This window comes from Brevundimonas faecalis (assembly GCF_040549405.1).
In the GTDB taxonomy this organism is placed as follows: Bacteria; Pseudomonadota; Alphaproteobacteria; order Caulobacterales; family Caulobacteraceae; genus Brevundimonas; species Brevundimonas faecalis.
In genome coordinates, this window is sequence record NZ_JBEPTF010000001.1 from 673,938 (window position 1) to 781,182 (window position 107,245).

Consider the following 107,245-nt stretch of genomic DNA (forward strand, 5'->3'; position numbering starts at 1 on the left):
AAGCGACTTGTCGACGGGAACGCCTATGCCCTCGTCATGGATATAGGCCAGTCGCACCAACGCTCCCGTATCTCCGAGCGCCGCGCAGCGTTCGAACGACCGGCGCGCCAGGTCATGATCGCCGGCGTTCTCGGCGGCGTCCGCAATTCGGAACAGGGCTTCGGTCTCGATCACCGTCGCTTCGTGCCACAAGACCAGGCGTCGGCCAATCGCCCGCAGCCTTGACTAGACGAGCCCCAAACTCCTTCCCTGCAGGTGGGGCAGGAGAGGCGCATTTGGGCGGGTTCAGGAAACGTCAGCCGGGCGGAGGCTCAATGGCCTCGTCCAGATTGGGCCCCACGCGTCGATTTTCGGCGTAGAGGCGCAAGGTCCACGGCGGTTCGTCCCGCCAGACGGTGAAGGACTGCAAGGTCAGATCATCGTTGAAGCGGATCGTCAGATCATCCGTGGCGCTGTCGTAATAGGCGCTTGTTACGGTTCGGCCGATGAGAATGTCCGAGGCGCCGCGCGCGACGTCGTTTCGCGTTCGATAATCCGCGTCGCTCTCTCCGACCTCTCTGTCCCACGGAATTTCAGCGCTGGTCGCGACCACTCCGTCGATCTGAACCAGTCTCCATGGGGGATGGACGGCGAGCACGAGGGCGTGGTCCGATTGCGGGGGCGCGCCCAGCCAGACTTCGAGGGTGTTGCCCGGGATCGTCTTCGCCGAGACCTGCTGGCCGGACAGAGTCGACAGGATGGCGTCTAGATTCATGACGGCGTTATGCGGCTTCTCCAGAATGTCCGCAACGAGTCGCGAACCGAAGTTCGTCGCCCCTTCAAGCCAGTCTCGGCGCTAGCGTCTTCAGCAAGGCCTGGGCCTGCTCCCGTTCGTATTCGGAAATGTCGTCCGATCCCGCCGCGACTGCGAGGTGGCGCAAGGCCGATTGCAGGTTCTTCCGAACGCCTGTTCTGGCGAGATAACATTTCGCCATATCGAGGTTTCCGCCGCCGTCTCCGGTTTCCGCCGCCCTCTGAAACCAGAGGAACATCGGCCGGAGGCGGCCCTTCTCCTTGTAGAGAATGGCGATATTGTTGGCTGCGGAGGCGTCCCTGCTGCGCCGCCACGCCCTTTGATACAGGCGCATCGCCTGCGGCTTGTCGATGGGGACGCCTATGCCCTCGTCATGGATATAGGCCAATCGGATCAAGGCCCCTGTATCTCCAAGCGCCGCGCAGCGTTCGAACGACCGGCGCGCAAGGTCATGATCGCCGGCGTCCTCGGCGGCGTCTGCAATCCGGAACAGGGCTTCAGTCTCGATCACCGTCGCTTCGTGCCACAAGACCGGGCGGCGGCCAATCGTCCGCTCGGTGTTCGCAACGGGTTGCGACCTGAGGTTCGCCCAGGAGGTAGGAAGCAAGTGCTTCCGTCCGGCCTGAAAAGCTGGATAAACAACGACATGGAAGACGATTCAGATCACCTGACCAGCCATATGGCCGCCCATCCGCAGAACGATTGGGGCTCGGTTCGCTATGATGCGCGGTTCGACCTTTACTGGCTGTCGGCTGGCGACGCCAGGCAGCAGCTGTTCTATTGCCCGTGGTGCGGCGTTCAGCTTCCGCCGTCTCAGCGCGACCGCTGGTTCGATGAGTTGGAGGCGCGGGGCATCGATCCAAATATCGATCCTATTCCCGAAGAGTTTCAAAGCGGTGCATGGCGAGGGGTCGCCAAGGGCAACCCGCCTTCAAGACAAAGGGGAGCCATCGCCGGCCGATATATCGAATTTTTCGACATTCCCCTCGACGACGAGAGCGCTGATTAAGGTCGTAAGCGGGCCGCCTTCAGGCTTAACGGCCTGAGATCATGGCAGACCGCAGTTCACGCGCCCAATGAATGATGATCGATATCGCCGCTCCTGCGGCGGTGAGTCCGAGAAGGCTGATGAAGCCTGAGCCTGGAAAGAAGAACAGGCTGCTGCAAGCGCCTGTCAGGGCGCCTTGGCCGGCGGCCAGGGCGTAACGCGACGCGTCTGAAACAAGCCCGCTCAATACCATCTCGAACACCAGCAACATGAGCAGGCAGAACAGGACGCCGGCGCCGAAGAGGGCGTAAATGCGGGCCCCGATCATCATCCCCCCAAGGCCGGCCAAGGTCACAGCCGACACGGCGAAAACAACAATGGCGGGGGCGATGAAGCGGGGGACGGGCTGGGTCATCTCGGCATCAAGCTAGGCGAGGCGGCGTGGGAATTCCGCCTACCGGCCCGCCTCTCCATGCCGGAAGCACGTCGTCTGGTGGTCGTTGACCATGCCGACGGCCTGCATGAAGGCGTAGGTGATGACGGGGCCGCAGAACTTGAAGCCGCGGGCCTTCAGGGCCTTGGCCATGGCGACGCTTTGCGGCGTCTGGGTCGGGGCCTCGCGGAAATGGCCCCACTGGTTCACCAGGGGCTCGCCGCCGACGAAGGACCAGAGCCAGGCGGAGAAGTCCTCGCCGTTGTCGCGCATCTCCAGCCAGATGCGCGCGCCGTTGATCGCGGCGTCGATCTTGGTGCCCGAGCGGATGATGCGCGGGTCGGCCAGCAGGCGGGCGCGGTCCGCCTCGTCGTAGCGGGCGACGATCTCGGGGTCGAAGCCGTCGAAGGCCTCGCGCATGCCCTCGCGCTTTCTCAGGATGGTGATCCAGGCCAGCCCGGCCTGGAAGCCGTCCAGCACCAGCTTCTCCCACAGGGCGCGGGCGTCGTACTCGGGCACGCCCCATTCGGTGTCGTGATAGGCGATGTAGAGCGGGTCCGTGGTCCCGCACCAGCCGCAGCGGCCTTCAGCCTTTTCGGATTCGGTCATGGCGCGATGTTGCTGGAATGTTCCGGCAATGCAAGGCCGAGACAGGCGAAAAGGCCCGGCGTCGCCGGGCCTTCCGCGCCGCTGAAGCCGTCTCCTACAGCCGTTCGACCTTGAACCCGCGCGCGGTCAGCATGTCGATGACGCTGTCCTGGTCCATCAGGTGGGCGGCGCCGACGGCGACGAAGGCGGAGCCGGAACCCTTCATCAGGGTCTCGATCTGGTCGGTCCAGTCGGCGTTGCGGACGATCAGGGCGGCGCGATGGACGTCCTCGTGCACGTCGCGGGTGTCGACGCGGTTCAGGCGGCCGACCTCGGCGGCGTCGCCCTTCAGCCAGGCGGCCACGGTCTGGTCCAGCTTGGGCACGATCTGGCCGCCGTTGCGGACATAGTTGTTCAGATAGGCGACCTGGGCCTCCTCGGTCATGCCGGCGATCAGGCGCAGCTGGCGGTCGGCGGTCTCGAAGCCGTGGACGGTTTTGCCCTCGGCCCGGGCCCGGTCCATCAGGGTCTTGTCGACCCCGGCGTCGGGGCGATAGCCGGCCTGGAGCGGGGCGGTTCCGGCGACCATGAAGGCGGCCAGCCAGGGGCGATAGGCGTCCAGGACCGCGCCGCTGGCGCCCACGCCCTGGGCGGCCTTGTCGAAGGCGGCGAAGTCCTCGGCCGACAGGATGGACGACAGGGGGCGGTCGGGAGTGACGCCGTGCTGCTGGGCCACCCGGGCGGCCACGCTCGGGTCGTCCTGGTCGGCCACCTCGACCCAGAACTGGTCCGCCCCGGCGAAGGCGGCGTCCACCTTGTCCGAGCCCCAGGCCGTGCCGGGGCGCAGATAGTGGATCGTGCCGAACAGATAGACGGTCGAGTCCGCGTCCCGCAGCACCCACAAGGCGGGGCCGGCGCCCTCGGCGCGGGGGATGGGTGCGGCGGCGGCGGGCGCAGCTGCCTGCTGGGCGTGGGCGGCGCCGGGGAAGGCGGCCAGAAGCGTGCTGGCGGCCAGGGCGGCGCAGACGCCGAGGGCCAGGCGGGAGACACGGTCGGCCGTACGGCCCATGCGGTCGGCGAGGGTCATTGGAGCATCCTTGGATTGTCGGGGTGTGGGGGCGCCGGTCGGGTCGGCGCGGGCGTCGGCCGGGAGGCCGAAGCGTCGGATCAGAGGGCGTGAGAGACGGCGCCGGCGATGACGGCCGCGGGCTGGGCCTGGCCGAAGGTCGGAACGGCCTCGATCGCCGTGGTGATCAGCAGGGCGCCGCAGAGGCCCAGGGCGAAGCCGGAGAAACGTTCGGCGGCGACGGAGCAGAGGTTGAACATGGGTCGGGTCCTTTGAACGAGAGGGATGGGGGTCAGCGGGCGGAGACGGAGGCGGCGGCGGCGGGCGCCGCGATCCAGGCGGCGGCTTCGCTGGGGCTGGGAATGGTCATCAGGGCGATGCTGATCAGCAGGGCGCCGCAGACGCCGATCGCGAAGCTGGAGACGTGTTCGGCCGCTTGGCCCATGCGGTTGGCGCAGGTCATTGGTCAGTCCTTTGAATGTCGGTGTGTTTTTGAGATTCGGCGGGCGCGGGGCCTCGCCGATTTCACTGAACGAAGATGGCTTCGATCGGTCGGCCGAAGAGGCGGGAGATGCGGAAGGCCAGGGGAAGGGAGGGGTCGTAGCGGCCCTTTTCCAGCGCCTGGACGGTCTGGCGGGAGACACCGAGTTTTTCGGCGAGGTCGGCCTGGGTCCAGTTGCGCTCGGCCCGGCAGACCTTGAGACGGTTGACGAAGTCGCTGCTCATCGGCGGGCCGCCCACCAGAAGCACCAGGCCAGGCCGTAGCCGACGGCCTGTCCGGCGAAGGCGCCGACGACGCCCAGGCCGATCAGGGCGGCGTCCGTATGGGGGACGCGGGCCGGCAGCAGGTCGATCCCGGCTAGGGCGGAGGCGATCACGGCCCCGGCGCCGATGATGAAGCCCAGGTTGCCGCCCCACCACCAGGCCCACTTGTGAGCCTCCTGGGCGGCCTCATCCAGATTGCGCCACCAGTAGAGGGTGTGAAGGGCCAGGAAGATCGCCAGGCCGGCGGCCAGGGCGACGACGCCGATGGAGGGCGCCTGACCCCAGGTCTGGGGCCAGAAGGGCGTGGCGGCCGTGGCGCTGACGCTGACCACGGTCAGGGCGCACAGGCCGGCCGTCAGGTCGTCGATCTTCTTCTTGTCGCCGGCGGCGGTCTTGGTTGCGGTGTTCATGACAAGCTCCCCTGTCGTTGTGACAAGTAAACTTTACCAATGCGCCGCCAGACGTCAAGCGACATTTACATCATGACAAGCAGATTTTCCGTAATTCGGAAATTACCCTTGAAAATCAGGGATCCAGTCGGGTTTCTCGACCCGCACGGGACGGCCGTCGACGGTTAGATCCCCGTCCAGACGGTCCATCCGCATCAGGGCGATGGCCCGGCCCTCGACGCCGGTCATGACCTCTCCGGCGCGCAATTCCCCGTTCAGCACCTCGGCGCCGCGTTCCGGCGGGGGGCCGTCGAAGGCGATGGCCGTCATCCGGTTCTTGATCGTCCCGCGTCGCTTCATGCGCGAGGTCGTCTCCTGACCGATGAAACAGCCCTTGTGGAAGTCGATGCCGTTCAGCAGGTCGAAATCCGCCTCGATCGGATAGGTCTTGTCCAGCAGGGTATCTGCCGTCGGATCCGGCACGCCGAGGCTCAGCCGATGGGCCTGCCAGTCGGCCTCGGTCGCGTCGGTCTCGCACTGATCGCCCCAGCGGCGGCCGCCCAGCGCGGGCAGGCGGGGGTCGGGGACGAAGCCCTCGGGCGCCTCGTTCCAGGCGACGAAGACGGCGTCCGGGATGGGCATGACCTCGACGTCGGACCGCAGCCTGTACATCGACAGGCGCTGGACCAGGACGTCGCGCCGCTCGGCCGCGACGTCCAGCACCACCCCGTTCTCCTCGCCCCACAGGAAGAGGTCGAACAGCAGCCGCCCCGGCGGAGACAGCAAGGCGCCGAAGCGCAGGGCGCCGGGCGCCAGGGTCTCCACATCCTGGGTCAACAGGTTGTGCAGGAAGGGGCGGGCGTCGGGTCCGGTGACACGGATCAGGGCGCGGCTGTCGAGGCGGGCGATAGGCATGCCGCCAAGATAGGGAGGGGAGGGGGAGAGCGACAGTGCCTCCGGAATCCTTCTCCCCTTGTGGGAGAATGCGCTCAAGCAGCCGAAGGCGTTAGCGCGCTACCCCTTCTCCCCTTGTGGGAGGATGCGCTCAAGCAGCCGAAGGCGTTAGCGCGCTACCCCTTCTCCCCTTGTGGGAGAAGGGCAGGTCCCAACATAGCGTATCTAGGGTGTTTTTTCGAATTCGCTGATCATGTGTAGCGCCTGTGCAGCTACACACGATCACGTCGAAGCCCGGCGCTGTAGCTGTCGGCACGACTGGATCGTCGCTGAAATGCAAGATTGTTCGCCAATAGCGAACTTTATCCTTGACCGGGCGAACGCATGTGCTATCTACCAATCATCGTTAGGTAAGGAGATGCGCAACAAGCGAAGGAAGTCCGAAAGGCCATCCTGAGGAAGCTTCGGCTTCTACCATATGCTGGTGTCGTGAGGGGGCTCCCCCTCTCTCCCGGTTAGAGCCGCTACGCGCGCTGCGCTGCGCGGCAGGGATGCCCCTGGGGTTAATGCTGCCAACTCAAAACTCCCTCCCTGGTGAGCGCTGCCTGACACTTTCGTCAGGTCATCAAGGAGAATGTCCAAATGAGCATTTCGGCTCACAACGACCCTACCGAGGGTTGGCAGAAGCAATTGAAGGCGAAGTTCCAGAAGGCGATCTCGGTCGCCCGTGTTCTTTTTCGAAAGGCGCTGGTACATCGACAAACGCTGGTATTTTTCATCAATATGGGTTTCGGCCTGTTTAAGTTGGTGAAGTTTATCCTGTCGTTCTTCTAAGCGCCTCAGGGAGTAATCTTTTTGCGTGATTGGAGATGTTATGCTGAACGATACACTTGGCATTGTTAGATCGTTCCACAATCTGTCGAAGGTAGAAGTTGCCGCGAAGGTGGGGCTTTCTAGATCTTATATTAGCGAACTGGAGAGCGGCCAAAAGAAGGTTACGCTTGAGGTTCTGCAGAAATATAGCGATGCATTTGCCATACCAATGTCTTCTCTTTTGTTCTTTGATGAACATAAAAAAGATAATTCGGCCGTTGAATCCGCTAGAATTGCTATCGGCGGCAAAGTCGTAAAAATGTTGCAGTGGATTTCCGACATTTCGGATGTTCGCAAGGATGACCGGCTAAAGTAAGATGAAGCGCATAAAGGTATCACCCAACCAAAGTGCTATCTTTAGAGTTCGCTCATTTAAACGCCTTGCTGCCATACTTCATTGCTCTGGCGAGGAGCTTGAAAAACTGGCAGCGTCCGAAACAAATTATATGGAATACGACCAAGACGGAAGGTGGATTGAAGCCCCGAAGCCCAAGATCAAGGCTATTCATCGTCGGTTTGCTGCACTACTCGCGCAAATTGAAACTCCAGACTATCTTCATTCGTCCGTAAAAAAGCGATCCTACGTTACGAACGCTAGGGATCACGTAGCAGAACAATCGACAGCGAAAGTCGATATAAAGAAATTCTACCGATCTTCTCGGTCTGCCCAGGTATATTCGTTTCTAACAAACGATCTCGAATGGTCCGGAGATGTCGCCGGGCTGATGACTCGCATTCTTACGCATAACGGCCATCTGCCGACTGGCGGAAATGCTAGTCCACTTCTTTCGTTTTGGGTCTACAAAGATCTATTTGACGCCGTGAACGAGGTGGCGCGCGAGAGCAATGCGGTCTTTTCCCTTTACGTCGATGACATGACTCTTACTGGGCGGTTTGTTCGTCGTAAGACCATCCATGATATAAGGCGCCTCGTCGGAGACGTTCGGCTCAAGGCCCATAAGATTAAGTACTTTCCTCCAGGTACCTCGAAGGTCATTACGGGGGTAGCTCAAACAAAAACTGGACCGAAGGTCCCATTCCCCCGGCAGCTCCGCATTAGAGAAGCAGAAGAAGCGCTACGTCGTGCGAAGAATAATGACGAACGCTTCGATGCGCTAAAGCCGTTAGTGGGAAGGCTGTGTGAAGCCGCAGAAATCGATCCTGTTACTTGGCGGGGCAAGCGCGATAGAGCAATCCGAGAGAAACAGGAGATTGACAGGGCTCGAATTGCGGACACGGGAATTCCCCGGGGCATTAGCGTTGCAGCCACTCCGAACATCCCCCACGCCGGAGATGAACCACCTTGGGCGATGCCAGCACCTCGGACGACCAGCGCACCGGCTGTCAGCGAGACCGATCAAGATATCGATGTGCTCGACCCTTCAATAGCGAACGGGTGAGCACGCTCATCTGGGCAAATTCGGTGCGGCTATACCGCAACTTCGTTGTGTCCCGATGCCGGCTCATCGCCACATAAGTCGCATGCCGATCCATGTGGCGACTGGCCAGGACGTAAGCCCTATCAACCGTCGCCCCCTGCATCTTGTGGATCGTGGCGGCATAGCCGTGCGTCAGGTCCGCGTATTCCTTGCGGTCGAACCGCAGGTTTCGCCCGTCGCCCAGCCGCACCTCAATCCCTGATCGACCGAGCGCGGTCAGCGTCCCGAGAGTCCCGTTCTTGACGCCGAGCGACCGTTCATTTCGCAGGAACATCACCTGGTCCCCAACGGCAAAGGCCCGTTCGCCGTTTGTGGTCTCCACCGCTTGATCTGGCCCGAGCCTTCCGGCAGCCCGCAGCATCTCCCGCGCCAGCCGGTTCAGTTCCGCCACATCCGCCCGCGTGTAGGCCAGCAGCATCTGGGACGCGGCCGGATTGCGCTGCTGATCCGCCATCCAGTCCGCTACCAGCGCTCTACGCGCGTCATCGCGTGTGTCGTGCCCGTGGACAGCGCCAGCGGCATCATATCGCTCAATGGCGGCCTGGGTCCGACCCGTTGCCAGTTCACGGGTCGCCGCCCTCTGCCACTCGTCGCGCTGGCGTCGCACCTCGGTGATTTCCATGGCACCGTGTCGCTCCACGAGACGCCGGAACGGCGCCCCGGCCTCAATGGCCTGAAGCTGCTCCGGATCACCGACCACCACGACCTTGGCGCCGCCGCGCTCGGCCGCTTCGAGGATGCGGCGCATCTGCCGCGTCCCGACCATGCCTGCCTCGTCAATCACCAGCACATCATCCCGGGTGAGGTGGTCCCGGTCGCGCGCCCAGGCGTACTCCAGGCTCGCCAGCGTCCGCGACGGGATGCCGGAGCCCTTCTCCAGATTCTCCGCCGCGATGCCGCTGAGCGCGGCGCCCACCACCCGGTAGCCTTCCGCCTCCCAGGCCGCGCGCGCCACGCCGAGCGCCGTGCTCTTGCCCGTCCCGGCATAGCCGACGACCGCCGCCAGACACCCGGCCGACAGTGCATGCGCTACCGCCAGCACCTGCTCGTCGCCGAGTTGTCCGATGGCCACCATTTCCGCTCTGGCGGCGCGGCCGGAGCGTTCGGTGATGGCGTGATGAGACCGACTCTCCAGCCGGTCAGACGCCCGGAGCATGGCCTCCTGGGCGCGGATCAGATCGCGGCTGGTGAAGCGCTCTCGTCCACGCTCATCATGCCCCAGAGGCACCAGTTCCGGCGACGCCAGTATCCTGGCGTGGAGCCGGTCGAACTGGTCCTTGCCGTCGGTGTGGCGGAAGACGAACCGCGCCAGATCATGGCGGGTGAAGGTCTCCTGCGTGTGGGTCAGGGCTTCGAGTGCGGCGGCCGGATCGCGCAGCAGCCGTTCGCCGTTACGCCGGGCGATGTCGCGGTGCTGTTCGGCCCGTTCCGAGGCCCGGCCGCGCGCCTCAGATCGCGCAGCGGCCGGGCCGATCTTGAACTGGGGTTCAAGCTCGATGCCCTGATCCTTGAGGCTGCGGTGATCGATGCGAATGTCGTGGTCGAGTTCGGCCAGGCGAGCGTTCACATGCTCAGCCCAAGCTTCGCGCCAGTGCTCCAGAAGGGCGGTGCTGTTCCAGTCCCGCGCCTTGGCGCCGAAGCCGTCGGCGCCGACTTCCCGCAGCGCCAGCATCACATGGGCATGAGGCTTGGGCAGGCCGTCGTGGCCAACATCAGAGTGGACGTTCAGATCGGCGACCATGCCCCGCCGCACGAACTCCCGCTGGACGAAGGCGCGGGCCAGTTCGACAGCGTCAGCGGGCTGCATCTCTCCGGGTAGGGCGAACTCGATCTCGCGGCAGAGCTGGGCGTCTTTGCGCTTCTCTCCCCATTCGACCTCATTCCAGAGCGCCTGCCGGTCGGACCACCGCTCTGGTGCGCCATCCGGCAACAGGATCTCCGAGTGCAGGACGCCGGATTTGCGGCTGTAGTCGCAGGGCCGCTCGGTGCGCTCGTCGAACAGCCGCGACGCCGAGCGATAGGCCGCCGCCGCCACAGCGCTGCGGCCGGTCGAGCGAGAGATGATCTTGGCGGAGAAGTGGTAGATGGCCACGACCGCAGCGGCCCCGAGCAAAGCGCACGTCGGCACGACGTATAAGCGCGCACTCCGGACAGCATGTCCGTCGTGACGGGGACTGGCGTCCCGCAAGTCTACGGAGGTGGAAAGCCGCGATCCACCATCGCGTCCGGTTTCCAGGCATGAGAGTACATGCAAGGCTGAGCCGCACTATTCCCCCACCGCCAGGACCTGAATGCATGGATGAGCTGACCGCCGAGACCGACCTGATCGGCATGACCGCCGACATCGTTTCGGCCTTCGTGTCGAACAACGCGATCGCCGCCGACGCCCTGCCACGCCTGATTGCGGGCGTGCATGGCGCGCTGGCTGGCACGACCCAGGTTGCGGCGCCCGAGCCAGAACCGCAGGCGCCTGCGGTGCCGATCCGGAAGAGCATCACGCCGGACCACATCATCTGCCTGGAAGACGGCAAGCCCTTCAAGTCGATGAAGCGCCATCTGTTCAACAAGTACGGCCTCACCCCGGAGGATTATCGCGCCAAGTGGGGCCTGCCGAAGGACTATCCGATGGTGGCGCCGAACTACGCGGCTGCACGCTCGGAGCTGGCCAAGTCGATGGGCCTCGGCCAGGGCGGTCGCAAGCCTGCCAAACGCGGCCGCAAGCCGGCGGCCAAGTAGCGCCTACCAACCCTCGCGCCACCGCAGACTTACGGGGGCGCGCGCAAGGCGGGACCGAAGCATGATGGCGGCTCTTCGAAGGAAGAGAGAGCCGTCATCATGCGAAAGCCCAGGGACATCGACGCCGAACTCGCGGCGCTGGCGGAACGCGCCACCGCGCTGAAGGCGCGCCGGGTCACCCAACTCGGCGAACTTGTTATCGCCAGCGGCGCGGACGCCCTAGGTGCCGACATCCTCATGGGCGCGCTGAGTGTCGCAGCGACCGAGAAGAACGAGCAGACCCGAGGCCAATGGCGCCAGCGTGGCGAAGCCTTCTTTCGCGGCCAGCGGACGCGCGCCGCTGCGGCAAGCGCTCCGCCTTACGATCCACAGACTGAACCGTCTCCCAGCCCTGATGCGCCGGACTGAAGCCATGCAGCGGCGGGCAGATCATCAGGAAAGTCAGAACGCACGGCGCGCCCGCACCCGCCACCTGATCGAACTGGGCGGTCTGGTGCAGAAGGCAGGCTTGGTCGAACTCACGGGCGACGACCGTAACGTCATCTTCGGCGGCCTGCTTGTCGTCGCCGCCATGCTGCATTCTGATCGGCGCGACGAGGCCATGGCGGTTCTGGCGCACCGGGGGCGTCGCGCCTTCAGGGGTGACAAGGAGTCCCCCAGCGGCGATGCTCCCGCCCCATGGTGATCCGTCGCGAATACCACAGAGCCGGCCGCGAGGAGCTTCGCCTTGCGAAGCGCGGCGGTAACGGCAAGACTCGCCAGATGAAGACGAGTCTCGATCATCTGCCGCTGGGCAAACGCCGCGAGCTGGAGCACGTGCTCGGCGTCATCAAGGACGAGTTCGGCAAGGCTATCGCCAACCGGCGCGCCGAAGGCGTTAAGGACGGCCAGATCCTCAAGGTCATCCTCTACGGATCATACGCTCGGGGCGACTGGGTGGAGGATCCCGTCGGGCGCTACTTCTCCGACTTCGATCTGCTCGTCGTTGTCAGCGACGAAAAGCTGACGGATGTGCTGGAGTTCTGGGAAGGCGCGGAGAAGCGTCTGCGGCGGGACCTCGCCTCGGGCGCCAATCTGCGCACCCCCGCCGACCTGATCATTCATTCGCTCAAGGACGTGAACGACCAGCTGGCCCAGGGCCGGTACTTCTTTGCGGACATCGTGCGCGAGGGCGTGGTGCTGTTCGAGGCGCCGGACCATCCATTTGTTGATCCGCAACCTCTTCCAAGCGATGCGGCGGTGAAAGAGGCCGAGAAATACTACGCCGAGAATATGGGGTCCGCGAGCCGCTTCATCACGCACGCTCGCCTAGACATTGAGAACGAATGGAACAGCCTAGCGGCCTTCCATCTCCATCAGGCTGCGGAGAACTTCTACAACGCCGTCTTGCTCGTCGCGACGCTGTACACGCCGAAGTCCCACAATCTGGTCCGGCTGCGAAATGCAGCCGAGCCAATCGATGCGCGGTTGGCGGAGGTATGGCCGACGGAGACGAAGTTCCAGAAGCGGTGCTTTGAGCTCCTGCGCGCGGCCTATGTGAAGGCGCGGTACTCCGAGCATTATCGGGTGACTGCCGAGGAGCTTGCCTGGATGCTCGAGCGACTGAAAGTGCTCGAGAACATGGTGGAGACGATCTGCCGCGATCGATTGAATGGCTTGAGCACCGCCAGGAAAGGCTGAAATGCGACAGAAGCTGACATCGGCGAACTGGCTGATGCGCGGCCAGTTTCCGCATGGCGTACCAACCGCGTGATGCTTGTTAAGCCAGATTTTCTTTGTGGTGCCACGCGCCGCAGGCTGGGCGCTCGCGCTTAGCGTGCAAAACGCCTTGACATGTAACGATGTTTGGTAAGACTTCTCCAAAGTACAGGGGGGGAGCGTGCCAAAGGTTATCTATCTCACAGGCGCTCCGGCGTCTGGAAAAAGCTCAACGTCGCGCCTGCTAAACGAGCAACTGCCCTCCCTGCTGATTTGGGAATACGGGAAGCGGCTCACGCAGCATTGCAGGACGAAGTACGGCGCAGCCGATCACGAAGACCTCCGGGCGCGTTCCAGCGCCATTGTGACGCCTGAGGATATTGTTGAGGTGGATCGGGCATTGCTGGAGTTCGTATCCACGAACCGCGATTCGCATCCGATCCTTATTGATAGTCACCCGGTAACGAAGGAAGATTTTGGATTCCGGATTACTGCCTTTTCCGCGTCACAGCTGTCCGCACTTGATCCAAGTGAAATTTGGGTCACTTTCGTAAGTCCCGAAGAGACGTGCAATCGTATTGCCGCAGACAATGGGGGACGCCCAGCAGTAACCGAGGAGGAGGCGCGCATGCACACGGGGTTGCAAGCTTCGATAGCTGCAATCTACGGCGTGACTGCTCCTTGTCCCGTCTACCTCTTCGATACTGGTCGAGACCAGCAGGCGCTGGTTAAGCGCCTCGTGGGGCGTTTGTCATGAGCTTTGCCAGCTGGGTATCGCGCTTGAGCCTTATGAAGCGCCAAAAGAGCCGTCCAGTCGTTGGGACGGCTGTTCCACCCTCTGAGCGTCGTCGGATTGATCTGCGTCAGGCCATAAATGCGGTATCGGATGTAGTCCAGAATCGACCGCGCCCATTGAGGGTGTTCGATCAGATCCACATGAAAACCGGAGACATGGTACTTCAAAGCGAGATGATCGCCGATTGGGCCGACGGGAAACGCCTGGCCTTCATCGGCGATGGTGATGCGATTAGCGTTTGCGTGGCCTATTTGAAGGCGCGAGGGGTCCTAAACTTCGGGCCGTCGCACATCACCGTCTTCGACTTCGATGAGCGCACAGTGGAGGCTGTCAAGAATTTCGCTGACCGCGAAGGCATCACCAACCTTGATGCTCAGCTCTACAACGTGCTGGACGCCCTAGAGCCAACAAATCCCTTTGATTGCTTTTACACAAACCCGCCTTGGGGGGCGTCAAACGCGGGCCGGAGCGTCAATGTATTTATCCAACGCGGCATGGAAGCCACGAAGCACGCGGGTGAAGGTGTAATCGTAATCGCCGACGACGACGCGCTGGAGTGGCCAAAACACGTTCTGGCTGGAGTGCAGAGCTTCGCGTCATCGCATGGATTCTACGTCTCTAGGATGCAGAGAAAGCTTCACGAGTATCATCTCGATGATGCACCGGACCTAAAGTCATGCAATCTCTACGTGTCAGCGCTTCCGGGAAATCCGTCTCCAGGCAATAGCCAAGCTATTGTTGATGGCGACCGGCTCGCAAATTTCTACGGACTAGATCAGCCCCCCACCGTTCGTTATGTCCGCGCTAAGAGAAGATTAGATTACGGCGTGGCGCACGAGGATGAATACAGCCTGGAGTACCTCGAAAATGCTCGCAAATGACATCGTCCGCCCCGGTGCTGGGCTCCTCTTCATGAAGATCGGCACTCACGCTAGCGAAGATTTAGACAAAATAATCGCGCGCAAGCGGTCGGAGATTGCTAATACTGGATTTGGTATGTGGGGATATGGTGGGAACACCTGCCACCCAGCATCTATGGTGCAGCCGTTCGCCCGAAGCTTTGCAGAGCGAGGTCAGCCGATTCACTTAGTGATGGAGCAAATGCAGTCCAATCACTTTGGATCTGGCGTTGCTGCGGAGTACTCCGTAGATGGCCAGAGCTGGTCAGAAATACCGGATACTATTGAAGTCCGTGGTTCAAAGTATGCACTTCTAATTGAGGACCTGCATGCAGACAGCATGAACCTACCCTTGGATCAGACTCGCGTGCCTGTTGGCCCTAGTACGGGCCGATTAGGTAGCCTTTACATAAAGGGGCGCGTTGACAAAGCCTGCCTTGAGGTAACGGATGCTCCAGAGCTACCCAATGATCGTGAGCCCAAGATTATAGAGATTGGACTGGTGGCGAAACTGAAAGATCCGTATGCTGTATTCCTTCGTGGGGAGCGATAAATTCATCCCGGTGCGGTCGTGTCGGTCGCATCGCTGATCTTTGGGTACTTAGTGCTGTGGCGCAGAACTCCTGGGGCCTCTCCATCTAGGTGCCGGATGTAGCTGGAAAGCGCTTCGGCCACGTTGAAATCGACAGAAGAGCATTGGCTACAGCCAAAGCAAATCGTAATTGCCTGATCTACGGATGGTTCTTTGCATACTGCGCTTCGTATCTGATCGAGCGTGCAAGCGGCAATCATCCATCCAAAGAGCTGCTCCAGGCAGGCAACGCGATTGGAAGAAGCTTCGGTAGCAACGATAGCCATTGCTTTGATGGCGCGCTTATCTCCAGTGATAAGGAGTTCGTGCCCACGATGCGCCATTATAGCCAAAAGCTGGCTTTCTCCGCTATCAAGCTCAAGCCCTTGCATGGTTGCTTTCGCTTCCAGCGCAGCCGCCGCCTCCAATTCATTGTCACTCGGTTCTATTAGAGAGATCGAAGACAGGAGGTATTCTACGGCCCGCCTCGCGCGATCCCGATCGACGATCTTAGATGTACGATCAACGCGGTTGCAGATGACATATTTTCCAACCCCAAGCATTGAGGTTGATGACGCACCCGATCTGGTAGTTGCGAAAAACTCATCAACCAATGAGTAGCAAGATATTTTCAATGCCACATCATTATCCAAGAGAACCAAATCAGACATCCGAAATTGCCATGACTTTTTTTAGATAACATTGGGAATCAATGCTCAACTCATCCCATTCGAGTTCAGAGTTTGCTATGCCATTAACCTCCGGCCACGCTGGTATTGACCTCGAGTATATGAAGTTAAGAGCGGAGGTCGCGACGGCCCATAATCCGGTTTGGTATCCGACGCAAAGCGCCATAGTTCCAGGTTCAATGCGGTATTGAGCCGCTGCGCGCATAACGGCATTTGCTAGTGTTGGCGCGTTAAATTCTTTAAGGTTAGTCTTGATCTCGCGGTCCGCTCCCCCCGTCAGCAAGGTAAGGGCGAATTGATCGGCCTCTTTCTCTTGGTCATCGTCGCTGCTAGTCGATGCTGGGTCTTCTACGTCGACTAGAGCGGGCGCCCCCTTAAGGTGATCAAGCATCACGTGGCCCAGCTCATGCGCGAGCGTAAATGCGACTGGGGCAGGATACTGGGCGTCGCGGCCGAGCAAAATCGCAAATCTGTCGTCAACGCTGACGACCATCGCGTGCATGGATTTGGCCTCCATAGGGAACACTCGGAGGTATATTACCGGTATACCCAAGGCCCAACACGCAGATATTAGAGACTCCAAGTCTACGAACGCATTCGATGAAAGTATAGAGTCGCGTAGCTTATCGGCAGACACGTTGCGTATACCCGATCTCGGCGTGGCCCGTAATAGCAATCGACCGATTGATACGCCAAATGATGTTAGCGCAGATTTTTGGTGTTCGCTCGCAGCTGAGAGGTGTTTGAATTTGGCTTCGTCATTCCATATAAATTCAACGCGCTCGCCCAGCAGGGGGCGCGGGTCCAAGCCGAGGCGGCGAGCGAGCGCAAACCGCAACTCCGCGCGGCCAGAAGGCGATTTATCGGCGTCCTCTGTCCACCAAGATGGCCAAGCGGCTTCGATGGCGGCGCGGCTAAAGCCTGCCTTCCGCAGTCGATCTATGAGCTTCGCGTTTTCGTCGGCCACAGCATTCTTGTCCCCCTATGCTAGAATAGCATAGCATGGAGCGGTTGCTACAATAGCCGATCACTTGCTTCGGGCGATGCCTCGCGCTGGCCGTCGCGTCGAATCTTTTTAACAACCCTACACCATTCGGTGGGGTCAACTTCATCGACCGTCCCGAGCATTGAAAGCCTGGCTGAATCAAGGAGATCGGGATCGGTGAGACGGACCCAATAGCTTCCTGTTAGGCAGGCCACCATGTTGGCGGCATAGTCGGACGTTTCCTGCTCGACGGCGACGCGCCGCAACAATGCAGTGACCTGTGAAGCTCCCACACGCCCCCCCGCACTGCTTGCATTGCGGTATGCTTCGGGATCGAATGGTTTGTCGTGCCGAAGTTCCAGCGGCTTATCTGATCGGCATATCAGTGAGTAGTGAGAACGTTTGGGGCCAGTCCCGCTATCCGCCCGGCTCGTAATGAGGGCGTGGGCAGGCAATGGGCGGATCATGCCAAATGCGTCAATATACTGCCGCCAAACAAACGTCCGGGCGGGTGCGATATCGCTCGCTTTAGGCCGCGACTTCATGATCGAGAATATGGCAGGCACCTGCACCGCTGCGCGTGCCAATGCGTTCGTCGCCAGGGCTGGCGGATTTCCGACACCCCAAAAGAAGACGCCGTCGCCAGCCTGCCGCTCAACCTCTTTGCGCTTGATGATCGCGGCAAGTGCCTGCCCTGCTTCTGCCTGCATACGGGACCAGCAGACATAGCCATCTGCGCTGAAATTCAGAGGCTGGCTCGGGCCCGAAAATTTGGGCTCCAGACGGGCAATTATGTTCATGGTGCGGGCCTCATCCCAACCCTCTCGCACCTGAGGCGCAGCCCCTCAATGGGAACGCCTCAACGGGCAAGATTAAGCGTGGAGAAGAGTGTGAACGACTCGTTGGGCAGCCTGTGGACTGCCTGTGGAGAAGATGCGTAATTTGGCCTGTATTGTTGCGCCACTGATCCCTGAGAGTGTGGCAGGCGCTCCCGTCATTTCCGGACGTAGCCGCAGCTACGGTGGGTTAGAAGTAATAACCGCACCTCCTCAAACGAGCATGCGGCGGGGCCCCAAGAAATCCAAGGGCAGCTTCCCGGTCGGCTGTCAATGTTAGGTCCTCGAGCTAGATAGCCTCCCAACCCGGCAATCCCTGCAAGATGCGAGCGGCATTCTTCACCGGATTGATGTGGCCGTAGTGGTCCTCGATCATCTTCACTGACGTGCCCATCTGCTTTGACAGGAAATAGACATCCACGCCCTCCGTTAGCCGGAAGGTCGCGTAGGTGTGGCGGAAGCAATAGGTGGACCGGGGGGAGCCTGAGGCGCTGAGAAGCAGGCCTGCTTCTCTAAGGAGCGCTTCAATCTGATCCGCATAGAGAGTGGCTGCGGGATCACCCTTGCCGTTGACGAAGACGGCGCCCTCGGGCGCCGTCTCATTGGTTGTCAGGGAGCGAACTCGCTCCAGATAGTCAGCAACATTCCCTGCCGCGACCAGCTGGCGCGACTTGTCCTTCCCCCGCACTTGCAGAACGACCATGCGTCGGCCGTCTGCGTCGGTTCGGATCGCCACGTCCCTCCAGCGGAGGTTCTTGGCTTCGGCCGGACGCATGCCTGTGTTGCACATGATCAAAATGAAGTTGTAGGCGAGTTGTCGGTGCCATTCGAATTTCCTGGTTCTGGCGCGCTTGATCCAGCCACGCGCGAAGGTGTGGAGCTTGCGATACTCCTCAGGCGTGAACTCCTCCCGGCGCACCTTCGCTAGGGGCAACTTGCCCTTGTAGATATGGCTCTCCGGCACGAAGCGCTTGCCGACCGCGAAGGCGATGACGGAACGAAAGATAGACATCTCATAGCGGATGGTGGCGTCCGACACCGGCCGTCCGCCGCGACCCAGCCCATTCTGTCGGCGCCAGAGGGGATAGCCCAGGAAGTCGTCGTGCGAGACGTGGGCGATCTGCTTGGCGCCCACGTAACGATTGATCTGGGCACGAATGATGGACTCGACCACCTCCCAGCGATGGTGAGTGATCTCACCGGCCTCTGAGCGAGCCTGCTGATGGTCAGCGTACATCTTCGCGATCTGGGCGAAGGTCCGGTTGAACACCGGGACATCATGCTTCACGCGAAAGCGCAGGTCCGCGTCGGCGTCGAAGGCCGCCTCCTTGGCCGTGGTCACATCGGCGGTGCGGAGCGAGACCGTCTTGTACCGGTCGGAGCCCGGCACCTTGATGCGGCAGTACCAGTTGCGGTGCTGAACGTCCGCGCGGCGGAAGAGGATGAGGCCAGGCTTCAGCTCCTGGGGGTCTATCAAAAAGGCCATCGGGGCGGCTCCCTGTGCAGGGTCTGTGTCGCCTCAGGGCCTAAGTCCTTGACTCTCCATTGGCTGGATAGGCCTTGAGCAGGCCTTGAGCGTGGACAAATCTGAAGAGAAACAAACCCGTAACATCACCCCTTCTCCCCTTGTGGGAGAAGGTGGGCGCCGGAGGCGCTCGGATGAGGGGTGTGGGCGCGACGTTCAGAAGGGGGCGCGCGGCGAGAAGGTCTTAACTTCAAACCCCGCCGTCGACACCCCTCACCCGTCTCGCTGCGCGAGCCGCCTTATCCGCACCACGCCCCCGTGGGCTTGGCCAGTTCCGGCAGGTCCAGCGAAATCACACGGCGGCACTCGACGCAGCCGCCGCAGGCCCGGCCAGGGGGCGGTTCGGGAGGCGGTCGGTCTCGATTTCCGCTAGGGGCGGGAAGCGGACCTCGCCTAGGTGTTCGTGACAGGCCGCATCGACGCTAGCATTTGACCCATGTTGATCTAGCTATACCGTTCTCTGGCCGAAACGGAGCGGGGGTAACAGACATGATGAAGGTCGGCGCTCTACTATGTCCGGAAGCTAAGGCACGCCTTCCGAAAACACCTCTGGCGTGGTTCGTCACCTGCCTTCTTGGGCTTCTGGTTGCGGTGTTGTTTCTTGGCTCCTTGGCGTCTCTCTCCAACGGAGCCTCGTACCTCTGGTATCTTGCGTCAAAAGGGACGGTTTTCGATACCTGGAGCGTCCTGCACATCGTCTCGGCTGTCTTGGCGCTGATAGCCGTAGTGGGATCGGGCTTGGCGGCATGGCGGCTACGGATGGTGGCGGCCCTCCTCTTTGCGGCGCTGCCCGTGCCCGTTACATTCGTCATCGAAGGCAGTCGCTGCCACACGCCCGATGCATGCCAAGCCATGGGCTGGGCAGCCCTGCCTCCGAGCGCATTCGGCTGGCAGGTCCGCATCAGGTCCGTCACAGATCGGAACGAGGCGGAGCGGATCGCGTCTAGTGCGCTTTCACAAGCGAACTTCAAGGACGGCCCATTCCAAGCGAAGCGGTTTGATGACCATTGGATCGTTTCGACTATCGATGCCGACGGCTGGCCCGGCGCGCACGCCGTGAGGATCGACACCCGAACGGCGCAGACGGCCTTGGTGCCCTGCCCAGAGGACAGGATCCAGTGCGGTATGGAAAGACCAACAGTCTCGGACGGCCAGCACGTATATCGAAACGCCCAGCTTGGCCTGAGTGCGGTTTTTCCGGTGTCCAGCGCGGTCTGTACGGCGAGAAGCGATGACGGAGAGCCGCGCGGTTTCTATGCCATGGTGCGCGCACCTGGCATACCGTGCGAGACGCTTGATCAGTCTCGTCAGATGGGCGTCGAAGTCGCACGGTGGCGTCGGAATGGATGCCCGGTGGTCGAGGCGCCATCCGTGCCGTGGCGTCCCCTGTCTCCGGAAACGTCGAAGCTGTTTAGAAGCCAAAAGCCGACGCTGGGAGGCTTCCCATCAGTGGCGTGCGAATTGCGCGAGGGGGATCAGGTCGAGATCACCGTCTATGCTTCCACTGGATCAGGCTCCAATCCTGGCGCGACTTACGAGGGGTACGTCGTGACCACGACTTCGCGCCTTGTCGAAGACATTCGATCGTTCGAGCTCTTCCTCGAAAATGTGACCATCGGGGCCGCAGCCCGCGAGCAGACCGACTGAATGTCCGCAACGGGTCGATTTCGGTCCTGGACCTTGGTCTCTAAAGCGGACGTCGGCCCTCAGGCCGGAAACCGGTCGCCGTCGATGTCGGCCAAGGGTCGGCGCGCCGACGCCTTCGGCGGCTTGAGCGCATCCTCCCACAAGGGGAGAAGGCCTCAGATCACCGCATACCGCGCGACGACCCCGTCCGGCTGGAAATCGTGCCGGGCCAGCCGGTCCAGGGAGGCGATCACCCGGCCGACGAAGTCCTCCAGGTCGCCCTCCTCGACGGCGGGGCGCAGCCAGTCGGTGACGACGGCGCGGGCCGGATAGGTCCCGACCGGGCCGGGGACGCTGAGCGCCACCTCCACCCCCTCGGCGATCCAGCCGGCGACGGTCGCGAAGAAGTCCACCCCCGCCAGGAAGTCGGACCGGCGCACCACATAGAGGGTGATCTCGCCCCGCTCGACCCCGTCCGGCCGGATGATGACCCCGCTCCGGTCCGGCCGCCAGTCGTCCGACAGCTCGACCGCCCGCCACAGACAGAACCAGACGCGGCAGGTCTGGGGCCGCACCTGGTGCACCGAACACCCCGCCCCGTCGACGCAATAGCCGCACAACTCCCCCGTGGGCTTGGCCAGTTCGGGCAGGTCCAGCGGAATCACGCGGCAGCACTCGACGCAGCCGCCGCAGGTCCGGTCGGGAAGAAGGGGCAGGGACATGGGCGGGGTTTAGCGCAAGGCGGCGAGGAATGCGCGGGGGACGGTTCGGGAGGCGAGGGGGCTGTTGGTGAAGGGAGGCGCCGCCGGTCGGACAGTGGACGCTTCCAGCTTCCGCTAAGGGCGGTTAGCGTACGTTGGCTGGGGCAACGTATCGAACTCAGTGGGGGGATCATGACCAATAAGCTATGCATCGCTCAGCGAGCAGTGAGTTTAGTCATCGCACTGTCGATGTCGGCCTGCGTCCCCTCGGTGTCATACACCCGTTCACTTCCAGATTCCGTTTCAGCGCATAAGGCCTTGGCGGCGGAGCGAAGTCTCAAGCACGGGCAGGCTCGCCTCTCCAGGCAGCGCGATCCTGACTTTACTGAACTTTCGTTTTGTTCAGCGGAGGGGAGCCGCGTCGTAATTCAATCTGTCAGAATCACCGACGCCGGGGTGTGCGGTCGGGAGGTGAGGTCCTCCGAAACGTCACTGCTAACCGAGCAGAGGTCAGAGCGCTGCTGGGCTTTCGAGGATATTTCAACGATCGGACAGCCGCGTGACGCCGTGGTTGTCGGATACTATCCCGTTAGGGGATACCTTCGCTGTCCGGCTGGCGACTAATCGATCATCCGAATATCGCCTATGGGTCGATTTCGGCCTTGGGCGCTGGCGTCGAAAGCCGACGTCGGCCGTCAGGCGGAAAGCGGTCGCCGCCGTCGTCCGCTATGGGGGGAGCGGCCTTGCGTGATCCGACCTGGAGCAGACATTCGAGACGTCACGCCCTATGAGCGGGCCGTTGATTTCCTGCCGGGACGGATTGCGGGATTGTAACTTGCGGCATGAGCGGCGGGGCCTAGCTTGGCCGTGAGGGCGACGAGTTCGCCGTGTCGCGAGTGTGTCGCTGTGAGCGCCTTTTCCCCAACGCAGTCCTCTGGTCGCATGGCGGGGCTCGCCTATCTGATCATCATTGTCGCCGGGCTGTTGGCGCAGGCGGCTATATTTCAGCCTCTGACGCAGGGCGGGTCCGCCGAGGCCCTTGCGGGCGCCATAGCGGCGAATGATCTGCTTTGGCGTCTGGGTATCGGGGTCAACGCCGTCGGGCTGATCGCCAATGTGCCGTTGGGCGTGATCCTCTACGGCTTCTTCAATCGTGTGAACCCGACGCTGGCGCGGTGCGCTCTGGCCTTCATCCTGATCTGCACGACGATAGAGGCGGGCAACCTGCTGCTCCTCTACATTCCTTTAGCGGTAGGGTCTGAGGTGGAGGGGCAGGCGCTGGCCTACCTCGCGATCCGTCTGCATACGGTCGGTCTGGGGCTGGCGCTGCTGTTCTTCGCCGGCTTCTGCATCCTGACAGGGGTTCTGATCGCCCTTTCACGCCTCGTGCCGAGGTCGCTGGGCGTGCTGATGATGCTGGCGGGGCTTTGCTACCTCCTGAACACGTCGGCGATGTTGGTCGCGCCAGACGTTTGGAGCGCTATCTCTCCCGCCATTCTGCTCCCTTGCCTGATCGCCGAGGCGTCGCTGGCGATATGGCTCCTTGTGAAGGGCGTGGGACGAGACATGACGACCGACGCCCGAAGCTGACGCTCTGCGAGTCCGCAATAGGTCGATTTCGGTCCTGGGCGTCGGCGCCGAAGGCGGACCTTGGCCCTGAGGCGAGGCATGTCGGCGATCGCGGCGCTGAACGCGTCCCGGATTTCGGCCTGATGAAGCGCCTTCAGGTCCTGTCCGAAACGCCACACGACGTCGGACGACCTCGGCCGCGAGGCGTCGTTCGGGTTGTCGGGATCAAGGTCGGTGATGTCCGGAGTCCAAGGCGCGCGCCGAGGTCCGCAAAGGGTGGAAAGAGGGCTTGATCGGTGTCAACCTTCGGCAATGCGCAACGCTCTGATCACCGTCTTTCTGGTTGCGTTGGCGAGTTGTTCTGAGCCATCGCCTGCGCCGGATATCGAACCAGCATCCGGCCGGACCGACGCCTCCTTTGATGTGGCTTACCAAGTTACGGAAGGCGGTTTCCAGGGCATGTACCTCTTCGCTGATCCTAAGACGGGTGAAACTTGGTCTGAGTACAGAGACGATCGAGAAGCCGTAGCCAAGGGCGGGTTCGGCGAGCCCCTGACCCCATGCAGCCGAGGGTCGATCCGTTGCTATCGGATGCGGAGCGGACAGCCGCTGTTGTCGTCGTTGCCGCCGCCCGATTTTTTGAACGGCGAGTTTCGTTATTCCTCCCGCCCCATGACCTATTGGACATGGCCGTGCACTGAGATCAGCGCCGTTTCCGAGCGAGGCGCGACGACAAGCGTGGTCTGCCCGGTTGTGGGTTTGGTGGCGTTTTCCATCGCCGCAACCGGCGGCCCTGGCTCGGTAGAGCGGTTTGAACTGAGGAGTTTTAATGGTCTCTTTGCTCAACGCTGAAGGGCCGCAACAGGCCGATTGCGGTCCTGGGCGTCGGCGCTGAAAGGGGGCGCTGGATTTCAGGCTCAGGCCTGGCGCGCGGGCTGATTTACGCAATGGGTCGCGGGCGAAGGCGCCGCGCCTTCAAACTCCTCCCCCGCTGCGCAGGGGAGGAGAGGAAGCGGCGCCCTAGACCCGCCCTTCGTCTGTAGCGTAGGCGCGCGCATTTGGACGGGCTGAAGAAACGTCCGCAAAGGGCCGTGAAGCGAAGTTCGCTGAAGGGTGGTTAGCGGAGGCTCGGCGGGAACTTGTCGGACCAAGCCTTCATCTGTTTCCGCATTCGGCCTGCGAGAATGACGACGATGGCCGAAGCGAGGGCTGCGGCGCCGCAGAACAGCGAGGCGGGCCTGTCCCCGCCGTACAGGAAGGCGGCGGCCAGAAAGGCTGAACCCGCGAGGATCAGCACTCCCGTAATCTGGAGCAGGCGAGAGGTGATCGAGTAGGCTTTGAGCATGCCCTCAGAGAAGGTGATTTCGCCGTCGTCCGCAACGGACGCCGCAGTGTTCACGCCTATCCCCTGACCGCCCTCAGCGATCCGGGGCGAAGAAGCGGGCGGGGGTGCGGCCCGTGGCCTTCTTGAACATGGTGATGAAGGCGGTGGTCGAGGCGTAGCCCAGGTCCTCGGCCGTGCGCTGGACCGAGGCGCCGCTCGCCAGTTCGCGCAGGGCGACCGCCAGGTGCAGCCGCTGTCGCCACCGGCCGAAGGTCATGCCCGTCTCCTGGAGCATCAGCCGGGTCAGGGCGCGTTCGCTGGCGCCGACCTCGCGCGCCCATTCGGCCTGGGTGCGCCGGTCGGCGGGGTCGGCCGTCAGGGCGGCCAGGATGCGTCCGACCTGGCGATGCTCCGAGCCCGGCAGGCCGAAATCCTCGCGCGGCATGACGGCGAGTTCGTCGAGCAGCACCTGCTCCAGCCGCTCGGCGCGCGCGTCGAACGGCGCGTCCTGCGGCCGGTCCGCCAGGTGGGCGATCATCTCCCGCACCATGGGCGAGACGGCCAGGGTGCAGCATCGGTCGGGCAGGGCGGCCGCGCCCGGCTCCACGAAGAGAAAGGCCAGGCGCGCGTTCGCCGTGGCCCGGTTGCTGTGGGCGACGCCGCCCGGAATCCAGACGCCCCGCCCGGCGGGCACGATCCAGGAGCCGCCGTCCGCCCGGCAGGTCACGGCCCCCTGCCGGGCGAAGACCAACTGGCCCTGGCGATGGCGGTGGACCGGTATCTCCTCGGCGTGATCGGCGATGTCGAGGCCCAGGGCGGCGATCCGTCGGCCCGTCCGGTCGGGATCGAAGCCGCCCACGGGATCGTCGCTGTCGCAGTTCAGATCCTTCATGTCCTTCATTTCCTTCATTGGCCGAATATAGCGATCAATCGACAAAATCGCGAAGTTCATGATGAGGGCGCGGCGCTAGGACAGGGACCCCTCCCCCAAAGGCTCCTCCCCATGAAGCGTTCGTCCGCCCCTTCCTCCCTCTACGCCAGGCCCCTGCTGCTCCTGGGCGTGCTGCTGATCGCCGCCAACCTGAGGGCGCCCATCACCGGCGTGGCGCCCCTGCTGGACATGATCCGCGACGGGCTGTCGCTCAGCGCGGCGGAGGCGGGCGGGCTGACGGCCCTGCCGCTGCTGGCCTTCGCCGTCGCCTCGCCCTTCTGCGTCCTGCTGGCGCGGGAGTACGGGCTGGAGCGTTGCCTGTTCGCGGCCTTGCTCCTGATCGCCGGGGGCGTCGGCCTCAGGGCGGCCGGATCGACCCCGGCCCTGTTCGGGGGCTCCCTCGCCATCGGCCTGGGCATAGCCGTGGCCAACGTCCTGCTGCCCAGCCTGCTGAAGCGCGACTGTCCCGACCGCATCGCCGGCCTGACCAGCGCCTACGCCCTGACGGCGGGGGCGGCGGCGGCCCTGGCCTCGGCCTTCGCCGTGCCGATCGCGACCCTGCCGGGGTCGAGCTGGAACTGGGCGCTGCTGGCCTTCCTGCCCGTGACCCTGACGGCCCTGGCGGTCTGGGCGCCCCAACTGCGGGCCTCGACGCCGCCGACCGCCGACGTCCCGACCCCGCCCCACGGCGACAGCGTCTGGCGCGCGCCCCTGGCCTGGCAGGTCACGGCCTTCTTCGGCCTGAACTCCCTCGTCTACTATGTGGTCGTGGCCTGGCTGCCGGCCATCCTGGCCGAGGCGGGCTATTCGGCCGCCGCCGCGGGCTCCCTGCACGGCGTCTCGCAGCTGGCGACGGCGGTTCCCGGCCTCTTCCTGGGCCTGTTGGTCGCCCGGATGAAGGACCAGCGGCTGATCGCCGCCCTGACGCCGCTGGCGACCGTGGCGGCGATGCTCGGCCTGATCGTCGCGCCGGGACTGGCCGTGGTCTGGGCCGCCCTGTTCGGCTTCGGCACGGGGGCGACCTTCATCCTGGCCCTGGCCTTCGTCAGCCTGAGGGCGAGTTCGGCCGGCCAGGCGGCGGCCCTGTCGGGCATGGCCCAGTCCGTGGGCTATGTCGTCGCCTCGGTCGCGCCCTCCCTGGTCGGCGTCCTGCACGAGACGACGGGCGGCTGGCGCCTGCCTCTGCTGCTGTGCGCGGCCGTCGGCCTGCTGATGGCCGGCTTCGGTTTCCGCGCCGGACGGGCGGTCCAGATCGGCTGAGGCGGCCCTTCGACGCCCCATGCCGCATCCCCGCTGAATTTCGTGGAGAATCCCTCTAGGGTCGCGCCATGCATGGGCGTTTCCCCATCCTCTATATCGCCGAGGCGGACGCCGAGGAGGCGGTCCTCTCCTCGGGCGTGCTCGCCCATCTGGTCGAGGCCGTTCCCCAGGCGACCTTCACCGTGGTCGGCTCTCCGGCCAGCGCGCCGCTGTTCGCCGACCTGCCGCGCCTGCAACGCCTGATCACCCTGGACCGCGACGGCCGCTGGGACTGGATCGCCTTGTGGAACCAGGTGCGGGAGACCCGCTGGGGCCTGGTGGTCGACATGCGCGGCTCGACCCTGTCGGGCAAGCTGCGGCGTCAGAAACGGGCGGTGAAGGACAAGCTCCTGCCCGACGTCCACCTGGTCGAACAGGCGGCGCGGGTGCTGCAACTGGACGAGATCCCGGCGCCCAAGCTGTTCGTGGGGCGCGACACGCAGGAGGCCGCCGACGCCCTGATCCCGCCGGGCGAGGGGCCCATCCTGGCCATCGGCCCCGGCGTCGACTGGATCGGCAAGCGCTGGCCGGCCGAGCGCTACGCCAAGGTCGCCGGGCCGCTTCTGGCCGAGGACGGCCCCCTGGCGGGCGGGCGGCTGATGATCGTGGGCGAGGACATCGACCGGGATTCGGCCCACACCATCCGCTTCGCCGTGGCCCGTCACCGGGTGATCGAACTGCAGGGCAGGCTGACGCGGCTGCAGACCGTGGCGGCCCTGTCCCGCGCCGACTTCTACCTGGGGGCGGACTCGCTGTGGACCCAACTGGCGGTCGCGGCGGGCGTGCCGGCCATCGGGGTGTTCGGCCCCTCGGACGAGGTGTTGCGCCGCCCCTGGACCGGCGCGGCCGTGCGCGGCCCGCGCAGCTTGCAGGAGTTCATCGACCTGGACCCCCGCCTGAACCAGCACATCCAGCACATGATGGACCTGCCCTATGAGCGGGTGCTGAAGGCGTCGCGCAAGCTGCTGGCGCAACTGGCCGAGTAGGTCTTCGGGGGTTGTCCCCCGGGCCGTCCGGCGCGCATAAGCGCACGACCTCAGGAGATGCGCCGATGACCCAGACCTATGACCTGATCGTGCGGGGCGGCGAAGTCGCCAACCACGCCGGACGCGGCAAGGCGGACGTCGGCGTCATCGACGGCCGCATCGCCTTCATCGGCGACCTGTCCCAGGCCTCGGCGGGCGAGGTGTTCGACGCGACCGGCCTGACCGTCCTGCCGGGCGTCATCGACACCCAAGTCCACTTCCGCGAACCCGGCCTGGAATGGAAGGAAGACCTGGAGACGGGCAGCCGCGCGGCCGCCCTGGGCGGCGTCGTCGCCGTGTTCGAGATGCCGAACACCAATCCCAACACCACCGACCCGACGACCATGGAGGACAAGCTGGCGCGGGCCAGGGACCGGATGTGGACGGACCACGCCTTCTACGTCGGCGGCACGCACGAGAACGCCGCGCACCTGGCGGAGCTGGAGCGCCTGCCGGGCTGCTGCGGGGTCAAGGTCTTCATGGGCGCCTCGACCGGCGACCTGCTGATCGCCGACGACGAGGGGGTGCGCAAGGTTCTGTCCAACGTGCGCCGCCGCGCCACCTTCCACTCCGAGGACGAATACCGCCTGGCCGACCGTCGCAACCTGGCCCGCACCGGCGACTGGACCAGCCATCCGGAAGTCCGCGACGCCGAAAGCGCCATCATGTCCACCCGCCGCCTGGTCGGTCTGGCCAAGGAGACCGGCGCCCGCATCCACGTCCTGCACGTCACGACGCGGGACGAGATGGAGTTCCTGCGCTTCCACAAGGACGTCGCCACGGTCGAGATCACGCCCCAGCACCTGACCCTGGTCGCGCCCGAGGCCTATGAGCGGCTCGGCGCCTATGCCCAGATGAACCCGCCGATCCGGTCGCAGGAGCATGTCGACGCCCTGTGGCTGTGGGGCATGCAGCAGGGCGTGGCCGACGTCCTCGGCTCGGACCACGCGCCGCACACCAAGGAAGAGAAGTCCAAGCCCTATCCGGCCTCGCCCTCGGGCATGCCGGGGGTGCAGACCCTGGTGCCGCTGATGCTGACCCATGTGGCGAACGGCCGTCTGTCGCTGGAACGCTTCATCGACCTGACCTCGGGCGGGGCGCAACGGGTGTTCGGCACGGCCAACAAGGGCCGGATGGCCGTCAGCTATGACGCCGATCTGACCATCGTCGATATGAAGGCGAAGAAGACCATCAGCCACGACCAGCAGGCGACGCGCTGCGGCTGGACCCCCTTCGACGGCTTCGAGGCGACGGGCTGGCCGGTGGCCACCATCGTGCGCGGCCGTGTGGTGATGAAGGACGGCGAACTGATCGGCCAGGCCCACGGCCGCCCGGTCCGCTTCCAGGAAACCCTGGCCGGGTGAGCGGCCCCAAGCCCCGGCTCGGCCTGATCGGCTTCGGCGCCTTCGGGCGGCTGACGGCCCGGCATCTGTCGCCCTGGTTCGACATCCTCGCCCATGATCCGGCGGCGGACGACGGCGAGGGGCTGGCGCGGCTGACGACGCTGGAAGACGCCGCCGCCTGCCCGACGGTGGTGCTGGCCGTGCCGGTCGGCGTCCTGTCCGAGACGGTCGCGGCGATCGCGCCCCATGTGACGCCCGGCGCCCTGATCCTGGATGTCGGCTCGGTGAAGGTGAAGCCGGCGCAGGTCATGCTGGACGGCCTGCCGGAAGGCGTCGCCGTCGTCGGGACCCATCCCCTGTTCGGCCCCCAGAGCGGCAAGGACGGCATCGCCGGCCTGCGCATCGCCGTCTGTCCGGTGCGCGGCGACCGGGCGGCCCGGCGCGTCGCCGCCTTCTGCCGCAAAGCGCTGGCGTTGAAGGTCTTCGTCGTGACGCCGGAGGATCACGACCGCGAGGCGGCGACGGTGCAGGGCCTGACCCACCTGATCGCCAAGGTCCTTCTGGCCATGGAGCCCCTGCCGACGCGGATGACCACGACCAGCTTCGAGCGGGTCATGCAGGGCGTCGACATGGTCCGCCACGACAGCGCGGCGGTGTTCCGCGCCATCGAGCACGACAACCCCTACGCCGCCGAGGTCCGCCGCCGCTTCTTCGACCTGGCCGAACAGGCGCGGGCCGAACTGGACGGCTGAGGCCGCCTCAGCCCCGGACCAGCCTCAGGAACTCCTCGCGGGTGCGGGGGTCTTCGCGGACCGTGCCCAGCAGGCAGCTGGTCGACAGGCTGGCGCCGGGGACGTCGACGCCGCGCATGGTCATGCAGCTGTGCTCGGCCTCGATGACCACGCCGACGCCGTGGGGGCGCAGGACCTCCTGGATGGCGTGGGCGATCTCGGAGGTCATCTTCTCCTGGATCTGCAGGCGACGCGCATAGCCGCGCACCACCCGGGCCAGCTTGGAGATGCCGACGACCCGGTCGGTCGGCAGATAGGCCACGTGCGCCTTGCCCACGACGGGCAGCATGTGGTGCTCGCAGAAGCTGACGAAGCGGATGTCCTTCAGCACGACCAGTTCGTCGTAGCCGCCGACCTCCTCGAAGGTCTTCTCCAGATAGTCGCGCGGCTCGACCTCATAGCCCTGGAACAGCTCGCGATAGGACTTGGCCACCCGCTTGGGCGTCTCGATCAGGCCCTCCCGCTCGGGATTGTCGCCCGCCCACCGGATCAGGGTGCGGACGGCGGCTTCGGCTTCTTCCTGGGAAACGGCGGGTTTGTGCGCGTGGTCGGTCATGGCTTGTCCATATAGCCGGACCAGCCGATCAATCCAGCCGTCTGATCAGTTGTCGTCCAAAACGAACCTTGCGCGCAGGCGGACGCCGGGGTGTCTGTCGTCGCTCAACAGGCTGGCCAGTTCGGCCGGAGCGGGCAGGTCGCGCCTGTGTCGGATCAGGGCGTCGGCGACTTCGAGGCGGACGGAGGCCGCTCGATCCCTGATCCCGGCGGCGATCCAACGCCGCCGGTCGGTCGGGATGCCGAGGGGGCGGCGGCCGTAGCGTCGAACCCTGCGCTTCACGCCGTAGGTCTTGTCGATCCAGACATGGGTGAAGCCTTCCGGCCATACGGCCTCGCCTTCGATCAGGAAGCGATAGGCGAGGGCGCGGACATTGGGCTGGGCGGCGTTGACGGCCAGGTGTTCAAGCCAGGGGTCGACGACCTCCGTGCGGCTGATCTCCGCGAGAAGGCGCAGGCCCGGGCCGGTCGGGGCGGTTGCGAGATGATCTACCAGAGCCTGCACGACGTCGGGGCGGGCAAGGGCGACGTCCAGTCGCAACAGGGCCTTGTCGCCGCGAGACCAGGCGTGGCGGCGGGGCAGGATCTCCATCGCCGCCTGGGCGAGCACGTCCGGAGGCGTCGCCCCCAGCAGCCGATCGGCGCATTCGATCGCGGCATAGCGCACCGGACCGGCCCAGTCGTTCAACCGCAGGGCAAGGGCGCAGACGACATAGGCGCTTCTGATCTCGGTCAGTTGATCGAGGGCGGCTTCCCGCACCCGGCCGTCCGCATGGCTGAGGAAGATCGGAGCGAGAGCCGGTTGAGCTTTCAACTGAGCCATGTCGTCGCCCGGCCCGACCTTCCGGTCCGACCCGACGAGACGGCGCAGCCAGCCGCCGACCCGGTCGTCGGGCAGATAGCGATAGCGATGGCGATAGAGGCGTCCGAGGTCGCGGACCTGCCGGTCGATCTCGACAAACCGGCCGAGATGGCTGTTCTCCAGCAGCGAGACGGCCCGGTCCACGAGGTCGGCGGACGGCCGTCTTTGGTCGAGCTGGTCCGCCAGCGCTTCGAGAAGGGCGGGAAGGTCGCCGGTCAGCGCCGGTTTCTGTCGATTCTCGCCCATATGGCGACGCTAGCATCGGCGTCGGCAGGGGACGAAGGGGTGTTTTCGAACACCCCGTCAGCCACCGTCCCGGCCGCCAGGAGCGGCCGGCGAGCCGATCCGGATCAGGGCAGGCGGACCAGCTCGACGCGGCGGTTGCGGGCGCGGCCTTCGTCGCTGTCGTTGCCGGCGACGGGCTTGTCGGCGCCGAAGCCCTTGGCTTGCAGGCGCTTGGCGTCGACGCCCTGGCGGACCAGGGCCGCGACCACGGCGCGGGCGCGTTCCTCGGACAGGGCGCGATTGCGGTCGGCGGCGCCCGTATTGTCGGTATGGCCTTCCACGGACAGGCGCAGGGCGGCCTCGTCCTTCAGAAGCTGGGCCATGGCGTCGATCTGGGGCCGCGAGGCGTCCAGGATGTCGGCCTTGTCCACCGCGAACTCGACCGGCACGGCCACGCGGCCGTCGGCGGCGATCTTGCGCGCCAGTTCGCCGGCGGGCAGCAGGCCGGCGGTCGGCGTCAGGGCCTTGGCCTCGACCACCGCCATCGAGCCCATCTGCGAGCCGGCATAGAGGTGAATCCAGACGGTGCGGTCCGCCTGACGGAGGACCCAGGTCTGCGACGGGTCGTTGTAGATGTCGCCGATGCCGTTCAGGGCCGCCAGCTGCACGGCCTCGGGCAGGGCGTGGGCGTCGGCGCTGGGAATCTGGCCGTCGAAGACGCGCACGGCGCCCGCCGTCTGCAGGGCGTGCTCCATGTTCCGCAGCAGCTCCAGCCGCGAGAAGGTCTTGCCGTCGTCGTTGGTGATCTGGGTCTGGTGAACGCGGCCCTCGACCATCTGGAACCGGGCGCCGGTCCAGAAGGGGAAGTCGGCGAAGGCCTGATCCTCGCTGTTCAGCGTCTTGTAGCCGTCCGGCAGGCGCAGATAGGGGAAGTCGCCCAGGGCGGCGGTCGACAGGGGAAGGGCGTTCACGTCGAAGGGGGCGGCCGCGGCGGGCGCGCCCTCGGCCGGGGCGGCTCCGGCCTCGGTCGCTTCAGGCGCCGCCTTGCGGTCGCAGGCGGCCAGCAGAGCCGTCGCGGCGACGATCGTCAGGACGGAGGCGAGACGCGGGAAGGGTTTCATGGGGGCCATCCTTCAGGCGGGACATCGAGGCGGTGCGGCCGTCCTCTAACCGGGGGCCTTATCAATCATGTGACGCGCCGCCGGACAACCGGACGGGATCAGAAGAACTCGTCCATCAGGCGATAGAATTCGATCCGGGCCGGATCGGGCTGCGCGCCGTAGCGGGCGTAGAAGGGCGCCAGCCACTGGGGGCCCAGGTCGGATTCGATCGTCCGCGCGGCCAGGGCCAGGTCCTGATGCCGGTCGGCGACGCCCAGGCGGCCGCAGTCGATATAGGCGGCCGGGCGCTCGCCCTCGACGACGAAGTTCGGGGTGCAGGCGTCGCCGTGGGTCACGACCAGGTCTTCTTCGGTCGGCGGGGCGCGGCGCAGGCGCTCCAGAAGCTGGGCGGGCGTCTCGTCGGTTCTGTCCTCGTAGAAGTCCTCCAGGTCGACGGCGTCGGCGGCGATGCGGGCGGCGGCCGCCTCCAGCCGTCGCGGCAGGCGATAGTCGAAGGGACAGTCGGCGACGGGCAGGGCGTGCAGCCGCCGCAGGGCGTCGGCCAGGCGAAGCACGCAGGCCCGCGGGTCCCGCTCGCCCGTCGCCGACAGGTCCTCGCCCGGGACGCGCGTCATCAGCAGCAGGTTGTGCGTCGGCGTCCGCCGGAAGACCCGGACCTCGGGGCAGGGCAGGCCCTGGCCGCCCAGCCAGGCCAGGCGTTCGGCCTCGTCCGGCAATTCCTCGACCTCAGCGCGCGGCTCGATCTTCAGCACCAGGGGCGGTCGCTCAAGACTTTCCAGGAACAGGACGGTCGCGCTGGACCGGCCGTTCCGGTCGGGAACGGAATCATAGCCTTCCAGCAGGGACGCCAGGTCGTCGGGCAACTCGGGCAGGTCGGTCATTCGCGGGCGCGCTCTGATATGGATCGGACAGGTCAGTTAGGCGCCGCCCGCCCGCCTTTCCAGCCGTGAATCCGCGCCGTGTCTAAACGACCTGTTAACCATCATCCCGGCATTTTCTGCCCAGTTCCCGGGAGTGGTCGATGAGCGGCGCCGAAGTTCTGGATGTGGGTCGTGACGCCATCTGGCTGACGATCCAGCTGTGCGCGCCCGTCCTGGTGGTCGGGCTGGTGGTCGGCGTCGGCATCGGCCTGTTCCAGGCCCTGACGCAGATCCAGGAACAGACCCTGATCTATGCGCCCAAGATCATCGCCATCTTCGTCTCCCTGCTGCTGTTCCTGCCGCTGATGGGCGCCCTCCTGGGCGGCTTCATGCGCGAGATCGCCGCCCGCATCGCCGGGATGTAGCGGTCGGATGGAGCCTTACGCCACCGCCGAACAGGTCTGGGCCGGCGGGCTGATCTTCGCGCGGGTCGGGGCCGTCATGATGATGCTGCCGGGCATAGGCGAGTCCTATGTGCCGCCGCGCGTGCGCCTGTCCCTGGCCCTGCTTCTGGCCCTGGTGCTCTGGCCCCTGGTGGGCGGGACGCTTCCGGCCCTGCCGCCGACCCTGGGCGGCATGGCGGGATGGATCATCCGCGAGGTCCTGACCGGCCTGGCCATCGGGGCCATCCTGCGCAGCTTCATGACCGCCCTGACCACGGCGGGCGAGATCGTCTCCGTCCAGACCACCCTGGGCTTCGCCCAGACGGCCAACCCCCTGGAGGCCCAGCCGGGTTCGACCCTGTCGGCCTTCCTGATGCTGCTGGGGGTGACGCTGATCTTCGCCACCGACACCCATCACCTCTTCATCGCCGGCCTGCTGGGCTCCTATGAGGCCATCGCCCCGGCCAAGCCCCTGATCGCGGGCGACTTCGCCGCCCTGGCCGTGCGCACCCTGGGGCAAAGCTTCATGCTGGGGGTCCAACTGGCCGCGCCGGTCCTGGTCTTCGCCCTGATCTTCAACCTGGCCTCGGGCCTGGTGGCGCGGGTCATGCCCGCCTTCCAGGTCTATTTCGCCGCCGCGCCGCTCAGCGTCATCCTGGGCCTGTCGATCTTCGCCCTCAGCCTCGGCGTGATGGGGACGGTCTTCATCGACAGATACCGCGCAGCCGCGCGGGTCTTCGCGGGAGGCGCCCTTGGCTGACGGCGCCGATCCCGAGTCGAAAACAGAAGAGGCCTCCCCACGCAAACTCGAGGAGGCGCGCAAGAAGGGCGACGTCGCCAAGTCCCAGGACGTGGCCGGGGCACTGTCCCTGGCGGGGGCGGCGGCGGTCCTGCTGATCGGCGGCGGCCATTTCTCGCAGCAGATGGCCGAGCATCTGGTCCCCTTCCTGGCCGAGCCCCACGCCATGCTGGGCGGGCTGGAGGCCGGCGCCGGGGTCGAGATCGGCATGCGCGCCGTATGGGCCGTCGTCCCCTTCCTGGCCGTCCTGACGCTGGCGGTCATCCTGGGCGGGGTGGGCGGCAACCTGGCCCAGTCGGGCTTCCTCTTCACCACCGAGAAGCTGAAGCCCAAGTGGTCGGCGGTGAACCCGCTGGAAGGCTTCAAGCGGATCTTCGGCCCGGACGGGATCGTCCAGTTCATCAAGACCTTCCTGAAGCTGGTGGCCATCGGCGCGGTCTGCTGGTGGGTGCTCAAGCCCCATGCGCGGGAGCTGGAGAACCTGGCCGCCATGAGCCCGGCGATGATCCTGCCCTTCTCGCGCGATCTGGCGGCGGCCCTGCTGATCTCGTCCCTGGTCTTCCTGGGCTTCACCGCCGGCGCCGACTACCTGTGGCAGAGGATGCGCTTCGCCAAGAAGATGCGGATGACCAAGGAGGAGATGAAAGAGGACTTCAAGCAGTCCGAGGGCGATCCCCACGTCAAGGCCAAGCTGCGCCAGATCCGGATGCAGCGCAGCCGCCAGCGCATGATGCAGGCCGTGCCGACCGCCACCGTCATCGTCACCAACCCGACCCACTATTCGGTCGCCCTGCGCTACGAACCGGACCAGGGCGACGGCGCCCCCGTCTGCGTGGCCAAGGGCGTCGACGCCCTGGCCCTGCGCATCCGCGAAGTGGCCAAGGAGCACGACGTGCCCATCGTCGAGAACGTGCCCCTGGCCCGCGCCCTCTATGCGGCGGTCGAGGTGGACGACATCATCCCCCGCGAACATTTCGAGGCCGCCGCCAGGATCATCGGCTTCGTCATGCAGAGCCGGAAACGCCGGTGAGGGCGGGGCGGCTTAAACTCCTCCCCCGCTTGCGGGGGAGGAGAAGAGGGGCGTTAGGGCGCGGACACGGGGGCCGCTATGCTGACCGTCACTGATTCGCGCGGGCGAGACGCCATGACTGCTCCCAGGATGAAGGCCGCGACGACGCGCCGGCCCACCTTCGACCCCCTGCTGGTGGTGATGGCCCTCGGCTTCGCCCTGGCGGTCGCGGCCATGGTCTATCCGGCCTTCCGGGCCAATGCCCTGACCGCGCCGGGGCTGATCCTGATCTTCGCGGCGGGGGCCACGGCCCTGATCTGGCTGTTCGCTTTCGGCCGGGCCGAGGTGCGGCGCGCCCACGGCGACACGGCGGTCGAGATGCTGGACGCCATGGCCGAGCCCGCCGCCCTGGTCTGGCCGTCCGGTCAGGTCCTGGCCTACAACGGCGCCTGGGCCGAGGAGAACGGCGCCGTCACCGCCCTGCCGCGCGGCAAGTCGGCCCAGGCCCTCTACATGGCCTTCGCCCAGGCGCGCGAGGGCCATCAGGGCCGCGCCATCGTCCAGATCGGCGCGCGCGAGAAGGAGGTCCTGATCGGCGAGGCGGGGCAGGGGCGCTTCCTGGTCCGCGCCGCGCCCGACGCCGTCCTGCCCGTGCCCCAGGCCGCGCCGGTCGCCCCGGCGCGCGTCAACGGCGAAGCCCGGGCCATGGCCGCCGGCGCCCCCTTCGGTTCGGCCGTCATCGCCGGGGACGACCTGTTCTCGGGCCGGGCGGAGGAGCCCAACGCCGCCCTGTCCCTGCTGACCGGCCCGGCCGCCTCGGGCGACGCCGCCTTCGGCCATCTGTTCGACCCGACCGGCGTGGCCGAGGCCCGGCTCAAGCTGGAGGCGGGCTCATCCGGCCCGATCGAGCTGATCGCCCGCGCCCACCCGGACCGCAGCCTGCACCTCTATGTCGCGCCCGAGGGCCAGAAGCGCCGCGTCTGGCTGTTCGACGTCACCGGCCAGAAGTCGATGGAGCTGCAGCTCTCCCAGGCGCAGAAGATGCAGGCCGTGGGCCAGCTGGCGGGCGGTGTGGCCCACGACTTCAACAACCTGCTGACCGCCATCCAGCTTCAGCTCAGCGGCCTGCTGGAGCGGCACCCGGTCGGCGACCCCTCCTACGAGGGGCTGAACGAGATCCGGCAGACGGCCATCCGCGCCGCCGACCTGGTGCGCAAGCTGCTGGCCTTCTCGCGCAAGTCCACGGTGCGGCGCGAGCGTCTGGACCTGGGCGAACTGGTGGGCGAGTTCGCCGTCCTGCTGCGCCGCCTGCTGCGCGAGGACGTGCGGCTGGAGACCGACTACGGCCGCGACCTGCCCCTGGTCCTGGCCGACAAGAGCCAGCTGGAGACGGCGGTCATGAACCTGGCCGTCAACGCCCGCGACGCCATGCGCGGCGTGGTCGAGCCGGGGGCGGGCGTCGTCACCATCAAGACCCGCCGCCTGACCGGCGCCGAGGCCCAGGACCTGGGCTGGCGCGAGGCCCCGCAGGAGGTCGCCCTGATCGAGGTGTCGGACACCGGCCCCGGCGTGCCGCCCGAACTGCTGGACAAGATCTTCGAGCCCTTCTTCACCACCAAGGCGGTGAACGAGGGGACGGGCATGGGCCTGGCCACCGTCTACGGCATCGCCCAGCAGGCGGGCGGCCACATCACCGTGTCCAACCTGGCCGGAGCCGGCGCCGCCTTCCGCATCTTCCTGCCCGCCGCCTCGGCCGAGGAACTGGTCGAGGCCCCGGTGGTCGAGAAGATCGTCAAGGCGCCGCGCGACCTGTCGGGCGCCGGCCGCATCCTGTTCGTCGAGGACGAGGCCGCCGTGCGCGGCATCGCCGCCCGCCTGCTGCGCCAGCGCGGCTATGAGGTGATCGAGGCCGCAGACGGCGAGGAGGCCCTGATCCTGGCCGAGGAATGGGCGGGCCAGATCGACATGCTGATCTCCGACGTCATCATGCCCGGCCTGGACGGCCCGTCCCTGCTGCGCAAGGCGCGGCCCTTCCTGGGCGACGCCCCGGTCATGTTCATCTCGGGCTATGCGGAAAGCGACTTCTCGGACCTGCTCCAGGACGAGACCGGCGTCTCCTTCCTGCCCAAGCCCCTGGACATCAAGACCCTGGCCGAACGCGTGAAGCAGGAACTCCACGCGGAATAACCCTCTTCTCCTCCCCTGCGCAGCGGGGGAGGGGGACCGCGCGTAAGCGTGGTGGAGGGGGCGAAGGATCGGGCGACGGTTTCCAGGTTCGGGCGGGGCTTCGGTGGAAGCTTGGCCGACGTCGGCGTCTGTGGTTTGCCCCCACCACCGCTCCGCGGTCCCCCTCCCCCGCAGGCGGGGGAGGAGTTGGGTCGGCGCTTCCTATCCTCCCCGCTAGCGGGGAGGGGGACCACCGAAGGTGGTGGAGGGGGCGGCGGGACGTGGAAAATTCTCGGCGCCTATGACGACCGACGTCGGCGTCGCCCCCTCCGTCTCGGTCGCTGCGCGTCCGATCCACCTCCCCATGAATGGGGAGGAAAAGCGTTAGACCTCCCTCGGGTCGAACGAGGGCGTCTCCGCGTCGCGGCGGTCGCGGACGATGTCGTGCAGGGTGTCGGCCAGGTCCAGCAGGTGGGCGCGGGTCAGGCGCGGGGCGAGCTCCAGCAGCTGGAGGCGCAGCACCTCCACCTCCTCGTCGGTCAGCACCGTCGCGCTGCGGGGCGCGCGATCATGGGGCGTGCGGTCGGGCACGAAGACCTCCTGCGCCGCGTTTGCGGCGTTGGAACGATCCTGAAGAACGGTTTTTCCCCTTCCCCCGTTCCCATTTGGGAAAAACTGAAGGAAGTCGGCCTTTAAGGCTTGGGTCTTTCGTTCGCGGCCCTAGATAGGGGGCAGACGATTCAAAACCCCGAAGAGGAAGCTCCCATGGCCTTCACCCTGCCCCCGCTGCCCTACGCCTACGACGCGCTGGAACCGGCCATCGACAAGGAGACGATGACCTTCCACCACGACAAGCACCACCAGACCTATGTCGACAACCTGAACAAGGCCGTGGACGCCGACGCCTCCCTGCAGGGCAAGTCGCTGGAAGAGCTGTTCGCGACCATGTCCAAGCTGCCGAAGGCCGTGCGCAACAACGGCGGCGGTCACTGGAACCACAGCCTGTTCTGGGAACTGCTGGCGCCGCAGGGCCAGACGGGCGAGCCCTCGGCCGAGCTGGCCGCCAAGATCGACGCCGAACTGGGCGGTCTGGACAAGTTCAAGGCCGACTTCGACGCCGCCGGCGCCGGTCAGTTCGGTTCGGGCTGGGCCTGGCTGATCCTCCAGGACGGCAAGCTCAAGGTCACCTCGACCCCGAACCAGGACAACCCGCTGATGGACCTGGCCGACGAGAAGGGCGCCGTCCTGCTCGCCGCCGACGTCTGGGAGCACGCCTACTACCTCAAGTACCAGAACCGCCGCGTGGACTACCTGAAGGCCTTCTGGTCCGTGGTGAACTGGAACAAGGTCAACGAACTGTACGAAGCCGCCAAGGGCTGATGCAGACCACGCCCCGCCGGACCGCCGGCGGGGCGTTTTTCTTTTCGGGGAGCCTTCCATGACGCCGACCTTCAAACTGGCCGCCGCCGGCCTGACCCTGGCGGCCCTGATCGGCGCGGCGGGCTGCCAGCGTCCGGCCGAGCCGTCGGGCGAGACCGCATCGCCGTCCGACGCCGCGCCCGCTGCGGCTTCGGCCGACGTCCATCCCTTCACGGTCGGCGCCCTCCGACTCGCGGCCCTGCGGGACGGCGAACTGGTCGTGCCGATCGCCGAAAGTCCCTGGGTCGAGGCGGGCGCCCCCGCCGCCGAGGTGTCGGGCCTGCTGACCGCCGCCGGCGCGCCGGCCGACGCCGTCCACCTGTCGGTCCAGCCGCTGCTGGTGCGCGACGGGGATCGCGTGGTGCTGCTCGACGCCGGGGCCGGCGGCCAGATGGGCACGGCCAACACCCTGGTCGCCTCGCTCCGCGCCGCGGGCGTCGAGCCGGAGCAGGTGACGGACGTGCTGATCTCCCACGCCCATGGCGACCACGTCGGCGGCCTGGTGAACGCCCAGGGCGCCCTGACCTTCCCCAAGGCCGTGATCCGCATGAGCGCGCCGGAGTGGACGGCCGCCCAGGCCGGGGCGGAAAAGGCGGGGGCGGGGCCCCTGATCGCCGCCATCGCGCCCAAGGTCGAAACCTTCCAGCCGGGCGCCCAGGCGACGCCTTCGATCCGCGCCGTCGCCCTCGACGGGCACATGCCGGGCCACACCGGCTATGAGATCGTGTCAGGAAGCGAGCGCCTGCTTTACTTCGGCGACGCCCTGCATAGCTCCATCATCTCGGTGCAGCGTCCGGACCTGGCCAATGTCTGGGACAGGGATCGGGCCGCCGCCGCCGCCGCCGCCACGCGCCGCGGCCTGCTGAATCGCGGCGCGACGGAGGGGCTGCGCTACTACGGCGTCCACTTCCCTTTCCCGGGCCTGGGCCGCGTCGAGCGCAAGGGCGAAGCCTACGTCTGGGTTCCCGAGGTCGCCGCCCCGCGCTGATCGCGTCCGCCGCGCTCGGCGTCGCCTAGTCCGTCTCCTCGGCCATAAGGGCCGCCAGCCGCGTCTCGCCGTCGGCGAGGGCGTCCGCCTGGAGGGCCTGGGGGTCCAGGACGCGGCCGTCCAGGATCACCCGGCGCAGGCGTCGGGTGTCGCGGACGTCGCGCGACGGGTCGCCGTCGACGACGACCAGGTCGGCGCGACGGCCGACGGCGATGCGGCCGATGTCGGGGCGCTTCAGGATGTCCGCCGCCGTTCCCGTCGCCGCCGACAGGGCCTGAAGCGGGGTCAGGCCCGCGCGCGTCATCAGCTCCAGTTCGAGGTGAAGGCCCCCGCCCGGCAGGTTGTAGGCGCCGGCGGGCGTATCCGATCCCGCGCCGACCCGGCCGCCCAGTTCGGCCAGGCGCAGGGTCACGGCCGCGCCGATGCGGGCGTCCAGCCTGGCCTTGCCGTTATGGGCCGGGTCGCCGTGGAAATGCCCGTGCACGCCGCGCCACTGCTGCTCCAGCCCGTCGCGCACCGTCCCTGCGGCCTCGGCTAGGGGCAGGCCGGCCAGGGCTTCGCGGGGCGGGGCGTCGTCGGCGTTGAAATGAAAGACCGACAGGGTGGGGACCAGGGCCGTGTCCGACGCCAGCAGGGCGCGGGCCATCCGGTCGATCAGGACCGGGTCCAGGGTCTCGGCCTCCAGGTCGCCGCCCAGCCGTCGATAGGCCAGGGCCGCGCCGCCGACGTGCTCCAGACTGTCCAGGCCCAGGGCCGCCGCCTGCATCAGGTCGACCTCGGCGCCGTCGAGCCCCCGGGTCGAGGCCATGCCCAGGTCGGCCATGACCGGCAGGCCCTTCTCCCGCGCGCGCCGGACGGCGGCGGCGAAGGCGTCGGGCGGCAGGTGTTCGTACAGCTTGACCCAGTGGGCGCCGCCTGCGGCCAGGGCGTCGACGGCGGCGACGGCCTGGTCCGGCGTCTGGGCGATCAGCAGTTCTATTCCCTCCAGCGATGGCCCGTCGGCGGGCCGGGCGGGCGAGGGCGCGTCCGGGGCGGCCTCCGGATAGAAGCGCCTGATGATGCTCTTGTCCCCGTCCAGCATGGGGCCGGCCCAGACCAGGCGCGCGCGCGGCGCGGGCATGGCGTCCAGGGCGCGGACCATGGCCAGGTCGGTGTTGGCCGACCGCACCGTCGTCACCCCGGCCGCCAGGAACCAGCCGTAATAGTGCGGGCGCGGATGGGCGTGCAGGTCGATCAGGCCGGGCATGACGCTGCCCGCGCCCGCATCCACGACCTGGGCGCCGTCCGGGATCGGGCAGGCGGCCGCCGTCCCGACGCAGGCGATCATGCCGTCCACGGCCACGACCCGTCCCCCTTCGATCGGCGCGCCGCCGCCGCCGTCGATGATCCGGCCGGTGATCGCCAGGGCTGCCGGCGTCGTCGCCTCCCGCGCCTCGGCCTGTCCGCCCGCCAGGAGCGCCAGCGCCGCCGCCAGAATTGCGGTCGGGGCCGTTCCCGTGATCCTCTTCGCCATGCCGCGCCTGTTCCCCCGGATTCGCATCATGGCCCAGCCGACAACACGGGAGCGGCGCCCGGCTCAAGTTTCCTTTCTGTCATGCGACAATGCGAACCAGGGCGAACAGGGCGAAAAGGCCGCCGACATTGACTCCGAGGCCTATGCCGGTCATAAGCCCGCCCTTCTCGCATCGGGTTCCGGCCCGAGGCGCGATGTTGATAACGGACGATGCGTGGACCGCCGTTGAGATCGCCGCTCCAATCGGGGAGGGGCCGGGCCGCATCCGCATAGAAGAGTGACCTATGTCCAAGCGCCATAGCGCCAAGTACAAACTCGATCGCGCCATGGGTGAAAACCTGTGGGGCCGCGCCAAGTCGCCGGTCAACAAGCGTTCGTACGGCCCGGGCCAGCACGGCCAGCGCCGCAAGTCCAAGGTTTCCGACTTCGGCCTGCAACTGAAGGCCAAGCAGAAGCTGAAGGGCTACTACGGCAACATCACCGAGAAGCAATTCTCGGCCATCTATGATGAAGCCACTCGCCGCAAGGGCAACACCTCGGAAAACCTGATCGGTCTGCTGGAATCGCGCCTGGACGCCATCGTCTACCGCGCCAAGTTCGTGCCGACCGTCTGGGCCGCTCGCCAGTTCGTCAGCCACGGTCACGTGACCGTCGACGGCAAGAAGGTCGACATCGGTTCGTACCGCGTCAAGCCGGGCCAGGTCATCGAGGTCAAGGAAAAGTCGCGCAACATGGCTCTGGTGCTCGAAGCCCAGCAGTCGGGCGAGCGCGACATCCCTGACTATCTGGAACTGGGCGACCGCGGCTTCTCGGTCCGTTACGTCCGTATTCCGGAACTGTCGGACGTGCCGTATCCGGTGAAGATGGAACCGAACCTGGTCGTCGAATACTACGCCTCCTAATCGCGGCGTACGACGAAGACAGTGTTGGAAGCCCCGGCGCAAACCGGGGCTTCTTTCTTATCAAGACCGCTGTTTCCCTGGGGAGAGAAGCAGCGCATTCTGTCCGGGCGGCGTCGATCCGCCCCGGAAGGCCTTCATGAGACGACTTCTCGCCCCGCGCGCTCTTGCTTGCTGCGCCCTCGCCGCCGTCGCCGGCCTGGCGGGCGCCTGCGCGACGCGCGACCCCGGGGTCTCCACCGCCGGCATGCCCGGCCAGCTGGAGCCGATCCACGCCGCCGCCTTCACCCGCGACCTGGCCGTCTTCCGCGTCAGCTCCAACGGCTGCACCAGCAAGGCGGACGTCAAGCCCTTCATCACCCGGCTGCGCGACACCACCGTCATCACCCTGCGCCGCCTGGACGAGGATCGCTGCGATCGGCCGGACGTCGAGGGCGTGCAACTGGAATGGACCTTCGAGGAACTGGGCATCGCTCCCGGCTCGTCGGTCTCGGTCAACAACCCCTATCTGATGCGCCCGGCCGAGGGGACGCAGCCGCATTCCTGATCTCGGTTCCCGGGCGGTTCCGGCAAGGCTTCGTTAGCCATGTCGGACGACGGGGGGTTAAGGGTTGTCCCTTAGGGGGAGAGACCTAGTCTCCTGTACCTGCCCCCAAGGTCCTGATGCGTATCATCGATTGTCTGGCCACGGCCCATAATCTGGGCCTCGTCGCCCTGGCCGCCCTCGTCTGCGTTCTCGGCAGCTGGATCACGGTCAACCTGTTGCAGCGCATCCGCGTCACCCGATCGGCGGTGCGCGCCGCCTGGATCTTCCTGGGCGCGGTCGCCGGGGGCGCCACCATCTGGTGCACCCACTTCGTCGCCATGATCGCCTATGAGCCCGGCGTGGACGTCGCCTACGGCCCCGGCATGACGGGCCTGTCCCTGCTGGTCGCCATCTGCGGCTCGGCGGCCGCCCTGATGACCTCGGGCCTGCGCGGACGGGTCTTCCCCATTCTCGCCGGCGCGGTCTTCGGCGTCACCGTGGCGATCATGCACTTCGTCGGCATGGCGGCCTTCGCCGTCGACGCCGTCATGCACTGGTCCGCCGCCTATGTGACGGCCTCCGTCGTGGGCTCGGTGGTCTTCGGGGTCCTGTCCTTCTTCCTGGCGAGCCGGGCGACCGAGGCGCGGGGCCGCTGGGCGGCCATCGGCTGCATGGTCCTGGGCATCGTCGTCCTGCACTTCACCGCCATGGCGGCTCTCAGCGTCCTGCCCTTCGCCCCGGTCGACGGCGCCCTGACCGGCGACGACGCCAAGCACGCCCTGGCCCTGGGCGTGGCGGGCGTGGGCCTGCTGGTCCTGGGCGCGGGCGCCGCCAGCTACGCCCTGGACAGCCAGTCGCGCGGCCTGGCCAAGGCTCGCCTGCAACACCTGATCGAGGGCGGCGTGGACGGCATGGCCGTCCAGCGCGCCGGGGTCGTCATCGCCGTCAACAGCGCCCTGCTGAAGCTGATGGGTCTGGAGCGCGAGGCCGTCCTGGGCGCCTCCCTGTCGCAATGGGCCGAAGACGTCGGCCGCCTGACCGACGGCGACATGATCCAGTCCTCCCTGACCACCGCCACGGGCGAGGTCCTGCCGGTCGAACTGTCGGCCAAGGAAGACCAGGGCGGCGGCGAAGAGGTGATGATCTACGCCGTGCGCGACCTGCGCGCCCGCCTGGCCCAGGAACGCCGCATCGCCCACCTGGCCCGCAACGACAGCCTGACGGGCCTGCCCAACCGCGCCTCCTTCCTGGAGCGCCTGACCCGCCTGACCGCGACGGTGAAGCCGGAAGAGACCCTGGCCCTGTTCGCCCTGGACCTGAATCGCTTCAAGGAGGTCAACGACCTCTACGGCCACGCGGTCGGCGACCAGCTTCTGTGCCGTATCGCCGAGCGTCTGCGCGACGCCCTGCAGGACGGCGAGTTCATCGCTCGCCAGGGCGGGGACGAGTTCGTCGCCATGGCCCCCGTGACCTCGCGCGAGCAGGCCCGCGCCGTGGCCGACCGCCTGCGCGCCGCCGTGATCCAGCCGGTGACGATTGATCACGCCGACCTGTCCTGCGGCGCCAGCATCGGCGTCTCCCTGTGGCCCGAGGACGCCACGGACCTGTCGACCCTGATCAACAACGCCGACCTGGCCATGTACCGGGCCAAGGCCTCGCTGACCGTTGACGTCTGCTTCTACGAGGCGGACATGGACCAGGCCGTCCGCGCCCGCCGCCGCGTCACCCAGGCCCTGCGCGAAGCCCTGGATAACGAACGGTTCGAGCTGCACTATCAGGTCCAGGCCTCGGTCGAGACGGGCAAGGCCACCGGCTACGAGGTCCTGCTGCGCTGGCGCGGCGACGACGGCGACTACATCTCGCCCTCCGACTTCATCCCTGTGGCCGAGGAGACGGGCCTGATCCTGCCGATCGGCGAATGGGTCCTGCGCCAGGCCTGCCGTCAGGCCGCCGCCTGGGAGGAGCCGCACCGCATCGCCGTCAACCTGTCGCCGGTCCAGCTCAGCCACGTCGACCTGCCGCGTCTGGTGCATCAGGTCCTGCTGGAGACGGGCCTGGCCCCCTCGCGGCTGGAGCTGGAGATCACCGAGACGGCCATGATCAGCGACATGGCCCGCACCACCCATGTCCTGCGCCAGCTCAAGGCCCTGGGCGTGACCATCGCCATGGACGACTTCGGCACCGGCTATTCGTCCCTGTCGACCCTGCGGGCCTTCCCCTTCGACAAGATCAAGCTGGACCGGTCCTTCATGACCGAGCTGGACGGCGCCGCGCCCCAGTCGCGGGCCATCATCCGCGCCGTCCTGACCATCGGCGAGAGCCTGTCCATCCCGGTCCTGGCCGAGGGGGTCGAGACGCCCGAGCAACTGGCCTTCCTGCGGGCCCAGGGCTGCGACGAGGTCCAGGGCTACCTGCTGGGCCGTCCCCAGCCCGAGGCCGACGCCCTGTCCCAGGGCGTGGCCGCCACGCCTCAATTCGAGGCCGAACGCGCCGTGGCGTAACCGGGCCAGCGCTCGACCCCGGCCCGCTCATAGGGCAGCGGCAGGGCCTCCGGCCGACCCAGGGCCGTCGCGGCGTGATGGCCCCAGTTCGGATCGTCCAGCACGGCGCGCGCCACGGCGATCAGGTCGGCCTGGCCTGCGACGAGCAGGTCCTCCGCCTGTCCCGGCGTGACGATCATGCCCACGGCCATGACGGTCGCCTCGGGCGCGGCCGCCTTCACCGCCTCGGCGAAGGGAACCTGATAGCCCGGCAGGTCGCCGGGGATGCGCGCCGTCGCGACATTACCGCCGCTGGTCAGGTGCAGATAGTCGTAGCCCATGTCGTGCAGCGCCCGGCCGAAGACTTGGGCCTCCTCGACCGTGATCCCGCCCTCGGTCCAGTCCGAGCCGTTGAAACGGACGCCCAGGGCCTTGGTCCGGGGCCAGGCGTCCCGCACAGCCTGGGCCACGCGCAGAGGGAAGCGCATCCGGTTCTCCAGGGCGCCGCCGTAGTCGTCGGTCCGCGCATTCGACAGCGGCGACAGGAACTGGGTCAGCAGATAGCCGTGGGCGGCGTGCAGTTCGACCAGGTCGAAACCGGCGCGGTCGGCCCGTCGCGTCGCCTGGGCGAAGGCCTCGACCACCCGGTCCATGCCGGCCGCGTCCAGCGCTGTCGGGACATGCCAGCCGTCGCGATAGGCCAGGGCCGAGGCCGAGACCGTCTCCCAGGCCTGGTCCGCCGGGGCCGGGCCGCCATGGTCGATCCAGGGCGGATTGGTCGAGGCCTTGCGTCCCGCATGGCCCAGCTGGATGCCGATCGGCGTGTCGGAATAGGTGCAGATGTCGCGCAGGATCCGGGCGAAGGCGGCTTCCTGCTCGTCGTTCCACAGACCGACGTCGGCCCAGGATATGCGGCCCGCCGCCTCGACCCCAGTGGCCTCGATCACCACCAGCCCTGCGCCCGACAGGGCCATCCGCGCCACGTGCTGGGCGTGCCAGGGCTGTGGAACGCCGTCCACGGCCGAATACTGGCACATGGGGGCGACGACGATGCGGTTCTTCAGCGTCAGCGGCCCGACGGCGCGCGGGGTGAACAACAGACTCATGAGGCGGTCTTTCGGATGGCGGCCCGGGGAGGGGAGCACAGTAGCTATGACTGTGGCTGTTTCGTTCAAGCCCCAGCTTTTCCGATTATTCACGTGATCCCGCGTCGCTGCGCTGGCACTTAGGCCGCGCAAAGCCATTCAAGGGATCCCGCCATGCGCCACATCATCATCGCTCTCGCCGTCGCCGCCGTCGCCGCGCCCATGCTGTCGGGCTGCGTCTTCATCTCCACCGAGAAGCCGACCACCCGCGTCATCCACTCGGCCCCGAACGAGGACGGCCAGTAATGCGCGCTGCGCTCGTCGCAGGCCTGGCCGCGACCCTTCTGCCCCTGCTCGGCGGCTGCGTCTTCTATTCGAGCGAAGGCGGAGAGCGCGTCTCCGTCGCCGTGTCGGACCAGACGGGTCGCGCCGAGACGGCGGAGGCCGTCCGCAAGGTCGACTTCGACGGCCGTCGCCTGAGCGTCGTCGTCGGCTCCAACGGCTGCACCGAGGCGTCCAGCTTCGAGGTCCGGATCAAGGACGGCGACCCCGCCGAACTGACCCTGATCCGCCGCACCCCCGACCTGTGCAAGGCCCTGGTCGCCGAAGGCAAGCTGGTCAGCTGGACCTATGAAGAACTGGGTCTCCGGTCCGGCGAAGCCGTCCGCGTCCTGAACCCGATCAGTCTCTAATCTTCTTCTCCTCCCCTGCGCAGCGGGGGAGGGGGACCACCGCAGGTGGTGGAGGGGGCGAAGGATCGGGCTGCGGTTTCCAGGTCAGGGCGGGACGGCGGCGGAAACAAACCGACCATCGGCGGCTGTGCTCGCCCCCACCACCGCTTCGCGGTCCCCCTCCCCCGTGAACGGGGGAGGAGTTCAGGTCAGCCGATTTAAGCCGAAAACGGCCCCAGCATCTCCGCCGGAATCCGGCTGGGGCGCAGGCTTCTGGCCTCGACCAGGCACCATTCGGACACGCCCTGGGCGCACAGGCGGCCCTCGCCGTCCTCGATGCGGACATAGCGGTTGAAGCGCGGCCCCTGCGGGTCGCCGACCCAGGTGCGGGCCACGACGCCCGTCGCGCCGGGCTCTATGCCGCGCAGATAGTCGATCTCATGCCTCAGGGCGACCCAGGACCATTTGCCCCGGGTCTCCTCGTCGAAGCGCGCGTTCCAGTGGGCCGTGCCGGCGTCCTGCAGCCAGCCGACATAGACGACGTTGTTGACGTGTCCGTTCTCGTCGATGTGCTCGGGCCGCACGTCCAGGGGGACGACGAAGACCTCGCGGTCCTCGCGCGGTTGAAGCTGCGGCCGGGCCATCGGGGCTTTACGCCTCGCCGAGGGCGACGCCCTTCTCGGCCATCAGGGCCTGAAGCTCGCCGGCCTGGAACATCTCGCGGACGATGTCGGAGCCGCCGACGAACTCGCCCTTCACATAGAGCTGGGGAATGGTCGGCCAGTCGGTGAAGGCCTTGATGCCCTCGCGCAGGGCTTCGTCCTGCAGCACGTCGACGCCGACGAAGGGGGCGCCCACATGGTCCAGGATCTGCACCGCCAGCGACGAGAAGCCGCACCGCGGCGCGTCCGGCGTGCCCTTCATGAACAGGACCACGTCATGCTCGGCCACGGTCTGGGCGATGAAGGCGTGGACGGGATCTGCGGCTTGTGCGGTGGTTTGATCGGTCACGATAGGGGCCTTTCGGAGGAGCCCGTCAGCTAGGCGCCCAATGGGGCGGGGTCAAGGCCGCTCGCGCCGACATCGTTCTGCGATCATCGTCCGCGAACCTTATAACAGATTGCCTTGGAAAACCGGCGCAACTACCTAAAGCCCCGATGGCTTGGTCAATGCGGACATTGGCGAGGGTTTTCGCGGCGCTGACCCTGGTCATCGCCGCCTTCGTCGTTTCGCCCGCGACCGACGCCGCCGCCTGCGCGCCGGAGCCGCCGGCCGCTCACCAGACCATGGATCACGATCCCCAGTCCGGCGACCACAGCGGCCAGGGCGAGCACGGCGTCTGCGCCCACGGCCACTGCCACCATACGGCCGGCGAAAGACACGCGGCGACCGAGTTCGCCGTCGCCGCCCTGTTCGTGCGGGCGCCCCGCGTCGTCCCGCGCGACGACGGACCCGTCTCCTTCGCCGCCGAAGGTCTCAAGCGCCCTCCCAGAGGCTGAGCCGAAGCCCGCGCCCCTGCGCGCCCTTCGTGTCTCTCTTCTGGAAATGAATCATGTCTTCGACAATTCGTCGGCGGCCGCGTGGTCGTCAGCCGTCCTGGACGGCCGGCTGCGCGCTCGCCGTCCTGGCGACGGTCGCATCGGCCGCGCCCGCCTGGGCCGATCCCGCGCCCTCCTATCCTGAGCTTCTTGCCCGGCTTGACCAGACCCCGGCCTCCGTCGAGGCCGGCGCCCTGGCCGAGGCGGCCGAGGCCCGCGTTCGTCAGGCCCGCGTCCGGCCCAATCCCAACCTGTCCCTCGGCGCCGAGAACATCGGCGGTTCCGGTCCCTATTCGGGTTTCGGCGCCGCCGACCTCAACCTGTCGCTCAGCCAGGGGCTGGAGCTGTGGGGCCGTCGTCCCGCCCGGGTGAACGTCGCCCGGGCCGAGGCCGGAACCGCCGCCCTGCGCCGCGACCTGGCTCTGGTGGACGCGGCCGGCCGTCTGGCCCTGGTCTACGCCGAGGCCGAGGCCGCCCAGCGCCGGGCCCAACTGGCGGAGGAGGGGCTGTCCCTGTCCCTGGCCGACGCCCGCGCGGCCCTGCTCCTGGTCGAGGAGGGGCGCGAGCCCCTGCTTCGCGGGGTCCAGGCCGAGAGCGAGGCCGCCGCCGCCCGCGCCGCCCTGGACGAGGCCGCGGCCGAGCGGGACGCGGCCTTCGCCCGTCTCAGCGCCGCGGCCATGTTGCCGACCCCCGCTACCGCCGTGGCGGCGGGCCTGCTGGACGCCGAGGTCGGCGCCCAGACCCCGAACCTGGCTCCGACAGCCGCGGACGCTCCCGCCGTGCGCGTGGCCGAGGCCGAACGCAAGGCGGCCGAGCGGCGGATCGACGTCGAACGGATCAACGCCCGGCCCGACGTGACCGCCAGCCTGGGCGTGACCCGCTTCGGCGCCGAGAACGAGACGGCCCTGACCGTCGGCTTCAGCCTGCCCCTGCCGCTGTTCGACCGGAACCGGGGCAATATCGACGCCGCCCGCGCCGAGTTCCGCGCCGCCGAGGCCCGCGTGGCCCAGGCGCGCCAGGATGCGGGCGCCGACCGCCGCGCCGCGACCGCCCGCCTCTCGGCCTCGTCGGGCCGCGTCTCGGCGGCCGACGCCGGGGTGAGGGCCGCCGAGGAGGCCTATCGCCTGTCGCGGATCGGCGCCGAGGCCGGCCGCATCTCGCAACTGGAGCTGCGCGTCACCCGCGCCGCCCTGATCAACGCCCGATCCGCCGCCGTCGACGCCCGCATGGCGCGCGTCCGCGCCGAGATCGACCTGGCGCGCCTCGACGGCCGCGCCCCCTTCCAAGGAAGCCGCTGATGCGCAAGCTATCATCCAACAAGAAGGCCCTGATCGCGGGCGTCGCCGTGCTCGGCCTGCTGGGAGCGGGCGGCCTCTATCTGATGCTGTCCCCTTCGGCTTCCGAAGCGCCGAAAAAGGAGCAGGCCGCAGCGGAAGCGGCCGAGCCGCCGGAAGGCGTGGTCGAACTGACCCCGGAACAGCAAAGGGCCGCCGGCCTCGAGGTCGTCGCGGTTTCGCGGGGCGGGGGCGGCGAGATCCGCCTGTCGGGCCGCGTCGAGCCGATGATCGACGCGCGCGCGGCGATTTCGGTCGCGGTCGGCGGACGGGTCGAGCGCGTGCTGGTCGCGCCGGGTCAGCCGGTGCGGGCGGGGCAGGCCATGGCGGTCCTGGTCAGCGGCGACGCGGCCAGCCTGAGGGCCGAGGTCGACGCGGCCCAGGCCGCGGCCATCGCCGCCGAACAGGCGCATGATCGGGACGAGGACCTGGCCGACGCGGGCGTCGTGGCCCGGCGCGAGGCGGAGGTTTCCCATGCCCAGGCCGTCAGCGCCCAGGCCGTGGCGCAGGCCGCGCGGGCGCGAGCGACGGCGGCCGGTTCGCCGAGCGCCTCGGGTCGCTTCAATGTCGTAAGCCCCATCGCCGGCGTCGTGACCTCGGTCCAGACCGGGCCGGGCGGCTTCGTGCCCCAGGGCGGGGTCGTGGCGGAAGTCACCAATCCGTCGCGGGTGGAGGTGGTCTTCAATGCGCCGGCGGCCCTGGCGGCCAGCGTGCGGGCGGGCTCGACGCTGAAAGGCGCCGGCCCCCTGGGCGAGTTCGACGCCGTGGTGACGGGCGTGGCGGTCGGAGCGGGCGGAGAGAGCGGGGCGACCGTCATCCGCGCGCGGGCGGCGGGCGGCGCTCTGCCTCCGCCCGGGGCGGCGATCACCGGCGTCATCGTCACGGGCGAGGCCGTGGGCGGCTTCACCGTGCCGTCCGAGGCGGTGCAGACCGTGGAGGGGCAGGCGGTCGTCTTCGTCCAGATTCCGGGCGGCTTCCGCGTCCAGCCGATCCTGGCCGGCCGCCAGGCCGCCGGCCGCACCGAGATCCTGCGCGGCCTGACCGGAACCGAACGCGTCGCGGCGGCCAACGCCTTCCTGCTCAAGGCCGAACTGGCCAAGGGCGAAGCCGAACACGGTCACTGAGGGGGAGGCGAACATGTTCAAGGCGATCATCGAAGCCTCGGTCCGCTTCCGCTGGTTCATCGTCCTGGCCACGGCCCTGGTCTCGGCCTGGGGTCTGTTCCAACTGACCCGGCTGCCCATCGACGCCGTGCCGGACATCACCAACCGGCAGGTCCAGATCAACACCGTGGCCCCGGCCCTGGCCCCCGAACAGATGGAGCGTCAGGTCACATACCCGCTGGAGACGGCCATGGCGGGGATACCGGGGCTGCAGACCACCCGCTCCCTGACCCGCAACGGCTTCAGCCAGGTGACGGTCGTCTTCACCGACGCGACCGACATCTACTTCGCCCGCCAGCAGGTGGCCGAGCGCATGGCCCAGGCGCGCGAACGCCTGCCCGAAGGGGTGGAGCCCGCCCTGGCGCCCGTCACCACCGGCCTGGGCGAGGTGCTGATGTGGACGGTGGACTTCAAGCCGTTCGACGCCAGGACCGCCCGCGTCGGCCGTCCCGGCTGGCAGCCCGACGGCGCCTATCTGACGCCCGACGGCGAGCGTCTGACGACGCCCCAGTCGCGGGCGACCTATCTGCGCACGGTCCAGGACTGGATCATCGCGCCCCGCATGCGCACCGCGCGCGGCCTGGCGGGCGTCGACGTCAACGGCGGCTATGTGAAGGAATACGCCGTCCGTCCCGACCCGGCGCGCCTGGCCGGCTACGGCCTGGGCCTGAACGACCTGATCCAGGCCCTGGACCGCGCCAACACCCAGGCGGGCGCCGGATATGTGCAGCGGGCGGGCGAGGCCCTGACCGTCCGTACCGACGCCCTGGCCCAGACGGTCGAGGACCTGGCCCAGGCGCCCGTGGTCAACCGCAACGGCCTGGTCGTCCGCGTCGCCGACGTGGCTGTGGTCGAGATCGGCCAGGCGCCCCGTCTGGGCGGCGCCAGCCGCGATGGCCATGAGGCGGTCATCGGCACGGCCCTGATGCTGGCGGGCGAGAACAGCCGCACCGTGGCCCAGGCCGCCGCCGAACGGCTGCAGGAGGTCGGCGCCGCCCTGCCGCCCGACGTCGTCGCCGAACCGGTGCTGAACCGCAGCGCCCTGGTCAACTCCACCATCAAGACGGTGGCCAAGAACCTGACCGAAGGCGCCCTGCTGGTCATCGTCGTGCTGTTCCTGCTGCTGGGGAACATCCGCGCGGCCACGATCACGGCCCTGATGATCCCGATCAGCTTCCTGTTCGCGGTCATCGGCATGAACCGCTTCGGCATCAGCGGAAACCTGATGAGCCTGGGGGCGCTGGACTTCGGCCTTCTGGTCGACGGCGCCGTGGTGGTGGTCGAGAACACCCTGCTGATGCTCAGCCGGCGTCGCGCCGACCTGGGCCGCGTCCTGACCCGTCATGAACGCCTGGACGTCGCCGCCGCCGCGGCCCGCCAGATGGTCAAGCCCGCCGCCTTCGGCCAGCTGATCATCCTGCTGGTCTTCACCCCCCTGCTGCTGCTGGAAGGGGTGGAGGGCAAGACCTTCATCCCCATGGGCGCCACCGTCATGCTGGCCCTGGTCGGCGCCTTCATCTTCTCCTTCACCTTCGTTCCGGCCATGACGGCCCTGCTGGTCAAGGAGCCGAAGACCGTCCATCTCGACGAGAACGGCGAGGCGGAAGAGCATGAGACCTTCCTGCTGCGTCGCGCGCGTCGCGGGATTGAACCGGCCATCCGCGCCGCCGTGGCCCGTCCGAAGACGGTGCTGGCGGCGGCGCTCGGCGCCCTGGTCGTCGGCGGCCTGGCCTTCACCCTCCTGGGCCGGGAGTTCATCCCGACCCTGGACGAGGGCGACATCGCCATGCAGGCCCTGCGCGTGCCCTCGGCCTCGCTCGAACAGTCCCTGGCCATGCAGATGGCGCTGGAGCGGACGATCAAGGCCCAGCCGGAGGTGAAGACCGTCTTCTCGCGCACCGGCACGGCCGAGGCGGCGGTGGACCCCATGCCGCCGAACATTTCCGACGCCGTCATCGTGCTGAAGGACCGCAAGGCCTGGCCGGATCCGAAGCTGCCGAAGGAGGAGCTGATCGCCCGGATCGAAAAGGCGGCCTCGACCCAGCTGGGCAACAGCTTCGAGTTCAGCCAGCCGATCGAGCTGCGCTTCAACGAACTGATCTCGGGCGTCCGCACCGACCTGGCGGTCATGGTCTACGGCGACGACTTCGCCCAGCTCCAGGCGACGGCGGATCGGGTGGCGGCCGTCCTGCGCGACACCCCCGGCGCGGCCGACGTGCGGGTGGAGCAGGCGTCCGGCCTGCCGACCCTGACGGTCAGCGTCGACCGCTTCGCCGCCGCCAACTACGGCCTGTCGGCGGCCGACGTGTCGGAGGCGGTCTCGGCCGCCGTGGGCGGAGCCGAGGCGGGCCAGATCTTCGAGGGCGACCGCCGCTTCGACGTGGTGGTCCGTCTTTCGGACGCGCAGCGCAACGATCCCGCCGCCCTGAACGCCCTGCCGATCACCACGGCGACGGGCGTGACGGTGCCCCTGTCGTCCGTCGCCCGGATCCAGGTGGCGGAAGGCCGGAACCAGATCAGCCGCAACGACGGCAGCCGCCGCATGGTGGTCCAGGCCAATGTGCGCGGCCGCGACCTGGGCGGCTTCGTCGACGACGCCCAGGCCAGGGTGCGACAGCAGGTCGAACTGCCGACCGGCTATTCCCTGACCTGGGGCGGGCAGTTCGAGAACCTGAAGCGGGCGGAGCAGCGCCTGGGCCTGGTCATCCCGGTGGTCTTCATCCTGATCGGCGTCCTGCTGTTCATGGCCCTGGGGTCGTTCGCGGAGGCGGGGCTGGTCTTCGCCTGCGTGCCCCTGGCCCTCGTCGGCGGGGCCCTGTCCCTGCTGCTCAGGGGCATGCCCTTCTCGGTCTCGGCGGCGGTCGGCTTCATCGCCGTGTCGGGCGTCGCGACCCTGAACGGGCTGGTCCTGATGCAGGCGATCCGCGAACGGCTGCAGGCGGGCCATCCCCCGCACGAGGCCGCCCTCTTCGGCGCCTTCAGCCGACTGCGCGCGGTCCTGACCACGGCGACGGTCGCCATTGTCGGCTTCATCCCCATGGCCATCGCCAGCGGGGCGGGCGCCGAGGTGCAGAAGCCCCTGGCCACGGTGGTCATCGGCGGCCTGTTGACGGCCACGGCCCTGACCCTGCTGGTGCTTCCGACCTTCGCGGCCAAGGCCGTCAAGCACCGCAAGGCCGAAGGAGTGGAGGATTGAGCGGTTCTCATGAGGGAGAAGGGCTTCAGCGCCGCACCCTGCTGATCGTGCTGGTGCTGAACGCCCTGCTGTTCGTCGTGCTCGGACTCGGCGGCCTGTTCGCCGAGTCCAGCGCCCTGCTGGCCAATGCGGCGGACAACGGCTCGGACGCCATCGTCTACCTGATCAGCTTCCTGGCGGTCGGGCGGGCGATGGCGTGGAAGCGCGGCGCCGCCCGCCTGTCGGGGATCATGCTTCTGATCTTCGCGGCGGGCGTCCTGCTGGACGTGGGGCGGCGCTGGATCGTCGGGACCGAGCCGGTCGGCTGGACCATGATGGGCCTGGCCGTCGTCGCGGCGGTCGTGAACCTGGCCTGCCTGATCCTGATCCGGCGTCAGGGCAGCGACGACGTCAACATGCGCGCGGCCGAGACCTTCAGCTTCAACGACTTCGCCTCGAACGGCGGCATCCTGGTCGCCGGGGTCCTGGTCATGACGCTGAACCAGGCCTGGCCCGATCTGGCGGTCGGCGTGATCGTGGTGGCCATCGCGGTGAAGGGCGGGATCGACATCCTGCGCGACGCCGGCCGGGCGGGCTAGTCAGGGACGGTCGACCCGGCTTCAAGCCTTCTCGGACGCCGGGATCAGTCGTTCGGCCGCCAGGGCCAAGGTCGGGGCGCCGCATTCGCGGGCGGTGGCCGCGGCCTCGACCAGCATCAGGCCCAGGCCGTCGGGCGTGCTTCCGGTCCAGCGGGCGCGGGCCAGGGCGACGCGGGCCATGCCGATCTGATCAGAGGCCCAGTCCAGCGGCGTCGTGGCGGGGGCCGGGCGGGCCAGGCGGCTGCGCAGGCCGGCCTCGATCTCCAGCAGGGCGCGCAGGTCGCCGATCGAACCGGCGCGGCCGACCTCCTGGGCCACGCGGCGTTCGTGGGCCATGGCGCCCAGCACTAGGCCGCCGCCCTCGGTCAAGGCCTCCGCCTGGGCCAGGACCAGCGGCGGCAGGGGCTCGCGCTCGGCCCGCAGCACCTGGACGGCGGCCCAGTCCATCGGGCTGTGGTCGGGGGTGAACTGGTCGGCGGCGGCGTCGAACAGGGCCTGGGCCTGGTCGCGGGCCAGAGGGCTTCCGGCCACGGCCGCCAGGGCCGCCATCCCGGCGGCGCACAGGGCCAGGGCGCGGGCGCGGCTGATGGGCCGCTGATCCGGCGGGCAGGCCTCGACCAGGGCGCGCAGGTCGCGGCCCGCCTGGTCCAGAATATGGGGATCGCGCGCGGCCAGCCCGGCCTCCAGCATCAGGGCGGCGCGTTCCAGTTTCAGCTCGTCCTCGATCGGACGGCGGCCGTGCTTTAGGCCGTGCAGGGCGGCCTCCATCAGGGCGGAGGCCTCGTTCAGGGCCTCGGCGTCGCCGGACAGGGCGGCCTCGCGCGATTTCAGCCGGGCGTGCAGGGCGGCCACGGCGGCGGCGGTGTCGCTGCGCCGAGCGGTGGGCAGGGCCGCCAGCAGGCCGCCGGCCGCCGTCAGCCGCGCGGGCTCTCCGCACAGGTCGAAGGCCAGCATTCCGGCCTGGGCCATGGCCAGGGCCGCGCGGACGCCCTGATCGTCGTTCTGGGCGGCGGCGGCGGCGTCGCGCGCGGCGGCCTCGGCCTTCTCCAGGCTGGCGGCGGTCCCGGCGCGGCGGGCGTGCTCGCGCCACAGGGCCGAGGCGCGCAGGGCCGCCTCGTGCGGCCGCGAGCAGGACACCCGTCCGGCGTCGGTCGACTGCAGCCGCGCTTCGGCCTCGACCAGGTTGAGGCCGATCAGCTCCAGCCAGCCCAGGTCGTCGCTGTCGCGCGCCTTCTCGAAAAGTCTGCGCAGATCCCTGCCGAATTCGAACATGATGACCTTCGTCGTCCCGCTGCGGGACCGCTTCCGCGATTCCATGGCTGAACAAGCAAACGCAGCGCCGCGCGAAGGGTTCGCGGGGTTTCGGCCTGTGGAAATTTTACAAAATCCCGGCGCGGCGGGCTTTCAGGGCTGAGGGGTCAGCCCAGGTCGGGCGTCAGCTGGCGGCAGCGGGCCAGGGCGGCGCGGGACGGAGCGTCTCCGGCGGTCAGTTTCTGCACCGAAACGAGACGGGCGCGGGTCTGCTCGCGCTCGGCCGCCGCAGGGTCGCGACCGCCAGCCGTCGCCGCCTGCATGGCGGCCAGCGACCAATAGAGGGCGGCGTCGTACAGGGCCTTGCCCTCCGCGCTCTCTCCGCCTTCCAGCTCCGACGCCGCCTGAGTCAGGCCGGCGCACCGCACCGCCTCCTCATAGGGCAGGGGGCGCGGCGTCTCCTGCGGCGCCTCCAGGGCGGCCATGGCGGCGAAGGCGGCGGCGATGAACATGCGGGCGCTCCCACGGCGAACGGTGCGCCGGCGGCGCGGTAAAGCACGCGGCGGCTCCGCTTAAAATGCGTGCTTCCACGAGGTAAAGCCACCCCCCAAGGCCGATCTTCTCCTCCCCCGCAAAGCGGGGAAGGGGGACCGCGCGTAGCGTGGTGGAGGGGGCGAAAGGTCGGGCCTGCGGTTTCCGGGGTTGGGCTGGACGAGGGCTGAACCTCACTCAACGTCGCCGCTGTGGTCGCCCCCTCCACCACCTTCGGTGGTCCCCCTCCCTCGTGAACGGGGGAGGAGTCAGATCGCGTTTCGCCTCAAATCACCGTGCCGCCCACGGCCTCCTCGCGTCGGCGGCCTGGCCGGGCGGGGCGGTCCAGGCTGCGCCAGGCGGCGGCCAGGCGGTCGACGGCCTGGGTCAGGTCGGCCTCCGTGCGGCTGTAGGGCAGGCGGAGGCAGCGTTCGAAGGCCCCGCCCACGCCGAACCTCGCGCCGGGGGCGACCCGCACCCCGTGATCCGGGGCGGCCAGGGCCAGGCGGGTTCCCTCCGGCCGGGGCAGTTCGACCCACAGGGACAGTCCCCCCTGGGGGCGGCGCGTGCGCCAGTCGGGCAGGACCTGGGCCAGGCGGGCGCGCAGATGGGCCTCCTGTCGCGCCAGCGCCGCCCGGCGCGCGACCAGGGGCGCGGGATCGCCGGCCATCAGGACGGCGGCCGCCAACTGCTCCATCACCGGGGCGCCCAGGTCCAGCGAGGGGCGCCGCCGCACCACCGCCTCGGCCGCCGCCGCGTCGGCGTGCAGCCATCCGACCCTCAGCCCGCCCCAGTAGGGCTTGCTGGTCGAGCCCAGGCGCATGACGTGGGGACCGTGGTCGACGGGCGGCGGGGGCGGCCGGTCGAACCACAGCTCCCTCAGGGTGTCGTCCAGCACCAGCAGGGAGCCGGCCCGTTCGGCCGCATGGGCGAAGGCCGCCTCGTCCTCGGCCGACAGGACATGGCCGGTCGGATTGTGATGCGCCCCGATCAGATAGACCAGGCGCGGCCGCACCCGCGCGATCGTCGCGATCATGCCCTCGCGGTCCCAGCCGCTGGGGGTCATGGCCACGGGGACGACCCGCAGGGCCGCCCGCGTCATGGCGTCCAGGGCGTGGGGATAGCTGGGGTGCTCCGTCACCACCACGTCGCCCGGCCGGGTCGCGGCCCGCAGCAGCAGGGCCAGGGCGTTCTGCGCCCCGGCCGTGATCACGATCCGGTCCGGCCCGGTCGCCATGCCCTCGGCGGCGTAGCGGTCGGCGACCACCCGGCGCAGGGCCTCGACCCCCACCGGCTCATAGCCGTGGCCGGGCAGGTGGGCGGGCAGGGCCTCCAGCGCCCGGGCGTAGGCGGCGTGGACCTGTTCGTCGGCGGGCATGGAGGCGGTGGCCATGTCGATGACGCCCGGCGGATCGGCCATCTGCATCGGCCCGTCCAGCGGCCGGATCGGCCGCGACGCCGGACTGGCGGGCAGGGCGGTGAAGCTGCCCGACCCGATGCGGCTGACGACGAAGCCCTCGCCCCTCAGTCGGTCCAGGGCGGCGCTGACGGTGATCCGGCTGACCCCCAGGGTCTCGGCCAGCCTCCGCTCCCCGGGCAGGCGCGCGTTCAGCGACAGCCGCCCGTCCAGGATCATCAGCTTCAGCGCCTCCGACAGGCGGCGATAGGCGGCCTCGCCGTCGGGCCCGCGCCAGCCCTCGAGCTGGCGCGACAGGGAGACAGGATTGACCAGGGCGTCGCGCATAAGGCCATCCTCGTAAAACCGGCCCTATAAAACAAGGCCAATCGAGCGTCTGATGGCCTCATGTTCATACGTCGCTTCCTCCAGCTCCAGTTCGGTCTCTGCCTCTACGGCGTGTCCCTGGCCCTCATGGTCCGGGCCGACCTCGGCCTCGACCCCTGGGACGTCTTCCACCAGGGCCTGTCCGAACGGACGGGCCTCAGCCTGGGGACGGTGCTGATCATCGTCGGGGCGGCGGTCATGCTGTTCTGGATCCCCCTGCGGCAGAAGCCGGGGATCGGCACCCTGTGCAACATCGTGGTCATCGGCCTGGTGACGGACGCGGCGCTGAAGGTCATGCCGCACCTGGATCACCTGGGCGTCCGCGTCCTGGCCCTGGGGGCGACCATCATGCTGAACGCCGTGGCCACCGCCGCCTATATCGGGGCGGGCATGGGGCCGGGGCCGCGCGACGGCCTGATGACCGGCCTGGTGCGCCGCACGGGCTGGCCCCTGCGCTGGACCCGCACGGGGATAGAGGCGACGGTCCTGGGCCTGGGCTGGCTCCTGGGCGGCTCGGTCGGGGTCGGCACCGTCCTCTACGCCGTGGCCATCGGCCCTCTGATCCAGATCTTCCTGCCCTATTTCCAGGTCGAGCCGAAGCGCGAACCCGCCCCCGCAACCACGACCTGAAACCCACGACCTGAAACCCGGGGCGGCGCCCTACAGGGCGCGGGCCACGCGGAAGCCGATCCCGCGATAGCGCAGATGGGCCGGAACAGGATTCCGGCTGGCGCTGCGCACCTTGTAGGGGTCGGCGTTCCAGGCGTTGTCCCGTGTGAGCCTCTGGGCCGCGCAGTCGCCGTTCACAGCCACGCGACCGTCGTCGGATGCGCCCAGATAGCCGGTGTCCATGCAGTCCTGCACCCATTCGCCGACATTGCCGTGGGTGTCGTACAGGCCCCAGGCGTTGGGCGGGTAACCGCCGACGTTCGCGGTCTTGGCGAACTGATCCATGATGTTGGCCTCGTCGGCCAGCAGGGCGGTTCCCGTGTTCCACGGCGTGTCGGTCCCGGCGCGGGCCGCATATTCCCACTCGGACTCGGACGGCAGGAAATAGGCCTGGCCGGTCTTCTCCGACAGCCAGGCGACATAGAGGGACGCGTCACGATAGGAGACGTTGATCACGGGCCGCCGGCCTCGGCCCCACTCCTGGTCGGGGACTGGGGCGCAGTGCCTGTCGGCGACGCAGGCGTCGTACTGGTCGAAGGTGACTTCGTACTTGCCGATGGCGAAGGCCCGGCCGATCGTGACCAGGTGCCGGGGGCCTTCGGAGGCCTGGCGGCCTTCCTCGGACGCCGGCGATCCCATCATGAAGCTGCCGGCGCGGACGACCGTCATCTCAGGGCAGTCGGCGCAGTCGCGCAGGGCCTGACCATGCGTTTCCTGCGGCGTCGGTCCTTCGACGGTCGACGCCGTTCCGACCCGAAGCGGTGAGATGACAAGCCCGGGCGGCATCACATCGCGCGGGGGTGTCCCGGTGTCCTGCCGAACGCTCAGCTTGTAGGCGCCGACGTTGCTGTACGCCATGATCAGGTAACGCCCGCCGCCGGCGATGAAGCGGATCTTGGGGTTTGTCTTTATGATCGGCCCGTCAAAGCCGTCGCCGTAGAAATCCCAGGTTGCGTGGGCGCAGTCGCTGCCCCGGCCCAGGAAGATGATCGGGTCGTAGTAGGCGGCGCTCAAGTCAATCACCCATCGGCTGCCGGGGGTGGTTTCAAGCTCATGACAGGCATAGCGCCGCCCTTTGTATTCAGGACTGGCCTCGGTCACCTGCCCCTCGATCGTCTGCCCGGGCTCGATCATCGTCTGGGCATGGGCGGGCAGGGCGGGGGCCAGCAGGAGCAGGCCGGCGGCGATCAGTCGCTTCATCGTCATGGGCGGTTCCTCGGCGGGGTGTCTGAAGTCGCGGCGGGCGGCGCGACCTCGGCGTCTCGTTGTCGTTGCGCGGCCAGGCGGCGATCCTCGGCTTCCTGGATCAGGCGTTGCTCGGTTGCGCGGCGGGCGGCTTCGTCCTGCGGCGTCCTCGGCCGGGCCAGGCTGTCCTGCGCCGCCTGCTCCGCCGCCTGGGCCTGCTGCTCGGCGTAGGCGGCGGCTTCGCTCCTCTGGGGGATCTGCATCGTCAGTTCGTCGCGTTCGACGACCTTGCGGCGATGATCCGCGTTGAGAAGCTCAAGGCGCGCCCAGTCGTCGCTCAATCCGGCCTGGAGCGCATTGCCGTGGGCCGTCGCTTCGCGGCCCAGGCGCTCGACCTCGTTCGTCGCGTCGTCGCGGCGCTGCACCAGACTGTTCAGGGCCGCGGTTTCGGCGTTCGCGGCGCGGCGGGCGGCCTCCGCCGCCGTCCGGGTGCGATACTGATCCACTTGGCGGCGCATCAGCACCTGTCGCTCGACCTCAGTCGGCGCCGCCCGACTCTTTGTCGTCTGAGCCTGACTCGCCGGAGTCCGCCTCGTCTGGGCCTGCGCCTGTTCTGCGGCCGTCAGCCCAAGCAGAATCGTCGCGGCCCCGAATACAGCCATTGCTCTCATGGCCGTTCCCCACGCCTGAAACACCCCGCCCATCCCTTGTCTATCGATGTTCGCCTTCGGCCGTCCATCGATTTCTGAACGGGCGTTTCCGAAGGCCTGGGACGTGGCGTCAGTTCGCCGGCGCCGTCTGACGTTTCAACGCGTCCAGGCGTTCGCGGGCGTTGGCGGCGTCCTCTCCGCCGTGAGGATTGTCGGCCGCCGGCGACAGCAGCAGGATCGCCTCCTCGATCCGGCCGCCGCGCGCCATGGCCTCGGCCGCCTGAATGCGCAGACCCATCACCTGGGGCGCATAGGCGACGGCCAGACGCCAGGTCTGCAGGTCGTTCTCGTTGGGATAGCCGGACGCCTCCCGGCGCAGGCGCGCCAGGGCGGCGTAGATGCGATAGTCGGTCGGGGCCGCCTCCAGGGCGCGGGCCAGATAGGCCTGGGCCTCCCGATATCGCGCGCTTCGGTCGGCCGCATCGACGCCCTGAGCGTCCCCGGCCCTGATCCGCAGGCGCGCCATGAGCTGCAGGGCCTCCGCGTCCGACGGCGCGGCGGCCAGGACCTGTTCCAGCGCGGCTTCGGCGGCGACGGCGTCGCCCCAGTTCATCTCCGCCTGGCCCAGAGCGGTCAGGGCCAGCCGGTCGCCGGGATAGCGGGCGGCGTCTTCCCGCACCTTGGCCAACAGGGCGGCTCCGTCCGCCTCGGGCTTGGGATAGCGGATGTTCAGGCTGTCCAGCAGCATCCGGTCGGCGCTTTCCGGCAGGACCTGCACCGTCATGGCCGGTTCGGGAACGTCGGCCATGCTGAACTGGGCATAGGTCATCCGACCGCGCAGATAGGCCCGCAACGCCTGCTCCAGGCTCTCCGGCGTATGGCCCATATGGATCTGCAGGGCCTCCAGCGGCGGCGTTCCGCCGGCCACGGCGAGGAGGTAGGCGTCCAGTCCTCGCCGCCGCTCGGCGTCCGACAGCATGTAGTGGGTCAGCAGCCAGGACTGGGCGTAGAAGGCGGCGCGCTCCGGCCGCCCTTCCGTCTCTCTCGGCCGCGCAGTCAGCAGGCGCTCCATGGGCAGCCAGGCGCCCTCGTTCAGGGCGTGCAGGCGTCCGGGATGGAAATAGCCCAGGGTGATCCTGGCCGGATCATCGACCGAGGCGGTCATGAAGAATTCGGCGAAGCCCTCCACGAACCATGCCGGATAGCGGCCGGGGAAGTTCTGGAACATGAAGTGGTGGGCGTATTCGTGGAATAGGACGTGGTTCCCGCTGCGCCGATTCAGCACGGAATAGACGTCGACTTCGCTCGCGGAATAGAAACCCGCCGTCCGCTCGTCCATCCCCGGATGGACCTGCCGCAACTCCTTGCCGGTGAAGACCAGATAGACGGGTAGCTTGCGCGCGCCTTCCACCGGGGACACGCCCAGTTGCCGGCGCAGAAGGGCGTCGAACCGCTCCAGCCGCTCGGCGTGCGGCCTCAGATCGCGTTCCGATCCCTGGCCGTAGACCAGGAAGTTGGCTGTCTCCGCCCGCCGCCATTCGGCCTGGGCCGCCCCGCCCGAGGCCAGCAGCAGCGCGACCCCCACGGCCAGCCCGCGCATGCCGCGCGCCCGCGTCGTCGTCTTCGTCGCCATCCCCGCCTCCTGATTTCGGGCCAGTCTAGCGACGCAGCATGACGCCCGCAAAACGACGTTTGACCGCAGGCGGCGCTCGAACGCCAGGTCCGAAGACCGCCAGACGGGGGCGGCCGGCCGTGGGATGCGGCGGCCTCCATTCCGTTGAAGAGGTTCCCATGCCCGTTCTTGAAAACAAGGTCGCCCTGATCACCGGCGCCAGCTCCGGCATAGGCGAGGCGGCCGCCCGGCTGTTCGCGGCCGAAGGGGCGGCGGTGGTGGTCACGGCCCGGCGCGCCGACCGGCTGGACGCCCTGGTCGCGCAGATCGAGGCGGCGGGCGGCCGCGCCGTCGCCGTGGCCGGCGACATCCGGGACGAGGCCCTGGCCGAACGCCTGGTCGCCACGGCTGTCGACCGGTTCGGCGGCCTGGACGCAGCCCTGAACAACGCCGGCGACATCGGCGTCAGCGCGCCCGTGGCCCAGATCGCGACGGACGACTGGCGCGCGACCCTGGACCTCAACCTGACGGCCGCCTTCCTGGGCGCCCGATACCAGATCCCGGCCCTGCTGGCGCGGGGAGGGGGATCGCTGATCTTCACCTCCACCTTCGTCGGTCATGCGATCGGCATGCCGGGCATGGGCGCCTATGCGGCGGCCAAGGCGGGCCTGGTCGGCCTGTCGCGCGTCATCGCGGCCGAGTACGGCGCCCAGGGCGTGCGCTCCAACTGCCTGCTGCCGGGCGGCACGGACACCGACGCCGGCCGCGCCTTCGCGACGACGCCGGAAATCCTGGCCTTCGTCGAGAACATGCACGCCCTCAAGCGTCTGGCCGCCCCGGAGGAGATCGCCCGCGCGGCCCTTTTCCTGGCCTCCGACGCCTCCAGCTTCATGACCGGGACCGCCATGCTGGTCGACGGCGGGGTCAGCGTCAGCAAGACCTGAGGGGGCGCGTATCGGATGGGCCGGGCGTCAGCGGTCGCCTGTCGCGCGGCCGATGGCGGGCCGCATGCCCTCGGCGTGCAGGGCGCCCGAGGGGGCGATCTTGGCGTTGGGGGTCTCGGCCGGGGGCTTGTGCGGGGTGAAGTCCTCAGGCCCGGTCCAGGCCGGTCGTTCGGCCCGGCGCCGCACGGCCTCGCTCAGGCGGCTCGTGGCCTGGCGTCGCCTGATCTCGGCCGCGACCCGCTGGACCGCCTCGGTCAGCACGGCCTTCTTCTCGCGCGCACCCGTGTCAGGATCGGGAGCGCCTCCGGCCTTGCGGACCCGGGTGCGGATCATCCGCTGGATACGGTCGCGACGCCCCCGCAGCAGGCGGATCAGCTCGGCCAGCTGTCGGTCCGTCTGGGTCGCCGGCTCGCGGCTGCGCCCGACCAGTTCGGCTTCATGCCGGTCAAGGGCGCGGTTCTCTTCGTCGGACATGGCTTTCTCCTTCGTCGATAAAGGAGAAGCGCATGAAGTCCCGACAGCGTTGCCTTCCCGCGCGCCTGGGTCGCAGGAAGGGCGGGCGGGAAGGGGGCGTCAGCCCCGCTCGCGCGTCTTGGTGAAGACCACCTTGGGGAAGCGCTCGGAGACATAGCCGGTCTCCCAGGACGACTTGGCCAGGAAGACGGGGTTCTGGTCGATGTCCACGGCCATCTGCGGCCGGTACTTGCCGGCGAAGTCCTCCAGCTCGGCCTTGCCCGCGTCCGCCGCGGGCGCCACCCACCGAGCCTCGGCGTAGGGGCTGGGCTCAAAGACGACGTCGAGGCCGTACTCCTCGCCCAGGCGGTCGGCCATGACCTCGAACTGCAGCTGGCCCACGGCGCCGACGATGAAGTCGCTGCCCAGTTCGGGGCGGAACAACTGGGTCACGCCCTCTTCGGCCAGACCCTCCAGCGCCTTCTTCAGGTGCTTGGCCTTCAGCGGATCCTTGACCCGCACGCGCTGCAGGATTTCCGGGGCGAAGTTGGGCAGGCCCTGGAAGCGGACCATGCCGCTTTCCGACAGGCTGTCGCCGACGCGCAGCACGCCGTGGTTCGGAATCCCGATCACGTCCCCGGCGAAGGCGTCCTCGGCCAGTTCGCGGTCCGAGGCGAAGAACATGATGGGCGCGTTGACCGACAGGGACTTGCCGGTGTTCTGGACCTTCAGCTTCATGCCGCGCTTGAAGCTGCCCGAGGCCATGCGGAACATGGCGATGCGGTCGCGGTGGTTGGGGTCCATGTTGGCCTGGACCTTGAAGACGAAGCCCGTGACCTCGTCGCGGCCCGGCTCGACGGCGATCTCCTCGGGCGTCGGGGCGTTGCGGGTCTCGGGCGGGGCCTCCTTGCGGGCCGGCATGACCTTGGGCGCAGGGGCCCATTCGCCGATGGCCTTCAGCAGTTCCTCAATGCCGAAGTGGCGCAGGGCCGAGCCCCACAGCACGGGCGTCATGTGGCCTTCCAGGAAGGCCTGGCGGTCGAAGGGCTTGTAGCCCGCCTCGACCAGCTCGAGCGCGTCGGTCAGGTCGGCCTGTTCCGAGCCCTCGAAATACTGCGCGGCCTCGCCCAGGGGCAGGGCGGCGGGATGAGGGACGTCCTCCGTCGAGCCGGCAGGCTTCTTCGTATAGGGCTGGAAGCGGCCGTCGCCGCCGACCTGGACCATGCCGCGCAGGCGGTTGCCGCTCTCGGCCGGCCACCAGATGGGGGCGGGGTCCAGTTGCAGGCGGCTGGCGATCTCGTCCAGCAGGACCATGGGGTCCTGGGCTTCGCGGTCCAGTTTGTTGATGAAGGTGATGATCGGGATGTCGCGCAGGCGGCAGACCTCGAACAGCTTCAGCGTCTGCGGCTCGATGCCCTTGGCGGCGTCCAGCACCATGATGGCGCAGTCGGCGGCCGTCAGGGTGCGATAGGTGTCTTCGGAAAAGTCCTCGTGCCCGGGCGTGTCCAGCAGGTTGAACATCTTGCCGTCGTGCTCGAACGTCATGACCGAGGCGGTGACCGAGATGCCCCGCTCCTTCTCGATCTTCATCCAGTCCGAACGGGCCCGGCGGTTGTCGCCCCGCGCCTTGACCGCGCCAGCCGCGCGCACGGCGCCGCCCGCCAGCAGGATGTGCTCGGTCAGGGTGGTCTTGCCCGCATCGGGGTGGGCGATGATGGCGAAGGTGCGCCGGCGCGCAGCCTCCTCGGGCAGGGTCAGTTTCGACATGAGGTATCCTTCGGGCCGCGCACCTAGCGCGTGCGGCGCGGAAAGTCACTCCATGGCGTCGGAGGGAGCCTGGGCTTCCTTCTCAGATTTTTCGACCTTGTTCGGGCTTTCCGACGCAGACAGCTCGGCGTGGTAGCGTTCGATCAGCGCGCGCGCCATGAGGGCGGCGCGGTCGGGGTGGGGACTGGCCGCCAAGGGCTGCAACAGGGTTATGGCCTCGACATGCTCCTGACGCTGCGCGCGGGCCTGGGCCGTGAACAGGCGCACGCCGGCGGCCTGGGGCGCCAATTCCAGCGCCGCCAACAGGGTCTCCACGTCGTTATCCGACGGGAAGTTCTCGGCGCCCCGCCGCGTCTCGGCCAGCAAGGTCAGGGTGCGGTAGTCGTCGGGATTCAACTGATAGGCCTTGGCCAGATGCGAGCGTCCCTGCCGCAGCAGCTCCATGTCTCCGTCTGGCTGCTGGGCTAGGCTCGTCAAGGTTTCACCGAGCAGACGCAGCACATCGACGTCGTCCGGCGTCGCCGCCTGCATGCGTTCCAGGATCAAGCGCGCCTGGGCCTTGTCGCCCAGCTTCAGTTCGGCGCGCGCCAGCAACAGGTCGCCCGCGCGCTCGCCCGAATAGGCGGCCGCCTTTTGTCTTATGTCCGCCAGCAGGGCCGCGTCTTCACTTGAGGCAGAGGACAGGCGCAGATTGGCCAGCAGCAGATCGCCTTCAGAGCGAGGGAGAACGCTGACCGAGATCTCAGGCCGGGTGAACTGGTCACTGGTGATGATCTTGATCGCCAGTCGCTGACGGATATAGGCCTGCTGCTGTCGCTCCAGTTGCGCCAGGGTCATGCCGGTCGCGGCTTCCATGGCCGGGATGGCTTCCATGCCGCGCCTCAGGTTGCCGATATAGGCGTAAAGCATCGGCATCCGTTCTGGACTCGCTACAAACCAGTGCGTCAGCAACCATGACTGGGCGTAGTACATGGACACCGCCTTGGGGTCCTGGAACTCGAACGGCCGACGCGTCAGGATCAGATTCAGCGGAAGCCATTGATTATAGTTCAGCCAGTCCGCTCGTCCTCGATTGACGTCGCCGACGACCATGCGCGACGGCTGTAGTTCGGCGCCGGAGAAGTATTCGGCGTAACCCTCCACGAACCAGGCTGGAAAGCCGGTCGCGAAGGAGCCGATCATGAAGTGGTGGGCGTATTCATGCAGCAGGGTCTCCATGTTCCGCCGCTCACGAATCGCCATGGCGAAGATTTCGTCGTCCGTGGCCTGATAGAAGCCCGCCACCTCGTCGCGCAGATTGGGAGCGACCGTCTTTAGATCGGCGTGACCGCGCACCAGATAGATGGCGATCTTCTGACGTGAGGCTGCATTGGGATTCATCCCGTGCAGGCTGCGCAGAGCGTTCTCGTACAGCTCCAGTTGTAGAACGCTGTCACGCAGGGAGCGCTCGTCGCCGTCGCTGTAGACGATGAAGCGCGGACTTTCGGCGCGCCGCCATTCGGCCAGAGCCGGCGTGGCGGCCAGCATGGTCAAGGCGCTCAGAGCCAGTGCGGCCAATCGAAGACGCGTCATTCTGTTTGCTTCCCCCGAAACATTGATTTCTGAAACATAGCGGCGTCGACCTGCCGCGTCGACTTTCACGATCGCGTGAAAGACCCTTCGCAGGTCAAGGTTTTTGGAGGCATGCTCGTTTCTGTGAGACGCCGGGCCATGAGTCCGACGCCGCAAAGGGAAAGGAAACGACATGGCTCTGGTGATTCCGGGCAAGGTCCCGCCCGCGCGCAGCAACGGCGAACTTCACCCCGTGGTGGGGCTTCTGGTGGGCTTCGGCCTGATCGTCCTGGCGGCCGCGGCGGTCCACCTGCTCTTCTCGGTCATCTAGACCGGCGAGCGGTTTCGAGCGGCGGGGACCTTCGTCACGCGGCCATCCGGCCCCAGACGGCCCTGTCCGCCGCGACGGGCGTCAGGCGGCCGTGGGCGGCGCGCGCATGAAGCTGGCGCATCATCATCTCGGGCAGGGCGCAGAAGCGCGGCTCGACCAGTTCGGGCGCGCAGTCGGCGTGGGGGGCGGCGAACAGGGCGGCGTTCACCCCCTCGGACTTGTGCGCGATCAGCCAGGCCAGGCGTCGCGCCCGCGCCGGATCGTTCCGATGCAGCATCGGGTCCTCGGCGAACAGTTCGCAGCCCATCTCCAGCACATAGTCGAAGTCCAGCTTGCCGAACCGGCGCACGTCATGGCTCGGGGCCGGGCAGGCCGCGTCCAGGTCGAAGACGACGTCGTTCAGCAGAAACAGCATGGCGCACACCGCTACACCGGACCCTTCTGGCCCGTACGAAGAGCGATAGGCCCCATCCGCTTGCAGTCCCGTTCACGAACGCGGTGAACAGGCGGTTAGGGATGATCGGCCGCTTTATCCTTCCTACTGGCGGGTTCAGGGTCTCGCTGGCCGGTTGGTTCAGCGGTTCGCGACGGCGAGACCGGACTTAATCGCAATCTCCAACAATATCGTCATTGTGAACCTGGAATTCGCAAAAGATATTCAATCCTGGAGTTAGGTAGTAATATTTCTTCTCTGTAATCTCGCCATTTAAACTATATGAAATGGATAATTCTCCATCCATCCTTGGAGTAGCGTTGAATTTTCTGGAAGTTCCTTCCGCTATCCTGTCGGCTGATGTGACGGTGTCCGAGAAGACGACCCTTACATCCTCCATGTCGTGATCGGATGTATTTGTGATCTTGACGCTGGATGGCCCTATGTAGCTGCATCCCAGGCACATCATGATGGGCAGCGCCACGCAGATCGCGCTTCCGAATCCTCTCATGACGCCCTCCTGTGTCGGTAATCAGTGTTTCTTCGGGAAGGAGGGAACGGTCAAGCTGGATTGACCCGGCGCGACAATATCCGGCGCGTTCGAAGTCGGAGGGGAAGGCGAGGGCGCGGCGCCCCCTTGGTCTATCCCTCGACCTTCTCCGTCAGGAAGTGGCGCCCCTCGCGGTCCTCGATCTCGACCACCCACAGGTCGGGGTCGTAGCGGCGCTGGCGTTCGACATAGGCGTCCAGCTCGCTCTCGCTGTCGCTGGCGACGGGCTGGATCCAGACCGGTTCGCCGTCCATGCCGGTCGCCTCGGTGAACAGGCGGGCGGTGCGGGTTGCGGTGTCATAGGCCTTGACGATCACGGCCCCGCCGCGCGCGTCGCCCTTACGGACCACCGTGGCGTAGGCGCCTCCGGTTTCGGCGCGGCGGATCAGGGCGCCGACCCAGACGTCTGTGGACAGAAGCAATTCGCTAACCCTGATTGGACACCGGACCGGAACCTTGCGGCCCTATGGAAGGGATCATGAGGATAGGCGCTTCCCCCCGATCCGTCAGCAGAAGGCTGACCTTGACCGCCCTGGCCACGAGCCTCGCCGTCCTGGCGACGCCGGTCGGCGCGGCGCGCGCGGCCGTGACCGACGCCTTCTACGACCGTGTCTTCGTCCTGGCGGCGCATGAGAAATGCGGCCTGTTCGAGCCCCGGCTGATCGCCGCCCTGGACGCCGCCGCCCTTCAGGCCCGGGGCGCCGCCCTGCGCGCCGGATCGCCGGCGACGGACCTCGCGGCGGCCGCCCAGCGGGCGCGGACCCGCGCCGCCGGCGTCGCCTGCGACGACCGCGACCTGGGCCGCGTCAAGGCCAGGGTCCAGGCCGGATTCGCCGGTTGGTCCCGCGCCGCCCGCATGACCTTCCCCGGCGACCGTTCCGCCTGGAAGGGCGACCGCTACGAAAGCCGACTGCCCGGCTGGCGCCTGGTCCAGGACGGGGCGACCGGCGGCTCGCCCGTCCGCTTCGGCCTGGTCGGTCGCGGGCCCGAGGCGACGACGCCGACGGCCGTGGTCTCCTTCGTCGGGCGGCCCCGGCCCTACGCCGCCCGTCTGGTCCTGCGCGACACGGACCAGTCGCCGCGCGTCTGGCTGGCCGGGAACGGCCTGCCGCCCGAACCGGCGCGCCGGGCGGTCTTCGCCTCGGCGTCCCGCGCGGCCCCGACCGAGCTTCTGACCGAAGGCGCCCGTCAGGGCGAGGCCTGGACCTTCCCGGCCCAGGCGGCCGAGGCCCTGTCCCGTCTCGATCCGCGCGAAACCTTCGTCATCGAATTCCTGTTCCGCGACGACAGCGTCGCCTCGGCCCGCTTCGAGGCCGGCGACTTCGCCGCCGCCCGCGCCTTCCTGGCCATGGGCGCGGCCTAGGGCCTGATCGCGGCGCCTATCGGGTTTCGGTCTCGCGCACCGTCACGCGGAACTTGCGCCAGCCCGGCTCGCCGCCACGGGTCTTGAGGCGGCCCCTGCCGACGGTCTGCACAGCCGCCGGTCCGAAGGCGGAGCCTTCGTTCGTTTGCGATATGAGCGTGCAGTTGCGGACCTCGCCGGTTTCGGCCGAGGCCTCGCATTCGACGACCGCCGCCTCGGGGAGGGGCCTCGGCGTGGTGGCGCATCCCGCCAGGATCGCCGCGATTGCGGCCGTCGCCATGAACTTCATCGTCTTCCCCCAGAATCGTGCCGACGCGGATTGCGGCCGATGGCCCTCAAGCCGTCATGGCCCATGGGCGCCGCCTCTATTTTCCAAGTGTCAAGGATAGGCAAGCTGTAGAGCTTGAGCATTAGAGCGGCTGCGAAACGTCGGTGAAACATATGAGACGGGCAGGCGAATTTTACATTCCCTGGCCTACGGCATCGGAGCCGTGCGCATAGGACATCCGGACTCTTTACGTATTGACAGTTCTGTTCACAGATCGTCATATAGGCTTCGCGAACGGGGTTCCCGGAAAGGCCCTGCTTGCAACCGGCTCGATGCGCCCCCTTCCTGCAGGGCGCGCCGACGGATCGTGTGATCCCTCGACTTCACCCGCCCCGGCGCGTCCGGGGCGGGTTTTTTCGTTCGGGAATTCGTCTTTGAAATTAAGGTTTTCGAAGCCGAATATAATTCGGACCCCGTGAAAGTACTTAAGTAGAAATTTTACCTTTCGGGTACAGGTTGTATACCCACGATGCAGGGTTGCGGAGACGGGCTATGAGGCCAGGTTTCAATGCAGCGGTAGAAAACTGGCGGCGCCTCTCGACGGCCGCCAAGGAGGATGCGGCCACCTGGGACCGCTTCGCCGAGGCCGAGCTGCAGATACTCTCCCATCAACCCCAGGATCTGGCCCAGGCGGGCTTGATGCTGGAAGTCCTGATCGACCAGATCGACGGTCGTTCCGACGGTCTGGACGTCAAGGCCCTGCAGGAGGTCCACCGCCTGCTGTTGCGGCAGTCCCTGGCCCTTCCGGCCGCCCCGGCGCCGCGCACGGCCGCCGCCGCCGGGCGTCATGTCGGGGGCGCGGCCTAGAAGCGAAATCGCTTCAGGATCAGGCGCCGAGGTCTCACCCCAGGCCGTAATGCTCCGCCAGGGCCTGCAGTCCGTGCTTCAGCACGGTCTTGCCCTGTCGACGGCGCAGCGAAAGCTCCCGTTCCGCCAACTGCAGCGAGGTCCCGCGCACGCAGACCGTCTCGACCATGGCCCGCAGGCGCGGGCCGCAGGCGTCCAGGGCCGCCTCCACCCGGGCGCCGGCGGTCAGGGCGCGGTCGGTCGGCTCGCTCCGGCCCGGACCTCCGCCCGCGCCGCCGCGGGGCAGGGCGTCCCACCTCATGGTCAGGGAGGGTCCCGACAGGGCGATCTCCGCCTCGGTCCGCAGCCGCTCGCCCGCCGCCACCTCGATCGGGGTCAGCCAGGGACGGCCCGAGGAGTCCTTGCGCCGGGCCAGCCAGGCCACCGGGCTCTCCCCCAGGTTGGCGCGGCGCAGGACGACGCGGCCGTCGATCTCCATGACCGGGCGTTCCCCGTCGATGAAGCCCGGACGGCCCGGCGGCGGAGCGCCCGGCCGCCGCGTCTCCGTCGCCCGTCGCGCGCGCCAGCCGCCGCCGTCGCGCGGCCTCAGCCCCGGTCGCTCGACCAGGGCGCGGAAGACGGCCTCGTCCAGGGTCAGCAGCACCCGGCCTCGCCGATCGCCGCCCAGCCGCAGGGCGTAGCCGTCTCCGGCCGCGTCCATCCAAGCGTCGGGCCGGGCCAGCAGCGACCGCGCCCGCTCCAGCAGGCGTTCGTGCGGCCGGCTCATTTGCGGTCTCCGCTGCGCGGCGGCAGCGACATGCTGGGCGCCGGCAGCTCCATCACCGAGCGGAGGCAGGCGTCCAGCCCCTCGATCACCTTGTCGAAGTCGCGCTTCTCGCGCTCGTCCTCGACCCAGCGGCAACCGGTCGCCGCCGTGGCCCGGTTCAGGCCGAAGGCGTGGGCCACCCGCTCCAACTGCCAGCCGAAGGCGATGTGCGCCAGATACATGGCCGACCAGCGCGCGCGGGAGGCGCGCAGCCGCACCTGGCCGCGCAGCCCCAGCATCTCGTCCGCCGGCACGCCGAAGGCCAGGGCCGCCAGGTGAAGCGCCGCCTCGGCGCGAATGCGGTCCGCGTCGGCCACCGGCACCCGATAGGGTTCGCTCTCGCGGCCGTAACCATAACCGTTCGTCATGATGGGTCAGTTGCTCCTGAACGCTTGTTGTCGTGATCCCATGATGCGACGGGTCATGAGATGATCTAGGAAAATACTCCTAACATGCGTCAGTATCGGTCGCCTCGCCTTGCGCGGCGCGGGATCGCCTGTGGATGGTTCGGCGCGCGAGCGGGGACGATCGGGCAGGGCCCGGCCGGCGTCGTGAAAAAATTAAGGAATCATTGACTCCGGACTCTCGACGCCGATTCGCAAATCAGCCTATGCGTTCCATATCGGGACCCGTTAACCCTTCTTAAGGTTTTGGCCCGTTAACATTGGAACAAGGTTACCCGGTCGTCCTCTGTGGGCGGCCATAGACAGCTTTGCCTGGAGGGGCATGAATGCGCGTCCTGCTGATTGAAGACGATCACGCCACGGCCCAGAGCATCGAACTGATGCTGAAGTCGGAAGGCTTTAACGTCTACACCACCGATCTGGGTGAAGAAGGCATCGATCTGGGCAAGATCTATGACTACGACCTGATCCTGCTTGACCTGAACCTGCCTGACATGAGCGGCCTCGAGGTCCTGCGTCAGCTGCGCGTCGGCAAGATCAACACCCCGGTCATGATCCTCTCGGGCAGCCACGAGATCGAAACCAAGGTCAAGACCTTCGGCGGCGGCGCCGACGACTATCTGACCAAGCCCTTCCACAAGGACGAGCTGATCGCGCGCACCCACGCCGTGGTCCGTCGCTCCAAGGGTCACGCCCAGGCGGTCATCCACACCGGCGAGATCGCCGTGAACCTGGACGCCAAGACGGTCGAGGTGAACGGTCACCGCGTCCACCTGACGGGCAAGGAATACCAGATGCTGGAGTTGCTCTCCCTGCGCAAGGGCACGACCCTGACCAAGGAGATGTTCCTGAACCACCTGTACGGCGGCATGGACGAGCCCGAGCTGAAGATCATCGACGTCTTCATCTGCAAGCTGCGCAAGAAGCTGGCGACGGCCGCCGGCGGCAAGCACTACATCGAAACCGTCTGGGGCCGCGGCTACGTCCTGCGCGACCCGGCCGAAGGCGCGATCGTCGCCGCCGCCTGACGGACGGTCTGAGCCTCCACTCAGGTCCAGAGACCGAAGCGCCCGCCGGGAAACCGGCGGGCGTTTTCGTTTGTCGGGCCATGTCTTCCTTCTCCCACAAGGGGAGAAGGGTTGTCGCGCCGCCCTAACCCCGCACCGCGATCAGCGACTTGGTCAGGCCCAGGACCACCTCGTCGTGGTGGGCGGCGTCGGGGAAGAGGAAGCGGAACTGGGTCTTGTCCAGCAGGCGGGCGTGCTGGACGTCGCGCATGGCGGCGCCCACGTCGGCGGCCTTCTGCGAGAAGCCGTGCGGCTTGCGCATCAGGGCCCGGGCCCGGCTCTGTTCGCTGCGCCAGTGGAAGAAGGGCGCCGAGAAGTGGGGCTCGATCGGGAACCAGAAATAGGGCGTCTGGACATAGTAGCGCGGGGCCAGGCGCCGCGCCTCGGCGGCGAAGGCCTCCATCCGCACCCAGTCCCCCACATGCTCGACGACCGAGTTGGAGTGGACCATGTCGAAGGCGCCGTCCTGGAACTGCGGCAGGGCGCAGGCGTCGCCGTCCAGGTCGGTGAACAGGCTCTCGTCCACGCCGTCGAAACCGCCCGGATTGACCAGGGTCACATGGGCCTTCTTCTCGTCCAGGAATTCGCGGGGGAAGAGGTTCCAGTATTCCGGCTCCCCGCCCAGGTCGATGATCCGCACCGACCCCTTCTCGGCGTGGATGGTCTCGATCATGGACGTGATCCGCTTCGCCCGCGCGCGCCGAAAGCGCGACACCAGGGAATTGGGGTCGGAATTGTCCTGAAGGGCGTGGATCAGCTTCATGGAAGCGAGGAAATCACATCGGCGTTGCGTTCAGGTAAACCTGCGCCGTCGCCCCGCCTGGAGTCGCCCTGCCTGGCCATGAGGAGGCGCGCGCGTCATCCCCTGAACGCGGTCTCTACGGCCGCCGCCAGGGGCTTGGGCCGGGCCTGGGCGTCGAACAGCAGGGGCTGGTCCTTGCCGTCGTCCTCGTTTCCGCGCCGCAGCCAACTGTCGGTGTCGCGCAGACCCCAGACGGTGAAGGCGAACCTCTGGGCCGGGGGCAGGGCCATGAAGGCCTCGGCCAGTTCGATCACCCGCGCCTGCTGCTGCTCCCGCTTGAGCGCCGGCGACCGCGTGTCCAGCCGGCGGTCGCTGCGCAGGGAGGCGTCCAGCTCCGACACGTGGATCGGCAGTCCGAACTGGGCCAGTTCGCGCATGAAGTCGGTGATGCGTCCGGCGGGAATCTCGATGTCCAGGTGGGACTGGGTGCCCAGGCCGCCGATCGGCGCCCCGGCCTTCAGCAGCCGCTCCACCGTGCGCAGATAGGTCGCGCCCTTCCTCGGATTGTTCTCCAGATTGTAGTCGTTGAGGAAGAGGACCGCCTCCGGATCGGCCGCCCTGGCCTGTTCGAAGGCGCGGATCATGTAGCCGTCCTGGCCCAGGGCGCGGCTCCACAGGCAGTCGCGCAGGCCGTCGCCGTCCTCCGCCACCGGCTCGTTGACCACGTCCCAGCCGACCGTCTGGCCGCGATAGCGGCCCGCGACCGTGGCGATCCAGCGGTCGTACTCGGCGACGAACCGGGCCTTGTCCAGGTCATGAAACCAGGGATGGTCCTGGGCGTACCAGATCAGGGTGGTGGCGTAGAGCCGCATCCCGTTCTCGCGGGCGAAGGCGGCGATCCGGTCGGAGGCCGAGAAGTCGTAGCCCCCGGTCCGCGTCAGGATCCGCTCCATCTTCATCTCCCACTCGGGAGTGATCTGGTTGAAGTTGCGGCGCGCGGCCGCGACCCACTGCGGATCGTCGAACTGCCCCGTCATGGCGCACAGGCCGACAGGGAAGGGGGCGGCGGCCTTCAACGGCCCGACCGCAGGCGTCGGCGACTGGGCCGGCGACTGGGCCGAACCGCATGCGGCCAGGGCCAGGGGCGCGGCGAGGGCGGCGCGGCGCGAGATCATCGGACTTCTTTCCTCCCGGCGGGCAGGGAGGAGCGGCGGCTAGCCCTCGGCACGGCGCCTCAGGCCCATTTCGTCGAAGGCGGCGGTCTCGCGCTTGGCGGCGGCCATCAGGCGGTTCAGGCGGGTGGCCTCGGCCACGTGCTCGAACTTCTTCAGTTCCTCGAAGGCGCCGGTCAGGGCGTCGCGCGCGCCGTCTTCCTCGGCGGCGACGGCGGCGACGGCGCTCTCGGCCTCCGCGCGCTTCATCTTCCAGCCGTTCAGATAGGCCTGCAGCATCATGCCCGAGGTCGGGTCCTGGCTCGCATTGGCGCGTTCGATCTCGACCTCGGCGTCGAGGACGGCGACGCGCATCTCGGCCTCCGCCTTGCGGGCCGTGATCTCGGCCAGACGCTTCTGCAGCGTCTCGACCTCGTAGTTGGAAATGCGGATCAGGGATTGGGCCCAGGCGGTCATGGCGTCACGATGCGGTCAACGGGTTAACAAAAGGCTGGCGAGCGAACAATGATCTGTGTTCACTCGCCGATCATCCCCTGGTTCAGGATCGCCTCCAGCCGGACGAAGGCCTCGTCCAGGCTGGTGTGGTCGTCCTTGTCCTGGCCCAGGAAGTCTTCCAGCGCCGGGTTCAGGGCGATGGCGCGGTCGACCACCGGATCGGCGCCGTGGCGGTAGGCGCCGATCCGGATCAGCTCCTCCATGTTGGCGTAGGCCGACAGGCACTGGCGGGCGCGGCGGTTCAGTTCGCGCTCCGGCGGGGTCTGGCAGCCGGGCAGGGTCCGGCTGACCGACTTCAGCACGTCGATGGCGGGGAAGCGGCCGCGCTCGGCGATCTTGCGGTCCATGACGATGTGGCCGTCCAGGATGCCGCGCACGGCGTCGGCGATCGGCTCGTCATGGTCGCCGCCGTCCACCAGGACGGTGAACAGGGCGGTGATCGGCCCGGCCTCCGTCCCGTCCGCCCGGATCGGCCCCGGCCCGGCCCGCTCCAGCAGCTTGGGCAGTTCGGTGAAGACGGTCGGCGTATAGCCCTTGGTCGTCGGCGGCTCGCCCGCCGCCAGGCCGATCTCGCGCTGGGCCATGGCGAAACGGGTGACGGAGTCCATCAGGCACAGGACCTCCAGGCCCTGATCGCGGAAGAACTCGGCCACGGCCATGGTCATATAGGCCGCCTGGCGTCGCTTCAGCGCCGGCTCGTCGCTGGTGGCCACCACGACCACGGCGCGGCGCAGGCCTTCCTCGCCCAGGGTCTCCTCGATGAACTCACGGACCTCGCGGCCCCGTTCGCCGATCAGGCCGACCACGACCACGTCGCAGGTCGCCTGGCGCGCCAGCATGGACAGCAGCACCGACTTGCCCACGCCCGAACCGGCGAAGATGCCCAGGCGCTGGCCCCGGCAGGTGGTGGTGAAGACGTCCATGGACCGGACGCCCAGGTCCAGCCGCTCGCCCACGCGGCCGCGCGAATGGGCGGGCGGGGGCGGGGCCTTCAGCGGATAGGGGGCGGCCCCCTGGGGCAACAGGCCCTTGCCGTCGATGGCCTGGCCGAAGGCGTCGACGATCCGGCCCAGCCAGGCCAGGGTCGGGCGCACGCTGGCGGCCGTGTCGATGATGCGGATGTCGGCGCCCGGCGCCACCCCTTCGACCGGGCCGAAGGGCATCAGCAGGGCCTTGGCCTCGCGGAAGCCGACGACCTCCGCCGGAAGCGGGGACTGGCCGCGCCGTTGGATCTCGGCCCGCGCCCCGACGGCCAGGCGCGACAGGCCGCCGCGCGACTCGATCAGCAGGCCGCTGACCCCCGCCACCTTGCCGGTGACGACCAGGGGGTCGATCGCTTCGACGGCGGCGACGAGGTTGCGCAAGAGAGCTCCGGAAACAGGCCGCGTCGGTTCGGAACCCCAGGGCCGAGTCGGACGCGCTGCCCCCATAAAGCCCGCGTCATGGTTAACGCCGTATGAAACCGCTATGCGGTGATACCCGTAGAGCTTGTCAAAAGAAAAACTAAGGTTTTCAGTCCTAACCTCCCCGTCGAGCGTCAATCTCGTCTAACGGATGCAATGGGGGACTGGATGTTCGGTAAAGCGCGTCAACACCGTGACGCAGAGCAGAAGACTCTGCAGGATCTCGAAAGAAAGATGGCCGCCCTGGGTCGATCCCAGGCCCTGATCGAGTTCGATCTGGACGGCAATATCCTGGACGCCAACGAAAATCTGCTCAAGACCATGGGCTATTCGCTGGAAGAGATCCGGGGCAAGCATCACCGCACCTTCATGGACCCGACCGAGGCCGCTTCCCAGGCCTACGCCGACTTCTGGCGGGACCTGAACGCCGGCCGCTTCGTGGCGACCAAGTTCCGCCGCCTGGCCAAGGGCGGACGCGAGGTCTGGCTCCAGGCCTCCTATAATCCGGTCATGGGGCCGGAGGGCCGCCCGACCAAGGTCCTCAAGCTGGCCGTGGACATCACCCATGCGGAACAGGAATCCGCCCGTCGTGAAACCGCCCGCCTGGAGGCCGAGGCCGCCCAGAACGCCCTGGTCGAGACCCTGGCCGCCAACCTGTCCCGCCTGTCCGACGGCGACCTGCGCGCCCGGATCGATCAGGACCTGAGCGGCGCCCACGGCCGGGTGAAGGACGACTTCAACGGCGCGGTCGACAATCTCAGCCGGACCCTGGCCGAGGTGCTGAACGCCGTCTCCGGCCTGCGCGGCGGCTCCGACGAGATCTCCAGCGCCTCCGACGACCTGTCGCGCCGCACGGAGCAGCAGGCCGCCAGCCTCGAGGAAACCGCCGCCGCCCTGGACGAGATCACCGCCACGGTGAAACGCAGCGCGGAGGGCGCCCGCCAGGCCTCCCTCGTCGCCGACGAGGCGCGAGGCGAGACCGAACGCAGCGGCCAGGTGGTGCGCGACGCCGTCGCCGCCATGGACGGCATCCGCAAGAGCTCGGACCAGATCAGCGACATCATCGGCGTCATCGACGAGATCGCCTTCCAGACCAACCTCCTGGCCCTGAACGCCGGGGTCGAGGCGGCGCGGGCCGGAGAATCCGGTCGCGGCTTCGCCGTGGTGGCCTCCGAGGTCCGGGCCCTGGCCCAGCGCTCGGCCGAGGCCGCCAAGGAGATCAAGGCCCTGATCTCCGCCTCTGCCGGCGAGGTGGCCCAGGGGGTCAAGCTGGTCGGCGAGACCGGGGTCGCCCTGGACGCCATCGCCGGCAAGGTGAACGAGATGAACGCCCTCGTCTCCGAAATCGCCGCCTCGGCCCAGGAACAGGCCTCCGGCCTCAGCCAGGTCAATACGGCCGTGAACCAGATGGACCAGGTCACGCAGCAGAACGCCGCGATGGTGGAGGAGACGACCGCCGCCGCCGCCAACCTCAAGTCCGAGGCCGAGGGCCTGGCCGCCCTGGTCGGCCGCTTCCAGACCGGCCACGACGCCGCGCCCGCCCGGACGCGGCCCTCGACGGCCGGCGTGGTCCGCGACCTCTCCGCCCGCTCCGGCCCGCCCCCCGCCCTCGAAAGCCAACGCGCCCGCCTCCGCGCGGTCGTCGGCGGCGGCGACGTCTGGGAAGAGTTCTGAGCCTTGCTTCTCCTCCCCATTCATGGGGAGGTGGATCGGCCGCACAGCGGCCGAGACGGAGGGGGCGGCGCCGACGTCAGCCGCCCCAGGCGCCATAAACACCAACCGTCCCGCCGCCCCCTCCACCATGCTCCGCATGGTCCCCCTCCCCGCAAGCGGGGAGGAAAAGCCGGCCTCTTTCCTCCCAATTCATGGGGAGGTGGATCGGCCGCATAGCGGCCGAGACGGAGGGGGCGGCGCCGACGTCAGCCGTCCCAGGCCCCATAAACACCAACCATCCCGCCGCCCCTCCACCGCTCCGCGGCTCCCTCTCCCCGGCAGGGGCTAGAAAGGGTAGAAAGCTTGGAGCGGCGGGAGGGGAAATGGCCGACAGCCAGAGCTATGAACGCGCTCGCCGCATGAGGCGCAGCCTGACGCCGCCCGAGGCGCAACTCTGGGCCATTTTGAAGGGGCGCAAGCTGGCAGGGCTGAAATTTCGCAGGCAGCACCCCATCGGCCCCTACATCCTCGACTTCTATTGCGCCGAAGCGAAGCTCGCCGTCGAAGTGGACGGCTCGCTCCACTGGAACCCTGATCAGATGAGCCATGACCGGCGACGGACGGCCTGGCTGAAAACACAGGGCGTGGAGGTTCTGCGCTTGGCGTCAATCGATGTCGGCAAGGAGATGGAAGGCGTGCTGGGCCTGATCCGGCTCAAGGCAGGCGATCGAGTACGCGGCGGGACGGTTGATGTTTGAGGCGCCTGAGGCGTTGGCGTCGCCCCCGCCCCCTCCGTCTCGGCCGCTGCGCGGCCGATCCACCTCCCCATGAATGGGGAGGAAAGACGGGCGTCTTTCCAGCCCCGCAGGCGGGGAAAAGTCTGCATCCCCCCATGACGGGTTTCCCCCGCGTCCTGCGTTAAGGGAGTCGCGGACCTCCCTTCCGACCCGACCTGCAACCTGAACGAGAAGAAACCTCGACGTAGGTCTTCCTCCGTATGGGCATGGGGTCAAAGTTGACGTAGTTGTAGATAAGGGGAGCGTCGCAATACGTCGGGGTAGGGATGCTGTGGCTGCCGCTTGTCAGTCTGGTCGCCGTCGAGCAGGGGGAGGTCGCCCAGGCCTCCGTCGCCGTGTCCGCATCCTCGCAGCCCGTCGTCCGCATCTCGCCCCAGGCCGACCCTGACGATCCGGTTCGCGTCGACGACGTAGAGGTGGTCGGCCGGCGCGGCGCGGCCCTGGTCCCGCCCGAAACCGTCCTGGACGGCGCCGAGATCGACGCCCTGGGCGCCTGGGACATCAGCGAGGTTCTGGGTCGTCTGACCGAGACCATGGGCGTGGCCGATGAGCCCCTGGTCATCATCAACGGCAAGCGGGTGCCGAACCCGTCCGCCTTCACCGGCTTTCCGCCCGACGCCCTGGTCCGCGCCGAGGTGCTGCCGCCCGAGGCCGCCGCCCTCTATGGCGGGACGCCGGGCCAGAGGGTGGTCAACCTGGTGCTGCAAAGGCAGTTCGCCAGCTATGACGGCCGCCTGAACGCCTCGCGTCCCACGGCGGGGGGAACCTCCACGGTCGGCGGCGACCTGCGCCGGTCGGCCATCGCCGGACAGAACACGCGCCAGATGGGGCTGCGCCTGTCGCGCGACACCGCGCTTCGGGCCTGGGAACGGGATCGCGACCTGCCCGGCCAGGGGCCGGACGCGGGCGGCGTCACCCTGCGGCCCCGCACGGACACGGTGTCCGCCAACCTCAACCTGACGCGCGGACTGGGCGACTGGTCCGGGGTCTTCAGCCTGAACGGCCAGGCGCGGGACAGCCGCTCGTCCGCGGAGCGCGGCGGGGTCCTGATCGACAGCCGTCGCCGCATGGAAAGCCTGGGCGCCTCGGCCGGGGCCAGCGGGCTGCTGATCGGCTGGTCGCTCCAGGCCAATCTGAACGCCAACGCCTCGCGGTCCCGCGACGACGGCTTCACCGATCGGCGCAGCGAGAACCAGTCTCTGGGCCTGATGCTCTCGGCCAATCGCTCCTTGTTGAATCTTCCGGCCGGCGCGGTGGTCGCCAACCTGAACAGCAGTCTGCAGAGCAGTCGATCGACCACCCGAACCGGCCAGGACGACCGGACCACCCGTTTCCAGAGTTCCGATTTCCGCGGTTCCCTGGCGGTTCCCCTGTCGAAGGCGGGGGCCGAGAACGGGGTCGGCCATCTGCTGGGCGACGTCCTGCTCACCCTGGGCGGCAGCCTGCGCGAAACCGGATCCGGCGGCGGGAACGAGGTCAACGCCTCCCTGGCCTGGACGCCGCTCAAGGGGGTGAACCTGAATGCGCTTTGGTCGACCTCGACCGAAGCCGTTCCGGAACAGCAGAGGTCGGAACCCGCCTATGACGGGGACCCCCGCGTGGTCTTCGACTTCCGCAACGGAGAAGCGGTCGAGATCATCCCCCTGCTGGGCGGCAATCCGGACCTGCGGCCGCCCAGTTCCGAGCGCCTGAGCCTGACAGCCTCCCTGGGTCCCTTCACATCCTGGTCGCTGGCCGCCAACCTCGGCTATCAGCGCGCCGAGGCGACGGACGGGATCGGCGTGCTTCCTGACCTGACGGAGGAGGTCGAGGCGGCCTTCCCCGATCGTTTCGTGCGTGACGGATCGGGGCGGCTGATCAGCGTCGACTATCGGCCTCTGAACCTGGGCTCCAGCCTGAACGAAGGTCTGACGGCGGGGCTCAATTTCAACCTGCCGCGCCCGGCGGGCGGCGGTGCGGCGGCCAACGAAGCCATGGTTCTGCGTTTGGCGCTCAACTACAGCCTGAAGCTGACCGACAGCCTCTCCCTGCTGCCGGGCCGGCCCGAGACGGACCGCCTCCGGGGCGACGGCGGCGGAACGTCGCGCCAGAGCGCCAACCTGACCCTCGACGCCCGAAAGGGACGCTGGGGCGTCAACGCCTCGGCGCGCTGGACCGAGGGATACCGCTCGCGCCGCTTCAGCGGGCGCGACGACGCGGGGGACCTGGTCACCTCGGACTTCGCCTCGGTGGACCTGCGTTTCAGCTTCCAGATGACTTCGTCTGCATCACGGTCCGGCCCCCGATCGGGCGATGCGGGGCAGGGCGGCGGGCGTCGTCGCAGCCAGGGCATGCAGTTGGGGCTGGACATCAGCAATCTGTTCGACGCCCGGCCCGAGGCGCGGCTGGGCGACGGCTCGCCCGCGCCCGGCTTCGGCCGCGACGACCGCGACCCCCTGGGCCGCACCGTCCGCCTGACCCTGCAACGCCGGTTCTAGACGGTCAGGCCGGGGCGCCCGGCTCGCGCAGGGGCTGGTCCTCGCCCTCGGGAGAGGTCAGGACCGCGCCGACCGAGGCGGTGACGATGGCGGCGATAGCCAGCCATTGCAGGCCGCTCAGGTGCTCGCCCAGGAACAGCAGGCCGGCCAGGGCGCCGACCGCCGGGTCGCCGCTCAGCATGACGCCGAAGGTCCGCTTGGGAATGCCCTTCAGGGCGATCATGTCCAGGGTGTAGGGCAGGGCGCTGGAAACCAGGGCGACGACCAGGCCCAGGAGCAGGATCGACGGGTCCAGCAGGCTCAGCCCCGCCGTCGCCGCGCCGAAGGGCACGACCGTCAGGGCGGCGACCGACATGCCCACGGCCACGCTCGCGCCGCTGGGCAGATGGCTGACCCGCTTGCCGAAGACGATGTACAGGGCCCAGAAGACCGCCGCCGCCGCCGCATAGGCGCAGCCGACCGGGTCCAGCGCCTGGACGTTCCCGTCGAACGGCAGCAGCAGGGCCAGGCCCAGGACCGCGAAGCCCACCCAGACGAAGTGGATCAGCTTGCGCGAGTTCAGCAGGGCGATGGTCAGCGGGCCGGTGAACTCGATGGCCAGGGCCACGCCCAGCGGAATGGTGGCCAGCGACATGTAGAAGCACAGGTTCATCGCCCCCATGACCGCGCCGTAGATCGCCAGCCCCTTCAGGTCGGCCCGCGTCAGTCCTGCGCGCCACGGCCGCCAGACGGCCAGCAGGATCAGGGCCGACAGGCCCACGCGCAGCGACGCCGTCCCGGCGGCGCCCACCATGGGATACAGGCTCTTGGCGAAGGAGGTCCCCATGGACAGGGAGACGATCCCGCCGATCAGGGCGAGGTAGGGCAGGGCCGCCGCCAGACGCGGCGCCCGATGGGTCAGGGCGAGGGAGGACATCCCTGATCCCTACCGAAAAACCGCTTGTGTTTCTCGCCGATTTCGCCTGACTGGATGCAAGTTTCCGGCGTGAATGGGTCTTCACATGCGTGAAAACGTCATCCTTGATGATTTCGACCGCCGGCTGCTCGATCTGGTCCGGCGCGACAACCTCCAGCCGGCCCGTCTGCTGGCGGAAAAGGTCGGCCTGTCGGAGTCCGCCGTCTCTCGTCGCCTGCGCCGCCTGCGGGATGAAGGCGTGATCGTCGCCGACGTGGCGGTGATCGACGAGACCCGGCTGGAGCGCGCCCTGACCATGCACGTCCTGGTCGAGATGGAACGCGAGGGATCGGCCGTCCTCGACGCCCTTCTGGAAGGTCTCGCCGCCCGACCCGAAGTCCGCGCCGCCTGGTATGTCACCGGCGAGACGGACTTCGTCCTCTATGTCGCGGTCCCGTCCATGGAGGCCTATGAGCGCTTCACCCGCGAGGTCCTGAACGACGACGCCCGCGTCCGCGCCTTCAAGACCCTGATCTCCATCCGCGAGGTCCTGTCCTACGACCCGGCGCGGCGGGCGCTGGCGTGAGGAGAAACCCTGCACGCGGCATTAGAAATCCTGCGCGCGGGGGCCTTGCCTCGGGCGTATAAGGGCTGTCACTTAGAATGAAATCGGTTCGGGCGCGCAGGCGCTCGAACCCCGATCCTCGCTCCGGAAACCCTGCTGGAGCCGTGATTCACGGAGAGCCCCATGTCCGACGCCGCCTATGATCCCAGCCGCCACCGCAAGGCCGGACGGGGCAAGATCTACGACAGCATCGTCGACACCATCGGGGACACGCCCCTGGTGCGGCTGCCCAACCTGAGCCGGGAGCTGGGCGCCAAGGCGACCGTCCTGGCCAAGCTGGAGTTCTTCAACCCCCTGGCCTCGGTCAAGGACCGCATCGGCGTCGCCATGATCGAGGCGCTGGAGCAGGCCGGCAAGCTCCAGCCCGGCGCCACCCTGATCGAGCCGACCAGCGGCAACACCGGCATCGCCCTGGCCTTCGTGGCGGCGGCCAAGGGCTATCGCCTGATCCTGTGCATGCCCGAGAGCATGTCGCTGGAGCGCCGCAAGATGCTGGCCCTCCTGGGCGCCAAGCTTGAACTGACGCCGGCCGAGAAGGGCATGAAGGGCGCCATCGCCCGCGCCGACGAACTGCTGGGCGAAATCCCCGGCTCGGTCAGCCCCAGCCAGTTCGAGAACCCCGCCAACCCCGCCATCCACGAAGTCACCACGGCCGAGGAGATCTGGAACGACACGGCCGGCGCCGTGGATGTGGTGATCTCGGGCGTCGGCACCGGCGGCACCATCACCGGCGTCGGCCACGCCCTGAAGAAGCGCAAGCCCTCGGTGAAGATGGTGGCGGTCGAGCCCACGGCCTCGCCGGTCCTGTCCGGCGGCCAGCCCGGCCCGCACAAGATCCAGGGCATAGGCGCGGGCTTCGTTCCCCTGGTGGTCGACCGGGCCGTCATCGACGGCGTCGAGCAGGTCACGAACGAGGAGGCCTTCGACATGGCCCGCAAGGTCGCCTCGACCGAAGGCGTCCCCGTCGGCATCAGCTCCGGCGCCGCCCTGGTCGCCGCCTTCCGCCTAGCCGCCCAGGACGAATACGCCGGCCAGACCATCGTCGCCGTCATCCCCAGCTTCGCCGAACGCTACCTCTCCACCGCCCTGTTCGAAGGCCTCTGAACCCATCTTCTCCTCTCCTGCGGAGCGGGGGAGGGGGACCGCGCGAAGCGTGGTGGAGGGGGCGAAGGATCGGGCTGGGGTTTCCAGGTCAGGGCGGACGTCGGTGGAAACAAGCTGAACGTCGGCGGCTGCATCCGCCCCCTCCACCGCGCCGCGATCTCCCTCCCCCGCAGGCGGGGGAGGAGTTTGAGCCGCCCCTCCGCTTCACAGGCAAGAAAGGCGTCCGCTCGACACCTCCGAAAAAGGGTGATTTCCTTTCAACCGGAGCCATTCCCCGCCTCGGGCGTTGGGCGAACGACGCCCAGGGCGCCCGTCCTGCGCGAAGCCTTTCGTCCTGTCGGAGTTCGTCCATGCGTCCAGCCCCCTTCCGCCTGATCGTCGTCACGGGGGCCGCGGCCCTCGCCCTGGGCGCCTGTTCGCCCAAGGAAGCCGCCGCTCCCGTCGCGCCCGACGGCGCTCCGGCGGCGAGCGACGCCCCCGTCACCGCCCGTCCGACCCAGACCCGTTCGGTCGACGTCATGGTCCAGGGCGTGTCCGAGGTCGGGGCCACGGTGCGGGTCAAGAAGGTGGACATGGCCGAGGACGCCACCATCGTCGACGTCAGCATCTCCTTCGCCGGCCAGGCCACCGGCAATGTCGAGATGGCCTCCGGCCCGACCTATCTGCAACTGCCCAACGGCCAGAAGCTGATGCTCAAGGCGCCCGAGGGCAATCCGAACATGAACATCCGCAACGGCGACACCATGAACGGCCGGCTGGTCTTCATGGGCGCCGTGCCGCCCGGCACGCTCAGCGTCTCCCTGGTCTTCAACGAGGGCTCGACCTCGGACAGCATCATCGGTCCCTTCATCCGGATGGAGATTCCCCTGAGGGCCGCGCCCGCCGCCGCCGGAGCCGCGGGATGAGGTCCCGGGCCAGGCGGGTTCTGGTCGGCGCCGGAACCGCCGTCGCGGCCCTTCTGGCGGCGGACGCCGCCTCGGCCCTGACGGTGCGGGTGATGAAGGGCAGCGCCCTCGGCATGCGCTCGACCTTCGAACTGGTCGCCGACGCCCCGCGCTCCACCTTCGAGAAGGCGGGCGTGGAGGGGGCGCTGGACAGCGTCTTCGTCGCCTCCGAGGTGGCGCCCGCCCGGGTCGAGACGACCCGGACCCTGCTGACCGAGCTGGACGCTCGCCGCAGCGACGGCGCCATCGTCGTCGACCTGCCCGCCGACGTCCTGTTCGATTTCGACAAGGCGGTGGTCCGCCCCGACGCCGAGCCCGCCCTGGCCAAGGCGGCCGAGCTGCTGAAAAGCTATCCGGGCGCGGCCGTGACCATCGGCGGCCATACGGACGCCAAGGGCGACGACGCCTATAACGACGCCCTGTCGCTGCGGCGCGCGCGGGCCGTGGCCGACCGCCTGCAGGGGGCCGCCGGCCGGCCCCTGGGGGTCGAGGGCTATGGCGAGAAGCGTCCTGTCGCCCCAAACGCCCGACCGGACGGCGCCGACGATCCCGATGGCCGCCAGAAGAACCGCCGGGTCGAGATCCGCATCGTCCCGAACGGAGGTTGAGCATGGCCCTGATCCCTTGTCCCGCCTGCGGTCGGCAGGTGTCGGCGGCGGCGCCCGCCTGTCCCGGCTGCGGTCATCCCATCGCGGCCCCGGCGGATCGCCCCGCCGCCGGCTTCAAGGAGGCCCTGACCCGGCCCGAGACGATCCGGAGCGGCTTCACCGTCCTGGGCGTCTTCGTCGCCGCCCCCTGGATCGCCCGCATCCTGGCCCTCTTCCTCTTCGTCGCCCTGGCCGTCGCCGTGGTCTGGCTGAAGCGTTAGGATCGCCGTGTCCTTTCCTCCCCGCTCGCGGGGAGGGGGACCATGCGGAGCATGGTGGAGGGGGCGGCGGGACGGCTGATGTTTTGAGGCGTTTGAGGCGGCGTCGGCGTCGCCGTTCCGCCCGCTGTGCGCGCCCCCTCGTCCTCCACCGCCGGTTAACCGCCGTCGCCTATGCTGGCGGCATGTCGAACACGGCCACCGTCACCGCGCCCGACGCGCCCGCTCCCGAGGAGCAGGCCCCCGTGGGTCAGATCAAGCTGCGGCACGCCCTGCTGCGGCGGCTGACGGACGTGGTCTGTCTGCCCGCCAGCCGGATCAACGCCTTCGAGCGGGCGGTGACGGGCGATCTGGTGGTCGAGATGCTGCGCCTGGCCCCGACGGAGGAGCGGCGCCGGGTCGCCGACCGCCTGTCCAACCTGTCCGAGCCGCCCAATGTCCTGGTCCGCCTGCTGATGCGCGACGAGCCGGACGTGGCTCGCCCCCTGATCGAGCAGTGCGCCTCCCTGACCGACGTGGACCTGATGGCCTGCGCCCGCGACGCCGACGTCGAGCATCGGCGGATGATCGCCTCCCGTCGCGGCCTGTCCGAGGCCGTGACCGAGACCCTGCTGAGTTTCGGCGAGGAGACGGTGATCGAGGCGGTGCTGAGGAACGACACCGCCCGCCTGTCCCAGGCCGCGATCGAGGGCGCCGTGGCCGTCAGCCGCGACGCGCGCGGCCTCTGCGCCCCCCTGCTGCGCCGGGCCGAGATGCGGCCCTCGGGCGCCTTCGTCATGTTCTGGTGGTCCGGGCCGGACGAACGCCGCGCCATCCTCCAGCGCTTCGGCGTCTCGCGCGACGTCATGCAGGACAGCGTCGACGACCTCTTCGCCCTGGCCGCGGCCGGCGGCTGGTCCGACCCCGTGACCCGCAAGGCCCTCCAGTTCATCGAGCGGCGCCAGCGCAATCGGGCCGCGATCGCCAAGAGCCCCTTCAAGAGCCTGGAGGAGGCCGTGGCCGCCGCCGAGGCCGGCCTTAACCGCGAGTTGGTGTCTGAAATCGGATACCTCTCGGGGATCAAGCCCCTGACCGCCGCCAAGATCATGGGGGACGCGGGCGGAGAGCCGGTCGCCATCCTGTGTAAGGCCACGGGCCTGACGCGCGGCGACCTGCAACGCCTGTGGCGCGGCCTCAGGCGGCCCGAGGCCATGGCCGACGGCTCCACGCATCCTGATTGGGACCGTGTGCAGATCATCTATGAGATGCTGGCGGTCGATCGCGCCCAGACGGTGCTGCGTTACTGGAACTGGTCGCTGTCTTCGGCCCTGACGCCGACGCTTCTTCGCGCTATCCGCGAAGGAGACGATGAATTGATCGACGAATACTCCATGCCGGAGCGGGCGGCCATGCTCGCTCTTGCAGAGAACTTTGGTCGGTGAAGCCTCTAGACTGAGGCGAGGGGTAATCTGAAAGAAATCCCCATTCGCGCGAATACGCCTATGCTTGGATTGCCTTCATCTTAAAACATCTTTATGAAACGGATCGATTATAGATCGAATCGGATCAGTCGTTGCTGGTCTCTCATTTGGAAAGCGCTCCACCCCCATGGACGAAAAGCCTGAACTGCTGGAAATGACGGCGGACATCGTGTCGGCCTATGTCAGCAACAACACCGTTGCGGCCGAGACCGTGCCGAACCTGATCGCCCAGATTCACGCCGCCCTGTCGGGCGTGACCGCGGCGCCGGTCGAGGCCGAGCCCGAGCCCAAGGAACCGGCGGTTCCGGTTCGCAAGTCCATTACCCCCGACTTCCTGATCTGCCTGGAAGACGGCCGCAAGTTCAAGTCGCTGAAGCGCCACCTGCGGACCAAGTACAACATGTCGCCCGAAGAATACCGCGACAAGTGGGGCCTGCCGAAGGACTATCCCATGGTCGCTCCGAACTACGCCAAGGCGCGTTCGGACCTGGCTAAGCAGATGGGCCTGGGCCAGGGCGGCCGTAAGCCGGCCCGCGCCGGTCGTCCCAAGAAGGCCTGATCGGCCTTCCCTGAAAGATCTCAACGCCCGCTCTTCTTGCGAAGAGCGGGCGTTTTGCCATGGGTCTCTGTCTTCTCCTCCCCTGCGCAGCGGGGGAGGAGTTCAGGTCGGCGCCCTTTTTCCTCCCCGCTCGCGGGGAGGGGGACCATGCGGAGCATGGTGGAGGGGGCGGCGGGACGGTGAGTTTTTTTGAGGCGCCTGGGACGGCTGGCGTCGGCGCCGCCCCCTCCGTCACGTCCCCATGAATGGGGAGGAAAGATCGCCGTGTCCTTTCCTGCCCGCTCGCGGGGAGGGGGACCGCGAAGCGGTGGAGGGGGCGGCGAGGCGATTGAAGCATATGGGTCAGGGACGGACATCGCCGTAACCAACCCTCCCGCGCCTCACCCCCGCCCGGGCAGGTACTGGGTCGTGAAGGCCTCGCGCCAATCGGGGGCGGAGGCATAGGCGCCCTCCGTCTGTTCGGCGAAGGCCTGCCAGCGGTCGGGCGTCATCGTGCCCAGGCCGTAGAGGGCCGCGTCGCCGCCGTCGACCACGGCGCCGGAACGCAGGGCGGCGCGGGCCGCGTCCAGGCGGCGCTGGGTCATGGTCTTGTCGGCCTGGCGGATCAGGGCGTCGCCCTTGCCGCCCTCGCCGTGGACATAGTCGCGCCACCCCTCGACCGAGGCGGCGATGAAGTCGCGCAGGGCCCGGGCGTTGTCGCGGGCGAAGGCGTTGGGCGCCACCACCAGGCCGGAATAGGAGGGATAGCCGTCGTCGGCGGGCAGCAGGACGCGCGGCTCGAAACCGACGGCGCGGGCGACCTCGCCCGGGTCCCCGGCGGTCAGGCGTCCGACCAGGACCGCCTTCGGGTCCTCGCGCAGGGCCTGCAGATTCTCCTCGTCCGTCCCCGTCCGGGCCTGGTCGGCGGACAGTTCGAAACGCGCCCGCAGCCAGCGCCAGAACCCGGCCTGGTCCGCCGCCGACATCAGGATCGGCCGGTCGCGCAGGGCCGACAGGGCCTCCAGCGGCTGGTCCGGCCGGGCCATCAGGGCGACCGGGTCCTTCTGCAGGAAGGCCGCCACGGCCTTGACCGGCGCCCGGTCGGCGATCAGCCGCATGGGCGTGAAGCTGTCCCCGGCCAGGGCCAGTTCGACCGCGCTGGCGGCCAGCAGGCCCGGCAGGTTCTCGCCCGCCGCCCCGGTCAGGATCTCGACGTTCAGCCCGCGCCGCTCATAGGCCCCGGAGGCGATGGCCTGGTAGAAACCGCCGTGCGCCGCGCTGACCGGCCCCCCGGCCGCCAGCCGCAACCGCACCCGCCCGGCCTCGTCCACCGGCGCCTCGGTCCGCCCGCACGCCGACAGGCCGCCCAAGGTCGCAAGACCGGCGGCGCCCAGCATCAGACCGCGACGTGAAGGACGGGGGAGGCGCATCGACTCCCGGTTTAGGCGGCGGGCGGCCTCTTGGAAAGGTTGAGCGCGTCTTCTCCTCCCCTGCGAAGCGGGGGAGGGGGGCGGTGGGACGCTTGGTGTTTAAGGCGCCTGGGACGGTCGAGGTCGGCGCCGCCCCCTCCGTCACGGCCGCTGCGCGTCCGCGCCACCTCCCCATGAATGGGGAGGAACGAAGATCGGCGCTTCCTTTCCTCCCCGCTCGCGGGGAGGGGGACCATGCGAAGCATGGTGGAGGGGGCGGCGGGACGGTTGATGTTTGGGGCGCCTGGGACGGGGGGCGTCGGCGCGCCCTCCGTCATGGCCGCTTCGCGCCCGCCCCAGCCCAGAAACCGGACGCCGGAATTGAGCGAGGGGACGCGACCCTGGGCGAACCCCTGATCACGTCCCCTCGCCAAGTCCGGGTTGGACCTGGCCTGTCGGGTCGGAAGTCCGGCCTCAGCGTCGGCGGGCGAACCCGGCGTCGTTCGGCGTCCTCTTCCGTCGGCCCCTGGTCTTCGGCGTCCCGCAAGGCGAAGCTTGCGTCGTCCGTCGATCCCGGCCCGGTTCTCCGTGATCCCGGCGCCGAGGCGCTGCGAGGATCGGGAGCCTGGGCCCTGCTGCGGTCTTTCCTTGTCCTCCGAGGAGGTCCGGAAGCCTGGGTCAGAGAGCCGGACCGGTCCGCTTGATCCCCGGGTCTCCCCGGTTTTCCGCGCCGCCGTGTCCCTTCGGCCCGTTGACGTTCTCGCGGAAACCGCTATGAGGCAAGCGCCCGAAATCGGCTGGCTGTGCGGAACCGCCCCGGCCTCGGTGCATAAGCCTGTGGACATCTGTGGACGGACGGAATTCGCGCTCGCGGATCAGCGGCTTGCGCTGTCCACAGGAAAGACCCCTAGAACCAGCCGGCCTCCTTCAGGCGCGGGCCGTAGGTGCGGCTGACCGGCGCCGCCAGCCCGCCGGCCAACTGCATCTCGCCGACCCCGCGCCGCCAGCGCACGCCTTCCACCGCATCAGCCGCCACCCACCAGGACCGATGGACGCGCCAGCCGTGGGCCTGGGCCAGTTCCGCCAGGGCGTCGCCGAACCGCATGGCGATCAGTTCCGCCCCCGCGTCGGTGTGGACCTTCAGATAATGGTCGTGGGCCTCGATCGCGATCAGCCGCGCCTCGCGCCGCTTCGCCGACAGCCGCCGCCGAAAGGCCGCTTCGGCCTCGGGCAGGGGCGGGGCGATCACCGTCCGGGTCTCGATGCGGGCGGGCGTCCGCCGCCAGACCAGCACCCGGACCGCCATCACCGCCAGGCAGATGGGGCCGACCTGCCAGATCAGGCGCGCAAAGCCGACTAGGTCGAAGCGGCCGCCGAACAGAAGAGCCTCCGTCGCCATCACCAGGATCGTCACCAGGGGCGTTATCAGGATCGCAACCGCCGCCGTGCGCCGCCAGGCGTCGGGCACGCGCCGGATCAGCGCCTCGTCGAGCGCGATTCCGATCAGGCCGCCGCCCGTCATGCAGATCAACCAGTAGAGATAGCGACCGGCGGCGGGCAGGCGGTCCGAGCCGAACGGCCCCAGAAAGCCCATCAACAGGCTGATCAGGACCAGCATGGCCAAGTCCGCCGCCCATCGCCGCGCGACGGTTCCCGTGCGCCTCGCCGCGCCCTCGTCCTTCGCCCCGTCCTTCATTCCGTCCCGTTCGCGCAGCCCTGGCTCCGTTCGCGAAATCAGGCCTAGCGAGCCGCCTTCCGCCCGGCAATGGCGTCCGCGAAAGCTTGAACAGGATCCTCGCATGACCGCCGCATCGCCTTCCCCGCCGACATCCGGAAAGACCTGGCCCTGGCCCGCCCGCATCGGCTGGACCCTGGCGGCCCTTCTGTGCCTGGGCGTCGTCGCCTATTCCGCGCGCTATCTGCTGCATCCGCCCCGCACCCCGGCCGAGGCCCTGGGCAATCCCTTCGGCGCGCCCTGGCTCTTCGTCCATGTGGCCGGCGCCTCGGTCGCCCTGGCCCTGGGTCGTTGCAGTTCCTGCCGGTCCTGAGGCGCGGCGGGGCGCCCCTGCATCTCTGGATCGGGCGGACCTATGTCGCGGGCTGCCTGGTCGGAGGGGCGGCGGGCCTGGTTCTGGCGGCGGGGTCCCATGCCGGGCCGATCGCGTCGACGGGCTTCGGCGTCGGGGGCGCCGCCTGGATTGCGACGACCCTTCTGGGCTGGCGGGCGGCGACGCAGGGCCGCCTGGCCGAGCATCGCCGCTGGATGATCCGTTCCTGGGCCCTGACCCTGGCCGCCGTCACCCTGCGTCTCTACCTGCCGCTGGTCGCGATCCTGGACCTGCCCTTCATACCGGCCTACCGCGCCATCTCCTTCCTGGCCTGGGCCCCCAACCTGCTTCTCGCCGAGGTCTGGCTGCGGCGGCGAGGGCGTTAGGGATCAGGCCCCGGCCGCCGGCGCCTCCAGGGCGTCGCGCACGCGCGGCAGGCGGTTGCGGCTGATCGGCAGCGGCGGGCCTTCCCGCATCAGCAGCCGGCTTCTGCCTCCGTCCCGCTCCAGTCCCCGGACCTGCTCCAGGTTGGCGATCGCGGAGCGATGGACCCGCAGGAAGGCGGCGGGCAGTTCGGTCTCCAGCCGATCCAGCCGGGCCGAGTGCAGCAGGCGGCGCCCGTCCGCCAGCCGCAACTCGACATAGTCGTCCGCTCCCGTGACGGCGACGATCTCGGCCAGGGGCACGCGCTCGACGCCGCGCGCGGAGGCGACCGTCAGGCGGTTGGGCCGGGCCGCTGCCTGGGTCAGGGCGACCTCGCGCTTCTGGTCCTCGCGACCCAGCCGCACCACCTCGGTCATCAGCAGCAGCAACAGGAAGCAGGCCGCGAACAGGAAGTAGGACAGGTCCACCAGCCAGGCGGGAAAGACCAGGCCGACCCCTATGAACAGGATCAGATAGGCCAGGACCGGCCGCGCCCCCGGAAGGCGTCGTCGCGCCCCGTCGGCGGCGACGGCGACGCTGATCGCCAGCCCGACCAGCAGGGCCGTGGCGGTCTTCAGGTCGAAGCCCGGCGCCGCCCAGGTCGCGAGGACGGCGACGACGGCCAGGGCGACCACGGGCCCTCGCGACTGCGGCCGGAACCGCGAGACCGTCCAGGCGACGAGCAGGACCGCGAAGATGGTCGTCAGGCTCCAGATCCCGATCAGCCGCCAACCGTGGATCGGATAGGGATAGGCGACCAGCGCCCTCAGGCTCTCCAGCGCGGCCTGCAGTCCCGCGACCCCCGCCAGGATGGCCAGGATCAGGCTCGATCCGCTGCGGCGCAGGCCGTGGATGACGCCGAAGCCGAAGGCGGCGGCGAACAGGGCGCCGGCGGCCAGGAAGGCGACGGCCAGGGGCGTGCTGCGCGACGGCCAGGGATAGGGGGCGACCACAAGTCCGGCGACGGGCATGTCCAGCCGCATGGGAGCGTGAAAGGACGACATCCGGACCACGACCTGGTTGTCGCCCGGTCGCCACAGGGTTTCGGCGATGGGGAAGGCGGCCTCGTATCGTCCCGGCTTCTCCTCGGCGGGCGAGCCGCCGGGACGGCCGTTCGCGCCCAGCCTGCGGCCGTTGAACCAGACCTCGGAGGAGGCGACGCCGACGACATAGAAGGCCAAGGGGGCGTCGCCGTCGGGGCGGCGCACGGCGGCGCGAAGCCACAGCGCCTTCCCCTGGGGATCGACGGCGCCTTCGACCGGGCGACAGTCATGCAGAACGGGCGCCGCCGCGCCCGCTTCGCCGCGACACGCCTCCCAGGCGTCCTGCGCCAGCAAGGTCGTCGGGAACGCGGTCCAGAGAATCGCGATGAGAAGAATCCGCCACATGGCCGACAGCCTAGCGCCATTCGCGGTGAAGCACTGCTGTTCGCCGATCCAGGGCGACCGTTGACCGAAGCCTGCGCCGCAGGGCCGAAAAGCCTGCTTTAACCGGGGTCATGACACACGCAATCCTGAACCGCCGCTCCATGCTCTCCGCCGCCGGCCTCGCGCTGCCCGGCATGGCCCTTCTTTCCGGAACAGCCCGCGCCCAGAACCAGGCTCAGGCCCAGGCTCAGGTCGAGGCCGGACCCTTCCGCTTCACCTCCGGCGACGGCCAGGAGACGGACGCCGAACGCGGCTTCTTCGAGGTTCCCGAGGATCGCCGCATTCCCGGCTCGCGCCGCATTCGCCTGGGCTATGTGCGCTTCCCCTCGACCTCGCCCAACCCGGGGCCGCCCATCGTCTATCTGGCCGGGGGACCGGGCGGGTCGGGCGTTCGCACCGCCATGGGGCCGCGCTTCCCGATCTTCATGGCCCTGAGGGCCGTGGCCGACGTCATCGCCTTCGATCAGCGCGGGACCGGCCTGTCGTCCCATATTCCGGACCGCCCGACCTCCACGCCCTTCCCGGCCCTGACCCGCGCGGGCATGACCGCCTGGTATCGCGAGGAGATGCAGAAGGCCTGGGTCGACTGGACCCGCGCGGGCGTCGCCATGACCGGCTACAACACCGAACAGAACGCCGACGACATCGAGGATCTGCGCCGCCATCTGGGCGCCGAGAAGATCAGCCTGTGGGGCATCAGCTACGGCACCCACCTGGCCCTGTCGGTGCTGAGGCGACACCCTGGTTCGATCGACCGCGTCGCCCTGGCCAGCCTGGAAGGCCAGGACCAGACGGTGAAGCGGCCCGCCCATATCGACATGTTCCTGGACCGCGTGGATCGCCTGATGGGGACGGACCCCGCCGTGCGCGCCGCGATCCCGAACATGCCGGCCCTGATGCGGCGCGTGCATGAGCGGCTGGAGGCCGATCCGGCGACGGTGACCATGCCGGGCGAAAACGGCCCGGTCGACGTCCGGATGGGCGGCTTCGGGGTTCAGCTCATGGCCTCCGCCCTGGTCGCCAACCCGCCGCAGCTGTCCATGCTGCCGCGCATCTACCTGGCGCTCGACGCCGGGAAGACCGACGTCCTGGCGTCGCTTTTCCCGCCGCCCCACCGCTATTTCAGCATCACCGGCATGCCCGAGGCGATGGACTTGGCCTCCGGGATCTCGCCCGAACGCCTGGCCCTGATCGAGAAGGAGGCGAAGACGTCCGTGCTGGGCGACGCCTTCAACATGCCAATGCCGCACCTGCTGGGCGCGATCCCGGGCGTGGACCTGGGCGCGGCCTTCCGGGCGCCGATGCGCATCGAGACCCCGGCGCTTCTGGTCGCCGGCTCCCTCGACGGGCGCACCCCGCTGGAGGAGCAGGCCGAGGTGATCGCCCAGTTCCGGAACAAGGCCCAGGTGCGGGTCGAGAACGCCGGCCACAACGTCTTCGAGGCCCATCCCGAGGTGCAGACCCTGCTGACGCGCTTCTTCCAGGGCCAGGCGGCATCCGACGTCGACCTGACCCTGCCGCCCCCGCGCTTCGCCCTCGAATGAGGCGGGTCGCAGCTCTTCCGTATTGACGTCTGAGAATTAACAATGATGTTGGTTGTGTCTCAGAATTGGGAGATTTCAGACAGGGAGAGCAGTGATGTTGCGTACATTTTCCTGCGTCGTCGCGGCCTTGGCGTCGGCGGTCATCGTAACGCCCGCAGTATCCCAGAGTTTTACGCCGAGCAGCGGATCGGCTTCGTTTTCCGGATGGATCACGGAGTTCCCAGTGACCTGCAACCTCTCGGGCGTGGCGGCGCTTGGAGCTACGACGGCGACCGTATCCTCCAAGACCCTCTTTCCCGGAAATCCGCAGTGCGGAAGCGCGATTATCCCTTATGGGGCGTGGAGCGCGGCCGTGATTCCGGGGTCGTGGACGACGGTCACCCTGACCATCGGACGTCAGGACATCCTGCGTCGCTGCTACGGCTCAATCACAGCCGCATGGGATGATGCGACCAGCACCGCCAGCTTCGTCAGCGCCGCCTTGCCGGCCAGCAGCGGCCCGCCCTGCGTGGTGACCGGCGAGGTGGTCGTTCCGGGCGTCAATATCCTCTAGGCGTCGGCCCGCTCTTTTCGAAGAGCGGGCCTGCGTCCGCTCAGGGCCGGCGCGCGATCGTCCAGTCGCCGTCGCGTCGGCCGGGGACCAGCCGCCACTCGGGCTTGAGCGTCAGCGTCCAGCCGTCGCCCTTCAGGCCGTCGTCCGTCGGCGTCGTCCCGGCGTAGGCGACGGACAGGCGCGACCAGTCGGTCGACAGCAGGCCGTCCTTCTCGACCTCCAGCACGCCCCAGGCCGCCGCGGCGCGGATTAGGCCGTAGACCGAGCCTTCCGGGGGCAGGGGCGTCACCCTGTTGGGATCGAAGCTGAAGTTGGCCCCGGAAACCGGCGCGACCAGCACCGGCCCGTCGATCAGACCTGTCCTCAAAGCCGCCGTGCGGGTCGCCTGTTCGCGCGCGCGGGCGGCCTCCTCGGCACGGACCGTCTCCGCCTGATGACGCCTTCCGCTCTCCGCGAAGGCCGCGTCGTCCGAAGACGGCGCCACGCCCACGGCCCGGGCCAGCATCCCGGCCAGGCCCTCGCGCCGGTCCCAGGTCTTCCTCCAGTCCGGCGACGCCTCGTCCAGCAGCACGCCATAGGCCGGGCCGGTGTAATAGGCGAAGGACCGGGCGTATTCGCGGACCCTGTCTCCCTTCCGCAGATGCTCCGCCAGATGCGGGATCATGGCCTCGTCGCGCGACAGGCGCCGACCGGCGTATTCCGCCAGACCCTCGTGCCGCTCCATGGCGTCCTCGGCCGCCTGCGCCTCGGGAAAGCGGGCGCGCCGCCAGGCGCGGAAGGTCAGGGCGTCCTCGACCGCGCGGCGCCGCTCACCGGGCTCGGTCGCGGCCAGGGCGGCCGACAGGGCTCGCAGCTCCAGACGCAGCGACAGACGCCCGTCCTCCGTCGCCAACTGCGGCTGGTCGGCGTTCGTCGCCGCCAGGCCGATCTGATCCTGGATGCCGTGCCAGGCCTCGTGCATCAGCAGTATGGACCGCGCGGGCTCCTCCTGCGGCAGGGGCGCGATCAGCATGGTCCAGACCCGGCCGTTCCATCGCACGGCCGTATTGGCGATGGGCACGGCGTCCGGAAGACGCCCCTGGAAGACCGCCCCGGTCCGCTCCAGCGGCGTCTCCAGACCGTCCCTGTCGGCGACGAAACCGCGCGTCGCCGGATCGGCGATCAGCATCGGGCCGCACAGGCTGACGCCCCAGTCCCGCCCGCCGTCCGCCTCGCACAGCGCCCGCGCCTGGTCGAAGACGGCGACGGCCGCGCCGACGTCCGGCCGCGCCTGCGCCGCCGCGCCCCCGACCGAAAACAGCAGCAGGACAGCCCCCGCGCCCGCAGGCGCCCAGACAAGCCGCGACCTCATGATCCTCTCCTCGAAAACACGCGCCCTCCATAAGGCGAAGCTTGAAGCGGCGAGAGTATGGCGACGCCTCTTCTCCTCCCCTGCGCAGCGGGGGAGGGGGACCGCGCGCAGCGTGGTGGAGGGGGCGAGGTTCGGGCGCCGGTGTCCGGGTTCGCCGCCCGCATGCTCCTGCGCGGCGGCAAGTCCGCCGAGGGTTCGTCGACTATTGAACCGGCGGTCGATAATTATCCTGTCTGGGCGACATGAAATCGAACAGCGGCTTGGGCGGCGGTCCCCATCGATTCCTCTTTGGATCGCCGGAACGGAAGCCGAAAAGGACAGCCATCACCACGTTGGCGACGATAAGCAGCCCATGGGCCCAGGCCGGGTTGAAGGGCGGAGGCAGGTTCAAGGCGGACGGGATGAAGCCCGATGCGGCGTAGGAAAGGTTGAGCAGGGCATAGCCCCAGAAAACCCATGAAGGGCTGTCCAGATCATGCGCGCGCCGCACTGTCGCGGACATCTGGATCCCTATGACGACGGCCATGATGGTGGTGACGCCGACAGCAAGCGAGGCAGTCTGTAATAGAGAGGCGTCAGCCAGAGTCTGCTTTTCACCCAGGATCGCGGCGGACAGCGCCTCCTCCAGACGAGCTCCGCCGACATTGGCTCCGAAGAACCACAGCCACCATTCCTGACGTCCCGCCCTGCTGTTCATGAATAATCGCGCCCCCGCTTTTTCCAAGACCATGGGAAACGATAGGCGAGCCTTGAGCAAGGGCTGTTTCGCGTTCAGGCCGTCGGCCGGTACGGGCCCGTTCGCATCTGGATGGGCTCTAAGCCTCCCGTCATTCGGCGGGAGGTTTTCGCTCCCGAGGCCAGAGGGACGAGTCCCAGGTAAAGTCGATGTACAGGACGTTGAAACCAAACATCACGATCGAGCCTGCGCTGAGGAAGAACAGGATCGCCATGGGCAGCAAGGGTTGGGCCTTCTGCCAGTTGAGAGCCGTCCACAGGACATAGGCCAGGAAGGCGAAGCCCACGATGAGCCTGATCGTCAGGCGGCGGATGCGCTGCTCGCGGCTGACCGGCTCCGGCTCCGTCGGCGCCGCCGGTTCGGGGGGCGCGCTAATGCGCCTGACGTCGGGCCTGATCCTCTGCTCCAGGCGGCCGATGCGCTCATTCAGGTCGGCAAGGCGGTCGTCGGAGTTCATGGACATGGCGGGAATGAAGCTAGCAGCCCCGGCGTCCTGAGCGAAAGATCGCTTTCGTTCCGCGGCCGACGAAGGCCTGGCCGAGATCCGCTAGGTCGCGTCGTGCTGATCCAGCGGCGCCTTGTCGTCTGAATCGGGCGCGGCGGGGCGTCGTCTCAGCTGTATGAGGATCGCTCCGATCGCCGATGCGACCAGCCCCAGAAGCCCATAGACGACCAGCGCGGGCCATGGAACGGGACGAAGCTCCAGCCTGTCGATGAGGCTCCTTGGCGGCGGCTCCAGCGGTTCCGCAGGCAATCCGAAGAGGGCGCGGACGGCGTTCGCCGATGCGCCGCCGCGCCGAAAGACGAAGGGGGTCGAGCAGGACGGGATCATGACGGCATAGGCGCCGGCGCCGGGAGACGCCGAGGAATCCTGCTCGCGCAGCGCCATCAGATAGGCCCCGCGAAGCTGGTCCGGCGGCGTGCTGTTCGTCTCCACGTTCCAATCCGCCGTGATGATCGTCGGCGGCGCGCCCAATAGCCTCTCCTCGACCCGCAGGGTCACGCGCGCGGGTTTGAAGGCGCGGCCGGCGTCATCGCCCGTCCCGCTCAATCCCCGGATGACCCGACTGAGGAAGGGGGGCTTGGCGGTTCCTCCGGGTTCGAACGCCGTGACATGACCGATCACGACCGCATCCGCCTCCAGCGCCTTTTCCAGGCGAAGCGGCATGTAGGCGGCGCACGCCTGCGCGGACTGGACCCCAAGAAGGAGGGCGGCTGGCGCGGCGATCAAGGTCAAGGATTTCATTCGCCCCCCACGGTATCGGAACGGTCCCCCGGCGCAGTTCCCCGCAGAGGCGGCCCCGATGGTTGGACGAACCGCGCTTCGCGACCTCATGATCCTCTCCCCGAAAACACGCGCCCTCCATAAGGCGAAGCTTGAAGCGGCGAGAGTATGACGGCCTCTTCTCCTCCCCTGCGCAGCGGGGGAGGGGGACCGCGCGAAGCGGGGTGGAGGGGGCGAGGTTCGGGCGCCGGTGTCCGGGTTCGGGCTAGGCGTCGGCGGGAAGAGGGCAGGCGTCGGCGCCTGTCGTCGCCCCCCTCCACCGCCTGCGGCGGTCCCCCTCCCCCGTGAACGGGGAGGAGTTCAGGTTGCGGCCTTGCGTCCAGCCCGCTCTCTTTCGAGGGCGGGTTTCTTCGACCTTCAGTCCTGCAGGCGGACCGCCATAAGGCCGCAGCCGCTCATGGGGCTGACTCCTGCCGGCAGGCCTTCGGCGTACACATGCACGCTGTGCATGTAGGTTCTGCCGGACTTGACGGTGCAGGCCTCTCTCCTGATCTCCACGACGACGGGCTGCGGGCGCCCGTTCACCGGCGTTTCGCCGCTGAGAAGGACCAGGTTCGAAGGCGCATCGGCCGGTCGGCCGTTGTCGGTCAGCGTGAACCGGCTCTGGCCGGATCCGTCGCTCCAGGCGAGCCGAGCGTCGTATTCCTCGGAATGGGTCGGGCGGATGCTGATGGTCCAGTTTTCGCCGCCGCCCTGAAAATCGGGGATTGAGAGCGGTCGACCGGCGTGTGGTTCGGCGCCTGGCGTCGGGGCCGCCGCGCAACCGGCCAGGGCGGCGGCTGCGGCCAGGGCTGACAAGATGCGCACGCCGACCTCCTCAAGCTATGTCGGAAGGAAGGCACGATCCCTGGCACCTGGCAAATCCCATGCGACCCGCCGCCTTCTTCGGCGAGCGGATTTTCGGCGTCTCAAGACGACGAGTCAGGGCCCCAAGTCAGGGCGGCGACACAGGGGACAGCATCCGTTCGAAAAAGACCTCGGCGTAGGGGTCGTCGTTGAAGCGGTCGATCTCGGTCCAGCCCAGCCGGCGATAGAGACGCACAGCGCCGGGCAGGGCGCGGTTGGTGTCCAGGCGCAGCCGGACGACGGACAGGGCGCGCGCCGCCGCCTCGGCCTCGGTCATCAGGCGGCCGGCCAGGCCCGCGCCCCGGGCGGCGGGTGCGACCCACAGGCGCTTGATCTCCGCCGTCTCCCCGCCGTCGCCCTTCACGCCGACGCAGCCGATCGGCAGGCCGTCGGAAAAGGCGACCAGGAAGGCCCCCAGGGGCGGCGTCATCTGCTGCGGCGCCGGGTCGTGCGACTGTTCGACGGCGAAGCCTCCGGGGAAGCTGGCGTCCAACTCCTCGTAATAGCGGCCCAGGCACCAGAGCGCGGCCTCGGAACGCGGGTCCTCCTGCCGGACCTCGATCCGGTCGCCGATCAGGGCCGTGGCGATCAGGTCGAAGGCGGCCAGAAGCGCCTGGGGATCGCCGAACCGCGCCAGCAGGGTCCGCGCCCGTTCGTCGGACAGGGCCTCATAGGCGGCGAATTCCCGCTCGCCCGCCGGGGTCAGGGAGAGCCGACGGCGGCGCGCGTCCTCGGCGGCGGGGGTCACGGCGACCAGGTCCTCGTCCTCCAGCCCCCGTAGCAGCCGGCTGGCCAGGCCGCTGTCGAGCCGCAGATAGTCGCGCACCTGCGCCAGCTCGTTCCGACCCTGGCCCACGGCGTTCAGAACCCGCGCCGCGCCCAGCGGCCGTCCCCGTCCGAGAAAGGAATGGTCCAGGGCGCCGACCTCGGCCGTGACGGCGCGCGCGAACCGGCGGAAACGGGCGATGTCGTCGATCATTGTCTGACTTTAGTCAGATAATAAATCGGCATGCAAGACGGCGAAGGCTCATTCTTCTCCTGCGCAGCGGAGCGGGGGTTTGGGACGGGCTTCTTCTCCTCCCCCGTAAACGGGGGAGGAGTTCGGGGCGGTGTTTCTTCTCCTCCCCTGCGAAGCGGGGGAGGGGGACCGCGCGAAGCGTGGTGGTGGGGGCGAGGGTCGGGCGGCGGTTTCCAGGTTCGGGCAGACTATCGGCGGCGACCCGCCGACCGTCGAACCCTTAGCCGCCTTTGCAGCCGACCGGTTTCCGGCCTGGACGCCCAGGTCCGTTTCCGGCGCCGACGCTCAGGGCCGAAATCGACCCGTTGCAGACACTGGTGTGTCAGTGGACGCTGAGATCAATCGCTTCTACAAGGCAATCCATGCCCACCATGTTGGTGACGCGGTTGCTTCGCGGACTCATAGCATTCGTGTTGATTTCCGCGCTCTACGGGCTGGCTTCATACATCGCCTTGGTGAGCTTTGTGGTCTGGGCTATCGGTCCCGGCCCGAGCAGTAGGGCCGGTTCCGATGGCTTGTTGTGGCTCTTGGTCATAGGCTTGGGGCTTGGCTTCATAGTCTGCCAGATCGTTGGACTGAAGGTGGCGACCCGAAAGCGATGAGCGACGGCTTGATGTCCGCTCCCCACCCTAAGCGAACTTCGCTTCGCAACCCGCTGCGGACCTTCGCGGCGTCCGTCTGCGCTCCAGCAGGGTCACAGACAGCTAGTCGACAACGGGCGATGGGAAGTAGGTGAAGCGGGCCGATTGTCCTGATGCGGTCGAAAAGCTGACCTCGTAGGTCTCCGCATCCACCCCAATCGTGACCCCTTCGTGAGTCATGCGACGCAAGGCGTCCAGGCGGGGTGCGTCTGCAGCTTGGCATTGATCCTGCGGCGCCCGGCCCGCGTATGTGGCGTCGCTGACCAGCAGTTCCCGCTTCGAATCCCATCGACCCGCATCCGCGCAGCCAAGGCGTAGTTCGTAGGCGGTGGGCGTGAGATCGGTTGTCTCGATGTTGTCGAGCCAAAGCTCCACGCTAGACCCGGTGACGTCTTGGCCGTTGATCTCTGTCGGAAACCAGTGGCCGGGCAAGCCGTAGTCGCCCTCGTCTGCACAGCTCACCAAGGCCAGCATGGCTAGTGCGCACCCAGCCCTGAGTGACGTCTGACAGCGTGAGAAAGTTGCATTGGCCATGCCTAAACTGAGCATTGTCCGTGTCCGCTTTCCACCCTCTCGGGCTTTCACACCTTCCGCTAAGAAGAACAGATGACTGAAAGCCAGCTCGCGGGGTCGAATGCAACGCTCGTCAGGGACTGGCTGACGGCGCGGTCCATCGCGCGAGGACTTCCGGCGCCGGTCGATGACAGCGGAGGATGGCGCGTGGAGACGGGGTCGCCGAAGGAGGTGCGCCGCTATGTCTTCGCCGAAGCGGCGGGCGGTCTGGAGGAGATCGGGCGGTCTGTCGGCGAGCCCGGGATACTTCTCAAACTGTTCGGCTCGGAAAGGGCGATGCGTTCAGCGCTTCCACCCAGGTGGCAGGTCCGGTCCGAAGGCCATTTCATGATCTTGTCGGGCGACATGGGTCCGGTCCCCGCATTGCCTTCGGGGTATGAGGCGATCGTCGTTGCAAACGGCGACGTCGTGGAGGCCAAGGTCCGCACCATGGACGGAGCGACGGTCGCCAGCGGCTTTGCCGCGGAGGCCGGCGACTGTTTTGTCTATGACCGGGTCTCCACCGATGAGGCGCATAGGCGCCGAGGGCTTGGGAGGGCGATCATGAAAATGCTCGGCGCCGCCCGCACGTCGCCTGGCGCTCGCCAAGCCTTGGTCGCGACGGCTCAGGGGCGCAGCCTTTACGAGACCATGGGGTGGACGTTCCTGTCTCCCTGGACGACCGCTTTCATCCCGGAAGCCTAGGCCCGCTTTCGGCGCTGAGGCCCAGGACTGGAAACGACCCTTGCGAACATTCCTCGTGTGATGGGAGTGTCATCTGATGACGCGCACGATTGCATCTCTTGGCCTTGTAGCCGCCATGACGGCATGCTCGCCGGAAAGCACCCCGCCGCCTATAATTCGGGATGGCGCATCCGTTCAGAGCACCTGCTCGCCTTCCTCGCTTCCCGAGAGCGAGATCCGCGGAACCCGCGTGGCCCCAATCGTCACGGATACTGGCTACGAACAGTTTCATGCAGACTGGAGCTATACGCGCCGCGACGGATGGGGGTCGTCTTGGTCTGGAGCATATAGGCTTTGCGGCGCTTCCATCTGCGTCCAGATCGACGGTGAGGCTGAGCGATGTCGCGCCCTTCGGAGGGTGGCGAAAGCCCGATATGTCGATCCCTCAGGTCAAGTGCTCGTATTCGAACCAACGCCAGACTGAGCCTGAGTTTGTTGAAACGGCAAGCTTCCCTGTCGATGGAAAGGGCAAGGGCTGGGCTCTTCTTCGTTGCGATGTTGGCGCAGGCAAGGTGACGACCGCGTGCGAGCTGACCGATGAATCCGCCCCCGGATCGCGGTTCGGCGTCTGGGCGATCAGAGCTCTCTTGACCGGAACGCTTGTAACCAAAGGAGAGGACCCAATGCCGGGCGACCAGTATTACGCCATTGCCCGGTGGGAGGTTCAGTAAAACTCAGGTTCGGGAGACCGGGTGTCCGCTTTTCACCCATTTCAGACCCTTGGCGTGTCCGCTATTCGGCACGAAGGGCGAGGTTCCGCCGCCGTCAGTTGCCGGGCGAAGTAGCGAGAGACCAAGCCTCCAACGCCTTCGGTTCCACAAGATCGTTCACTGGCGTCGTGGTCCAGATGGTCTCATTGGTGGGACGATCAGCGCCTGAATAGACGACGAAGTAGCCTTCCGCATCCTCACGCAGGGCATCGAATCCCGGCGTCATTCCACATAGATAGCCAGTGTGCCGAATTGTAATCCTGCGCTGTACCTTCGGCCCCTTAAGTTGCAGGACCGGGATCAGGACAGCCCGTCGTCCGAATAGCTGAGGGGCTATCCGGATGGCTCCCTGCTCGGCGACCCTGGCAATGAAGACTGTCGTTGCGCCTTCCCAAGCTTCTCGTTGGCCAGCCAAGATTCTCTCTGCAAATTGCGCCTCTATCTGATCTGACGTGAACCATGGAGGCGGCGGCGGAGGCGGCGAACAGGCCGACGCCGAGCCGCTCGGACAAGCCGATGCAACGAGCGTGAATAAGCCGCCGAACAACAGCAATGTCTTCATGGAGAATATCCGATTCCGAACGTTGGATCTGCACGCCTGATGCGATGCTGTATTCGTCTCTCACCATTATCAAGACGTCGAGCCGTCTACTGCGGTTCGTCGTGGGTTCAGGTCCGCTTTCCAACCAGAAGGCGAAGGCCCGCTTCCGGCGCCTAGGGCGTCGCTTCTTGGCGGAACTCGGGATTGAGCGCCAGGAAGCTGCGGTAGTTGTCCTGCTCCCAAGCGGCCAGTGCGGCGACGTGCGTCGGCGGTATGGTCACCATTGCGCGACAGCCGGGACTCTGGCCCGTAAGTCTGAATGTCAGGGCCCGCCTGCGCTGCTGCAGAGGAACAAGGAAGGTCGCCCGGGTGGCCAGTTCCGGATCCGGGTCCAACCCCGGCGGGCCGCTGCCGTTGCTGACGGAGATCCGCTCATAGCTGATGTCTCCGTCGACAGATTCGAGCGCAAGGTGTTTCCGATCACGGCAATCGAACAATTCGACCTCTAACGCGAAGCCCTCATCATCTGGGTTCGGCGGATCCGCATCGCAGCGAGCCGTCCAGATCGAGGCTTCGACACGGTTTCCCGCCTCTCCGATCGCTACTATAGTGGGGGCGGTAGCGCTTATACCACAGTTTACATCGCCCCGCCTTACCTTGAGCGGCACGCCCAAGTAGATGTCGCCCTCGTAAGTCGGATGGAGCGCCTCAAGCTTGGGGACGTCATCCGGCGCGTCGCATGAAGCGACCAGCAGGCCCCCGATGAGGACGGCGAGAAAGGCGCGTGTGGACCATTCCATAGAGGGTCAGCTTGTCGGAAACTCGGACCTTGGTCCAGCGGCGCGCGGTCGCGATGTCCGCCTTCCCAGCCTTGAGCGAACTTCGGCTCACGACCCATTGCGGACCTTCCGGCGCTAAGCTGGAGACGCATCCTGTATCCGGGGCGGGGGTCAGGCCCAATCTTGACGATCAGGGTCGGGCGCAACCTAATGCGGGACAAGGTTTCGAAGGTTGTGGACTAGATGCGCCCCCCGGTTCGGTTTCAGACGGCACGGCTTGAACTGCGTCCGGTCGAGGCGACCGACGCTCCCGCTATCTTCAGCACCTACGCAGGGCAGGTCGCCCCGACGCGTTTCATGAATTTTGTTCGACACGCCGGAGTCGCAGATTCAGAGGCGTTTGCGCGCCGCTGCGTCGATGCCTGGGCCTCAGGCCAAGCGTTTCCGTGGGCGGTCACCCACAGGGCTTTGGGTCAGTTCATGGGCGTCGTCGAGCTTCGGGCGAGCCCCCCAAAGGCTGAATTGGGCTACATCTTCGGAGACGCTTTCTGGGGGCAGGGCTTCGCCTCCGAGGCCGCGTCAGCCGTAGTCGACTGGACGATGACGCAGGATTCGATCTTCCGCATCTGGGCGACTTGCCATCCAGATAATGCCGGGTCGGCGGGCGTGCTCAGAAACCTAGGTCTGACGTACGAGGCGACCTTGGCCAACTGGGAAGAACGACCCCAACTCGGAGAACGAGCCGGTGCGAGCGACGTCTATGCGTGGGTCCGCTAGGCGCGATTAAGGTTTCTTCGAAAGGCGGGCTTTCGTGGTTTCAGGGATGGGGGGAGGCCAACTTCTGCTTTCGACCTGATGTCGTCAGACCCATCGCCTCTTATGAACCGGTCGATCCCGCTTCTCATTCCGCCGCAGTTTCGGCTACCATTCCTCATCTATCGGGGAAATCATGACAGACCAGTTGCAGCAAGGCAGGGAAGTCGCATCTGACGTCAGGAAGCCCGCAGCGCCGACCAGCGTCCCGGTTATTCGATCAGGGGGATTTCAGCTTGCCAAACGGCTGACTGAGTTTTTCTCCGTCGTCACCGTCGCATCGTTTGCCGTGTCAATATTCGCAAATCAGGCGGTGTTTGATCGTTGGGGTCTGAACTTCCTCCAACTCGCAACGGTCACTGACGTCGTAATGTCGGGTCTATCGCTTCTCTTCTTTGCCATTCCCTTGGCAATGGCGCTGCTGGCCGCCTGGGTCATCGGAGGCCTTAGAGGGCGGTTGCGTTGGTTTGGCCGGATTGCGCTCATCATCGCCGCCCTTGTTTTCGCCCTGGGCCTCTGGGGACTATCCCAAGGCGAAGCCGACCAAGGCGCAGCGGCCGCAGTGTCCTCGAGCGGCTTCGTGCTGGTTGGTCTGCTCGGTCAACCCGCTCTGCGTTTTCATAGAAAAAGGAGCCTGCGCGCCGGCATCGCAGCCATCGCCGCCGCCATCCTCGCCGCCGTCACCTTGGGCCAGACAGTCGCCTACACCGTGAAGAGGTATGAGGTGCGCGGCTATTCTGCCGACGCCCAGCTCTATCTTCAGCCCGCGATCCCTTCTTGCAAGGGTCGCGCGCTGTGGGTTGGTGAGCGTGCCGTAGTGCTCGACTGCAGCGAACGAAGCGGCCCCCGCAATATCAGCGTCATCTTTGGACAACAGGATCATCTCTACAGAGCTGTGGCGCCGCAACGGGATGGGGAAGTCCGCTAACCACCCCTAGCCGCCCAAGGCCATGTCTGTTCTTCGGCCTCAAGGTCGCGGCGCCGTTTCGCGTTGACGCGGCGGGGCGGGCTCGGAAGATGCGTCGTTCAAGGACGGTCTGCGGGCCGCTGGGGGAGCCTGGACATGGAGCTGATCAGTCTTCCGGCGTCGCCGTTCGCGGCGCGGGTTCGCATCGCGGTCTACGCCAAGGGGCTGCCGGTCGACATCGTCCCGCCGCCTGCGGACTGGC

119 protein-coding genes (2 of these 119 only partly in view) are annotated in these 107,245 nt (G+C 67.9%); 59 read left to right on the forward strand and 60 right to left on the reverse strand.

Annotated elements, in window-relative coordinates; all coding sequences use genetic code 11:
• The 3 genes from ABIE19_RS03130 to ABIE19_RS03140 all read right to left on the reverse strand — a co-directional run.
• A protein-coding gene (locus ABIE19_RS03130) for a tetratricopeptide repeat protein (protein WP_354087663.1) crosses the window boundary here: on the reverse strand, positions 1 to 174 show its 5' portion. It extends 312 nt beyond the left edge of the window; the window shows 174 of its 486 coding nt (coding positions 1-174); the start codon lies at positions 172 to 174; the stop codon falls past the left edge of the window.
• Positions 175 to 295: 121 nt separating this feature from the next.
• Positions 296 to 754 (reverse strand): hypothetical protein, encoded by a 459-nt coding sequence (locus tag ABIE19_RS03135; protein ID WP_354087664.1) that lies wholly within the window; start codon positions 752 to 754, stop codon positions 296 to 298.
• 64 nt (positions 755 to 818) lie between these two features.
• Entirely contained in the window at positions 819 to 1,190 is a 372-nt protein-coding gene (locus ABIE19_RS03140; RefSeq protein WP_354087665.1) for a tetratricopeptide repeat protein, read from the reverse strand.
• 54 nt (positions 1,191 to 1,244) lie between these two features.
• On the opposite strand from ABIE19_RS03140, the gene ABIE19_RS03145 reads away from it, so the two are divergent.
• Positions 1,245 to 1,802, forward strand: coding sequence for a DUF6980 family protein (locus ABIE19_RS03145; protein WP_354087666.1), 558 nt, complete (start codon positions 1,245 to 1,247; stop codon positions 1,800 to 1,802).
• A 25-nt stretch (positions 1,803 to 1,827) separates the two neighbouring features.
• Here the strand turns inward: ABIE19_RS03145 and ABIE19_RS03150 are convergent, their stop codons facing one another.
• The 8 genes from ABIE19_RS03150 to ygfZ form a co-directional block, all read right to left on the reverse strand.
• A complete protein-coding gene (locus ABIE19_RS03150; protein WP_354087667.1) occupies positions 1,828 to 2,196 on the reverse strand; it encodes a hypothetical protein in 369 nt (122 codons plus the stop codon).
• A gap of 39 nt (positions 2,197 to 2,235) precedes the next feature.
• Positions 2,236 to 2,823, reverse strand: a complete 588-nt coding sequence (locus tag ABIE19_RS03155) for a DNA-3-methyladenine glycosylase I (RefSeq protein ID WP_354087668.1) — start codon at positions 2,821 to 2,823, stop codon at positions 2,236 to 2,238.
• Positions 2,824 to 2,917: 94 nt separating this feature from the next.
• Complete coding sequence (locus ABIE19_RS03160; protein ID WP_354087669.1) at positions 2,918 to 3,889, reverse strand: TraB/GumN family protein; 972 nt, start codon at positions 3,887 to 3,889, stop codon at positions 2,918 to 2,920.
• Positions 3,890 to 3,969: 80 nt separating this feature from the next.
• Positions 3,970 to 4,128, reverse strand: a complete 159-nt coding sequence (locus ABIE19_RS03165; RefSeq protein WP_354087670.1) for a hypothetical protein — start codon at positions 4,126 to 4,128, stop codon at positions 3,970 to 3,972.
• A gap of 32 nt (positions 4,129 to 4,160) precedes the next feature.
• Complete coding sequence (locus ABIE19_RS03170) at positions 4,161 to 4,331, reverse strand: hypothetical protein (RefSeq protein WP_354087671.1); 171 nt, start codon at positions 4,329 to 4,331, stop codon at positions 4,161 to 4,163.
• A 62-nt stretch (positions 4,332 to 4,393) separates the two neighbouring features.
• Positions 4,394 to 4,594, reverse strand: coding sequence for a helix-turn-helix transcriptional regulator (locus ABIE19_RS03175; protein ID WP_354087672.1), 201 nt, complete (start codon positions 4,592 to 4,594; stop codon positions 4,394 to 4,396).
• Complete coding sequence (locus tag ABIE19_RS03180; protein WP_354087673.1) at positions 4,591 to 5,043, reverse strand: hypothetical protein; 453 nt, start codon at positions 5,041 to 5,043, stop codon at positions 4,591 to 4,593. Before ABIE19_RS03180 ends, ABIE19_RS03175 begins: the two co-directional genes overlap by 4 nt.
• Positions 5,044 to 5,145: 102 nt before the next feature.
• Positions 5,146 to 5,937 carry a CAF17-like 4Fe-4S cluster assembly/insertion protein YgfZ gene (gene ygfZ, locus ABIE19_RS03185; protein ID WP_354087674.1) on the reverse strand — a complete coding sequence of 264 codons (792 nt, stop codon included), beginning with the start codon at positions 5,935 to 5,937 and terminating at the stop codon, positions 5,146 to 5,148.
• 621 nt (positions 5,938 to 6,558) lie between these two features.
• Here ygfZ and ABIE19_RS03190 point away from each other — a divergent pair.
• The 3 genes from ABIE19_RS03190 to ABIE19_RS03200 are packed head-to-tail and all read left to right on the forward strand — an operon-like array spanning position 6,559 to position 8,189.
• On the forward strand, positions 6,559 to 6,750 hold the full coding sequence (locus ABIE19_RS03190) for a hypothetical protein (RefSeq protein WP_346522173.1): 192 nt from the start codon (positions 6,559 to 6,561) through the stop codon (positions 6,748 to 6,750).
• Between the two features lie 40 nt (positions 6,751 to 6,790).
• Positions 6,791 to 7,105 (forward strand): helix-turn-helix domain-containing protein, encoded by a 315-nt coding sequence (locus ABIE19_RS03195; protein ID WP_346522174.1) that lies wholly within the window; start codon positions 6,791 to 6,793, stop codon positions 7,103 to 7,105.
• Position 7,106: 1 nt separating this feature from the next.
• On the forward strand, positions 7,107 to 8,189 hold the full coding sequence (locus ABIE19_RS03200) for a reverse transcriptase family protein (protein WP_354087675.1): 1,083 nt from the start codon (positions 7,107 to 7,109) through the stop codon (positions 8,187 to 8,189).
• Here the strand turns inward: ABIE19_RS03200 and traA are convergent.
• Positions 8,134 to 10,320 carry a Ti-type conjugative transfer relaxase TraA gene (traA, locus tag ABIE19_RS03205; RefSeq protein WP_354087676.1) on the reverse strand — a complete coding sequence of 729 codons (2,187 nt, stop codon included), beginning with the start codon at positions 10,318 to 10,320 and terminating at the stop codon, positions 8,134 to 8,136. The two genes, ABIE19_RS03200 and traA, sit on opposite strands and share 56 nt — an antisense overlap.
• Positions 10,321 to 10,523: 203 nt before the next feature.
• Between traA and ABIE19_RS03210 the strand changes: the two genes are divergently transcribed.
• The 7 genes from ABIE19_RS03210 (at position 10,524) to ABIE19_RS03240 (ending at position 14,910) form a co-directional block, all read left to right on the forward strand.
• Positions 10,524 to 10,964, forward strand: coding sequence for a Ros/MucR family transcriptional regulator (locus tag ABIE19_RS03210; RefSeq protein ID WP_435521126.1), 441 nt, complete (start codon positions 10,524 to 10,526; stop codon positions 10,962 to 10,964).
• A 99-nt stretch (positions 10,965 to 11,063) separates the two neighbouring features.
• Positions 11,064 to 11,372 (forward strand): conjugal transfer protein TraD, encoded by a 309-nt coding sequence (locus ABIE19_RS03215; RefSeq protein WP_354087677.1) that lies wholly within the window; start codon positions 11,064 to 11,066, stop codon positions 11,370 to 11,372.
• 4 nt (positions 11,373 to 11,376) lie between these two features.
• Positions 11,377 to 11,649 carry a conjugal transfer protein TraD gene (locus ABIE19_RS03220; RefSeq protein ID WP_354087679.1) on the forward strand — a complete coding sequence of 91 codons (273 nt, stop codon included), beginning with the start codon at positions 11,377 to 11,379 and terminating at the stop codon, positions 11,647 to 11,649.
• Positions 11,643 to 12,644, forward strand: a complete 1,002-nt coding sequence (locus ABIE19_RS03225; protein WP_354087680.1) for a HEPN domain-containing protein — start codon at positions 11,643 to 11,645, stop codon at positions 12,642 to 12,644. The genes ABIE19_RS03220 and ABIE19_RS03225 overlap by 7 nt, the downstream gene beginning before the upstream one ends.
• Positions 12,645 to 12,843: 199 nt before the next feature.
• Positions 12,844 to 13,419 carry an AAA family ATPase gene (locus tag ABIE19_RS03230; RefSeq protein WP_346522180.1) on the forward strand — a complete coding sequence of 192 codons (576 nt, stop codon included), beginning with the start codon at positions 12,844 to 12,846 and terminating at the stop codon, positions 13,417 to 13,419.
• A complete protein-coding gene (locus ABIE19_RS03235) occupies positions 13,416 to 14,339 on the forward strand; it encodes a bis-aminopropyl spermidine synthase family protein (protein WP_354087681.1) in 924 nt (307 codons plus the stop codon). The genes ABIE19_RS03230 and ABIE19_RS03235 overlap by 4 nt, the downstream gene beginning before the upstream one ends.
• A 31-nt stretch (positions 14,340 to 14,370) precedes the next feature.
• Positions 14,371 to 14,910, forward strand: a complete 540-nt coding sequence (locus tag ABIE19_RS03240; RefSeq protein WP_346522182.1) for a hypothetical protein — start codon at positions 14,371 to 14,373, stop codon at positions 14,908 to 14,910.
• A 2-nt stretch (positions 14,911 to 14,912) separates the two neighbouring features.
• Here ABIE19_RS03240 and ABIE19_RS03245 read toward each other — a convergent pair whose 3' ends face one another.
• The 4 genes from ABIE19_RS03245 to ABIE19_RS03260 form a co-directional block, all read right to left on the reverse strand.
• Entirely contained in the window at positions 14,913 to 15,599 is a 687-nt protein-coding gene (locus tag ABIE19_RS03245) for a hypothetical protein (RefSeq protein WP_354087682.1), read from the reverse strand.
• On the reverse strand, positions 15,592 to 16,584 hold the full coding sequence (locus ABIE19_RS17495) for an ImmA/IrrE family metallo-endopeptidase (RefSeq protein ID WP_435521127.1): 993 nt from the start codon (positions 16,582 to 16,584) through the stop codon (positions 15,592 to 15,594). The genes ABIE19_RS03245 and ABIE19_RS17495 overlap by 8 nt, the downstream gene beginning before the upstream one ends.
• A 47-nt stretch (positions 16,585 to 16,631) precedes the next feature.
• Positions 16,632 to 17,402: a hypothetical protein gene (locus ABIE19_RS03255; RefSeq protein ID WP_354087683.1), complete on the reverse strand. Its 771-nt coding sequence runs from the start codon at positions 17,400 to 17,402 to the stop codon at positions 16,632 to 16,634.
• 325 nt (positions 17,403 to 17,727) lie between these two features.
• Positions 17,728 to 18,924 (reverse strand): tyrosine-type recombinase/integrase, encoded by a 1,197-nt coding sequence (locus ABIE19_RS03260; RefSeq protein WP_354087684.1) that lies wholly within the window; start codon positions 18,922 to 18,924, stop codon positions 17,728 to 17,730.
• 528 nt (positions 18,925 to 19,452) lie between these two features.
• On the opposite strand from ABIE19_RS03260, the gene ABIE19_RS03265 reads away from it, so the two are divergent.
• Complete coding sequence (locus ABIE19_RS03265; protein WP_354087685.1) at positions 19,453 to 20,610, forward strand: hypothetical protein; 1,158 nt, start codon at positions 19,453 to 19,455, stop codon at positions 20,608 to 20,610.
• A gap of 155 nt (positions 20,611 to 20,765) precedes the next feature.
• Here the strand turns inward: ABIE19_RS03265 and ABIE19_RS03270 are convergent, their stop codons facing one another.
• Positions 20,766 to 21,311 (reverse strand): hypothetical protein, encoded by a 546-nt coding sequence (locus ABIE19_RS03270; protein ID WP_354087686.1) that lies wholly within the window; start codon positions 21,309 to 21,311, stop codon positions 20,766 to 20,768.
• Between the two features lie 885 nt (positions 21,312 to 22,196).
• On the opposite strand from ABIE19_RS03270, the gene ABIE19_RS03275 reads away from it, so the two are divergent.
• Together ABIE19_RS03275 and ABIE19_RS03280 are read left to right on the forward strand one after the other, a co-directional pair.
• The gene (locus ABIE19_RS03275) at positions 22,197 to 22,880 is read left to right on the forward strand and encodes a DUF4386 domain-containing protein (RefSeq protein WP_354087687.1); all 684 of its coding nucleotides are present in this window, start codon (positions 22,197 to 22,199) and stop codon (positions 22,878 to 22,880) included.
• 291 nt (positions 22,881 to 23,171) lie between these two features.
• On the forward strand, positions 23,172 to 23,711 hold the full coding sequence (locus ABIE19_RS03280) for a hypothetical protein (RefSeq protein WP_354087688.1): 540 nt from the start codon (positions 23,172 to 23,174) through the stop codon (positions 23,709 to 23,711).
• Between the two features lie 265 nt (positions 23,712 to 23,976).
• Here ABIE19_RS03280 and ABIE19_RS03285 read toward each other — a convergent pair whose 3' ends face one another.
• Both ABIE19_RS03285 and ABIE19_RS03290 read right to left on the reverse strand, forming a co-directional pair.
• On the reverse strand, positions 23,977 to 24,204 hold the full coding sequence (locus tag ABIE19_RS03285) for a hypothetical protein (protein WP_354087689.1): 228 nt from the start codon (positions 24,202 to 24,204) through the stop codon (positions 23,977 to 23,979).
• A gap of 73 nt (positions 24,205 to 24,277) precedes the next feature.
• Positions 24,278 to 25,075, reverse strand: coding sequence for an AraC family transcriptional regulator (locus ABIE19_RS03290; RefSeq protein ID WP_354087690.1), 798 nt, complete (start codon positions 25,073 to 25,075; stop codon positions 24,278 to 24,280).
• Positions 25,076 to 25,186: 111 nt separating this feature from the next.
• On the opposite strand from ABIE19_RS03290, the gene ABIE19_RS03295 reads away from it, so the two are divergent.
• The 4 genes from ABIE19_RS03295 to ABIE19_RS03310 all read left to right on the forward strand — a co-directional run bounded on the left by ABIE19_RS03295 (position 25,187) and on the right by ABIE19_RS03310 (position 29,533).
• On the forward strand, positions 25,187 to 26,374 hold the full coding sequence (locus ABIE19_RS03295; protein ID WP_354087691.1) for an MFS transporter: 1,188 nt from the start codon (positions 25,187 to 25,189) through the stop codon (positions 26,372 to 26,374).
• A gap of 68 nt (positions 26,375 to 26,442) precedes the next feature.
• Positions 26,443 to 27,399: a glycosyltransferase family 9 protein gene (locus ABIE19_RS03300; RefSeq protein WP_354087692.1), complete on the forward strand. Its 957-nt coding sequence runs from the start codon at positions 26,443 to 26,445 to the stop codon at positions 27,397 to 27,399.
• A gap of 65 nt (positions 27,400 to 27,464) precedes the next feature.
• Positions 27,465 to 28,802 (forward strand): dihydroorotase, encoded by a 1,338-nt coding sequence (locus tag ABIE19_RS03305; protein WP_354087693.1) that lies wholly within the window; start codon positions 27,465 to 27,467, stop codon positions 28,800 to 28,802.
• Complete coding sequence (locus tag ABIE19_RS03310) at positions 28,799 to 29,533, forward strand: prephenate dehydrogenase/arogenate dehydrogenase family protein (RefSeq protein ID WP_354087694.1); 735 nt, start codon at positions 28,799 to 28,801, stop codon at positions 29,531 to 29,533. Before ABIE19_RS03305 ends, ABIE19_RS03310 begins: the two co-directional genes overlap by 4 nt.
• Before the next feature lie 7 nt (positions 29,534 to 29,540).
• Here the strand turns inward: ABIE19_RS03310 and folE are convergent, their stop codons facing one another.
• The 4 genes from folE to ABIE19_RS03330 all read right to left on the reverse strand — a co-directional run bounded on the left by folE (position 29,541) and on the right by ABIE19_RS03330 (position 33,216).
• Positions 29,541 to 30,128: a GTP cyclohydrolase I FolE gene (gene folE / locus ABIE19_RS03315; RefSeq protein WP_354087695.1), complete on the reverse strand. Its 588-nt coding sequence runs from the start codon at positions 30,126 to 30,128 to the stop codon at positions 29,541 to 29,543.
• A 45-nt stretch (positions 30,129 to 30,173) separates the two neighbouring features.
• Positions 30,174 to 31,235: a hypothetical protein gene (locus ABIE19_RS03320; RefSeq protein ID WP_354087696.1), complete on the reverse strand. Its 1,062-nt coding sequence runs from the start codon at positions 31,233 to 31,235 to the stop codon at positions 30,174 to 30,176.
• Between the two features lie 104 nt (positions 31,236 to 31,339).
• Positions 31,340 to 32,335, reverse strand: a complete 996-nt coding sequence (locus tag ABIE19_RS03325) for an OmpA family protein (protein ID WP_354087697.1) — start codon at positions 32,333 to 32,335, stop codon at positions 31,340 to 31,342.
• Between the two features lie 98 nt (positions 32,336 to 32,433).
• Entirely contained in the window at positions 32,434 to 33,216 is a 783-nt protein-coding gene (locus ABIE19_RS03330; protein WP_354087698.1) for an APH(3') family aminoglycoside O-phosphotransferase, read from the reverse strand.
• A 140-nt stretch (positions 33,217 to 33,356) separates the two neighbouring features.
• Here ABIE19_RS03330 and fliQ point away from each other — a divergent pair, with 140 nt between their 5' ends.
• From fliQ to cckA, 4 genes are all read left to right on the forward strand, one after another.
• On the forward strand, positions 33,357 to 33,620 hold the full coding sequence (gene fliQ, locus ABIE19_RS03335; RefSeq protein WP_354087699.1) for a flagellar biosynthesis protein FliQ: 264 nt from the start codon (positions 33,357 to 33,359) through the stop codon (positions 33,618 to 33,620).
• Between the two features lie 7 nt (positions 33,621 to 33,627).
• The gene (fliR, locus tag ABIE19_RS03340; protein ID WP_354087700.1) at positions 33,628 to 34,398 is read left to right on the forward strand and encodes a flagellar biosynthetic protein FliR; all 771 of its coding nucleotides are present in this window, start codon (positions 33,628 to 33,630) and stop codon (positions 34,396 to 34,398) included.
• Positions 34,391 to 35,467, forward strand: a complete 1,077-nt coding sequence (gene flhB / locus ABIE19_RS03345) for a flagellar biosynthesis protein FlhB (protein WP_354087701.1) — start codon at positions 34,391 to 34,393, stop codon at positions 35,465 to 35,467. Before fliR ends, flhB begins: the two co-directional genes overlap by 8 nt.
• A gap of 114 nt (positions 35,468 to 35,581) precedes the next feature.
• The gene (cckA, locus tag ABIE19_RS03350; protein WP_354087702.1) at positions 35,582 to 37,633 is read left to right on the forward strand and encodes a cell cycle histidine kinase CckA; all 2,052 of its coding nucleotides are present in this window, start codon (positions 35,582 to 35,584) and stop codon (positions 37,631 to 37,633) included.
• Positions 37,634 to 37,996: 363 nt separating this feature from the next.
• Here the strand turns inward: cckA and ABIE19_RS03355 are convergent, their stop codons facing one another.
• Positions 37,997 to 38,203, reverse strand: coding sequence for a hypothetical protein (locus ABIE19_RS03355; protein WP_354087703.1), 207 nt, complete (start codon positions 38,201 to 38,203; stop codon positions 37,997 to 37,999).
• 174 nt (positions 38,204 to 38,377) lie between these two features.
• Between ABIE19_RS03355 and ABIE19_RS03360 the strand changes: the two genes are divergently transcribed.
• Both ABIE19_RS03360 and ABIE19_RS03365 read left to right on the forward strand, forming a co-directional pair.
• Complete coding sequence (locus ABIE19_RS03360) at positions 38,378 to 38,992, forward strand: superoxide dismutase (RefSeq protein ID WP_354087704.1); 615 nt, start codon at positions 38,378 to 38,380, stop codon at positions 38,990 to 38,992.
• Between the two features lie 58 nt (positions 38,993 to 39,050).
• Positions 39,051 to 40,019: an MBL fold metallo-hydrolase gene (locus ABIE19_RS03365; RefSeq protein WP_354087705.1), complete on the forward strand. Its 969-nt coding sequence runs from the start codon at positions 39,051 to 39,053 to the stop codon at positions 40,017 to 40,019.
• Positions 40,020 to 40,044: 25 nt separating this feature from the next.
• On the opposite strand, the gene ABIE19_RS03370 is transcribed toward ABIE19_RS03365, so the two are convergent.
• The gene (locus ABIE19_RS03370) at positions 40,045 to 41,532 is read right to left on the reverse strand and encodes an amidohydrolase family protein (protein ID WP_354087706.1); all 1,488 of its coding nucleotides are present in this window, start codon (positions 41,530 to 41,532) and stop codon (positions 40,045 to 40,047) included.
• Between the two features lie 284 nt (positions 41,533 to 41,816).
• On the opposite strand from ABIE19_RS03370, the gene rpsD reads away from it, so the two are divergent.
• The 3 genes from rpsD (at position 41,817) to ABIE19_RS03385 (ending at position 45,458) form a co-directional block, all read left to right on the forward strand.
• A complete protein-coding gene (gene rpsD, locus ABIE19_RS03375) occupies positions 41,817 to 42,434 on the forward strand; it encodes a 30S ribosomal protein S4 (RefSeq protein ID WP_354087707.1) in 618 nt (205 codons plus the stop codon).
• A gap of 136 nt (positions 42,435 to 42,570) precedes the next feature.
• Positions 42,571 to 42,978 carry a hypothetical protein gene (locus ABIE19_RS03380; protein WP_354087708.1) on the forward strand — a complete coding sequence of 136 codons (408 nt, stop codon included), beginning with the start codon at positions 42,571 to 42,573 and terminating at the stop codon, positions 42,976 to 42,978.
• A gap of 116 nt (positions 42,979 to 43,094) precedes the next feature.
• The gene (locus tag ABIE19_RS03385) at positions 43,095 to 45,458 is read left to right on the forward strand and encodes a bifunctional diguanylate cyclase/phosphodiesterase (RefSeq protein ID WP_354087709.1); all 2,364 of its coding nucleotides are present in this window, start codon (positions 43,095 to 43,097) and stop codon (positions 45,456 to 45,458) included.
• Here ABIE19_RS03385 and ABIE19_RS03390 read toward each other — a convergent pair.
• On the reverse strand, positions 45,428 to 46,543 hold the full coding sequence (locus tag ABIE19_RS03390; RefSeq protein ID WP_354087710.1) for an NADH:flavin oxidoreductase/NADH oxidase: 1,116 nt from the start codon (positions 46,541 to 46,543) through the stop codon (positions 45,428 to 45,430). The genes ABIE19_RS03385 and ABIE19_RS03390 overlap by 31 nt on opposite strands.
• Before the next feature lie 153 nt (positions 46,544 to 46,696).
• Here ABIE19_RS03390 and ABIE19_RS03395 point away from each other — a divergent pair, with 153 nt between their 5' ends.
• Together ABIE19_RS03395 and ABIE19_RS03400 are read left to right on the forward strand one after the other, a co-directional pair.
• Positions 46,697 to 46,828 (forward strand): hypothetical protein, encoded by a 132-nt coding sequence (locus tag ABIE19_RS03395; RefSeq protein WP_354087711.1) that lies wholly within the window; start codon positions 46,697 to 46,699, stop codon positions 46,826 to 46,828.
• A complete protein-coding gene (locus tag ABIE19_RS03400) occupies positions 46,828 to 47,214 on the forward strand; it encodes a hypothetical protein (protein ID WP_354087712.1) in 387 nt (128 codons plus the stop codon). The genes ABIE19_RS03395 and ABIE19_RS03400 overlap by 1 nt, the downstream gene beginning before the upstream one ends.
• Positions 47,215 to 47,411: 197 nt before the next feature.
• Here the strand turns inward: ABIE19_RS03400 and ABIE19_RS03405 are convergent, their stop codons facing one another.
• Together ABIE19_RS03405 and grxD are read right to left on the reverse strand one after the other, a co-directional pair.
• A complete protein-coding gene (locus ABIE19_RS03405; RefSeq protein WP_354087713.1) occupies positions 47,412 to 47,837 on the reverse strand; it encodes an acyl-CoA thioesterase in 426 nt (141 codons plus the stop codon).
• Between the two features lie 7 nt (positions 47,838 to 47,844).
• Positions 47,845 to 48,204, reverse strand: a complete 360-nt coding sequence (grxD, locus tag ABIE19_RS03410; protein ID WP_354087714.1) for a Grx4 family monothiol glutaredoxin — start codon at positions 48,202 to 48,204, stop codon at positions 47,845 to 47,847.
• A gap of 158 nt (positions 48,205 to 48,362) precedes the next feature.
• On the opposite strand from grxD, the gene ABIE19_RS03415 reads away from it, so the two are divergent.
• Genes ABIE19_RS03415 through ABIE19_RS03435 form a run of 5 tightly spaced genes read left to right on the forward strand, consistent with a single transcriptional unit; the run spans position 48,363 to position 55,002 of the window.
• On the forward strand, positions 48,363 to 48,692 hold the full coding sequence (locus tag ABIE19_RS03415) for a hypothetical protein (RefSeq protein WP_354088579.1): 330 nt from the start codon (positions 48,363 to 48,365) through the stop codon (positions 48,690 to 48,692).
• A 53-nt stretch (positions 48,693 to 48,745) separates the two neighbouring features.
• Positions 48,746 to 50,029, forward strand: coding sequence for a TolC family protein (locus tag ABIE19_RS03420; protein WP_354087715.1), 1,284 nt, complete (start codon positions 48,746 to 48,748; stop codon positions 50,027 to 50,029).
• Positions 50,029 to 51,189, forward strand: a complete 1,161-nt coding sequence (locus ABIE19_RS03425; protein WP_354087716.1) for an efflux RND transporter periplasmic adaptor subunit — start codon at positions 50,029 to 50,031, stop codon at positions 51,187 to 51,189. The genes ABIE19_RS03420 and ABIE19_RS03425 overlap by 1 nt, the downstream gene beginning before the upstream one ends.
• Positions 51,190 to 51,202: 13 nt before the next feature.
• Complete coding sequence (locus tag ABIE19_RS03430) at positions 51,203 to 54,424, forward strand: efflux RND transporter permease subunit (protein ID WP_354087717.1); 3,222 nt, start codon at positions 51,203 to 51,205, stop codon at positions 54,422 to 54,424.
• Positions 54,421 to 55,002 (forward strand): cation efflux transmembrane domain-containing protein, encoded by a 582-nt coding sequence (locus tag ABIE19_RS03435; RefSeq protein ID WP_354087718.1) that lies wholly within the window; start codon positions 54,421 to 54,423, stop codon positions 55,000 to 55,002. Before ABIE19_RS03430 ends, ABIE19_RS03435 begins: the two co-directional genes overlap by 4 nt.
• 21 nt (positions 55,003 to 55,023) lie before the next feature.
• On the opposite strand, the gene ABIE19_RS03440 is transcribed toward ABIE19_RS03435, so the two are convergent.
• On the reverse strand, positions 55,024 to 56,274 hold the full coding sequence (locus ABIE19_RS03440) for a hypothetical protein (protein ID WP_354087719.1): 1,251 nt from the start codon (positions 56,272 to 56,274) through the stop codon (positions 55,024 to 55,026).
• Here ABIE19_RS03440 and ABIE19_RS03445 point away from each other — a divergent pair.
• Positions 56,273 to 56,416: a hypothetical protein gene (locus ABIE19_RS03445; protein ID WP_354087720.1), complete on the forward strand. Its 144-nt coding sequence runs from the start codon at positions 56,273 to 56,275 to the stop codon at positions 56,414 to 56,416. The genes ABIE19_RS03440 and ABIE19_RS03445 overlap by 2 nt on opposite strands.
• A gap of 4 nt (positions 56,417 to 56,420) precedes the next feature.
• On the opposite strand, the gene ABIE19_RS03450 is transcribed toward ABIE19_RS03445, so the two are convergent.
• Together ABIE19_RS03450 and yczR are read right to left on the reverse strand one after the other, a co-directional pair.
• On the reverse strand, positions 56,421 to 56,765 hold the full coding sequence (locus ABIE19_RS03450) for a hypothetical protein (protein WP_354087721.1): 345 nt from the start codon (positions 56,763 to 56,765) through the stop codon (positions 56,421 to 56,423).
• A 305-nt stretch (positions 56,766 to 57,070) separates the two neighbouring features.
• On the reverse strand, positions 57,071 to 58,528 hold the full coding sequence (gene yczR, locus ABIE19_RS03455) for a MocR-like transcription factor YczR (RefSeq protein ID WP_354087722.1): 1,458 nt from the start codon (positions 58,526 to 58,528) through the stop codon (positions 57,071 to 57,073).
• A 60-nt stretch (positions 58,529 to 58,588) separates the two neighbouring features.
• Here yczR and yczE point away from each other — a divergent pair, with 60 nt between their 5' ends.
• Entirely contained in the window at positions 58,589 to 59,197 is a 609-nt protein-coding gene (yczE, locus tag ABIE19_RS03460) for a membrane protein YczE (RefSeq protein WP_354087723.1), read from the forward strand.
• 30 nt (positions 59,198 to 59,227) lie between these two features.
• Here yczE and ABIE19_RS03465 read toward each other — a convergent pair whose 3' ends face one another.
• The 3 genes from ABIE19_RS03465 to ABIE19_RS03475 form a co-directional block, all read right to left on the reverse strand.
• On the reverse strand, positions 59,228 to 60,442 hold the full coding sequence (locus ABIE19_RS03465; protein ID WP_354087725.1) for a formylglycine-generating enzyme family protein: 1,215 nt from the start codon (positions 60,440 to 60,442) through the stop codon (positions 59,228 to 59,230).
• Positions 60,439 to 60,939: a hypothetical protein gene (locus ABIE19_RS03470; protein ID WP_354087726.1), complete on the reverse strand. Its 501-nt coding sequence runs from the start codon at positions 60,937 to 60,939 to the stop codon at positions 60,439 to 60,441. The genes ABIE19_RS03465 and ABIE19_RS03470 overlap by 4 nt, the downstream gene beginning before the upstream one ends.
• A gap of 262 nt (positions 60,940 to 61,201) precedes the next feature.
• Positions 61,202 to 62,704 (reverse strand): hypothetical protein, encoded by a 1,503-nt coding sequence (locus tag ABIE19_RS03475; protein WP_354087727.1) that lies wholly within the window; start codon positions 62,702 to 62,704, stop codon positions 61,202 to 61,204.
• A 158-nt stretch (positions 62,705 to 62,862) separates the two neighbouring features.
• Between ABIE19_RS03475 and ABIE19_RS03480 the strand changes: the two genes are divergently transcribed.
• Positions 62,863 to 63,627: an SDR family oxidoreductase gene (locus ABIE19_RS03480; protein ID WP_354087728.1), complete on the forward strand. Its 765-nt coding sequence runs from the start codon at positions 62,863 to 62,865 to the stop codon at positions 63,625 to 63,627.
• A 27-nt stretch (positions 63,628 to 63,654) separates the two neighbouring features.
• Here ABIE19_RS03480 and ABIE19_RS03485 read toward each other — a convergent pair whose 3' ends face one another.
• The 3 genes from ABIE19_RS03485 to ABIE19_RS03495 all read right to left on the reverse strand — a co-directional run bounded on the left by ABIE19_RS03485 (position 63,655) and on the right by ABIE19_RS03495 (position 67,419).
• The gene (locus tag ABIE19_RS03485; protein WP_354087729.1) at positions 63,655 to 64,101 is read right to left on the reverse strand and encodes a hypothetical protein; all 447 of its coding nucleotides are present in this window, start codon (positions 64,099 to 64,101) and stop codon (positions 63,655 to 63,657) included.
• A gap of 99 nt (positions 64,102 to 64,200) precedes the next feature.
• Positions 64,201 to 65,847, reverse strand: a complete 1,647-nt coding sequence (locus ABIE19_RS03490) for a peptide chain release factor 3 (protein ID WP_354087730.1) — start codon at positions 65,845 to 65,847, stop codon at positions 64,201 to 64,203.
• Positions 65,848 to 65,892: 45 nt separating this feature from the next.
• On the reverse strand, positions 65,893 to 67,419 hold the full coding sequence (locus tag ABIE19_RS03495; protein WP_354087731.1) for a hypothetical protein: 1,527 nt from the start codon (positions 67,417 to 67,419) through the stop codon (positions 65,893 to 65,895).
• A 172-nt stretch (positions 67,420 to 67,591) separates the two neighbouring features.
• Between ABIE19_RS03495 and ABIE19_RS03500 the strand changes: the two genes are divergently transcribed.
• Complete coding sequence (locus ABIE19_RS03500; protein WP_354087732.1) at positions 67,592 to 67,729, forward strand: hypothetical protein; 138 nt, start codon at positions 67,592 to 67,594, stop codon at positions 67,727 to 67,729.
• A 34-nt stretch (positions 67,730 to 67,763) separates the two neighbouring features.
• Here the strand turns inward: ABIE19_RS03500 and ABIE19_RS03505 are convergent, their stop codons facing one another.
• From ABIE19_RS03505 to ABIE19_RS03515, 3 genes are all read right to left on the reverse strand, one after another.
• On the reverse strand, positions 67,764 to 68,144 hold the full coding sequence (locus tag ABIE19_RS03505) for a hypothetical protein (protein ID WP_354087733.1): 381 nt from the start codon (positions 68,142 to 68,144) through the stop codon (positions 67,764 to 67,766).
• A 187-nt stretch (positions 68,145 to 68,331) separates the two neighbouring features.
• A complete protein-coding gene (locus ABIE19_RS03510; RefSeq protein ID WP_354087734.1) occupies positions 68,332 to 68,673 on the reverse strand; it encodes a hypothetical protein in 342 nt (113 codons plus the stop codon).
• Between the two features lie 131 nt (positions 68,674 to 68,804).
• Complete coding sequence (locus tag ABIE19_RS03515) at positions 68,805 to 69,134, reverse strand: DUF1491 family protein (protein ID WP_354087735.1); 330 nt, start codon at positions 69,132 to 69,134, stop codon at positions 68,805 to 68,807.
• Between the two features lie 101 nt (positions 69,135 to 69,235).
• Between ABIE19_RS03515 and ABIE19_RS03520 the strand changes: the two genes are divergently transcribed.
• Positions 69,236 to 70,075, forward strand: coding sequence for a hypothetical protein (locus ABIE19_RS03520; RefSeq protein WP_354087736.1), 840 nt, complete (start codon positions 69,236 to 69,238; stop codon positions 70,073 to 70,075).
• A 16-nt stretch (positions 70,076 to 70,091) separates the two neighbouring features.
• Here ABIE19_RS03520 and ABIE19_RS03525 read toward each other — a convergent pair whose 3' ends face one another.
• Complete coding sequence (locus tag ABIE19_RS03525; RefSeq protein WP_354087737.1) at positions 70,092 to 70,355, reverse strand: hypothetical protein; 264 nt, start codon at positions 70,353 to 70,355, stop codon at positions 70,092 to 70,094.
• A 540-nt stretch (positions 70,356 to 70,895) separates the two neighbouring features.
• On the opposite strand from ABIE19_RS03525, the gene ABIE19_RS03530 reads away from it, so the two are divergent.
• Positions 70,896 to 71,210 carry a hypothetical protein gene (locus tag ABIE19_RS03530; protein ID WP_354087738.1) on the forward strand — a complete coding sequence of 105 codons (315 nt, stop codon included), beginning with the start codon at positions 70,896 to 70,898 and terminating at the stop codon, positions 71,208 to 71,210.
• 34 nt (positions 71,211 to 71,244) lie between these two features.
• Here ABIE19_RS03530 and ABIE19_RS03535 read toward each other — a convergent pair whose 3' ends face one another.
• Positions 71,245 to 71,976, reverse strand: coding sequence for a DUF6456 domain-containing protein (locus ABIE19_RS03535; protein ID WP_354087739.1), 732 nt, complete (start codon positions 71,974 to 71,976; stop codon positions 71,245 to 71,247).
• On the reverse strand, positions 71,973 to 72,383 hold the full coding sequence (locus tag ABIE19_RS03540) for a chromosomal replication initiator DnaA (RefSeq protein WP_354087740.1): 411 nt from the start codon (positions 72,381 to 72,383) through the stop codon (positions 71,973 to 71,975). Before ABIE19_RS03540 ends, ABIE19_RS03535 begins: the two co-directional genes overlap by 4 nt.
• A 362-nt stretch (positions 72,384 to 72,745) precedes the next feature.
• Here ABIE19_RS03540 and ctrA point away from each other — a divergent pair, with 362 nt between their 5' ends.
• Entirely contained in the window at positions 72,746 to 73,447 is a 702-nt protein-coding gene (ctrA, locus tag ABIE19_RS03545) for a response regulator transcription factor CtrA (RefSeq protein ID WP_354087741.1), read from the forward strand.
• 124 nt (positions 73,448 to 73,571) lie between these two features.
• On the opposite strand, the gene ABIE19_RS03550 is transcribed toward ctrA, so the two are convergent.
• From ABIE19_RS03550 to fliI, 4 genes are all read right to left on the reverse strand, one after another.
• Positions 73,572 to 74,249 carry a methyltransferase domain-containing protein gene (locus tag ABIE19_RS03550; RefSeq protein ID WP_354087742.1) on the reverse strand — a complete coding sequence of 226 codons (678 nt, stop codon included), beginning with the start codon at positions 74,247 to 74,249 and terminating at the stop codon, positions 73,572 to 73,574.
• Between the two features lie 95 nt (positions 74,250 to 74,344).
• Positions 74,345 to 75,403 (reverse strand): endo-1,4-beta-xylanase, encoded by a 1,059-nt coding sequence (locus ABIE19_RS03555; RefSeq protein WP_354087743.1) that lies wholly within the window; start codon positions 75,401 to 75,403, stop codon positions 74,345 to 74,347.
• Between the two features lie 39 nt (positions 75,404 to 75,442).
• The gene (locus ABIE19_RS03560) at positions 75,443 to 75,856 is read right to left on the reverse strand and encodes a flagellar export protein FliJ (RefSeq protein WP_354087744.1); all 414 of its coding nucleotides are present in this window, start codon (positions 75,854 to 75,856) and stop codon (positions 75,443 to 75,445) included.
• 59 nt (positions 75,857 to 75,915) lie between these two features.
• Positions 75,916 to 77,259, reverse strand: coding sequence for a flagellar protein export ATPase FliI (gene fliI / locus ABIE19_RS03565; RefSeq protein WP_354087745.1), 1,344 nt, complete (start codon positions 77,257 to 77,259; stop codon positions 75,916 to 75,918).
• A gap of 273 nt (positions 77,260 to 77,532) precedes the next feature.
• Here fliI and ABIE19_RS03570 point away from each other — a divergent pair, with 273 nt between their 5' ends.
• The 3 genes from ABIE19_RS03570 to ABIE19_RS03580 all read left to right on the forward strand — a co-directional run bounded on the left by ABIE19_RS03570 (position 77,533) and on the right by ABIE19_RS03580 (position 82,225).
• Positions 77,533 to 78,972, forward strand: a complete 1,440-nt coding sequence (locus tag ABIE19_RS03570) for a methyl-accepting chemotaxis protein (RefSeq protein WP_354087746.1) — start codon at positions 77,533 to 77,535, stop codon at positions 78,970 to 78,972.
• Positions 78,973 to 79,334: 362 nt separating this feature from the next.
• Positions 79,335 to 79,709 carry an endonuclease domain-containing protein gene (locus ABIE19_RS03575; protein ID WP_354087747.1) on the forward strand — a complete coding sequence of 125 codons (375 nt, stop codon included), beginning with the start codon at positions 79,335 to 79,337 and terminating at the stop codon, positions 79,707 to 79,709.
• Between the two features lie 305 nt (positions 79,710 to 80,014).
• On the forward strand, positions 80,015 to 82,225 hold the full coding sequence (locus ABIE19_RS03580) for a TonB-dependent receptor (RefSeq protein ID WP_354087748.1): 2,211 nt from the start codon (positions 80,015 to 80,017) through the stop codon (positions 82,223 to 82,225).
• Between the two features lie 4 nt (positions 82,226 to 82,229).
• Here the strand turns inward: ABIE19_RS03580 and ABIE19_RS03585 are convergent, their stop codons facing one another.
• Entirely contained in the window at positions 82,230 to 83,141 is a 912-nt protein-coding gene (locus ABIE19_RS03585) for an EamA family transporter (RefSeq protein WP_354087749.1), read from the reverse strand.
• 85 nt (positions 83,142 to 83,226) lie between these two features.
• Here ABIE19_RS03585 and ABIE19_RS03590 point away from each other — a divergent pair, with 85 nt between their 5' ends.
• The 7 genes from ABIE19_RS03590 (at position 83,227) to ABIE19_RS03620 (ending at position 88,677) form a co-directional block, all read left to right on the forward strand.
• Complete coding sequence (locus ABIE19_RS03590) at positions 83,227 to 83,706, forward strand: Lrp/AsnC family transcriptional regulator (protein WP_354087750.1); 480 nt, start codon at positions 83,227 to 83,229, stop codon at positions 83,704 to 83,706.
• Positions 83,707 to 83,868: 162 nt separating this feature from the next.
• Positions 83,869 to 84,849: a cysteine synthase A gene (cysK, locus tag ABIE19_RS03595; protein ID WP_354087751.1), complete on the forward strand. Its 981-nt coding sequence runs from the start codon at positions 83,869 to 83,871 to the stop codon at positions 84,847 to 84,849.
• Positions 84,850 to 85,199: 350 nt separating this feature from the next.
• Positions 85,200 to 85,754 (forward strand): hypothetical protein, encoded by a 555-nt coding sequence (locus ABIE19_RS03600; RefSeq protein ID WP_354087752.1) that lies wholly within the window; start codon positions 85,200 to 85,202, stop codon positions 85,752 to 85,754.
• Complete coding sequence (locus ABIE19_RS03605; protein ID WP_354087753.1) at positions 85,751 to 86,401, forward strand: OmpA family protein; 651 nt, start codon at positions 85,751 to 85,753, stop codon at positions 86,399 to 86,401. The genes ABIE19_RS03600 and ABIE19_RS03605 overlap by 4 nt, the downstream gene beginning before the upstream one ends.
• Positions 86,402 to 86,403: 2 nt before the next feature.
• Complete coding sequence (locus ABIE19_RS03610) at positions 86,404 to 86,661, forward strand: hypothetical protein (protein WP_354087754.1); 258 nt, start codon at positions 86,404 to 86,406, stop codon at positions 86,659 to 86,661.
• 182 nt (positions 86,662 to 86,843) lie between these two features.
• On the forward strand, positions 86,844 to 88,079 hold the full coding sequence (locus ABIE19_RS03615) for a DUF2336 domain-containing protein (RefSeq protein ID WP_354087755.1): 1,236 nt from the start codon (positions 86,844 to 86,846) through the stop codon (positions 88,077 to 88,079).
• Positions 88,080 to 88,245: 166 nt separating this feature from the next.
• Complete coding sequence (locus ABIE19_RS03620) at positions 88,246 to 88,677, forward strand: Ros/MucR family transcriptional regulator (protein ID WP_354087756.1); 432 nt, start codon at positions 88,246 to 88,248, stop codon at positions 88,675 to 88,677.
• A gap of 380 nt (positions 88,678 to 89,057) precedes the next feature.
• Here ABIE19_RS03620 and ABIE19_RS03625 read toward each other — a convergent pair whose 3' ends face one another.
• Both ABIE19_RS03625 and ABIE19_RS03630 read right to left on the reverse strand, forming a co-directional pair.
• The gene (locus ABIE19_RS03625; protein WP_354087757.1) at positions 89,058 to 90,086 is read right to left on the reverse strand and encodes an ABC transporter substrate-binding protein; all 1,029 of its coding nucleotides are present in this window, start codon (positions 90,084 to 90,086) and stop codon (positions 89,058 to 89,060) included.
• An 886-nt stretch (positions 90,087 to 90,972) separates the two neighbouring features.
• On the reverse strand, positions 90,973 to 91,761 hold the full coding sequence (locus ABIE19_RS03630) for a LytTR family DNA-binding domain-containing protein (RefSeq protein ID WP_354087758.1): 789 nt from the start codon (positions 91,759 to 91,761) through the stop codon (positions 90,973 to 90,975).
• Between the two features lie 103 nt (positions 91,762 to 91,864).
• Here ABIE19_RS03630 and ABIE19_RS03635 point away from each other — a divergent pair, with 103 nt between their 5' ends.
• Positions 91,865 to 92,113, forward strand: coding sequence for a hypothetical protein (locus ABIE19_RS03635; RefSeq protein WP_354087759.1), 249 nt, complete (start codon positions 91,865 to 91,867; stop codon positions 92,111 to 92,113).
• The gene (locus ABIE19_RS03640) at positions 92,092 to 92,499 is read left to right on the forward strand and encodes a DUF2306 domain-containing protein (protein ID WP_354087760.1); all 408 of its coding nucleotides are present in this window, start codon (positions 92,092 to 92,094) and stop codon (positions 92,497 to 92,499) included. Before ABIE19_RS03635 ends, ABIE19_RS03640 begins: the two co-directional genes overlap by 22 nt.
• A gap of 3 nt (positions 92,500 to 92,502) precedes the next feature.
• Here the strand turns inward: ABIE19_RS03640 and ABIE19_RS03645 are convergent, their stop codons facing one another.
• The gene (locus ABIE19_RS03645; protein WP_354087761.1) at positions 92,503 to 93,924 is read right to left on the reverse strand and encodes a LytR/AlgR family response regulator transcription factor; all 1,422 of its coding nucleotides are present in this window, start codon (positions 93,922 to 93,924) and stop codon (positions 92,503 to 92,505) included.
• A gap of 110 nt (positions 93,925 to 94,034) precedes the next feature.
• Between ABIE19_RS03645 and ABIE19_RS03650 the strand changes: the two genes are divergently transcribed.
• Both ABIE19_RS03650 and ABIE19_RS03660 read left to right on the forward strand, forming a co-directional pair.
• The gene (locus ABIE19_RS03650; RefSeq protein ID WP_354087762.1) at positions 94,035 to 95,507 is read left to right on the forward strand and encodes an alpha/beta fold hydrolase; all 1,473 of its coding nucleotides are present in this window, start codon (positions 94,035 to 94,037) and stop codon (positions 95,505 to 95,507) included.
• A gap of 94 nt (positions 95,508 to 95,601) precedes the next feature.
• On the forward strand, positions 95,602 to 96,060 hold the full coding sequence (locus tag ABIE19_RS03660; protein ID WP_494337637.1) for a PraA/PraB family alkane oxidation protein activator: 459 nt from the start codon (positions 95,602 to 95,604) through the stop codon (positions 96,058 to 96,060).
• A gap of 40 nt (positions 96,061 to 96,100) precedes the next feature.
• Here ABIE19_RS03660 and ABIE19_RS03665 read toward each other — a convergent pair whose 3' ends face one another.
• The 7 genes from ABIE19_RS03665 to ABIE19_RS03695 all read right to left on the reverse strand — a co-directional run bounded on the left by ABIE19_RS03665 (position 96,101) and on the right by ABIE19_RS03695 (position 102,411).
• Entirely contained in the window at positions 96,101 to 97,411 is a 1,311-nt protein-coding gene (locus ABIE19_RS03665) for a hypothetical protein (RefSeq protein WP_354087765.1), read from the reverse strand.
• Between the two features lie 202 nt (positions 97,412 to 97,613).
• Positions 97,614 to 98,108, reverse strand: a complete 495-nt coding sequence (locus tag ABIE19_RS03670; RefSeq protein ID WP_354087766.1) for a DUF805 domain-containing protein — start codon at positions 98,106 to 98,108, stop codon at positions 97,614 to 97,616.
• 130 nt (positions 98,109 to 98,238) lie between these two features.
• Positions 98,239 to 98,610: a hypothetical protein gene (locus ABIE19_RS03675; protein WP_354087767.1), complete on the reverse strand. Its 372-nt coding sequence runs from the start codon at positions 98,608 to 98,610 to the stop codon at positions 98,239 to 98,241.
• 84 nt (positions 98,611 to 98,694) lie between these two features.
• Positions 98,695 to 99,393: a hypothetical protein gene (locus ABIE19_RS03680; RefSeq protein WP_354087768.1), complete on the reverse strand. Its 699-nt coding sequence runs from the start codon at positions 99,391 to 99,393 to the stop codon at positions 98,695 to 98,697.
• Positions 99,394 to 99,789: 396 nt separating this feature from the next.
• Entirely contained in the window at positions 99,790 to 100,239 is a 450-nt protein-coding gene (locus tag ABIE19_RS03685; RefSeq protein ID WP_354087769.1) for a hypothetical protein, read from the reverse strand.
• Between the two features lie 127 nt (positions 100,240 to 100,366).
• A complete protein-coding gene (locus ABIE19_RS03690; RefSeq protein ID WP_354087770.1) occupies positions 100,367 to 101,257 on the reverse strand; it encodes a bifunctional helix-turn-helix transcriptional regulator/GNAT family N-acetyltransferase in 891 nt (296 codons plus the stop codon).
• A gap of 743 nt (positions 101,258 to 102,000) precedes the next feature.
• The gene (locus tag ABIE19_RS03695; RefSeq protein ID WP_354087771.1) at positions 102,001 to 102,411 is read right to left on the reverse strand and encodes a hypothetical protein; all 411 of its coding nucleotides are present in this window, start codon (positions 102,409 to 102,411) and stop codon (positions 102,001 to 102,003) included.
• 132 nt (positions 102,412 to 102,543) lie between these two features.
• On the opposite strand from ABIE19_RS03695, the gene ABIE19_RS03700 reads away from it, so the two are divergent.
• Positions 102,544 to 103,194: a GNAT family N-acetyltransferase gene (locus tag ABIE19_RS03700; RefSeq protein ID WP_354087772.1), complete on the forward strand. Its 651-nt coding sequence runs from the start codon at positions 102,544 to 102,546 to the stop codon at positions 103,192 to 103,194.
• An 804-nt stretch (positions 103,195 to 103,998) separates the two neighbouring features.
• Here the strand turns inward: ABIE19_RS03700 and ABIE19_RS03705 are convergent.
• Together ABIE19_RS03705 and ABIE19_RS03710 are read right to left on the reverse strand one after the other, a co-directional pair.
• Entirely contained in the window at positions 103,999 to 104,505 is a 507-nt protein-coding gene (locus tag ABIE19_RS03705) for a hypothetical protein (RefSeq protein WP_354087773.1), read from the reverse strand.
• Between the two features lie 152 nt (positions 104,506 to 104,657).
• The gene (locus tag ABIE19_RS03710) at positions 104,658 to 105,284 is read right to left on the reverse strand and encodes a hypothetical protein (protein ID WP_354087774.1); all 627 of its coding nucleotides are present in this window, start codon (positions 105,282 to 105,284) and stop codon (positions 104,658 to 104,660) included.
• A 222-nt stretch (positions 105,285 to 105,506) separates the two neighbouring features.
• On the opposite strand from ABIE19_RS03710, the gene ABIE19_RS03715 reads away from it, so the two are divergent.
• The 3 genes from ABIE19_RS03715 to ABIE19_RS03725 form a co-directional block, all read left to right on the forward strand.
• The gene (locus tag ABIE19_RS03715) at positions 105,507 to 106,040 is read left to right on the forward strand and encodes a GNAT family N-acetyltransferase (RefSeq protein WP_354087775.1); all 534 of its coding nucleotides are present in this window, start codon (positions 105,507 to 105,509) and stop codon (positions 106,038 to 106,040) included.
• 172 nt (positions 106,041 to 106,212) lie between these two features.
• Positions 106,213 to 107,004, forward strand: a complete 792-nt coding sequence (locus ABIE19_RS03720; RefSeq protein WP_354087776.1) for a hypothetical protein — start codon at positions 106,213 to 106,215, stop codon at positions 107,002 to 107,004.
• A 135-nt stretch (positions 107,005 to 107,139) separates the two neighbouring features.
• Positions 107,140 to 107,245, forward strand: the beginning of a protein-coding gene (locus ABIE19_RS03725) for a glutathione S-transferase family protein (RefSeq protein WP_354087777.1). Its footprint extends 527 nt past the window's final position; 106 of the gene's 633 nt are visible here — the first part of the coding sequence; its start codon is at positions 107,140 to 107,142; the stop codon falls past the right edge of the window.

Coding starts and splice junctions, on each gene's coding strand:
- ABIE19_RS03135 (WP_354087664.1), bottom strand. CDS start 754: ATGAATCTAGACGCCATCCTGTCGACTCTGTCCGGCCAGCAGGTCTCG.
- ABIE19_RS03145 (WP_354087666.1), top strand. CDS start 1,245: ATGATCGCCGGCGTCCTCGGCGGCGTCTGCAATCCGGAACAGGGCTTC.
- ABIE19_RS03150 (WP_354087667.1), bottom strand. CDS start 2,196: ATGACCCAGCCCGTCCCCCGCTTCATCGCCCCCGCCATTGTTGTTTTC.
- ABIE19_RS03155 (WP_354087668.1), bottom strand. CDS start 2,823: ATGACCGAATCCGAAAAGGCTGAAGGCCGCTGCGGCTGGTGCGGGACC.
- ABIE19_RS03160 (WP_354087669.1), bottom strand. CDS start 3,889: ATGACCCTCGCCGACCGCATGGGCCGTACGGCCGACCGTGTCTCCCGC.
- ABIE19_RS03165 (WP_354087670.1), bottom strand. CDS start 4,128: ATGTTCAACCTCTGCTCCGTCGCCGCCGAACGTTTCTCCGGCTTCGCC.
- ABIE19_RS03170 (WP_354087671.1), bottom strand. CDS start 4,331: ATGACCTGCGCCAACCGCATGGGCCAAGCGGCCGAACACGTCTCCAGC.
- ABIE19_RS03175 (WP_354087672.1), bottom strand. CDS start 4,594: ATGAGCAGCGACTTCGTCAACCGTCTCAAGGTCTGCCGGGCCGAGCGC.
- ABIE19_RS03180 (WP_354087673.1), bottom strand. CDS start 5,043: ATGAACACCGCAACCAAGACCGCCGCCGGCGACAAGAAGAAGATCGAC.
- ygfZ (WP_354087674.1), bottom strand. CDS start 5,937: ATGCCTATCGCCCGCCTCGACAGCCGCGCCCTGATCCGTGTCACCGGA.
- ABIE19_RS03190 (WP_346522173.1), top strand. CDS start 6,559: ATGAGCATTTCGGCTCACAACGACCCTACCGAGGGTTGGCAGAAGCAA.
- ABIE19_RS03195 (WP_346522174.1), top strand. CDS start 6,791: ATGCTGAACGATACACTTGGCATTGTTAGATCGTTCCACAATCTGTCG.
- ABIE19_RS03200 (WP_354087675.1), top strand. CDS start 7,107: ATGAAGCGCATAAAGGTATCACCCAACCAAAGTGCTATCTTTAGAGTT.
- ABIE19_RS03210 (WP_435521126.1), top strand. CDS start 10,524: ATGGATGAGCTGACCGCCGAGACCGACCTGATCGGCATGACCGCCGAC.
- ABIE19_RS03215 (WP_354087677.1), top strand. CDS start 11,064: ATGCGAAAGCCCAGGGACATCGACGCCGAACTCGCGGCGCTGGCGGAA.
- ABIE19_RS03220 (WP_354087679.1), top strand. CDS start 11,377: ATGCAGCGGCGGGCAGATCATCAGGAAAGTCAGAACGCACGGCGCGCC.
- ABIE19_RS03225 (WP_354087680.1), top strand. CDS start 11,643: ATGGTGATCCGTCGCGAATACCACAGAGCCGGCCGCGAGGAGCTTCGC.
- ABIE19_RS03235 (WP_354087681.1), top strand. CDS start 13,416: ATGAGCTTTGCCAGCTGGGTATCGCGCTTGAGCCTTATGAAGCGCCAA.
- ABIE19_RS03240 (WP_346522182.1), top strand. CDS start 14,371: ATGAAGATCGGCACTCACGCTAGCGAAGATTTAGACAAAATAATCGCG.
- ABIE19_RS03245 (WP_354087682.1), bottom strand. CDS start 15,599: ATGTCTGATTTGGTTCTCTTGGATAATGATGTGGCATTGAAAATATCT.
- ABIE19_RS03255 (WP_354087683.1), bottom strand. CDS start 17,402: ATGAACATAATTGCCCGTCTGGAGCCCAAATTTTCGGGCCCGAGCCAG.
- ABIE19_RS03260 (WP_354087684.1), bottom strand. CDS start 18,924: ATGGCCTTTTTGATAGACCCCCAGGAGCTGAAGCCTGGCCTCATCCTC.
- ABIE19_RS03265 (WP_354087685.1), top strand. CDS start 19,453: ATGATGAAGGTCGGCGCTCTACTATGTCCGGAAGCTAAGGCACGCCTT.
- ABIE19_RS03270 (WP_354087686.1), bottom strand. CDS start 21,311: ATGTCCCTGCCCCTTCTTCCCGACCGGACCTGCGGCGGCTGCGTCGAG.
- ABIE19_RS03280 (WP_354087688.1), top strand. CDS start 23,172: ATGCGCAACGCTCTGATCACCGTCTTTCTGGTTGCGTTGGCGAGTTGT.
- ABIE19_RS03285 (WP_354087689.1), bottom strand. CDS start 24,204: ATGCTCAAAGCCTACTCGATCACCTCTCGCCTGCTCCAGATTACGGGA.
- ABIE19_RS03290 (WP_354087690.1), bottom strand. CDS start 25,075: ATGAAGGATCTGAACTGCGACAGCGACGATCCCGTGGGCGGCTTCGAT.
- ABIE19_RS03295 (WP_354087691.1), top strand. CDS start 25,187: ATGAAGCGTTCGTCCGCCCCTTCCTCCCTCTACGCCAGGCCCCTGCTG.
- ABIE19_RS03300 (WP_354087692.1), top strand. CDS start 26,443: ATGCATGGGCGTTTCCCCATCCTCTATATCGCCGAGGCGGACGCCGAG.
- ABIE19_RS03305 (WP_354087693.1), top strand. CDS start 27,465: ATGACCCAGACCTATGACCTGATCGTGCGGGGCGGCGAAGTCGCCAAC.
- folE (WP_354087695.1), bottom strand. CDS start 30,128: ATGACCGACCACGCGCACAAACCCGCCGTTTCCCAGGAAGAAGCCGAA.
- ABIE19_RS03320 (WP_354087696.1), bottom strand. CDS start 31,235: ATGGGCGAGAATCGACAGAAACCGGCGCTGACCGGCGACCTTCCCGCC.
- ABIE19_RS03325 (WP_354087697.1), bottom strand. CDS start 32,335: ATGAAACCCTTCCCGCGTCTCGCCTCCGTCCTGACGATCGTCGCCGCG.
- ABIE19_RS03330 (WP_354087698.1), bottom strand. CDS start 33,216: ATGACCGACCTGCCCGAGTTGCCCGACGACCTGGCGTCCCTGCTGGAA.
- fliQ (WP_354087699.1), top strand. CDS start 33,357: ATGAGCGGCGCCGAAGTTCTGGATGTGGGTCGTGACGCCATCTGGCTG.
- fliR (WP_354087700.1), top strand. CDS start 33,628: ATGGAGCCTTACGCCACCGCCGAACAGGTCTGGGCCGGCGGGCTGATC.
- cckA (WP_354087702.1), top strand. CDS start 35,582: ATGACTGCTCCCAGGATGAAGGCCGCGACGACGCGCCGGCCCACCTTC.
- ABIE19_RS03360 (WP_354087704.1), top strand. CDS start 38,378: ATGGCCTTCACCCTGCCCCCGCTGCCCTACGCCTACGACGCGCTGGAA.
- ABIE19_RS03365 (WP_354087705.1), top strand. CDS start 39,051: ATGACGCCGACCTTCAAACTGGCCGCCGCCGGCCTGACCCTGGCGGCC.
- ABIE19_RS03370 (WP_354087706.1), bottom strand. CDS start 41,532: ATGGCGAAGAGGATCACGGGAACGGCCCCGACCGCAATTCTGGCGGCG.
- rpsD (WP_354087707.1), top strand. CDS start 41,817: ATGTCCAAGCGCCATAGCGCCAAGTACAAACTCGATCGCGCCATGGGT.
- ABIE19_RS03380 (WP_354087708.1), top strand. CDS start 42,571: ATGAGACGACTTCTCGCCCCGCGCGCTCTTGCTTGCTGCGCCCTCGCC.
- ABIE19_RS03385 (WP_354087709.1), top strand. CDS start 43,095: ATGCGTATCATCGATTGTCTGGCCACGGCCCATAATCTGGGCCTCGTC.
- ABIE19_RS03390 (WP_354087710.1), bottom strand. CDS start 46,543: ATGAGTCTGTTGTTCACCCCGCGCGCCGTCGGGCCGCTGACGCTGAAG.
- ABIE19_RS03395 (WP_354087711.1), top strand. CDS start 46,697: ATGCGCCACATCATCATCGCTCTCGCCGTCGCCGCCGTCGCCGCGCCC.
- ABIE19_RS03400 (WP_354087712.1), top strand. CDS start 46,828: ATGCGCGCTGCGCTCGTCGCAGGCCTGGCCGCGACCCTTCTGCCCCTG.
- ABIE19_RS03405 (WP_354087713.1), bottom strand. CDS start 47,837: ATGGCCCGGCCGCAGCTTCAACCGCGCGAGGACCGCGAGGTCTTCGTC.
- ABIE19_RS03415 (WP_354088579.1), top strand. CDS start 48,363: ATGCGGACATTGGCGAGGGTTTTCGCGGCGCTGACCCTGGTCATCGCC.
- ABIE19_RS03420 (WP_354087715.1), top strand. CDS start 48,746: ATGTCTTCGACAATTCGTCGGCGGCCGCGTGGTCGTCAGCCGTCCTGG.
- ABIE19_RS03425 (WP_354087716.1), top strand. CDS start 50,029: ATGCGCAAGCTATCATCCAACAAGAAGGCCCTGATCGCGGGCGTCGCC.
- ABIE19_RS03430 (WP_354087717.1), top strand. CDS start 51,203: ATGTTCAAGGCGATCATCGAAGCCTCGGTCCGCTTCCGCTGGTTCATC.
- ABIE19_RS03445 (WP_354087720.1), top strand. CDS start 56,273: ATGATGACCTTCGTCGTCCCGCTGCGGGACCGCTTCCGCGATTCCATG.
- ABIE19_RS03440 (WP_354087719.1), bottom strand. CDS start 56,274: ATGTTCGAATTCGGCAGGGATCTGCGCAGACTTTTCGAGAAGGCGCGC.
- ABIE19_RS03450 (WP_354087721.1), bottom strand. CDS start 56,765: ATGTTCATCGCCGCCGCCTTCGCCGCCATGGCCGCCCTGGAGGCGCCG.
- yczR (WP_354087722.1), bottom strand. CDS start 58,528: ATGCGCGACGCCCTGGTCAATCCTGTCTCCCTGTCGCGCCAGCTCGAG.
- yczE (WP_354087723.1), top strand. CDS start 58,589: ATGTTCATACGTCGCTTCCTCCAGCTCCAGTTCGGTCTCTGCCTCTAC.
- ABIE19_RS03465 (WP_354087725.1), bottom strand. CDS start 60,442: ATGACGATGAAGCGACTGATCGCCGCCGGCCTGCTCCTGCTGGCCCCC.
- ABIE19_RS03470 (WP_354087726.1), bottom strand. CDS start 60,939: ATGCGCCGCCAAGTGGATCAGTATCGCACCCGGACGGCGGCGGAGGCC.
- ABIE19_RS03475 (WP_354087727.1), bottom strand. CDS start 62,704: ATGGCGACGAAGACGACGACGCGGGCGCGCGGCATGCGCGGGCTGGCC.
- ABIE19_RS03480 (WP_354087728.1), top strand. CDS start 62,863: ATGCCCGTTCTTGAAAACAAGGTCGCCCTGATCACCGGCGCCAGCTCC.
- ABIE19_RS03485 (WP_354087729.1), bottom strand. CDS start 64,101: ATGTCCGACGAAGAGAACCGCGCCCTTGACCGGCATGAAGCCGAACTG.
- ABIE19_RS03490 (WP_354087730.1), bottom strand. CDS start 65,847: ATGTCGAAACTGACCCTGCCCGAGGAGGCTGCGCGCCGGCGCACCTTC.
- ABIE19_RS03495 (WP_354087731.1), bottom strand. CDS start 67,419: ATGACGCGTCTTCGATTGGCCGCACTGGCTCTGAGCGCCTTGACCATG.
- ABIE19_RS03500 (WP_354087732.1), top strand. CDS start 67,592: ATGGCTCTGGTGATTCCGGGCAAGGTCCCGCCCGCGCGCAGCAACGGC.
- ABIE19_RS03505 (WP_354087733.1), bottom strand. CDS start 68,144: ATGCTGTTTCTGCTGAACGACGTCGTCTTCGACCTGGACGCGGCCTGC.
- ABIE19_RS03510 (WP_354087734.1), bottom strand. CDS start 68,673: ATGAGAGGATTCGGAAGCGCGATCTGCGTGGCGCTGCCCATCATGATG.
- ABIE19_RS03525 (WP_354087737.1), bottom strand. CDS start 70,355: ATGGCGACGGCCGCAATCGCGGCGATCCTGGCGGGATGCGCCACCACG.
- ABIE19_RS03530 (WP_354087738.1), top strand. CDS start 70,896: ATGAGGCCAGGTTTCAATGCAGCGGTAGAAAACTGGCGGCGCCTCTCG.
- ABIE19_RS03535 (WP_354087739.1), bottom strand. CDS start 71,976: ATGAGCCGGCCGCACGAACGCCTGCTGGAGCGGGCGCGGTCGCTGCTG.
- ABIE19_RS03540 (WP_354087740.1), bottom strand. CDS start 72,383: ATGACGAACGGTTATGGTTACGGCCGCGAGAGCGAACCCTATCGGGTG.
- ctrA (WP_354087741.1), top strand. CDS start 72,746: ATGCGCGTCCTGCTGATTGAAGACGATCACGCCACGGCCCAGAGCATC.
- ABIE19_RS03550 (WP_354087742.1), bottom strand. CDS start 74,249: ATGAAGCTGATCCACGCCCTTCAGGACAATTCCGACCCCAATTCCCTG.
- ABIE19_RS03555 (WP_354087743.1), bottom strand. CDS start 75,403: ATGATCTCGCGCCGCGCCGCCCTCGCCGCGCCCCTGGCCCTGGCCGCA.
- ABIE19_RS03560 (WP_354087744.1), bottom strand. CDS start 75,856: ATGACCGCCTGGGCCCAATCCCTGATCCGCATTTCCAACTACGAGGTC.
- ABIE19_RS03570 (WP_354087746.1), top strand. CDS start 77,533: ATGGCCGCCCTGGGTCGATCCCAGGCCCTGATCGAGTTCGATCTGGAC.
- ABIE19_RS03575 (WP_354087747.1), top strand. CDS start 79,335: ATGGCCGACAGCCAGAGCTATGAACGCGCTCGCCGCATGAGGCGCAGC.
- ABIE19_RS03580 (WP_354087748.1), top strand. CDS start 80,015: ATGCTGTGGCTGCCGCTTGTCAGTCTGGTCGCCGTCGAGCAGGGGGAG.
- ABIE19_RS03585 (WP_354087749.1), bottom strand. CDS start 83,141: ATGTCCTCCCTCGCCCTGACCCATCGGGCGCCGCGTCTGGCGGCGGCC.
- ABIE19_RS03590 (WP_354087750.1), top strand. CDS start 83,227: ATGCGTGAAAACGTCATCCTTGATGATTTCGACCGCCGGCTGCTCGAT.
- cysK (WP_354087751.1), top strand. CDS start 83,869: ATGTCCGACGCCGCCTATGATCCCAGCCGCCACCGCAAGGCCGGACGG.
- ABIE19_RS03600 (WP_354087752.1), top strand. CDS start 85,200: ATGCGTCCAGCCCCCTTCCGCCTGATCGTCGTCACGGGGGCCGCGGCC.
- ABIE19_RS03605 (WP_354087753.1), top strand. CDS start 85,751: ATGAGGTCCCGGGCCAGGCGGGTTCTGGTCGGCGCCGGAACCGCCGTC.
- ABIE19_RS03610 (WP_354087754.1), top strand. CDS start 86,404: ATGGCCCTGATCCCTTGTCCCGCCTGCGGTCGGCAGGTGTCGGCGGCG.
- ABIE19_RS03615 (WP_354087755.1), top strand. CDS start 86,844: ATGTCGAACACGGCCACCGTCACCGCGCCCGACGCGCCCGCTCCCGAG.
- ABIE19_RS03620 (WP_354087756.1), top strand. CDS start 88,246: ATGGACGAAAAGCCTGAACTGCTGGAAATGACGGCGGACATCGTGTCG.
- ABIE19_RS03625 (WP_354087757.1), bottom strand. CDS start 90,086: ATGCGCCTCCCCCGTCCTTCACGTCGCGGTCTGATGCTGGGCGCCGCC.
- ABIE19_RS03630 (WP_354087758.1), bottom strand. CDS start 91,761: ATGAAGGACGGGGCGAAGGACGAGGGCGCGGCGAGGCGCACGGGAACC.
- ABIE19_RS03635 (WP_354087759.1), top strand. CDS start 91,865: ATGACCGCCGCATCGCCTTCCCCGCCGACATCCGGAAAGACCTGGCCC.
- ABIE19_RS03645 (WP_354087761.1), bottom strand. CDS start 93,924: ATGTGGCGGATTCTTCTCATCGCGATTCTCTGGACCGCGTTCCCGACG.
- ABIE19_RS03650 (WP_354087762.1), top strand. CDS start 94,035: ATGACACACGCAATCCTGAACCGCCGCTCCATGCTCTCCGCCGCCGGC.
- ABIE19_RS03660 (WP_494337637.1), top strand. CDS start 95,602: ATGTTGCGTACATTTTCCTGCGTCGTCGCGGCCTTGGCGTCGGCGGTC.
- ABIE19_RS03665 (WP_354087765.1), bottom strand. CDS start 97,411: ATGAGGTCGCGGCTTGTCTGGGCGCCTGCGGGCGCGGGGGCTGTCCTG.
- ABIE19_RS03670 (WP_354087766.1), bottom strand. CDS start 98,108: ATGAACAGCAGGGCGGGACGTCAGGAATGGTGGCTGTGGTTCTTCGGA.
- ABIE19_RS03675 (WP_354087767.1), bottom strand. CDS start 98,610: ATGTCCATGAACTCCGACGACCGCCTTGCCGACCTGAATGAGCGCATC.
- ABIE19_RS03680 (WP_354087768.1), bottom strand. CDS start 99,393: ATGAAATCCTTGACCTTGATCGCCGCGCCAGCCGCCCTCCTTCTTGGG.
- ABIE19_RS03690 (WP_354087770.1), bottom strand. CDS start 101,257: ATGATCGACGACATCGCCCGTTTCCGCCGGTTCGCGCGCGCCGTCACG.
- ABIE19_RS03695 (WP_354087771.1), bottom strand. CDS start 102,411: ATGCTGGCCTTGGTGAGCTGTGCAGACGAGGGCGACTACGGCTTGCCC.
- ABIE19_RS03700 (WP_354087772.1), top strand. CDS start 102,544: ATGACTGAAAGCCAGCTCGCGGGGTCGAATGCAACGCTCGTCAGGGAC.
- ABIE19_RS03705 (WP_354087773.1), bottom strand. CDS start 104,505: ATGAAGACATTGCTGTTGTTCGGCGGCTTATTCACGCTCGTTGCATCG.
- ABIE19_RS03710 (WP_354087774.1), bottom strand. CDS start 105,284: ATGGAATGGTCCACACGCGCCTTTCTCGCCGTCCTCATCGGGGGCCTG.
- ABIE19_RS03715 (WP_354087775.1), top strand. CDS start 105,507: ATGCGCCCCCCGGTTCGGTTTCAGACGGCACGGCTTGAACTGCGTCCG.
- ABIE19_RS03720 (WP_354087776.1), top strand. CDS start 106,213: ATGACAGACCAGTTGCAGCAAGGCAGGGAAGTCGCATCTGACGTCAGG.